Annotated in this window: 102 protein-coding genes, 1 other RNA gene and 1 pseudogene; 40 read left to right on the top strand and 64 right to left on the bottom strand. The window is 72.8% G+C overall.

Annotated elements, in window-relative coordinates; genetic code table 11:
* Positions 1 to 131: 131 nt before the first annotated feature.
* Positions 132 to 776: a class I SAM-dependent methyltransferase gene (locus ACZ50K_RS02605; RefSeq protein ID WP_468896556.1), complete on the bottom strand. Its 645-nt coding sequence runs from the start codon at positions 774 to 776 to the stop codon at positions 132 to 134.
* A gap of 226 nt (positions 777 to 1,002) precedes the next feature.
* On the opposite strand from ACZ50K_RS02605, the gene ACZ50K_RS02600 reads away from it, so the two are divergent.
* Both ACZ50K_RS02600 and ACZ50K_RS02595 read left to right on the top strand, forming a co-directional pair.
* Positions 1,003 to 3,180, top strand: coding sequence for an acyl-CoA dehydrogenase (locus ACZ50K_RS02600; RefSeq protein ID WP_468896553.1), 2,178 nt, complete (start codon positions 1,003 to 1,005; stop codon positions 3,178 to 3,180).
* Between the two features lie 21 nt (positions 3,181 to 3,201).
* Positions 3,202 to 4,392: a lipid-transfer protein gene (locus ACZ50K_RS02595; RefSeq protein ID WP_468896550.1), complete on the top strand. Its 1,191-nt coding sequence runs from the start codon at positions 3,202 to 3,204 to the stop codon at positions 4,390 to 4,392.
* Between the two features lie 88 nt (positions 4,393 to 4,480).
* Here the strand turns inward: ACZ50K_RS02595 and ACZ50K_RS02590 are convergent, their stop codons facing one another.
* Entirely contained in the window at positions 4,481 to 4,843 is a 363-nt protein-coding gene (locus ACZ50K_RS02590; protein WP_468897181.1) for a response regulator, read from the bottom strand.
* A 255-nt stretch (positions 4,844 to 5,098) separates the two neighbouring features.
* Between ACZ50K_RS02590 and ACZ50K_RS02585 the strand changes: the two genes are divergently transcribed.
* From ACZ50K_RS02585 to ACZ50K_RS02570, 4 genes are all read left to right on the top strand, one after another.
* Complete coding sequence (locus ACZ50K_RS02585) at positions 5,099 to 5,953, top strand: MaoC/PaaZ C-terminal domain-containing protein (RefSeq protein WP_468896547.1); 855 nt, start codon at positions 5,099 to 5,101, stop codon at positions 5,951 to 5,953.
* Positions 5,954 to 6,015: 62 nt separating this feature from the next.
* Entirely contained in the window at positions 6,016 to 7,092 is a 1,077-nt protein-coding gene (locus ACZ50K_RS02580; protein WP_468896544.1) for a Zn-dependent alcohol dehydrogenase, read from the top strand.
* 32 nt (positions 7,093 to 7,124) lie between these two features.
* Positions 7,125 to 8,066, top strand: coding sequence for a 3-oxoacyl-ACP reductase (locus ACZ50K_RS02575; RefSeq protein WP_468896541.1), 942 nt, complete (start codon positions 7,125 to 7,127; stop codon positions 8,064 to 8,066).
* A 70-nt stretch (positions 8,067 to 8,136) separates the two neighbouring features.
* On the top strand, positions 8,137 to 8,424 hold the full coding sequence (locus ACZ50K_RS02570; RefSeq protein ID WP_468896539.1) for a hypothetical protein: 288 nt from the start codon (positions 8,137 to 8,139) through the stop codon (positions 8,422 to 8,424).
* 10 nt (positions 8,425 to 8,434) lie between these two features.
* Here the strand turns inward: ACZ50K_RS02570 and ACZ50K_RS02565 are convergent, their stop codons facing one another.
* The gene (locus tag ACZ50K_RS02565) at positions 8,435 to 9,682 is read right to left on the bottom strand and encodes a hypothetical protein (RefSeq protein WP_468896536.1); all 1,248 of its coding nucleotides are present in this window, start codon (positions 9,680 to 9,682) and stop codon (positions 8,435 to 8,437) included.
* A gap of 259 nt (positions 9,683 to 9,941) precedes the next feature.
* On the opposite strand from ACZ50K_RS02565, the gene ACZ50K_RS02560 reads away from it, so the two are divergent.
* The 3 genes from ACZ50K_RS02560 to ACZ50K_RS02550 are packed head-to-tail and all read left to right on the top strand — an operon-like array spanning position 9,942 to position 12,900.
* On the top strand, positions 9,942 to 10,799 hold the full coding sequence (locus ACZ50K_RS02560) for a Nif3-like dinuclear metal center hexameric protein (protein ID WP_468896533.1): 858 nt from the start codon (positions 9,942 to 9,944) through the stop codon (positions 10,797 to 10,799).
* Positions 10,796 to 11,536, top strand: a complete 741-nt coding sequence (locus ACZ50K_RS02555; protein WP_468897179.1) for a zinc ribbon domain-containing protein — start codon at positions 10,796 to 10,798, stop codon at positions 11,534 to 11,536. The genes ACZ50K_RS02560 and ACZ50K_RS02555 overlap by 4 nt, the downstream gene beginning before the upstream one ends.
* Positions 11,536 to 12,900, top strand: coding sequence for a bifunctional RNase H/acid phosphatase (locus ACZ50K_RS02550; protein WP_468896530.1), 1,365 nt, complete (start codon positions 11,536 to 11,538; stop codon positions 12,898 to 12,900). The genes ACZ50K_RS02555 and ACZ50K_RS02550 overlap by 1 nt, the downstream gene beginning before the upstream one ends.
* Before the next feature lie 62 nt (positions 12,901 to 12,962).
* Here ACZ50K_RS02550 and rnpB read toward each other — a convergent pair.
* An RNA gene (rnpB, locus tag ACZ50K_RS02545) (RNase P RNA component class A) lies at positions 12,963 to 13,362 on the bottom strand.
* A gap of 51 nt (positions 13,363 to 13,413) precedes the next feature.
* Between rnpB and ACZ50K_RS02540 the strand changes: the two genes are divergently transcribed.
* Positions 13,414 to 14,154 carry a MerR family transcriptional regulator gene (locus ACZ50K_RS02540; RefSeq protein WP_468896527.1) on the top strand — a complete coding sequence of 247 codons (741 nt, stop codon included), beginning with the start codon at positions 13,414 to 13,416 and terminating at the stop codon, positions 14,152 to 14,154.
* Here the strand turns inward: ACZ50K_RS02540 and ACZ50K_RS02535 are convergent.
* Positions 14,132 to 15,583, bottom strand: a complete 1,452-nt coding sequence (locus tag ACZ50K_RS02535; protein ID WP_468896524.1) for an RNB domain-containing ribonuclease — start codon at positions 15,581 to 15,583, stop codon at positions 14,132 to 14,134. The two genes, ACZ50K_RS02540 and ACZ50K_RS02535, sit on opposite strands and share 23 nt — an antisense overlap.
* Before the next feature lie 137 nt (positions 15,584 to 15,720).
* On the opposite strand from ACZ50K_RS02535, the gene yaaA reads away from it, so the two are divergent.
* Positions 15,721 to 16,521 carry a peroxide stress protein YaaA gene (yaaA, locus tag ACZ50K_RS02530; RefSeq protein WP_468896521.1) on the top strand — a complete coding sequence of 267 codons (801 nt, stop codon included), beginning with the start codon at positions 15,721 to 15,723 and terminating at the stop codon, positions 16,519 to 16,521.
* 76 nt (positions 16,522 to 16,597) lie between these two features.
* Here the strand turns inward: yaaA and ACZ50K_RS02525 are convergent, their stop codons facing one another.
* Both ACZ50K_RS02525 and ACZ50K_RS02520 read right to left on the bottom strand, forming a co-directional pair.
* Positions 16,598 to 17,353: a bifunctional DNA primase/polymerase gene (locus ACZ50K_RS02525; protein ID WP_468896519.1), complete on the bottom strand. Its 756-nt coding sequence runs from the start codon at positions 17,351 to 17,353 to the stop codon at positions 16,598 to 16,600.
* Positions 17,354 to 17,546: 193 nt separating this feature from the next.
* On the bottom strand, positions 17,547 to 18,143 hold the full coding sequence (locus ACZ50K_RS02520) for a TetR/AcrR family transcriptional regulator (protein WP_468896516.1): 597 nt from the start codon (positions 18,141 to 18,143) through the stop codon (positions 17,547 to 17,549).
* Positions 18,144 to 18,306: 163 nt separating this feature from the next.
* Between ACZ50K_RS02520 and ddaH the strand changes: the two genes are divergently transcribed.
* Positions 18,307 to 19,116: a dimethylargininase gene (ddaH, locus tag ACZ50K_RS02515; RefSeq protein ID WP_468896513.1), complete on the top strand. Its 810-nt coding sequence runs from the start codon at positions 18,307 to 18,309 to the stop codon at positions 19,114 to 19,116.
* A 36-nt stretch (positions 19,117 to 19,152) separates the two neighbouring features.
* Here the strand turns inward: ddaH and ACZ50K_RS02510 are convergent, their stop codons facing one another.
* A complete protein-coding gene (locus tag ACZ50K_RS02510; protein ID WP_468896510.1) occupies positions 19,153 to 20,169 on the bottom strand; it encodes a small ribosomal subunit Rsm22 family protein in 1,017 nt (338 codons plus the stop codon).
* Between the two features lie 28 nt (positions 20,170 to 20,197).
* Complete coding sequence (locus ACZ50K_RS02505) at positions 20,198 to 21,568, bottom strand: Bcr/CflA family multidrug efflux MFS transporter (RefSeq protein ID WP_468896507.1); 1,371 nt, start codon at positions 21,566 to 21,568, stop codon at positions 20,198 to 20,200.
* Positions 21,569 to 21,677: 109 nt separating this feature from the next.
* Here ACZ50K_RS02505 and ACZ50K_RS02500 point away from each other — a divergent pair, with 109 nt between their 5' ends.
* Both ACZ50K_RS02500 and ACZ50K_RS02495 read left to right on the top strand, forming a co-directional pair.
* Positions 21,678 to 22,448, top strand: coding sequence for an SDR family oxidoreductase (locus tag ACZ50K_RS02500; protein WP_468896504.1), 771 nt, complete (start codon positions 21,678 to 21,680; stop codon positions 22,446 to 22,448).
* A 92-nt stretch (positions 22,449 to 22,540) separates the two neighbouring features.
* Positions 22,541 to 23,401: a PhzF family phenazine biosynthesis protein gene (locus tag ACZ50K_RS02495; RefSeq protein WP_468896502.1), complete on the top strand. Its 861-nt coding sequence runs from the start codon at positions 22,541 to 22,543 to the stop codon at positions 23,399 to 23,401.
* Positions 23,402 to 23,482: 81 nt separating this feature from the next.
* On the opposite strand, the gene efeU is transcribed toward ACZ50K_RS02495, so the two are convergent.
* The 6 genes from efeU to ACZ50K_RS02465 all read right to left on the bottom strand — a co-directional run bounded on the left by efeU (position 23,483) and on the right by ACZ50K_RS02465 (position 30,148).
* Positions 23,483 to 24,316 (bottom strand): iron uptake transporter permease EfeU, encoded by an 834-nt coding sequence (gene efeU, locus ACZ50K_RS02490; protein WP_468896499.1) that lies wholly within the window; start codon positions 24,314 to 24,316, stop codon positions 23,483 to 23,485.
* A gap of 12 nt (positions 24,317 to 24,328) precedes the next feature.
* Positions 24,329 to 25,630, bottom strand: a complete 1,302-nt coding sequence (gene efeB / locus ACZ50K_RS02485) for an iron uptake transporter deferrochelatase/peroxidase subunit (RefSeq protein ID WP_468896496.1) — start codon at positions 25,628 to 25,630, stop codon at positions 24,329 to 24,331.
* 21 nt (positions 25,631 to 25,651) lie between these two features.
* Entirely contained in the window at positions 25,652 to 26,806 is a 1,155-nt protein-coding gene (gene efeO / locus ACZ50K_RS02480; RefSeq protein ID WP_468896493.1) for an iron uptake system protein EfeO, read from the bottom strand.
* A gap of 225 nt (positions 26,807 to 27,031) precedes the next feature.
* Positions 27,032 to 27,916: a heme ABC transporter ATP-binding protein gene (locus tag ACZ50K_RS02475; RefSeq protein WP_468896490.1), complete on the bottom strand. Its 885-nt coding sequence runs from the start codon at positions 27,914 to 27,916 to the stop codon at positions 27,032 to 27,034.
* Positions 27,913 to 29,061, bottom strand: a complete 1,149-nt coding sequence (locus ACZ50K_RS02470) for a FecCD family ABC transporter permease (RefSeq protein ID WP_468897177.1) — start codon at positions 29,059 to 29,061, stop codon at positions 27,913 to 27,915. The genes ACZ50K_RS02475 and ACZ50K_RS02470 overlap by 4 nt, the downstream gene beginning before the upstream one ends.
* 49 nt (positions 29,062 to 29,110) lie before the next feature.
* Positions 29,111 to 30,148, bottom strand: coding sequence for a heme/hemin ABC transporter substrate-binding protein (locus ACZ50K_RS02465; RefSeq protein ID WP_468896487.1), 1,038 nt, complete (start codon positions 30,146 to 30,148; stop codon positions 29,111 to 29,113).
* A 138-nt stretch (positions 30,149 to 30,286) separates the two neighbouring features.
* Between ACZ50K_RS02465 and ACZ50K_RS02460 the strand changes: the two genes are divergently transcribed.
* The 3 genes from ACZ50K_RS02460 to ACZ50K_RS02450 all read left to right on the top strand — a co-directional run bounded on the left by ACZ50K_RS02460 (position 30,287) and on the right by ACZ50K_RS02450 (position 33,976).
* Positions 30,287 to 31,720, top strand: a complete 1,434-nt coding sequence (locus tag ACZ50K_RS02460; protein ID WP_468896484.1) for an HtaA domain-containing protein — start codon at positions 30,287 to 30,289, stop codon at positions 31,718 to 31,720.
* An 86-nt stretch (positions 31,721 to 31,806) separates the two neighbouring features.
* On the top strand, positions 31,807 to 33,306 hold the full coding sequence (locus tag ACZ50K_RS02455; RefSeq protein ID WP_468896481.1) for an HtaA domain-containing protein: 1,500 nt from the start codon (positions 31,807 to 31,809) through the stop codon (positions 33,304 to 33,306).
* 19 nt (positions 33,307 to 33,325) lie between these two features.
* Positions 33,326 to 33,976 carry a PhzF family phenazine biosynthesis protein gene (locus ACZ50K_RS02450; RefSeq protein WP_468896478.1) on the top strand — a complete coding sequence of 217 codons (651 nt, stop codon included), beginning with the start codon at positions 33,326 to 33,328 and terminating at the stop codon, positions 33,974 to 33,976.
* A gap of 101 nt (positions 33,977 to 34,077) precedes the next feature.
* On the opposite strand, the gene ACZ50K_RS02445 is transcribed toward ACZ50K_RS02450, so the two are convergent.
* Complete coding sequence (locus ACZ50K_RS02445; RefSeq protein WP_468896476.1) at positions 34,078 to 34,725, bottom strand: biliverdin-producing heme oxygenase; 648 nt, start codon at positions 34,723 to 34,725, stop codon at positions 34,078 to 34,080.
* A 253-nt stretch (positions 34,726 to 34,978) separates the two neighbouring features.
* Positions 34,979 to 35,836 carry a type I methionyl aminopeptidase gene (gene map / locus ACZ50K_RS02440; RefSeq protein WP_468896474.1) on the bottom strand — a complete coding sequence of 286 codons (858 nt, stop codon included), beginning with the start codon at positions 35,834 to 35,836 and terminating at the stop codon, positions 34,979 to 34,981.
* A gap of 100 nt (positions 35,837 to 35,936) precedes the next feature.
* On the opposite strand from map, the gene ACZ50K_RS02435 reads away from it, so the two are divergent.
* A complete protein-coding gene (locus ACZ50K_RS02435; RefSeq protein ID WP_468896472.1) occupies positions 35,937 to 36,173 on the top strand; it encodes a hypothetical protein in 237 nt (78 codons plus the stop codon).
* A 40-nt stretch (positions 36,174 to 36,213) separates the two neighbouring features.
* Here the strand turns inward: ACZ50K_RS02435 and ACZ50K_RS02430 are convergent, their stop codons facing one another.
* Positions 36,214 to 36,816, bottom strand: a complete 603-nt coding sequence (locus ACZ50K_RS02430; RefSeq protein WP_468896470.1) for a hypothetical protein — start codon at positions 36,814 to 36,816, stop codon at positions 36,214 to 36,216.
* Between the two features lie 94 nt (positions 36,817 to 36,910).
* On the opposite strand from ACZ50K_RS02430, the gene npdG reads away from it, so the two are divergent.
* Positions 36,911 to 37,615 (top strand): NADPH-dependent F420 reductase, encoded by a 705-nt coding sequence (gene npdG / locus ACZ50K_RS02425; protein WP_468896469.1) that lies wholly within the window; start codon positions 36,911 to 36,913, stop codon positions 37,613 to 37,615.
* A 56-nt stretch (positions 37,616 to 37,671) separates the two neighbouring features.
* Here npdG and ACZ50K_RS02420 read toward each other — a convergent pair whose 3' ends face one another.
* Entirely contained in the window at positions 37,672 to 39,648 is a 1,977-nt protein-coding gene (locus ACZ50K_RS02420; protein WP_468896467.1) for a TerD family protein, read from the bottom strand.
* 213 nt (positions 39,649 to 39,861) lie between these two features.
* Here ACZ50K_RS02420 and ACZ50K_RS02415 point away from each other — a divergent pair, with 213 nt between their 5' ends.
* Positions 39,862 to 40,065 carry a hypothetical protein gene (locus ACZ50K_RS02415; RefSeq protein WP_468896465.1) on the top strand — a complete coding sequence of 68 codons (204 nt, stop codon included), beginning with the start codon at positions 39,862 to 39,864 and terminating at the stop codon, positions 40,063 to 40,065.
* Here the strand turns inward: ACZ50K_RS02415 and ACZ50K_RS02410 are convergent.
* Complete coding sequence (locus ACZ50K_RS02410) at positions 40,055 to 40,852, bottom strand: site-2 protease family protein (RefSeq protein ID WP_468896463.1); 798 nt, start codon at positions 40,850 to 40,852, stop codon at positions 40,055 to 40,057. The genes ACZ50K_RS02415 and ACZ50K_RS02410 overlap by 11 nt on opposite strands.
* Before the next feature lie 80 nt (positions 40,853 to 40,932).
* On the opposite strand from ACZ50K_RS02410, the gene ACZ50K_RS02405 reads away from it, so the two are divergent.
* Positions 40,933 to 44,328, top strand: a complete 3,396-nt coding sequence (locus ACZ50K_RS02405; protein ID WP_468896461.1) for a BTAD domain-containing putative transcriptional regulator — start codon at positions 40,933 to 40,935, stop codon at positions 44,326 to 44,328.
* Positions 44,329 to 44,340: 12 nt separating this feature from the next.
* Here the strand turns inward: ACZ50K_RS02405 and ACZ50K_RS02400 are convergent, their stop codons facing one another.
* The 3 genes from ACZ50K_RS02400 to panB form a co-directional block, all read right to left on the bottom strand.
* Positions 44,341 to 45,198 carry an ABC transporter permease gene (locus ACZ50K_RS02400; protein WP_468896458.1) on the bottom strand — a complete coding sequence of 286 codons (858 nt, stop codon included), beginning with the start codon at positions 45,196 to 45,198 and terminating at the stop codon, positions 44,341 to 44,343.
* The gene (locus tag ACZ50K_RS02395; RefSeq protein WP_468896456.1) at positions 45,195 to 46,238 is read right to left on the bottom strand and encodes an ATP-binding cassette domain-containing protein; all 1,044 of its coding nucleotides are present in this window, start codon (positions 46,236 to 46,238) and stop codon (positions 45,195 to 45,197) included. The genes ACZ50K_RS02400 and ACZ50K_RS02395 overlap by 4 nt, the downstream gene beginning before the upstream one ends.
* Before the next feature lie 86 nt (positions 46,239 to 46,324).
* On the bottom strand, positions 46,325 to 47,191 hold the full coding sequence (panB, locus tag ACZ50K_RS02390; protein WP_468896454.1) for a 3-methyl-2-oxobutanoate hydroxymethyltransferase: 867 nt from the start codon (positions 47,189 to 47,191) through the stop codon (positions 46,325 to 46,327).
* Positions 47,192 to 47,521: 330 nt separating this feature from the next.
* Here panB and ACZ50K_RS02385 point away from each other — a divergent pair, with 330 nt between their 5' ends.
* Positions 47,522 to 48,550, top strand: coding sequence for an endonuclease/exonuclease/phosphatase family protein (locus ACZ50K_RS02385; protein ID WP_468896452.1), 1,029 nt, complete (start codon positions 47,522 to 47,524; stop codon positions 48,548 to 48,550).
* 50 nt (positions 48,551 to 48,600) lie between these two features.
* On the opposite strand, the gene ACZ50K_RS02380 is transcribed toward ACZ50K_RS02385, so the two are convergent.
* From ACZ50K_RS02380 to ACZ50K_RS02365, 4 genes are all read right to left on the bottom strand, one after another.
* Positions 48,601 to 50,355 (bottom strand): NAD+ synthase, encoded by a 1,755-nt coding sequence (locus tag ACZ50K_RS02380; protein ID WP_468896450.1) that lies wholly within the window; start codon positions 50,353 to 50,355, stop codon positions 48,601 to 48,603.
* Between the two features lie 58 nt (positions 50,356 to 50,413).
* A complete protein-coding gene (locus tag ACZ50K_RS02375; protein ID WP_468896448.1) occupies positions 50,414 to 51,640 on the bottom strand; it encodes a DUF4190 domain-containing protein in 1,227 nt (408 codons plus the stop codon).
* A 151-nt stretch (positions 51,641 to 51,791) separates the two neighbouring features.
* The gene (locus ACZ50K_RS02370) at positions 51,792 to 53,462 is read right to left on the bottom strand and encodes a multicopper oxidase family protein (RefSeq protein WP_468896446.1); all 1,671 of its coding nucleotides are present in this window, start codon (positions 53,460 to 53,462) and stop codon (positions 51,792 to 51,794) included.
* 94 nt (positions 53,463 to 53,556) lie between these two features.
* Complete coding sequence (locus ACZ50K_RS02365; RefSeq protein ID WP_468896444.1) at positions 53,557 to 53,829, bottom strand: hypothetical protein; 273 nt, start codon at positions 53,827 to 53,829, stop codon at positions 53,557 to 53,559.
* Between the two features lie 373 nt (positions 53,830 to 54,202).
* On the opposite strand from ACZ50K_RS02365, the gene ACZ50K_RS02360 reads away from it, so the two are divergent.
* Positions 54,203 to 54,889: a DUF998 domain-containing protein gene (locus ACZ50K_RS02360; RefSeq protein ID WP_468896442.1), complete on the top strand. Its 687-nt coding sequence runs from the start codon at positions 54,203 to 54,205 to the stop codon at positions 54,887 to 54,889.
* Positions 54,886 to 55,857: an alpha/beta fold hydrolase gene (locus tag ACZ50K_RS02355; protein WP_468896440.1), complete on the top strand. Its 972-nt coding sequence runs from the start codon at positions 54,886 to 54,888 to the stop codon at positions 55,855 to 55,857. Before ACZ50K_RS02360 ends, ACZ50K_RS02355 begins: the two co-directional genes overlap by 4 nt.
* A 63-nt stretch (positions 55,858 to 55,920) precedes the next feature.
* Here ACZ50K_RS02355 and ACZ50K_RS02350 read toward each other — a convergent pair whose 3' ends face one another.
* From ACZ50K_RS02350 to ACZ50K_RS02340, 3 genes are all read right to left on the bottom strand, one after another.
* Positions 55,921 to 56,619, bottom strand: a complete 699-nt coding sequence (locus ACZ50K_RS02350) for a DUF305 domain-containing protein (protein WP_468896437.1) — start codon at positions 56,617 to 56,619, stop codon at positions 55,921 to 55,923.
* On the bottom strand, positions 56,616 to 57,290 hold the full coding sequence (locus tag ACZ50K_RS02345; RefSeq protein ID WP_468896435.1) for a DUF3105 domain-containing protein: 675 nt from the start codon (positions 57,288 to 57,290) through the stop codon (positions 56,616 to 56,618). The genes ACZ50K_RS02350 and ACZ50K_RS02345 overlap by 4 nt, the downstream gene beginning before the upstream one ends.
* Positions 57,291 to 57,358: 68 nt before the next feature.
* Positions 57,359 to 57,781 carry a hypothetical protein gene (locus ACZ50K_RS02340; RefSeq protein WP_468896432.1) on the bottom strand — a complete coding sequence of 141 codons (423 nt, stop codon included), beginning with the start codon at positions 57,779 to 57,781 and terminating at the stop codon, positions 57,359 to 57,361.
* 160 nt (positions 57,782 to 57,941) lie between these two features.
* Between ACZ50K_RS02340 and ACZ50K_RS02335 the strand changes: the two genes are divergently transcribed.
* Positions 57,942 to 59,303 (top strand): glutamine synthetase family protein, encoded by a 1,362-nt coding sequence (locus tag ACZ50K_RS02335; RefSeq protein WP_468896431.1) that lies wholly within the window; start codon positions 57,942 to 57,944, stop codon positions 59,301 to 59,303.
* A gap of 75 nt (positions 59,304 to 59,378) precedes the next feature.
* Here the strand turns inward: ACZ50K_RS02335 and ACZ50K_RS02330 are convergent, their stop codons facing one another.
* The 7 genes from ACZ50K_RS02330 to ACZ50K_RS02300 form a co-directional block, all read right to left on the bottom strand.
* Complete coding sequence (locus tag ACZ50K_RS02330; protein WP_468896428.1) at positions 59,379 to 60,644, bottom strand: tyrosine-type recombinase/integrase; 1,266 nt, start codon at positions 60,642 to 60,644, stop codon at positions 59,379 to 59,381.
* A gap of 74 nt (positions 60,645 to 60,718) precedes the next feature.
* Entirely contained in the window at positions 60,719 to 60,955 is a 237-nt protein-coding gene (locus tag ACZ50K_RS02325; RefSeq protein ID WP_468896425.1) for a helix-turn-helix transcriptional regulator, read from the bottom strand.
* 146 nt (positions 60,956 to 61,101) lie between these two features.
* Positions 61,102 to 62,505: a DNA primase family protein gene (locus tag ACZ50K_RS02320; RefSeq protein WP_468896422.1), complete on the bottom strand. Its 1,404-nt coding sequence runs from the start codon at positions 62,503 to 62,505 to the stop codon at positions 61,102 to 61,104.
* Complete coding sequence (locus ACZ50K_RS02315) at positions 62,502 to 62,858, bottom strand: hypothetical protein (RefSeq protein ID WP_468896420.1); 357 nt, start codon at positions 62,856 to 62,858, stop codon at positions 62,502 to 62,504. Before ACZ50K_RS02315 ends, ACZ50K_RS02320 begins: the two co-directional genes overlap by 4 nt.
* The gene (locus ACZ50K_RS02310) at positions 62,855 to 63,745 is read right to left on the bottom strand and encodes a bifunctional DNA primase/polymerase (RefSeq protein ID WP_468896418.1); all 891 of its coding nucleotides are present in this window, start codon (positions 63,743 to 63,745) and stop codon (positions 62,855 to 62,857) included. The genes ACZ50K_RS02315 and ACZ50K_RS02310 overlap by 4 nt, the downstream gene beginning before the upstream one ends.
* On the bottom strand, positions 63,742 to 64,326 hold the full coding sequence (locus tag ACZ50K_RS02305) for a DNA cytosine methyltransferase (RefSeq protein ID WP_468897175.1): 585 nt from the start codon (positions 64,324 to 64,326) through the stop codon (positions 63,742 to 63,744). Before ACZ50K_RS02305 ends, ACZ50K_RS02310 begins: the two co-directional genes overlap by 4 nt.
* A gap of 77 nt (positions 64,327 to 64,403) precedes the next feature.
* Complete coding sequence (locus ACZ50K_RS02300) at positions 64,404 to 65,099, bottom strand: DNA cytosine methyltransferase (RefSeq protein ID WP_468896415.1); 696 nt, start codon at positions 65,097 to 65,099, stop codon at positions 64,404 to 64,406.
* Between the two features lie 104 nt (positions 65,100 to 65,203).
* On the opposite strand from ACZ50K_RS02300, the gene ACZ50K_RS02295 reads away from it, so the two are divergent.
* Positions 65,204 to 66,154: an HNH endonuclease gene (locus ACZ50K_RS02295; protein WP_468896412.1), complete on the top strand. Its 951-nt coding sequence runs from the start codon at positions 65,204 to 65,206 to the stop codon at positions 66,152 to 66,154.
* Between the two features lie 166 nt (positions 66,155 to 66,320).
* On the opposite strand, the gene ACZ50K_RS02290 is transcribed toward ACZ50K_RS02295, so the two are convergent.
* The 13 genes from ACZ50K_RS02290 to ACZ50K_RS02230 form a co-directional block, all read right to left on the bottom strand.
* Entirely contained in the window at positions 66,321 to 66,722 is a 402-nt protein-coding gene (locus ACZ50K_RS02290) for a DUF6292 family protein (RefSeq protein WP_468896409.1), read from the bottom strand.
* Positions 66,723 to 66,736: 14 nt separating this feature from the next.
* Positions 66,737 to 66,910 (bottom strand): hypothetical protein, encoded by a 174-nt coding sequence (locus tag ACZ50K_RS02285; RefSeq protein ID WP_468896407.1) that lies wholly within the window; start codon positions 66,908 to 66,910, stop codon positions 66,737 to 66,739.
* A 106-nt stretch (positions 66,911 to 67,016) separates the two neighbouring features.
* A complete protein-coding gene (locus tag ACZ50K_RS02280; RefSeq protein ID WP_468896405.1) occupies positions 67,017 to 67,178 on the bottom strand; it encodes a hypothetical protein in 162 nt (53 codons plus the stop codon).
* Positions 67,179 to 67,195: 17 nt separating this feature from the next.
* Positions 67,196 to 67,657, bottom strand: a complete 462-nt coding sequence (locus tag ACZ50K_RS02275) for a DUF6197 family protein (protein ID WP_468896403.1) — start codon at positions 67,655 to 67,657, stop codon at positions 67,196 to 67,198.
* Complete coding sequence (locus ACZ50K_RS02270) at positions 67,654 to 69,819, bottom strand: hypothetical protein (protein WP_468896400.1); 2,166 nt, start codon at positions 69,817 to 69,819, stop codon at positions 67,654 to 67,656. The genes ACZ50K_RS02275 and ACZ50K_RS02270 overlap by 4 nt, the downstream gene beginning before the upstream one ends.
* A 12-nt stretch (positions 69,820 to 69,831) precedes the next feature.
* Entirely contained in the window at positions 69,832 to 70,224 is a 393-nt protein-coding gene (locus ACZ50K_RS02265) for a hypothetical protein (protein WP_468896398.1), read from the bottom strand.
* Positions 70,225 to 70,235: 11 nt separating this feature from the next.
* Positions 70,236 to 70,706, bottom strand: coding sequence for a hypothetical protein (locus tag ACZ50K_RS02260; protein WP_468896395.1), 471 nt, complete (start codon positions 70,704 to 70,706; stop codon positions 70,236 to 70,238).
* Positions 70,707 to 71,432: 726 nt separating this feature from the next.
* Positions 71,433 to 71,648, bottom strand: coding sequence for a hypothetical protein (locus tag ACZ50K_RS02255; RefSeq protein WP_468896393.1), 216 nt, complete (start codon positions 71,646 to 71,648; stop codon positions 71,433 to 71,435).
* 1 nt (position 71,649) lies between these two features.
* Positions 71,650 to 72,276 (bottom strand): hypothetical protein, encoded by a 627-nt coding sequence (locus ACZ50K_RS02250; protein ID WP_468896390.1) that lies wholly within the window; start codon positions 72,274 to 72,276, stop codon positions 71,650 to 71,652.
* 49 nt (positions 72,277 to 72,325) lie between these two features.
* Entirely contained in the window at positions 72,326 to 72,649 is a 324-nt protein-coding gene (locus ACZ50K_RS02245; protein ID WP_468896387.1) for an RRQRL motif-containing zinc-binding protein, read from the bottom strand.
* Positions 72,646 to 73,662, bottom strand: a complete 1,017-nt coding sequence (locus ACZ50K_RS02240; protein WP_468897173.1) for a hypothetical protein — start codon at positions 73,660 to 73,662, stop codon at positions 72,646 to 72,648. The genes ACZ50K_RS02245 and ACZ50K_RS02240 overlap by 4 nt, the downstream gene beginning before the upstream one ends.
* A 56-nt stretch (positions 73,663 to 73,718) precedes the next feature.
* Positions 73,719 to 73,991 carry a hypothetical protein gene (locus ACZ50K_RS02235; RefSeq protein WP_468896384.1) on the bottom strand — a complete coding sequence of 91 codons (273 nt, stop codon included), beginning with the start codon at positions 73,989 to 73,991 and terminating at the stop codon, positions 73,719 to 73,721.
* Positions 73,988 to 74,257, bottom strand: a complete 270-nt coding sequence (locus tag ACZ50K_RS02230) for a DUF6284 family protein (RefSeq protein WP_468896381.1) — start codon at positions 74,255 to 74,257, stop codon at positions 73,988 to 73,990. Before ACZ50K_RS02230 ends, ACZ50K_RS02235 begins: the two co-directional genes overlap by 4 nt.
* A 735-nt stretch (positions 74,258 to 74,992) precedes the next feature.
* Here ACZ50K_RS02230 and ACZ50K_RS02225 point away from each other — a divergent pair.
* Positions 74,993 to 75,838: a sigma-70 family RNA polymerase sigma factor gene (locus ACZ50K_RS02225; RefSeq protein ID WP_468896378.1), complete on the top strand. Its 846-nt coding sequence runs from the start codon at positions 74,993 to 74,995 to the stop codon at positions 75,836 to 75,838.
* Positions 75,839 to 75,911: 73 nt separating this feature from the next.
* Positions 75,912 to 76,658: a hypothetical protein gene (locus tag ACZ50K_RS02220; protein WP_468896376.1), complete on the top strand. Its 747-nt coding sequence runs from the start codon at positions 75,912 to 75,914 to the stop codon at positions 76,656 to 76,658.
* 295 nt (positions 76,659 to 76,953) lie between these two features.
* On the opposite strand, the gene ACZ50K_RS02215 is transcribed toward ACZ50K_RS02220, so the two are convergent.
* Both ACZ50K_RS02215 and ACZ50K_RS02210 read right to left on the bottom strand, forming a co-directional pair.
* A complete protein-coding gene (locus ACZ50K_RS02215) occupies positions 76,954 to 77,454 on the bottom strand; it encodes a DUF4411 family protein (RefSeq protein WP_468896374.1) in 501 nt (166 codons plus the stop codon).
* Complete coding sequence (locus tag ACZ50K_RS02210; protein WP_468896371.1) at positions 77,454 to 78,620, bottom strand: ImmA/IrrE family metallo-endopeptidase; 1,167 nt, start codon at positions 78,618 to 78,620, stop codon at positions 77,454 to 77,456. The genes ACZ50K_RS02215 and ACZ50K_RS02210 overlap by 1 nt, the downstream gene beginning before the upstream one ends.
* 489 nt (positions 78,621 to 79,109) lie before the next feature.
* Here ACZ50K_RS02210 and ACZ50K_RS02205 point away from each other — a divergent pair, with 489 nt between their 5' ends.
* From ACZ50K_RS02205 to ACZ50K_RS02195, 3 genes and pseudogenes are all read left to right on the top strand, one after another.
* Positions 79,110 to 79,481: a hypothetical protein gene (locus ACZ50K_RS02205; RefSeq protein WP_468896368.1), complete on the top strand. Its 372-nt coding sequence runs from the start codon at positions 79,110 to 79,112 to the stop codon at positions 79,479 to 79,481.
* On the top strand, positions 79,478 to 80,158 hold the full coding sequence (locus ACZ50K_RS02200; RefSeq protein WP_468896365.1) for a hypothetical protein: 681 nt from the start codon (positions 79,478 to 79,480) through the stop codon (positions 80,156 to 80,158). The genes ACZ50K_RS02205 and ACZ50K_RS02200 overlap by 4 nt, the downstream gene beginning before the upstream one ends.
* A 484-nt stretch (positions 80,159 to 80,642) precedes the next feature.
* Positions 80,643 to 80,732 (top strand): annotated as a pseudogene (locus ACZ50K_RS02195) (glutamine synthetase); the annotation flags it as partial.
* A gap of 348 nt (positions 80,733 to 81,080) precedes the next feature.
* Here ACZ50K_RS02195 and ACZ50K_RS02190 read toward each other — a convergent pair.
* Positions 81,081 to 83,237 carry a PIG-L family deacetylase gene (locus ACZ50K_RS02190; protein WP_468896362.1) on the bottom strand — a complete coding sequence of 719 codons (2,157 nt, stop codon included), beginning with the start codon at positions 83,235 to 83,237 and terminating at the stop codon, positions 81,081 to 81,083.
* A 426-nt stretch (positions 83,238 to 83,663) separates the two neighbouring features.
* Here ACZ50K_RS02190 and ACZ50K_RS02185 point away from each other — a divergent pair, with 426 nt between their 5' ends.
* Entirely contained in the window at positions 83,664 to 86,651 is a 2,988-nt protein-coding gene (locus tag ACZ50K_RS02185; RefSeq protein ID WP_468896359.1) for a bifunctional [glutamine synthetase] adenylyltransferase/[glutamine synthetase]-adenylyl-L-tyrosine phosphorylase, read from the top strand.
* Positions 86,652 to 86,721: 70 nt separating this feature from the next.
* Here the strand turns inward: ACZ50K_RS02185 and ACZ50K_RS02180 are convergent, their stop codons facing one another.
* From ACZ50K_RS02180 to ACZ50K_RS02170, 3 genes are all read right to left on the bottom strand, one after another.
* Positions 86,722 to 87,624, bottom strand: a complete 903-nt coding sequence (locus ACZ50K_RS02180) for a phosphatase PAP2 family protein (protein WP_468896356.1) — start codon at positions 87,622 to 87,624, stop codon at positions 86,722 to 86,724.
* Between the two features lie 167 nt (positions 87,625 to 87,791).
* Entirely contained in the window at positions 87,792 to 88,814 is a 1,023-nt protein-coding gene (locus ACZ50K_RS02175; protein WP_468896353.1) for a LacI family DNA-binding transcriptional regulator, read from the bottom strand.
* 26 nt (positions 88,815 to 88,840) lie between these two features.
* Positions 88,841 to 90,469, bottom strand: coding sequence for a glycoside hydrolase family 13 protein (locus ACZ50K_RS02170; RefSeq protein ID WP_468896350.1), 1,629 nt, complete (start codon positions 90,467 to 90,469; stop codon positions 88,841 to 88,843).
* Positions 90,470 to 90,629: 160 nt separating this feature from the next.
* Here ACZ50K_RS02170 and ACZ50K_RS02165 point away from each other — a divergent pair, with 160 nt between their 5' ends.
* From ACZ50K_RS02165 to ACZ50K_RS02145, 5 genes are all read left to right on the top strand, one after another.
* Positions 90,630 to 91,904 carry an extracellular solute-binding protein gene (locus tag ACZ50K_RS02165; protein ID WP_468896347.1) on the top strand — a complete coding sequence of 425 codons (1,275 nt, stop codon included), beginning with the start codon at positions 90,630 to 90,632 and terminating at the stop codon, positions 91,902 to 91,904.
* Positions 91,905 to 91,912: 8 nt separating this feature from the next.
* The gene (locus tag ACZ50K_RS02160) at positions 91,913 to 92,926 is read left to right on the top strand and encodes a carbohydrate ABC transporter permease (RefSeq protein ID WP_468896344.1); all 1,014 of its coding nucleotides are present in this window, start codon (positions 91,913 to 91,915) and stop codon (positions 92,924 to 92,926) included.
* Positions 92,923 to 93,807 (top strand): sugar ABC transporter permease, encoded by an 885-nt coding sequence (locus tag ACZ50K_RS02155; RefSeq protein ID WP_468896341.1) that lies wholly within the window; start codon positions 92,923 to 92,925, stop codon positions 93,805 to 93,807. The genes ACZ50K_RS02160 and ACZ50K_RS02155 overlap by 4 nt, the downstream gene beginning before the upstream one ends.
* Positions 93,808 to 93,869: 62 nt before the next feature.
* Complete coding sequence (locus tag ACZ50K_RS02150; RefSeq protein WP_468896338.1) at positions 93,870 to 95,477, top strand: glycoside hydrolase family 13 protein; 1,608 nt, start codon at positions 93,870 to 93,872, stop codon at positions 95,475 to 95,477.
* Positions 95,465 to 96,493, top strand: a complete 1,029-nt coding sequence (locus ACZ50K_RS02145; RefSeq protein WP_468896335.1) for a LacI family DNA-binding transcriptional regulator — start codon at positions 95,465 to 95,467, stop codon at positions 96,491 to 96,493. Before ACZ50K_RS02150 ends, ACZ50K_RS02145 begins: the two co-directional genes overlap by 13 nt.
* Before the next feature lie 9 nt (positions 96,494 to 96,502).
* On the opposite strand, the gene ACZ50K_RS02140 is transcribed toward ACZ50K_RS02145, so the two are convergent.
* The gene (locus ACZ50K_RS02140; RefSeq protein WP_468896332.1) at positions 96,503 to 96,988 is read right to left on the bottom strand and encodes a hypothetical protein; all 486 of its coding nucleotides are present in this window, start codon (positions 96,986 to 96,988) and stop codon (positions 96,503 to 96,505) included.
* 194 nt (positions 96,989 to 97,182) lie between these two features.
* Between ACZ50K_RS02140 and ACZ50K_RS02135 the strand changes: the two genes are divergently transcribed.
* Positions 97,183 to 98,913, top strand: a complete 1,731-nt coding sequence (locus ACZ50K_RS02135) for a carbohydrate-binding module family 20 domain-containing protein (RefSeq protein ID WP_468896329.1) — start codon at positions 97,183 to 97,185, stop codon at positions 98,911 to 98,913.
* A gap of 193 nt (positions 98,914 to 99,106) precedes the next feature.
* Positions 99,107 to 104,500, top strand: coding sequence for a pullulanase-type alpha-1,6-glucosidase (pulA, locus tag ACZ50K_RS02130; protein WP_468896326.1), 5,394 nt, complete (start codon positions 99,107 to 99,109; stop codon positions 104,498 to 104,500).
* Here the strand turns inward: pulA and ACZ50K_RS02125 are convergent.
* The 5 genes from ACZ50K_RS02125 to ACZ50K_RS02105 all read right to left on the bottom strand — a co-directional run bounded on the left by ACZ50K_RS02125 (position 104,487) and on the right by ACZ50K_RS02105 (position 110,137).
* Entirely contained in the window at positions 104,487 to 105,023 is a 537-nt protein-coding gene (locus tag ACZ50K_RS02125) for a GNAT family N-acetyltransferase (protein WP_468896324.1), read from the bottom strand. The two genes, pulA and ACZ50K_RS02125, sit on opposite strands and share 14 nt — an antisense overlap.
* Positions 105,020 to 105,736 carry a TetR/AcrR family transcriptional regulator gene (locus tag ACZ50K_RS02120; protein WP_468896321.1) on the bottom strand — a complete coding sequence of 239 codons (717 nt, stop codon included), beginning with the start codon at positions 105,734 to 105,736 and terminating at the stop codon, positions 105,020 to 105,022. The genes ACZ50K_RS02125 and ACZ50K_RS02120 overlap by 4 nt, the downstream gene beginning before the upstream one ends.
* Positions 105,737 to 105,790: 54 nt before the next feature.
* On the bottom strand, positions 105,791 to 106,918 hold the full coding sequence (locus ACZ50K_RS02115; protein ID WP_468896318.1) for a PDR/VanB family oxidoreductase: 1,128 nt from the start codon (positions 106,916 to 106,918) through the stop codon (positions 105,791 to 105,793).
* Positions 106,915 to 107,814 (bottom strand): metal-dependent hydrolase, encoded by a 900-nt coding sequence (locus ACZ50K_RS02110; RefSeq protein WP_468896315.1) that lies wholly within the window; start codon positions 107,812 to 107,814, stop codon positions 106,915 to 106,917. Before ACZ50K_RS02110 ends, ACZ50K_RS02115 begins: the two co-directional genes overlap by 4 nt.
* Before the next feature lie 142 nt (positions 107,815 to 107,956).
* The gene (locus tag ACZ50K_RS02105) at positions 107,957 to 110,137 is read right to left on the bottom strand and encodes a hypothetical protein (RefSeq protein ID WP_468896312.1); all 2,181 of its coding nucleotides are present in this window, start codon (positions 110,135 to 110,137) and stop codon (positions 107,957 to 107,959) included.
* Positions 110,138 to 110,298: 161 nt separating this feature from the next.
* On the opposite strand from ACZ50K_RS02105, the gene ACZ50K_RS02100 reads away from it, so the two are divergent.
* Positions 110,299 to 110,694, top strand: a complete 396-nt coding sequence (locus tag ACZ50K_RS02100; RefSeq protein WP_468896309.1) for a VOC family protein — start codon at positions 110,299 to 110,301, stop codon at positions 110,692 to 110,694.
* A 77-nt stretch (positions 110,695 to 110,771) separates the two neighbouring features.
* On the opposite strand, the gene ACZ50K_RS02095 is transcribed toward ACZ50K_RS02100, so the two are convergent.
* Both ACZ50K_RS02095 and ACZ50K_RS02090 read right to left on the bottom strand, forming a co-directional pair.
* A complete protein-coding gene (locus ACZ50K_RS02095) occupies positions 110,772 to 111,566 on the bottom strand; it encodes a tyrosine-protein phosphatase (protein WP_468896307.1) in 795 nt (264 codons plus the stop codon).
* A 41-nt stretch (positions 111,567 to 111,607) separates the two neighbouring features.
* On the bottom strand, positions 111,608 to 112,198 hold the full coding sequence (locus ACZ50K_RS02090) for a rhomboid-like protein (protein WP_468896304.1): 591 nt from the start codon (positions 112,196 to 112,198) through the stop codon (positions 111,608 to 111,610).
* Between the last annotated feature and the right edge of the window lie 19 nt (positions 112,199 to 112,217).

Here is a 112,217-nt window from a genome sequence, read left to right as displayed (position 1 = left end):
GGCCCGGCGTACGGACCGTCGCCCATCCGGCGCCGTACGGCGCGTGTCCGGCCGGGCGGGGCCCGGGCCGGTGCCCCGGCCCGTGCCGCCGCCCCGGCCGGGCCGCCGGTTCGTCCCGCGGGGGCGGCAGGTCAGAGGCCGGGGGCGGTGCGGCGGAGCACGCGGAGGGAGTCGGTGGCCGAGGTCTCCTCGAAGGCGCCGGACTCCAGGGCGCGGCGGTAGATGCGGTAGGGGGCCTGGCCGCCGTCGGCCGGGTCCGGGAACACGTCGTGGATGACCAGGGTGCCGCCCTCGGCGAGGTGCGGGACCCAGCCCTCGTAGTCGCCGGTGGCGTGCTCGTCGGTGTGGCCGCCGTCGATGAAGACCAGGCCGAGCGGTCCGCCCCAGGCGGCGGCCACCTGCGGGGAGCGGCCCACCACGGCGATGACGTGCTCCTCCAGTCCGGCCCGGTGCAGGGTCCGGCGGAAGGTGGGGAGGGTGTCCATCAGCCCGACCTCGGGGTCGACCACCGTCGGGTCGTGGTACTCCCAGCCCGGCTGCTGCTCCTCGCTGCCCCGGTGGTGGTCCACGGTGATCGCGGGCACGCCGGCCGCCCGGGCGGCGTCGGCGAGCAGCAGGGTGGAGCGGCCGCAGTAGGTGCCCACTTCGAGGAGCGGCAGGCCGAGCGCGCCGGCCGCGGCGGCGGCCTCGTGGAGGGCGAGGCCCTCGTGGACGGGCATGAACCCCTTGGCGGCCTCGAAGGCGGCGAGGGTCTCCGGTGCGGGGGCGGCGGCCATGGGTTCCTCCGGCGGGGCGGGGCGGTGTGGGCGGGTGCTGGGCGCCCATGCTGCCCTACCGTCCGGTAGCGCGGCACAGGGGGTCGGGGATGCGCGGACGGCCGGCGGACCGGTGCCGGACCGGGGCAGGGCCGGGGCGGGACCGGTGCCGGACCGGGGGGGGCGAACGGGAACACGTTTCATTCTGACCTTCCGTCAGAATGAAACGTGTTCTAATCTGCCGCGCATGGGCATCGGAATCACGCACGAACACCGTGAACTGGCGGACTCCGTACGCGGCTGGGCGGCCCGCACCGTGCCCCCCGAGGAGGTCCGCAAACTGCTCGACGGCCCACCCCGCACCGGAATGAGACCGCACTGGTGGGACGGGCTCGCCGCACAGGGGCTGCTCGCCCCGCACCTGGACGGCGGCACCCTGCTCGACCTCGCCGTGGTCGTCGAGGAGTCCGCCCGGGCCGGACTCCCCGGCCCCCTGCTGCCCAACGCCCTCGCCTCGGCCCTGCTCCAGCGGGCCGCCGCCACCGGCCGCACCGGGACCGCCGAGGCCGCCGCGCTCGCGGCCGCCCTCGGCGACGGCAGCCGGATCGGCGCCGTGGCCCTGGGCCCCGGGGCGATGACCGCCGTCGCCGTGGAGGGCGGCGGCCACCTCCTGGACGGCACCGCCCCGCCGGTACTCGGAGCGGGCGAGGCCGACCTCGTCGTCCTGGCCGCCGAGGCCGCCCACGGCACCCTCTGGTTCGCGGTCGACACCGCCGCCCTCGACATCCGCACCCACGACAGCGCCGACCCGACCCGCCCCACCGCCGAGGTCCGGGCCCGCGGCGCCGCCGTCCCGCCCGGCCGGCTGATCGCCCTCGACGCGGCCCTGGTCCGCGACCTGGCCTGCGCCCTGTTCGCCGCCGACGCCTGCGGCACCGCCGCCTGGGCCCTGCGCACCGCCTCCGAATACGCCAAGATCCGGGAGCAGTTCGGCCGCCCCATCGGACAGTTCCAGGGCGTCAAGCACCTCTGCGCCGACATGCTGGTCCGCACCGAACAGGCCCGGGCGCTGGCCTGGGACGCCGTCCAGGCCGCCGCCGAGCCGCCCGAGGTCCGCTCCCTGGCCGCCGCGCTCGCCGCCGGCACCGCCCTGGACGCCGCCTACGGCTGCGCCAAGGACTGCATCCAGATCCTCGGCGGCATCGGCTTCACCTGGGAGCACGACGCCCACATCTTCCTGCGCCGGGCCCTGGTCGCCCGCCAGCTGCTGGGCTCCGGCGACGGCCACCGGGTCCGCGCCGTCCGGCTGGCCGCCGCCGGGGCCCGCCGCGAACTGCGCCTGGAGCTCCCCGAGGAGGCCGAGACCCATCGGGCCGCCGCCCGGGCCGCCATCGCGGACGCCCGGGGCCTGGACCCGGCCGCCGCCCGCCGGATCCTCGCCCCCACCGGCTACGCCGCCCCGCACCTGCCGCCCCCGTACGGGCTGGGGGCCGGACCCGCCCAGCAGCTCGTCGTCCAGCAGGAGCTGGCCGCCGCCGGGGTGAAGGTCGCCGAACTGGGCATCGCCACCTGGGTGGTGCCCTCCCTGCTCGCCTACGGCACCCCCGAGCAGCGGGAGGCCCTGCTGCTGCCCACCCTGCGCGGGGACCTCACCTGGTGCCAGCTGTTCTCCGAACCCGGCGCCGGCTCCGACCTCGCCGCCCTGCGGACCCGCGCCGAACGCGCCCCGGACGGCGGCTGGCTGGTCACCGGCCAGAAGGTGTGGACCAGTTCCGCGCACAGCGCCGACTACGGCATCCTCCTGGCCCGCACCGACCCGGCCGCGCCCAAGCACAAGGGCCTCGGCTACTTCGTGGTCGACATGAAGCGCACCGCCGGAATCGACGTCCGGCCGCTCCGGGAGATCACCGGGGAGGCCCTCTTCAACGAGGTCTACTTCGACGGGGCCCGGCTGCCCGCCGACGCCCTGGTCGGCGAGCCCGACGGCGGCTGGAAGGTGGCCCGCAACACCCTCGGCAACGAGCGGGTGCACATGGCCGACCAGATGAGTTTCGACACCGGCCTGTCGGCCCTGATCGCCCGCTCCGCCGACCTGGACGGGGCCCACCGGGCCCGGATCGGCGCACTGGCCGCCGAGGCCCACGCACTGGCCTGCATCGGCCTGCGCACCACCCTCCAGCAGGTGTCCGGACTGGAGCCGGGCGCCGGGGCCTCCGTCCGCAAACTCGTCCAGACCCCGCACCAGCAGCGGACCGCCGAGCTCGCGCTCGAACTGCTGGGACCGGCCGGCGCGGTGGCCGAGGGGGCGGGGGAGCGGGCCGTGCACGGGATGCTCATGTCCCGCTGCCTGACCATCGCCGGGGGCACCACCCAGGTCCAGCTGAACGTCGTCGCCGAGCGGATCCTCGGCCTCCCCAGGGACTAAGGGACTAGGAGTCTTCAGGACATGAAGTCGTACATCGTGGGCGTCGGCATGACGAAGTTCGAGAAGCCCGAATCACGGGACTGGCAGTACTGGGACATGGCGAAGGAGGCCGGCTCGGCGGCCCTGGCCGACGCCGGGATCGACTACGGGCTGGTCGAACAGGTCCCGGTCGGCTACTGCTTCCAGGCCTCCACCGCCGGACAGCGGGCCGCGTACGAACTGGGCCTGACCGGTGTCCCCGTCTACAACGTCAACAACAACTGCGCCACCGGCTCCACCGCGCTGATGATGGCCCGCCAGTTCGTGGAGGGCGGTGTCAGCGACTGCGTCCTCGCCCTGGGCTTCGAGAAGATGAAGAAGGGGGCGCTGGGCGGCGGCGCCGACGGCGGGGACTTCAAGACCTCCCCGGTGGCCCGGCACTACGGGATCATGGCGGCCGGCCACGGCTTCGAGATGTCCCCGCCCACCGCCCAGATCTTCGGCAACGCGGCCCGCGAGCACATGGACCGCTACGGCACCACGGCCGCCCAGCTGGCCGCGGTCGGGGCCAAGAACCACCGGCACTCGGCGAACAACCCCAACGCCCAGTTCCAGGACGAGTACACGGTGGCGGAGATCCTCGCCGCCAAGGAGATCCACCGGCCGCTGACCAGGCTCCAGTGCTCGCCCACCTCGGACGGGGCGGCGGCCGCCCTGGTGGTGTCCGAGCGGTTCGTGGTCGCCCACGGGCTGCACGACAAGGCCGTGGAGATCGCCGCCCAGGCGATGACCACCGACACCCCCGCCTCCTTCTCCTCCGGATCCTGCATCGACGTGGTCGGCAAGCCGATGACGGAGGCCGCCGCCCGCGCCGTCTACGAGCGGTCCGGGCTGGGCATCGAGGACGTGGACGTGATCGAGCTGCACGACTGCTTCTCGGTCAACGAGCTGCTGACCTACGAGGCGCTGGGCATGTGCGAGGAGGGCGCCTCCGGGAAGCTGGTGGAGTCCGGGGCCACCACCTACGGGGGCCGCTGGGTGGTCAACCCCTCCGGCGGGCTGATCTCCAAGGGGCACCCGCTGGGCGCCACCGGGCTGGCCCAGGCGGCGGAACTGGTCTGGCAGCTGCGCGGCACCGCAGGCCCCCGCCAGGTGGACGGCGCCCGGGTGGGCCTGGCCCACAACATCGGCCTGGGCGGCGCGGCCGTGGTCACCCTGCTGCGCCGCCCCTGAACCCCACCGGCCCGAACCCCACCGGCCCGAACCCCACCGGCCCGAACCCCACCGGCCCGAACCCCACCGGCCCGAACCCCTCCGGCGCTCAGGCCCGGGGCGTCAGGGCCGGGTCCACGACCGTCTCGCCCCGGGCGGCGCGGCGGAGCGCCTCGGCGAGTTCGCCGACCGGGCCGTCACGCACCACCAGCCCGGCGGCTCCGGCCGCCATGACCGCGTCCAGCAGGCCCGGGCGGGCCGATCCGGTGGCGACCAGGGCCCGGCAGTCCGGGTCCTCGGCCGCCAGCGCGGTGACGGCCGCCGCCGAGTCGACCAGGGCCACCTGGGGCCGGGCCGCCGGGGAGGCCACCACCTCGATGTCCGGCTGGAGGCCCAGCAGGACCGCCAGCGGCGGGTCCGGCGGGACCAGCAGCACCCTCAGAGACCTCACCGGGCGCTGGTCCCGGGGCATTTCGTCCACCCGGCCAGGGTAGGCGAGCCGGTGCCCGGATCCCGGGAACCGAAGACATCTGACGTGATGTCAGGAGTCTTCCCAACTCCCGGGGGGTGCGTTATACATTCCCTCACCGGAACGGATAGAACGCGTTCTAGAAGAGTGCGGGAGCGCGTGAACGGCTCCGTCTCCGGTCCGCATACGACCTCGGTGCGGCCGACGGTGCGGACGGTCGCACCGAGGTCTTCCAAAGGAACAAGGAGCAGCATCCTCATGCCGATCGATGCCGCAAAGGCCCTCGCCGCCGATCCCCGCCAGGCCACCATCGGCTGGGACCACAAGGACATCCAGCTCTACCACCTCGGCCTCGGCGCCGGCCTGCCCGCCCTCGACCCCGACGAGCTGCGCTACATCCTCGAATCCAAACTGCACGTCCTGCCCAGCTTCGCCACCGTCGCGGGTGCCGGAATGGCGATGCTCGGCGGACTCGGGCAGCCGGGCATCCAGGTCGACCTGGCGGCCGTCCTGCACGGCGGGCACTCCATCGAGCTGCACCGGCCCATCCCGGTCAAGGGCGAGGCCACCTCCAGCTCCAAGGTCGCCGCCGTCTACGACAAGGGCAAGGCGGCCGTGATCGTGCTCCGTTCCGAGGTCGAGGACGCGGACGGCCCGCTGTGGACCTCCGACGCGCAGATCTTCGTACGCGGTGAAGGCGGGTTCGGCGGCGAGCGCGGGCCCTCCGAGCGGATGGAACTGCCCGACCGGGCACCCGACCGGACCGAGGAGCGGCTGATCCGCGAGGACCAGGCGCTGCTCTACCGCCTCTCGGGGGACTGGAACCCGCTGCACGCCGACCCGGAGTTCGCCAAGCTGGCCGGCTTCGACCGGCCCATCCTGCACGGCCTGTGCTCGTACGGGATGACCCTCAAGGCCGTGGTCGACACGGAGCTGGACGGGGACGTGTCCCGGGTCCGCGCCTACCGGACCCGGTTCGCCGGGATCGTGTTCCCCGGCGAGACCCTCCGGATCCGGATGTGGCGGCTGGAGGGCCGCGTCCAGGTCACCGTGACCGCCGCCGACCGGGACGACGCGCCGGTCCTCGCCGACACCGTCGTCGAACACGTGTAGGTCAAGGTCACCCCCGAGTTCCCCGCCCGCAGCCCAGTACACGGACCAGAAGGAGCCGCACCGTGCGCGCAGCACTGCAGAGCGAGATCGGCCAGGACAAGCTGGAAGTCGTCGACGACATGGAGGCCGTGGGCTTCGGCCCCGGCAAGGTCAGGATCCGGATCAAGGCCACCGGACTCTGCCACTCCGACCTCTCCGCGATGAGCGGGGTGCTGCCGCAGCCGGCCCCCTTCGTCCCCGGCCACGAGGGATCCGGGGTGATCACCGACGTCGGCGACGGGGTCACTGGCCACCGGATCGGCGACCGGGTCCTCGTCTGCTGGCTGCCGCCGTGCGGCCGCTGTCCCGCCTGCACCCGGGGCCAGGGCCACCTGTGCCTGGAGAGCTTCGGGAACGTGGCCACCCCCAACTTCCGCCGGGCGGGCGGGGACATCTTCGGCTTCGCCGGCACCGGCACCTTCTCCGAGGAGGTGGTGGTCCCGGCCGGCTGCGCCATCCCGATCCCCGAGGACGTCCCCTTCGACATCGCCGCCCTGATCGGCTGCGGGGTCACCACCGGACTCGGCGCGGCCATCAACACCGCCAAGGTGGAGGCCGGCTCCTCGGTGGCCGTGGTCGGCTGCGGCGGGGTCGGGATCTCCGTGATCCAGGGCGCCAAGGTGCAGGGCGCCGCCCAGATCATCGCGGTGGACCCGGTGGCCTCCCGCCGCGAGGCGGCCCTGCGGTTCGGCGCCACCGAGGCCGTGGCCCCCGAGGCCTTCGACGACGCCAAGAACCGGATCACCTCGGGCGAGGGCTTCGACTACGTCTTCGAGGTGGTCGGCAAGTCCGCCACCACCCAGACCGCGTACGCGATGACCCGGCGCGGCGGCACCGTCTGCGTGGTCGGCGCGGGCGCGCTCGACGACAACTTCCAGATCAACATGTTCTCGCTGTTCTTCGACGAGAAGCGGATCCTGCCCTCCATGTACGGCGGCGGGGACGTGCTGCGCTCCTACGACCGCACGATCGCGCTGTGGCGGGCCGGCCGCGTCGACCTGGCCGGGCTGATCACCCACCGGGTGCAGCTCGCCGAGGTCAACGACGCGCTCGACCAGATGCGCACCGGCACCGCCCTGCGCACCTGCATCGAACTCTGACCGACCGAGCCGCACCGAGAGGAACCGCACGGATGTCACTGCCACTTGAGGGACTCTCCGCCATCGTCACCGGCGCCGGCCGGGGCCTCGGCCGGGCGGAGGCGATCGAGCTCGCCCGGCTCGGCGCGAGCGTGGTCGTCAACGACTTCGGGCAGCCGGGCCGGGACGGCTCCGGGGAGGCCTCGGCCGCGCCGGCCGAGGAGGTCGCCGAGGAGATCCGCGCGGCCGGCGGCCGCGCGGTGGCCCATCTGGGCGACGTGGCCGACTTCGCGCAGGCCCGGGAGCTGGTCGAGCTGGCCGTCGGCAGCTTCGGCAAGCTCGACATCCTGGTCAACAACGCGGGGATCCTGCGGGACCGGATGGTGTTCTCGATGTCCGAGGAGGAGTGGGACTCGGTGATCCGGGTCCACCTCAAGGGCCACTTCAACACCACCCACTTCGCCTCGGCGCACTGGCGGGAGCGGTCCAAGGCGGCGGGCGGCCCGGTCTACGGCCGGATCGTCAACACCTCCTCGGAGGCCTTCCTCGGCGGCTCCGCCGGCCAGCCGAACTACGCGGCCGCCAAGGGCGGCATCGTGGGGCTCACCACCTCGACGGCCCTGGCCCTGGCCAAGTACGGGGTCACCGCCAACGCGATCTGCCCGCGTGCCCGCACCCGGATGACCGAGGACGTCTTCGCCGGCTTCCAGGTCCCCGAGGAGGGCAGGCTGGACCCGCTGGCCCCGGAGCACGTGGCCCCGCTGGTCGGCTATCTGGCCTCGCCGGCCGCCGCCCGGGCGAACGGGCAGCTGTTCGTGGTGCACGGCGGGATCGTGGTCGTCATGGAGCGCCCGCGGGTGGCCGCCAAGTTCGACACCGCGAAGGAGTCCTTCTCCTTCGAGGAGCTGGAGGAACTGCTCGGCGCGCACTACGCCTCCCGCCCGGAGGGCGAGACCTTCGCGGCGGCGGAGGTACTGGGCCTCAAACACGGCTGATCCGGGCCGACCAGGGCCGACCGCGGCCGATCCGGTGGGCCTACGGAGGGCGTCGGGGCACACTCGGGGCATGAACCCGCCCGCCGAGTGCCCCGACGCCCTGTTGCGTGCCACCGTCGTGTCGATCGTCCGCCGGACGGCGGAGGACCTCGGGCCGACCGGTCCGCTGCGGTCGGTGCTCGAACTCATCGACAACGACGAGGCGGAGCTCGCCCTGGACCAGCTGGCGCGGAGCGTGGCGTACCACCGGATCCCGGTGCTGCGGGAGGAGTACGAACGGCTGGTCGCCGAGGCGGCCCGGCTGGACTGCGCGGACTCGCTCGCCGAGACGGGTTTCGAACGGTTCGTCCTGGGGTGAGGGTGCCCCGTCAGGTGCGGGCGGCCAGCGGGGCCTGCTGGAGGGGGACCGGGCGGGCGGCCGCCGGGGCCGGCTCCGGGTCGGGGGCCAGCCGGACCGCGGGCGGCGGGGCCTGGGGGATGTTCAGCGCGGCCACCCCGCAGGGCACCTCCGGGGTGGCGAAGGGGAGCCGCAGACGGCCCTCGCGGGTCCACAGGCCGGCCCCGCCGAGCCAGCCGGCCGGGCCGCCGAGCCGGAAGACACGGCGGTCGGCGGGCCGCCACAGGGCCAGCGCCTCGCCCGTCCCGCCGAAACCCGTCCCGCCGTATCCGGTGCCGCCGGAACCCGTCCCGTCCGGCCCCGTGCCGTCCGGGCCCTCGGCGGCCGGGGTGTGCAGGCGGAGGGCGACGGCGCAGTCCTCCGGCATCAGGGCCTGCCCGGGCTGCACCGCGAACGGCACCGCGGTGGCCCCCTCCGCCCGCAGGCACTCCGGGAACCGGATCGGCCGCGCGCTGCCCAGCACCCCCCAGCCGATCCGCGGTTCGCCGGGCGCGTCCGAGCGGACCAGCAGCAGACCGCTCTCCGGATCGGCCAGCAGCAGCCGGTCCTCGCTGGTCTCGGAGATCTGGAGCAGCGGGGACACCTCTCCGCCGCGCCCCAGGTCCACCGCCACGGCCTTCACGGTCCCGCCGAGCTCGCGGTCCAGGGCGAGCAGCCGGCCGCCCCGGTCCAGCCAGACCCCGCCGGAGCAGCGGCCGGGGATCCTGGCCACCGGTTCCGGCGCCGGACCGCCGCCGGCCACCCGCCACACCACGCTGGAGTCCCCGATCACGGCCAGGGCGTAGGCCCGGGTGCCGTCCGGGGAGGGCGGCAGCAGGCCGACCCGCAGCCCGTCTATGGCCCCCAGGGCGCCGAGCGGCAGCTGGCCGGTCCGCGGGCCGGTGGGGTAGAGGAGGGCGAAGGCGTGCCGGTCGGCCACCCGCCGGTGGATCAGCACCCGGCCGTCGGTCAGCGGCAGGAGCTCGCTGTCCGCCTCCTCGGGCTGGTCCAGCGGGAGCGGCACGGCGTAGGGCTCCGGTCCGTCCAGGGTCCAGCGCTCCGGGTAGCGGGCCTCGCCGTGTCCGGCGAGCCGGGCGGCGTAGGAGCCGTCCGCGGCGATCGTGAACGGGGTCGGCCCGGGGGGTCCGGACGGCCCGGCGGTCACGGGGGTCACCGGGGTCACTGGGGTCTCGGGAGTCACCGGGGCCTCCTCGGCAGTAGCCACAGCACAGGCAGTCATCTGTGCGTCACCTCCGGTGAGGAAGCTAGTTTTCGCCGTTCCCGCCGGACAACACGACCCCTCCCGCTTCACACATAAGGGTGGCCGGTCCGGGATTCGGCTGTGGTCGGGGAGGTGATTGTGCTGTGCGGTATGCGGATGATCGGGGCGAGCGGGGAGGAACCGGGCGGCTCCGGGACGGTGGGCCGGGTCCCCGGGCGGCCCGGTCCGCCCCCGGCCGCCCGGGCGGGGCGGCCGTGGCGGACGGTAGCCTTGCCCCGTGCCCCGTCTCGCTGAAGTCATCGCCGCGCTCGACGCCCTCTGGCCCCCGGCCCGGGCCGAGGGCTGGGACGCCGTGGGCACCGTCTGCGGGGATCCGGAGGCCGAGGTCTCCCGGGTGCTGTTCGCCGTCGACCCGGTCCAGGAGATCGCCGACGAGGCGGTGAAGCTGGGCGCCGACCTGCTCGTCACCCACCACCCCCTCTATCTGCGCGGCACCACCACGGTGGCGGCCGACACCTTCAAGGGCCGGGTCGTGCACACGCTGATCAAGAACGACATCGCGCTGCACGTGGCCCACACCAACGCCGACACCGCCGACCCCGGGGTCTCCGACGCCCTGGCCGGCGCCCTCGACCTGCGGGTCACCGGCCCGCTGGTGCCGGACCCCACCGATCCGGCCGGCCGCCGGGGGCTGGGCCGGATCTGCGAGCTGGACCACCCGGAGACCCTCCGCGAGTTCGCCGCCCGGGCCGCCGCCTGGCTGCCGCCCACCGCGCAGGGCATCCGCGCGGCCGGCGACCCCGACGCCCTGATCCGTACCGTCGCGGTCAGCGGCGGCTCCGGCGACAGCCTCTTCGAGCAGGTCCGGGCCGCCGGTGTGGACGCCTTCCTCACCGCCGACCTGCGCCACCACCCGGTGTCCGAGGCCCGCGAGCAGAGCCCGCTCGCCCTCGTCGACGCCGCCCACTGGGCCACCGAGTGGCCCTGGTGCGAGCAGGCCGCGGCCCAGCTCGACGCCATCTCCGAGCGCAACGGCTGGGGCCTCCGCACCCATGTCTCGCGCACGGTCACCGACCCCTGGACGGCCCACGCGCCGTCCGCCATCACACCCTCTATCCCTGGAGCCCCCAACTGAACGCCGAGCCCGCCGACCAGATCCGACTTCTCGACGTCCAGGCCCTGGACACGCGGCTGTCGCAGCTCGCCCACAAGCGCAAGTCGCTGCCCGTGCACGCCGAGCTCGACTCGCTCACCAAGGACCTGACCTCGCAGCGGGACCTGCTGGTCGCCGCCCAGACCGAGGAGAGCGACACCGCCCGCGAGCAGACCAAGGCGGAGCAGGACGTCGACCAGGTCCGTCAGCGCGCCGCCCGCGACCAGCAGCGTCTGGACGCCGGCACCGGCTCGCCCCGGGATCTGGAGAACCTCCAGCGCGAGGTCGTCTCCCTGGCCAAGCGGCAGGGCGACCTGGAGGACGTGGTCCTGGAGGTCATGGAGCGCCGCGAGTCCGCGCAGGAGCGGGTCGCGGAGCTGACCGACCGGGTCTCCGCCCTCCAGTCCAAGGAGGACGACGCGACCGCCCGCCGGGACGCGGCCACCGCCGAGATCGACGCCGAGGTCGCCGCGGTGACCAAGGACCGCGAGATCGTCGTCGGCTCCGTGCCGGCCGACCTGATCGCCCTCTACGAGAAGATCCGCGCCAAGCAGGGCGGCGTCGGCGCGGCGAAGCTCTACCAGAAGCGCTGCCTGGGCTGCCAGCTGGAGCTGGACCTCTCGGAGATCAACGAGATCAAGGCGGCCGCGCGGGCCGCGGTCGTGCGGCACGAGAGCTGCGGCCGCATCCTCGTCCGTACGGCCGACTCGGGCATCTGATGCGGCTGGTGGTCGAAGCGGACGGCGGCTCCCGGGGCAACCCGGGGCCGGCCGGCTACGGCGCGGTCGTCCTGGACCCGGTCACCGGTGAAACCCTCGCCGAGCGGGCCGAGTTCATCGGTGTCGCGACCAACAACGTGGCCGAGTACAAGGGTCTGATCGCCGGACTCCAGGCGGCCGCCGAACTCTCCGCCGACGCACAGGTGCTGGTCCGGATGGACTCCAAGCTGGTCGTCGAGCAGATGTCCGGCCGCTGGAAGATCAAGCACCCGGACATGAAGCCGCTCGCGGCGGCGGCGGCCCGTGTGCTGCCGGCCTCCCAGGTCCGGTACGAGTGGATCCCGCGCGAGAAGAACAAGCACGCGGACCGGCTGGCCAACGAGGCGATGGACGCGGGCAAGCGCGGCAGGCAGTGGGAGCCCTCCGGCTCCTCCGCCGCCCTGGACCGAGGCGCGGCCCGCTCGTCGGCCGCCGCCCCGCCGCCGGCCGGTCCGCCCGGCGACCAGGCCGCGGGCGCGGCGGCGGCCCGGGCCGCGCTGGCCGGCGCCCCCTCCCGCACCCGCACGAGCACCGGTACCAGCACGGGCGCGGGCACCGGCCTCCGGCCGGACGGCCCGGTGGCCCAGGCCGACCTGGACCGGGAGGCCGCCCGGGCGGCCGGCGCACAGGTCCCGGCACCGGCCCGGCCGGCCGCCGGCACGGCCGTCCCGGCCCAGGGCTGGGGGGTGTCGCCCGACCTCGGGGCACCCGCCACCTTCGTCCTGCTCCGGCACGGGGAGACCGCGCTCACCCCGGAGAAGCGGTTCTCCGGCAGCGGCGGCACCGACCCCGAGCTCTCCCCGGCCGGCCGCCGCCAGGCCGAGGCCGTCGCCGCCGCCCTGGCCGCCCGGGGCACCGTCACGGCCGTGGTCAGCTCCCCGCTGCGCCGCTGCCGGGAGACCGCGCAGGCGGTCGCCGACCGCCTCGGACTGCCCGTCACCATCGAGGACGGGCTGCGCGAGACCGACTTCGGCGCCTGGGAGGGCCTCACCTTCGCCGAGGTCAAGGAACGCTTCCCGGAGGACCTCCAGGCCTGGCTGGGCTCCGCCAAGGCCGCCCCGACCGGCGGCGGCGAGAGCTTCACCCAGGTCACCCGCCGGGTCTCGGCCGCCCGGGACCGGCTGCTCACCGAACACGCGGGCCGCACCGTGCTCCTGGTCACCCATGTCACCCCGGTGAAGACCCTGGTCCGGCTGGCCCTCGGCGCCCCGCCGGAGTCGATGTTCAAGATGGAGCTCTCCGCCGCCTCGGTCTCGGCGGTGGCCTACTACGCGGACGGCAACGCCTCGGTACGGCTGCTCAACGACACCTCCCACCTGCGCTGACCCGCCGGTGACAGACCGAGGGCCCCGCACACGCCGTGTGCGGGGCCCTCGGTACGAGTGGCAGAACAACCCGAGCTGTACGCCGGGTTCTGTCGCCCGGAGACCTCGCGGTCACCGGGGAGACGGCCATCCATCTAGGACCGGCGTTGCCGCCGGCCTCGTGCGGTCTACCCGCGGACTCGGGCGGGCAGCCCTCGATCGTCCGCGCAGGACCCTCCGGGGAGGATCCCTCTTGACCTTGCTCCGGGTGGGGTTTACCTAGCCGCCTGGGTCACCCCAGGCGCTGGTGGTCTCTTACACCACCGTTTCACCCTTACCTGCGGCCGAAGCCGCCGGCGGTCTGTTTTCTGTGGCACTGTCCCGCGGGTCACCCCGGGTGGGCGTTACCCACCACCTTGCCCTGTGGAGCCCGGACGTTCCTCGGCAGGGCCGGAACCCTGACGCGGCCGTCCGCTCGCGTTGTTCTGCGAACGACCATGCTACCCGCCGCGGCGGGAGGGTTTTACTGGGCGCATGAGGATCGGAGAGATCGCCGCACTCGTCGGCACCACCACCCGGGCGATCCGGCACTACCACCAGGTCGGGCTGCTCCCGGAACCGGAGCGCCGGCCCAACGGCTACCGGACGTACGGGGTGCGGGACGCGGTCCTGCTGGCCCGGGTGCGCCGGCTGACCGAGCTGGGCCTGCCCCTGGACGAGGTCCGGGACGTGCTCGCCGAGGACGCCGGCCGTGACCTGGCCGAGGTCCTGGCCGAGCTGGACGCGGACCTGGCCCGGCAGCAGGCCGAGATCGGTGAGCGCCGACGGCGGCTGGCGGCCCTGCTGGCCGCCGCGCCCGGCACCGCCGAACCGGTCTCCCCGGCACTGGCCGCCCTGCTGGCCCGGGCACCGGACACCGGTTCCGCCAGCGCCCGCAAGGACCGCGAGCACCTGGAGCTGCTCGACGCGGCGGGCGGCGCCGAGGCGCTCTACGGGGTGCTCGGCACCCTGGCCGCCGACCCGTCGGTGCTCGCCCTGTACGAGCGGCTCGACGCCCTGCACGACGCCCCGGCCGACGACCCCCGCATCCCGGCCCTCGCCGCCGAGCTGGTGGCCGCCGTACCGGAGGAGGCGTTCGGGCTGCTGCCGGCCGGCGGTCCCGCGGACCCGCTGGCCGACAGCCTGCGGGAGGCACTGCTGGCCGACTACCCGCCGGCCCAGGCCGAGGTGGTCCGCCGGGTGATGGCGGCCTTCACCGGACGGGCAGGGCGCTGAACAGCACCCCCGGGCCGCCGGGGTCCGCCCGGAGCAGCCGGACCGGGATCCGTTCGCCGAGCGGCAGCGGGCCGTCCGCGGACTCGACCCGGCCGATCACGGCCGGATCCGCCAACTGGACCGTGCCCACCCGCGGGTCCCGCTCCCGGACGTCGGTCACGGTGCCCTCGAAGGTGTCCCCGACCCGGTCCCGGAGCAGCGCCGCCTCCACCAGGTCCAGGGCGGCCCGCTCCACCGTGCCGGCCAGCCTGCTGCCCTCGGCCATCTCCCGGGGCAGCGCCGGCAGGGCCGCCACCACCCAGTCCGGGGGCGCGGCCCCGGCGACCGCCGCCAGGCACAGCTCGCCCGTGTACCGGTCGACCAGCCGCCGCAGCGGGGCCGTGCAGTGCGCGTACGGGGCGGCCACCGCGGCGTGCACGGCCGGATCGGGCAGCTGCCCGCCGGTGAACACGGTGTAGCCGGCCCCGCGCAGCAGGGTGGTGCACTCCTGGAGGAACGCGGCGTGCGCGGGCACGGACGGGTCCAGGGAGCGGATCAGCCGCGCGTACGGCACATGGTGCGGCCAGTCGATGTGCAGGGCCGCGGCGGTCCGGCGCAGCCGGCCCACGGCGCCGTCCGGGGCGGTGGGAAGGGTGCGCAGGATGCCGGTGCCGGACGCCAGCATCAGATCGGCGGCGGCCATCCCGGTCATCAGGGAGATCTGCGCGTTCCAGCCCTCGGCGGGGAGCGGGGCCCGGTAGACCGGCACGTAGCGGCCGTCCCGGAGGACGATCTCCTGCTCGGGCACGTCCAGGGAGATCCCGCCGCGTTCGGTCTCCAGGGCCTCCCGGAGCCGCCCGACCTCCCGGAGCAGGGCGAGGGGCTCCTCGGCGGTGCCCCCGTCGACGGCCCGCTGCACCCCGGCGTAGTCGAGCTTCGCCCGGCTGCGGACCAGGGCCCGGCGCAGCCCGGTGGCCGTCACCCGGCCCTCCCGGTCCAGGTCCAGCCGCCACAGCAGGGCCGGGCGGGGCTCGCCGGGCAGCAGGCTGGCCGCCCCCTCCGAGAGCACGGCCGGGTGCAGCGGCACCTTCCCGTCCGGGAAGTAGAGGGTGCTGACCCGGCGGTGGGCCTCGGCGTCCAGGGCACCGCCCGGGGTGACGAAGGCCGCGACATCGGCGATGGCGTAGTGCACCCGGTAGCCGCCGCCCGGGCGGCGGGCCAGGTGCAGGGCCTGGTCGAGGTCGGTGGAGGCGGGCGGGTCCACGGTGCACAGCGGCAGGTCGGTGGCGTCCTCGCCGGGGAGCCGGGGAGCGGCGGCGGCCCGCTCGGCCTCCGCCCGCGCGGCGGGCGGGAACTCCCCGGCCACGCCCAGTTCGGTCCGCAGGCCGCGCAGCGCGGCCCGCAGCTCGTCCCCGTCTGCTCCGGTCAGATGCACAAGGCGGCGTGGCATGCACCGAGCCTAGAACCCATCGGGAGGGTTCGCCCGGGTTCGGGAGGGTCGCGGATTGCGGTCGGGCGGGGTGGCGAGGTTTACCCTCGTGCGGGGGCCGCACCCCCCGCGCCGTGTCCGTACGAAGGAGAACCACCGTGCTCGTGCTGCTGCCGCCCTCCGAGGGAAAGGCCGCCGGCGGCTCCGGCGCACCGCTGAAGCCCGAGGACCTGTCGCTGCCGGGGCTGGCCGGTGCGCGCGCCGCCGTCCTGGAGGAGCTGGTCGAGCTGTGCGCGGGCGACGAGGGCAAGGCCCGCGAGGTGCTCGGCCTCAGCGAGGGGCTGCGCGGCGAGGTCGCCAAGAACGCGGCCCTGCGCTCGGCGGCCGCCCGCCCGGCCGGGGAGATCTACACCGGGGTGCTGTACGACGCGTTGGGGCTGGCCGATCTGGACCCGGCGGCCCGGGCCCGCGCCGAGGAGTCCCTGCTGGTGTTCTCCGGGCTGTGGGGGGCGGTGCGGGTGACCGACCGGATCCCGTCCTACCGCTGCTCGATGGGGGTGAAGCTGCCGGGGCTGGGCGCGCTCGGCGCGTACTGGCGGACGGCCATGGCCGAGGTGATGCCGGCGGCGGCCGGTGACGGGCCGGTCCTGGACCTTCGCTCGTCCGCCTACGCCTCGGCCTGGAAGCCGAAGGGGGAGCTGGCCGGCCGCACCGCCACGGTCCGGGTGCTGCACTCCCAGATGGTGGACGGGGTGGAGAAGCGCTCGGTGGTCAGCCACTTCAACAAGGCCACCAAGGGCCGGCTGGTCCGGGACCTGTTGCGGTCCGGGGCGGCGCCGGCCGGTCCCGCCGAACTGGTCGGTGTGCTGCGGGACCTGGGCCACACGGTGGAGTGCGAGCCGCCGGCGAAGCCGGGCCGGGCCTGGGCGCTGGACGTGGTGGTCACCCAGATCCACTGACCGGACCGGACCGGACCGGACTGGACCTGGACGGCGACAGGGCCGGGCCGGGCGGGAGCCGCCCGGCCCGGAGGGTTCAGCGGCTGAGCGGCCAGGCCACCGCGCTGGCGGGGTCGTGGTCGGCGGCGCCCGCGTACAGGGCGCAGGCGTCGGTCAGGGTCTCCAGCAGGGTCAGCGGGTCGGGCAGCGGGTGCTCCATGCCGCGCAGCCAGGAGACGGACAGCTCACCGGGGAGGGCGGCCGGCGGCACCAGTACGTAGCTGCCGCGGCAGTGCCAGCGCAGGCCCGGGTGCTCGTCCATGGTCTCGGGGTGGCAGTCCAGTTCGCAGGGCCACCACTCGTCCTCGTCCTCGGGGGTGCCGCGGGTGGCGGTGAAGAACAGCATCCGGGCCTGGGCCTCCGGCCCGCCGGCCCCGGACTCGGCGACCGGCCCCACCTCGATGCCGGCGGCGAGCAGCCGGGCGAGGGCGTTCCGGCCGGCTTCCAGCGGGACGTCCAGCACGTCGTGGACCATGCCGGTCGCGGTGATGAAGTTGGCCTGGGGCTGGTTGCGGGCCCAGCGCTCGACCTGGGCGCGGTCGGTGGTCGACTGGGTCTGCCAGGCGAAGGACAGCGGATGTCGGGCCGGGGTGGGACAGCCGATGCGTTCGCAGGAACATCGGTAACCGGCGGGATGGGCGGCGGGGGCGATCGGCAGCCCCGCGGCGGCCACGGCCTGGAGGAGCGCCTCGCGCTCCCGGCCGGGGTCTTCCGGGGTCGGCTTCCGTCGGCGCAGCCACTGGGAGATCCTGCTCTGCTCACCGCGTTCGAAGCGGCCGGACTCAGACCCCATGTATCCCCTCACCTCACCGTTGGCCCCGGCAGACCCTGACATCGTCCCACCATCCTGCGCCCCGGGTGACCGGACTCATCAACCGGGGTCAGCGCCCCGGATGGGTGCGGGCCGCCGCAGATCCGAGGAAACTCCGGCAAAACAGCAGTTGTCGGCCGGATGGATGGGGGTCGGAGGCACCCGGTGACATTGCTCACCGCAGTCCGGCGAGCACCCGGTCGACCAGGGCGTCGGTGAACGCGTAGGTGAGCGGGCCGGTGCCGAGCAGCCAGCGGTACGTCAGAGGGCCGAGGAGCATCTCCACCGCCAGCCGTAGATCGGTGTCCTCGGCGATCCCGCCGGCATCCCGTGCCACCCGCAGCCGCTGCTCGTACAGCGCGAGCTGGGGTTCCAGCAGCTGCTCGGTGAAGCGGGCCCCCAGCTCCGGGTCGGTGGCCCCGGCGGCGGTGAGGGCCCGGGCCGGGGCGGCGTACCGCTCGTCGGTGAACTCGTCCACGGTGGCCCGCAGGACGGTCTTCAGGTCGGCGGCCAGGTCCCCGGTGTCGGGGAAGCCGGCCCATGCGCCGTCCTCGGCCGCGTCCCCGGCGAGGGCCAGCGAGGCGTCCAGCAGCACGGCCGCCTTGGAGGGCCACCAGCGGTAGATGGTCTGCTTGCCCACCCCCGCCCGGGCCGCGATGGCCTCGATGGTCAGCTTGTTGTAGCCGACCTCGCCCACCAGGGCCAGGGCGGCGTCCAGGATGGCCCGGCGGGAACGGTCGCTGCGGCGCGCGGAATCAGGGGTCTTGGCCATACGGCCACCGTACCGGTCCGAGACGTCTCGTCTCCAGAGTGGAGGGCCGGGGGGCGGATGGTCGGGTAAATCACCCGAACGGATCACTGCGCCGGATCCCCCCGAGGAGAGACGATTCTCTCCACCGACGCACGCTTCTTCGCTTCTTCCAGAGGAGCCCTCTTTGCGCAGAGACGCCACACCCCGGCGTTACCTGATGTGCCCACCCGCGCACTTCGAGGTCACGTACTCCATCAACCCGTGGATGGACCCCACGAAACCGGTGGACCTGCCCCTCGCACTCACCCAGTGGGAGGACCTCCGGGACCGGTACCGCTCCTTCGGCCACACGGTCGAGATCCTCGAACCCCGCCCGGGCCTCCCCGACATGGTCTTCGCCGCCAACGGCGCGACCGTGGTCGACGGCAAGGTCCTCGGCGCCCGGTTCGCCCACCCCGAACGCACCGCGGAGGCCGTGGCCCACCTGGACTGGTTCCGGGCCGCCGGCTACACCGAGGTCCGCGAACCCGAGCACGTCAACGAGGGGGAGGGGGACTTCGCGGTCACCGCGAGCTGGGTGCTGGCCGGCCGGGGCTTCCGCTCCAGCCCGCTCGCCCGCGACGAGGCCCAGGAGTTCTTCGGCCGCCCGGTCATCGGACTCGACCTGGTCGACCCGCGCTACTACCACCTGGACACGGCCCTCAGCGTGCTCGACGGCGACGAGGTCATGTACTTCCCCGACGCCTTCTCGCCGGGCAGCCGGTCCGTGCTGCGCCGGCTCTTCCCGGACGCGTTGATCGCCACCGCCCAGGACGCGGCGGCCTTCGGCCTCAACGCGGTCTCCGACGGACGGCACGTCCTGCTCCCGCAGGCCGCCGCCGGACTCTTCGACCCGCTGCGGGACCGCGGGTTCGAACCCGTCCCCATGGACCTCGGGGAACTCCTCAAGGGCGGCGGCAGCGTGAAGTGCTGCACCCAGGAGCTCCGTCCCTGACCGCCGGCGCGACCGCCCGGCCGCCGGTCCCGCGGGCTACTCCGCGGCCGGCGGCCAGGCGTCGCCCCACTCGGCGTCCCGGGCCGCCCGGTACTCCTCGCCCTGCCGCTTGCTCACCGTGGCCCGGCGCAGCCCCTCGGACTCCGGGCCGCACAGCTCCAGCAGCACCAGGCCCTTGCGGATCTGCGGCCGCCGGGTGATCCGGGAGGCGGCCGGCGCCACCGGGAACCGGACCGCCGCCACGTACCCGAACTTCTCGTCCTCGTACGCCAGCGAGCCGCCCTTCACCTGCCGGTGCAGGGAGGACCGGCTGACCCGGGCCGAGAAGTGGCACCAGTCCTCGCCCGGCACGATCGGGCAGGTCCCGTCGTGCGGGCAGGGCGCGGCCACCGTGAACCCGGCCGCGATCAGCGCGTCCCGGGCCTCCCGGATCCGCAGATAGCCCTCCGGGGTGCCCGGCTCCACCACGACCACGGCCCGGCCGGCCCGCGCCGCCTCGGCGACCACGGCCCGGCGGGCCTCCGCGGTCAGCTCGCCCAGCACATAGCTGACGGTCACCAGGTCGGCCTCCGGCAGGCTGAGCGCCGACCCGATGACGGCCTTGCGCCACTCGGCGCCGCGCAGCACCGCCGACCCCGAACCGGCGGTCAGCTCCCGGCCCAGGGCCAGGGTCGGTTCGGCCCAGTCCAGCACCAGGGTCTCCCGGGGCCCGGCCCAGGCGGAGTCCACCGCCCAGGTCGCCGCCCCGGTCCCGCCGCCCACGTCCACGTGCGAGCCCGGGGTCCAGCCGGGGGCCGCCTCCCGCAGTCCGGCCAGCGCGGCCCGGACCGCCTCGAAGGTGGCCGGCATCCGGTACGCCGCGTACGCCGCCACGTCCGAGCGGTCCCGGAGCACCGGGGCGTCGGTCGGGGTGCGCCCCCGGTAGTTGGAGATCAGCCGCTCGACCGCGGCCGCCGCCTGCTTCGGCGGCAGCCCGTCGAGCAGCCCGGCCAGAGCGGCCCGCAGGCTCTCGGCGGTGGTGGGTTCGGACGGGGCAGGGGCGAAGGCGTTCACCCGCGAAGTTTACGGCGCCCCCGGCGGGCTACTCGCCCGCCGCCGGGACCGCGGCCTGGGCACCGGACTGGGCCTCGGACTGGGCCTCGGGCTGCTTCCCGGACGGGACCCCGGCCGGTGCCGCCGAGCGGGCGGCCCGCCAGGGCCGGCACATCCCGGCGAAGCAGGCCATGGCGAGCAGCGCGCACACCACCTGCACCACGGCCATCGGCACCGCCGTGTCCTCGCCGGCGATCCCCACCAGCGGCGAGGCCACCGCGCCCACCAGGAAGGAGGAGGTGCCCAGCAGCGCGGAGGCGGAGCCGGCCGCGTGCGGGGTCCGCATCAGGGCCTGCGCGTTGGTGTTGGGCAGCACCACGCCCATCGCGGACATCAGCACGAACAGTCCGGCCGCGATCGGGACCAGCCCGACCTCGCCGAACGCCCCGGCGGACATCAGCAGCAGGGAGACCGAGGACACCAGCACCACGGCCAGTCCGGCGGCCAGCACCTTGTCCAGGCTGACCCGGCCCACCAGCAGCTTGCCGTTGACCTGCCCGGCGGCGATCAGGCCCACCGAGTTCAGGCCGAACAGCAGCGAGAAGGTCTGCGGGGAGGCCCCGTAGATCTCCTGGATCACGAACGGGGAGGCGGAGATGTAGGCGAAGAGGGTGGCGAAGGCGAAACCGCCGGCCAGCATGTAGCCGGCGAAGACCCGGTCGGCGAGCAGCCCCCGCATGGTGTGCAGGGCGGCTCCGACCCCGCCGGTGTGCCGGCGCTCGGGCGGCAGCGTCTCGTCCAGTCCCCGCCACATCACCACGGTCAGGACCGCGCCGATCACCGTCAGCACGACGAACACGCCCCGCCAGTCGGAGAAGCGGAGGATCTGGCCGCCGATCAGCGGGGCGACGATCGGGGCGACACCGGAGATCAGCATCAGGGTGGAGAAGAACCGGGCCATCTCGACCCCGTCGTACAGGTCCCGGACCACGGCCCGGGCGATGACTATCGCGGCCGCCCCGGCCAGGCCCTGGATCAGCCGGAAGGCGATGAGCAGCTCGGCGGACGGGGCCAGCGCGCAGACCGCGGTGGCCAGCACGTAGACGATCATGCCGATGGTCAGCGGCCGCTTGCGGCCCCACTTGTCGCTCATCGGGCCGATCACCAGCTGGCCGAGGGCCATGCCGGCCAGGCAGGCGGTCAGGGTCAGCTGGATGGTCGCGGCCGGGCTGGACAGCGAGGCGGTGACCTCCGGCAGGGCCGGCAGGTACATGTCCATCGACAGCGGCGGCATGGCGGACAGCCCGCCGAGGATGAAGGTCACCAGCAGCCCGGTGCGGCGGGCCGCCCGGGTGGCGGGAGGGACGGGTGTGGAGACGGCTGGGGAGGAGGGGGCCCCGGTGTGGCCTCGCTCGGGCATACAAAGCTCCAGTCTGCTTGTCGTCTGGTCACACCCCCGGACCGACCCATGTTCTCAGCTATCGGAACGTCCCGGGCCCCACCTGCGCTGTGACGTACTCTCCGGCCTCATGAACGCAACCGGGAACAAGATCGCTGTAGTGACCGGTGCCGGCTCCGGCATCGGCCGTTCCGTCGCCCTGGCCCTCTCGGCGGCCGGCTGGTCGCTGACCCTGGCCGGCCGCCGGGCCGAACCCCTCGAAGCCACCGCCGCGGCCGCCGCGGAGGCCCGCCCGGACGCCGAGCTCCTCCCCGTACCGACCGACGTCAGCGACCCGGACGAGGTCACCGCCCTCTTCGCCGCCACCCGGGAGCGCTACGGGCGCCTGGACCTCCTCTTCAACAACGCCGGCACCTTCGGCCCGGCCGGGGTCCCGCTGGAGGACATCGGCCACCAGGAGTGGAAGCAGGTGGTCGACGTCAACCTGACCGGGTCGTTCCTCTGCGCCCAGGGGGCGTTCCGCCTGATGAAGGAACAGGACCCGCAGGGCGGCCGCATCATCAACAACGGCTCCATCTCCGCGCACGTCCCGCGCCCCCGCTCGATCGCCTACACCGCCACCAAGCACGCCATGACCGGGCTCACCAAGTCGCTGTCCCTGGAGGGCCGGCCGTACCGGATCGCCTGCGGCCAGATCGACATCGGCAACGCGGCCACCGAGATGACCGAGCGCATGCAGACCGGGATCCTCCAGGCCAACGGGCAGCTGGCGGTGGAGCCGGTGATGGACGCGGCGGACGTGGCCCGCACCGTCCTGCACATGGCCGGGCTCCCCCTCGAAGCCAACGTGCAGTTCGCCACCGTGATGGCCACCGCCATGCCGTACATCGGCCGGGGCTGACGGAACCGGATACGGAACCGGATACGGGGCCGGTGGCCGAACCGGTCCGGCGCGGCGGGAATGCCGCGCGGCACGGGCGGGTTGGGCCGGTCATGAGCGAAGAAGTGCTGAGGTACACCGCGTTCTCCCAGGACCCCGACGGAGGCAACCCGGCCGGAGTGGTGCTGGACGCCTCGGGCCTGGACGAGGCCGCCATGCTGGGGATCGCCGCCGGACTCGGCTACAGCGAGACCGCCTTCCTGACCGCGCCCCCGGAGGGGCTGGGCGCGGAGGCCGGCCGGGGGTTCACGGTCCGGTACTTCAGCCCGAAGGTCGAGGTCCCCTTCTGCGGGCACGCCACGGTGGCCGCCGCGATCGCCCTGGCCGAGCGGATCGGCCCCGGGGAGCTGCTGTTCGCCACCGCCGCCGGCACCGTACCGGTGTCGGTGGTCGCGGCCGGGGACGGGCTGCGGGCCACCCTCACCAGCGTGGAGCCGGACGTCACCGGGGTGGACCCGGCGGACCTCGCCGAGGCGCTCGCCGCACTGGACTGGCCGGCCGCCGACCTGGACCCGGCGCTGCCGCCCAGGATCGCCTACGCGGGCGCCCGGCACCTGGTGCTGGCCGCCGGCTCCCGGGCCCGGCTCGCGGACCTGGCGTACGACTTCCCCCGGCTGGAGGCGCTGATGCGGCGCCTGGACCTGGTCACCCTGCAACTGGTCCACCGGGCCTCGGACCGGGTGTTCCACGTCCGCGACCCGTTCCCGGTGGGCGGGGTGGTGGAGGACCCGGCGACCGGGGCCGCGGCCGCCGCCTTCGGGGCGTACGCGCGAGAGCTCGGGCTGGTCCCCGAGGATGCCGTCCTCACCCTCCACCAGGGCGAGGACATGGGCCGTCCCGGGGTGCTGACGGTGGAACTCCGCCCCGGCGACCGGCGCGTACGGGTGGCCGGCGCGGGCACCCGCATCGGCTGAGCCCCGGCCGGGCCGGCCCGGCCGCCCCCGTGCTGGGCTTCGCCGAGCGGGAGCTGCTGTGGTGAGCCGCCCCGGCCACCGTCAGTTGCTGTTGTTGCTGCCGCCGGCGCGGCGCCATCCGCCGGACGGGAGCAGGAACAGGGCCAGCACCGGGACCAGATAGAGGGCCCACACCGTCAGCTGGAGCACCGTCGGGTCGGGCTGGAAGTTGACGGTGCCCTTCAGCAGGGTGCCGTACCAGCTGTCCGGCGGGACCGCGGAGCTGATGTCGAAGGCCTTGTCGGTGAGCCCGCCCAGGAAGTCCGCCTCCTGGAGGTCGTGCACCCCGTACGCGAGCACCCCCGCGGCCACCACCACCAGCATGCCGCCGGTCCAGGTGAAGAACTTCGCCAGGTTGATGCGCAGGGCGCCCCGGTAGAACAGCCAGCCCAGCAGCACGGCGGTGGCGATGCCCAGCAGGACCCCGGTGAGCGGGCCCGCGCCGTCACCGGCGGCCCGGACCGAACCCCAGACGAACAGCGAGGTCTCGATGCCCTCCCGGCCGACGGCCAGGAACGCCGTGGTGACCAGCGCCCCGGTGCCGACCGCGAGCGCCGCGTCCAGCTTGCCGTGCAGCTCGGCCTTCAGATGGCGGGCGGTGCGCTTCATCCAGAACACCATCCAGGTGACCAGCCCCACCGAGACGATCGACAGGGTGCCGCCGATGGCCTCCTTCGCCTCGAACGTCAGCTCCTGGGTGCCGAATTCGAGGGCGGCGCCGAAGCCCAGGCTGAGGGCGACGGCCAGGCCGACGCCCAGCCAGATGGGCGGCAGCCGGTCCCGGTGACCGGTCTTGACGAGGTAGGCGACCAGGATGCAGACGACCAGGCTGGCTTCCAGCCCTTCGCGCAGACCGATCAGATAGTTGCCGAACATGCCGGTGACTCCCTAGGAGAACAGCGCCCGGCCCCACCAGTCGTCGCTGTCGCGGACGCCCGGCGGGACGGCGAAGACGGCCGAACCCACGTGCTGGATGTATTCGTTGAGGACGTCGGACCGGGCCAGGTTGCGCTGGACCGGGATGAAGCCCTTGCGCAGGTCGCGCTGGTAGGCGAGGAAGAACAGGCCCGCGTCGAGCCGGCCCAGTCCGTCGGTGCCGTCGGTGAAGGAGTAGCCGCGGCGCAGCATCATCGCGCCGCCGTTGGTGTCGGGGTGGGCGAGACGGACGTGCGCCTGCGGCTTCATGGCCTTGAGGAAGGGCTCGTCGCGTTCCCTGGACTTGCCCACCGGGGCGCCCTCGGCCTTGTCGCGGCCGAAGATGTCCTCCTGCTCCTGGAGCGGGGTGCGGTCCCAGGTCTCGATGTTCATCCGGATCCGGCGGGCCACCAGGTAGGAGCCCCCGGCCAGCCAGGAGCCGGCGCTGCCGCCGTCGCCCTCGGCCACCCACACGTGCTTGTCCAGGGCGGCGGTGTCGGTGCCGGAGACGTTCCGGGTGCCGTCCTTGAAGCCCATCATGTTGCGGGGGGTCTGGGCGTCCGGGGTGGTGGAGGAGGTCTTGCCGAAGCCCAGCTGGGACCAGCGCATCGCGGTCTTCCCGAAGCCGATCCGGGCCAGCTGGCGGATGGCGTGCACGGCGACCTGGGGGTCGTCGGCGCAGGCCTGCACACAGAGGTCGCCGCCGGAGCGGGCCCGGTCCAGGTTGTCGCCGGGGAACGCCTCCAGGTCCAGAAGGCCTTCGGGGCGCCGGTCCTCCAGGCCGAAGCGGCCCTTGGCGAAGAGACCGGGTCCGAAACCCACCGTCAGGGTGAGCCGGGACGGCTTCAGGCCGAGGGCCTCGCCGGTGTCGTCCGGCGGCGCCTCCGGCAGCCCGCCGACGGCACCCTCGCCGACCGGCAGACCGGCGGTCAGCCGCTCGGCCGCCCGGGTCCAGTCCTTCAGGAGCCGCACCAGCTCGGCCCGGTCCGTGGTGCGCACGTCGAAGGCGGCGAAGTGCAGCCGGTCCTGCACGGGCGTCGAGACGCCCGCCTGGTGCGCGCCGTGGAAGGGCACGGCGGCGCCGGTCACGGCCGCGTGGACCGGGTCCCGGTCCTCGCGCAGCAGGGCGGCGGTGCCGCCGGCCGCGGCGGCACCGAGCGCCAGCCCGGCACCGCCCCAGCCCAGCACGGCACGGCGGGACGGCCGCGCCCCGGCCCGGCCGGTCTCGCCGGCTTCCCCGGGCTCGCCGGGCTGCGGGGTCTCTTCTGCGGACATGTCCGTGGTCTCCATGGCCCGTTACCTGACGACGGCGGCGGCCAGCTTGGACAGCGGCTCGCCGAGCGCGCTGACCGCGTCCGACAGCTGCTTGCGCTGCGGCTGCCCGACCTTGTCGTAGGAGGTGAACTCGTAGCCGTTCTTGTCGGCCCGGTAGGTGTCGAGGAGGGTGTTCATCGCCGCGAACTGCTTGTCCAGTTCGGCGGCCAGCGCCGGGTCGTTCTTGGCGGCGATGGGCTTGAGCAGGGTGTAGGCCTTCTCCGCGCCCTCGATGTTGGCCTTGAAGTCGACGAGGTCGGTGTGGCTGTAGCGCTCCTCCTCGCCGGTGACCTTGCCGCTGGCGACCTCGTCGAGGAGCTCCTTGGCGCCGTTGGCCATCGAGGTGGGGGTGATCTCGGCCTGGCCGACCCGCTTGCGCCAGTCGTTGAGGTCGGTCATCAGACGGTCGGCGAGCTGCTTCTCGGTGTCGCCGATCTTCCCGTCCTGCCACAGTGCCTTCTCCAGGCGGTGCCAGCCGGTCCAGTCCTTCGCCGGGTCCTGGCCGGCCTCCAGACCGTCCTCGCGGACGTCGACCTTGGGGTCGATGTCGCCGAAGGACTCGGCGACCGGCTCGGTGCGCTCCCAGCCGATCCGCGAGGGCGCGTACGCCTTCTTGGCGGCGGCCACGTCGCCGGCCTTGACGGCGTCCGCGAAGGCCTGGGCCAGCGGGACGGTCGCCTCGGCCTGCTCCAGCACGTACGTCCGGTAGGCGGCGACCGCGGCGTCCATCTCGGGGCTGCGCTGGGCGCCGGTGCCCTGGCCGGTGGCCTTGACCTGCTGGCGGATGCCGTTGCCCTTCGTGCCGGGCTTGCAGGCGATCTCGTACGAGCCGGCCTTGATCTCGGCGGTGATGTGCGCCTTGGTGCCGGGGCCGATGTTCTCCCGCTCGGTCACGATCCGGTCGTCCGGGAACAGCACGTAGACCTCGGTGACCTTTGAGCCCTTGTTCTCGACCTCCAGGGAGATCTTCCCGGCCGGGAACTCCTTGGTGGAGACCTCGCAGGCGTCGTCGGAGGCGGTGACGCGGATGGCGTCGGCGCCCTGCGGGTCGGCCTTCTCGGCGCAGCCGGTGACGGCGGTGAGCGCGGCCGCGGCGGCGGCCGCGGTGAGGACGGTGTGGCGGGCTGCGGGGCGCATGGAGGGCTCCTGGCGAATCGGCGGGGGGCCGCTCCGAGACGGGAGCGGGGCCGGTGAGGCGCGCCTAACTTAGTACACCCTTACCCAGGGTGTACCCCGCCGTACGGTGATTCGGGCAACACCTTCCGGCTTGCGAAACGGAACGGTCACGAAGCCCTCAGGAGGGGCCCAAGCGCAGGTCAAGCGGCAGTCAAATGCCGCTTCCGGGCGGGGTGGAGGCGCCCGTCAGCGGACCGGCACCACCAGCGGGGCGCCGGTCCGCGGGTGCGGGAGGACCTCCACCGGCTGCCGGTAGACCCGGCTCAGCAGGGCGTCCTCGAACACCTCGGAGGGCGGTCCGGCGGCGGCGATCCGGCCGCCGTGCAGCACCGCGGCCCGGTCGGCGTAGGCGGCCGCCAGGCCCAGGTCGTGCAGGACCACCACCACGGCGTCCCCGGCCGCGGCCCGCTCCCGGCAGATCCGCAGCACCAGTTCCTGGTGGCGCAGGTCCAGCGCGGCGGTCGGCTCGTCGAGCAGCAGCAGCGGGGCCCGCTGGGCCAGCACCCGGGCCAGCGCCACCCGGGCCCGCTCCCCGCCGGAGAGCGCGGAGAACGGCCGCCCGGCGAAGGCCTCCACCTCGGTGGCGGCCATCGCGGCGGCCACCGCCGTGTCGTCCTCCTCCTCGCGGGGGGTGCCCGCCCAGGGCGCGCGGCCCATCCGGACCACGTCCTCCACCGGGAACGGGAAGGACAGCGCGGCGGACTGGGGGAGCACCGAGCGGCGCAGGGCCAGTTCGGGGGCCGACCAGTCGCCGACCGGGCGGCCGTCGATCCTGATCACCCCGCCGGCGGCGGGCAGGTCGGCGGACAGCGCGGCCAGCAGGGTGGACTTCCCGGCGCCGTTGGGCCCGACCAGGGCGAGGACCTCGCCGGCCCGCGCGGTCAGGTCGATCCCGGCGAGCACCTCCCGCTGCCCCAGCCGGACGTGCACCGCGGCCGCCTCGGCGACGGCGGTGCCGGGCGCGACCGGCTCGGGCGGGGTGCGCCGGGCGCGCCGGAAGGCGAGTCCGCCCGCCACCGAGGCGGTCACCTCGTTGGCGAGTCCGGCGGCCAGTGCGGTCAGCCGGCTCATGCCCAGCCTCCTTGCTTGCGACGGGTCCGGCGCAGCAGCCAGAAGAAGAACGGGCTGCCGAGCAGGGCGGTCAGCACGCCGAGCGGCAGCTCGGCTGGCTGGGCGAGGGTACGGGCGGCCAGGTCCCCGGCCACCAGGACCACGGCTCCGGCGAGGGCGCTGCCCGGCACCAGGAAGCGGTGGCCCGGGCCGTTGGCCATCCGCAGCAGGTGCGGGACCAGCAGGCCGACGAAGGTGATGATGCCGGCCACCGCGACGGCCGCCGCGGTCAGCAGGGCGACCAGCAGGATCAGCCCCATCCGCAGCCGTTCCACGTCCACCCCGAGGTGCCGGGCCGGGCGTTCGCCCAGCGCCAGCAGGTCCAGCCGGCGGGCGTAGAACGGGGCGATCAGCAGTCCGGCGAGGGCGCAGGGGAGGACGGCCAGCACCTTGGGCCAGGTGGCCTGGGCGAGCGAGCCGAGCTGCCAGAAGGTGATCTGGTTGACCTGGCCGCTGTCCGCGAAGAACACGAACAGGCCGATCAGGGCTCCGGCGAAGGCGTTGACAGCGATGCCGGTGAGGATCAGGGTGACCACCTCGGTGCGGCCGCCGCTGCGGGAGAGCAGGTAGACGGCGGCCACGGTGACCAGGCCGGAGACGAACGCGCAGGCGGTGATGGTCCAGTTGCCGAAGAAGGAGAGTCCGAGCCCGATGGCGGCGACCGCTCCGACGGCGGCTCCGGCCGAGATGCCGATCACCCCGGGTTCGGCCAGCGGGTTGCCGAACACTCCCTGCATCAGGGCGCCGGCACAGCCGAGGCTGGCCCCGACGAGCAGGGCGAGCACCACGCGGGGGAGCCGTACGTTCCACAGGACGCTCTCGCCGACCCGGTCGAGCGGGGCGCCGCCGAGGCCGAGGCGGTGCGCCACCGAGCCGAGCACGTCGGCGGTGGGGATGGGGAAGGCGCCGGTTCCGGCGGACACCACGGCGAGCACCAGCAGGGCGGCGGACAGCAGTCCGAGGAACAGCGGGGCCCGGCCCCGGCCGGGGCGCTTCCCGGCCTTCGCGAGCGGCCCGGTGCCGGGCCCGGGCGCCTGCTCCGGGGTCCGTGCCGGGGCCCGTTCCGGCTCCGGGACGGTCGGGGACGCGGGGGTGTCGGTGGGCACGGTGCGGTCCTCGGTGTCGTGCGGGGGATCGTAGGAGAGGGTCACCGGTTCACGCCTTGCCGGGGTGGTAGAGCTGGGCGATCAGGGCGTGCAGCACCTCGTCGGTCCGCGGGCCGTAGTTGAGGAGGATCCCGTCGTCCACGGTGACCACCCGGCGGTCCAGTCCGGCCGGGGTCTGGGCCACGCCCGGGATCTTCACCAGGCCGTCGACCCCGCCGACGGATTCCAGCCCCTTAGCCATCACCAGGATGGCGTCGGGCGCGGCGGCGGCGAGGGCCTCGCTGGTGATCGGGGTGAAGTCCTTGGTGAGTCCGGACTCCTTGCCGGCGTCCAGTGCCCCGGCGGCCTCCAGCAGGGAGGCGGCGCCGGATTCCGCGCCGCCCAGCATGTAGACCGAGGCGGTGCCCCGGAGGTAGAGGAAGGCGACCCGGGGCTTCTTGCCGCCGGCGGCGGCCGGGACCTCCTCGGCGGCGGCGGCGAGCCGGTCGGCGGTGCGCCGCTTGAGCTCCTCGCCGGCCCCCGGGACGCCGAGCGCGGCGGCGACGGTGCCGATCCGCTTCGGCACGTCGGCCAGGGACTTGGCGGGGGCGACGACCAGGACCGGGATCCCGGCGTCGCGGATCTGCTGGACGGCCTCGGCGGGGCCGGTGGTGGTCTCGGCGAGGACCAGGGTCGGGCGGAGGGACAGCACGCTCTCGGCCGAGACGTCGTGTGCTCGTGTCACCACGGGGAGCTGCGCGGCCTGTTCGAAGGTGGTGGTGATGTCCCGGGCGATGACCCGGCGGCCGAGTCCGAGGGTGTGCACGATCTCGCTGAGGCTGCCGGTCAGCGGAACGATCCGGTCCGCCGAGGTGATGGTGACCCGGTGTCCGTCGGCGGAGGGGACCGTCACGGGGAGGGCCGGGACCGGTACGGACGCGAGCGGTTCGACCCGGTCCGGTGCGGCGGCGGGTGAGGCCGAGGGGCCGGGTCCGGCCGCGTTCCCCGCGCAGCCGGTCACCGCGAGGGCGAGCGCGGCCACTCCGAGCGCGAGGCGCCCGAGGCGCCCGAGGCGGCTGGGGCGGGTGGGGGCTGCGGGCGTAGGCACGAAGGCACCGTCCTGTCGTCCGGCTGAAGTCCGGCTGGATTCCGGATGAGGTTCTGGGGGCCGGGGGGTTGCCAAACCCGGCCCGAGGTAGCTTAGGTTAGCCTAACCTCGCTTGCTAGACCCTGGAGGGGACTTTCCATGCCCGTGAGATCTGTCCGTGGCACCGCCGCGTCCTGGCCCAAGGCCATGTCGCTGGCGCTGTTCGCGGCACTGCTGGGCGTCCTGCTCCCGGCCGGCGCCGCGCACGCGGCGGACCGCACCGTACAGGGCGGCCGACTCGACTGGGGCATCAAGTCCTCGTTCCAGAGTTATGTCACGGGGCCGATCGGGAAAGGCGCTTTCCGGCTGAAGGACGGGGCCGCCACGGTCGGCGGCAGCCTGTTCCGCTTCCACTCGGCCACCGGCACCCACGACCCGGCCACCGGCGCCCTCGACGCGGCGTTCGGCGGCGGGGTGCAGTTCCAGGGCCACCAGAAGCCGGACGGGTCCTACGAACTGGACCTCACCGTCAGCCGTCCCGCCGTCCGGGTCTCCGGCGGCAAGGGCACCCTGTTCGTGGACGTCACCGGCAGGGCCAAGGACACCGGGCAGGTCACCACCCGCACCCGGGTCCCCTTCGCCGAACTCACCGTGCCCGCGGGGGCCCTGAAGGGCGACGGGAACACCGTCGCCCTGGCGAACGTCCCGGCCACCCTCACCGCCGACGGCGCCGCCTCCTTCGCCGGCTACTACCCGGCCGGCACCAAGCTCGACCCGGTCTCGCTGTCCGCCGACGTCCGGGCCGGCGGGGCGGCCACCCCCGCGCCCTCGGCCACCCCCGCGCCGGGCTCCACCCCGGCGGCCGGTGTCCCGCAGGGCGCGTTCACCGACGCCGCCGTCGACTGGGGCGTCCGCCGCACCTTCCGCGAGTACGTCACCGGCTCGATCGGCCAGGGCAAGTGGGCGCTCGCCGAGGGCGCCCAGGACGGTGGAGCGCTGTTCCGCTTCCCCCAGGGCAAGGGCCGCTACGACGGCGCGAAGGGCACCCTGGACGCGGCCTTCGCCGGCAGCGTCCACTTCACCGGGGCCCATCTGGACCTCCGGCTCGGCAAGGTGACCGTCCGGGTGGCGAACGGCAAGGGCATGCTGACCGCCGACGTCACCACCGCCGGGAAGACCGAACCGGCCGTCCCGCTCGTGGAGTTCGACGCCAAGGCACTGAAGACCCAGGGACCGCTGACCGTGCTGACCGAGGCTCCGGCCACCCTCACCGAGGGCGGGTCCAAGGCCTTCAACGGCATGTACAAGGCCGGCACCGAGATGGACCCCGTCTCCCTCGCCGTCGCCCACGACGCCACGGCCAAGCTGCCGGCCCTGCCCGACCTCGGCTCCGCCACCGGTACCGCCCCGGCCGGCGGCGCCCCCACCGGATCCGCCGCCCCCGCGGCCGGGGCCGACCGGGCCGACGCGGCCGGGGAGTCCTCCGACACCGGGCTCTACGTCTCCCTCGGTGCCGCCGTGCTGGTGCTCGTCGGCGGCGCCGCCTTCCTGATCCTCCGCAGGCGCGGGTCCGCCACCACCCCCGAGGCGTGACCCGCACCGCACTCCGTACGACGGCGCACCGCGCGCCGAACCCCCCCTCCGTTCAGCTTCCTTCCGCCAACAGGAGAACCTCAGCCATGTCCTCGTCCCTCCGCCGCCCGATCGCCGTCGCGGCCGCCACCCTGACCGCCGCCGCCCTCGGCGCGACCGCCCTGATCCTCCCGGCGTCCGCCGCCGGGAAGCCCACCCAGATGAAGATCGTGGGCGGCACCCTGGACTGGGGCGTGAAGAAGAGCTACCGCGACTACGTCACCGGCATGGCCGCGGGCAAGATCACCGTCGCGGACGGGGCCCAGAAGAACGCCGACGGCACCTTCCGCTTCGGTTCGGCCACCGGCCAGTACGACATGGGCACCCATGTGGTGAAGGCCGCCTTCAAGGGCAGCGTCACCTTCTTCTCGCCCGCCCCGCCGACCGGCCACGGCTTCGAGGTCAAGCTCTCCGACCTCCGCATCGACACCGGCACCAAGAAGGTCACCGCCGACGTCACCAAGGGCGGCAGGACCTCCCAGGACGTGCCGCTGGCCGGGGTGGCCTTCGCGGGCCAGTCCATGGAGAACCTGGCCACCACCCTCACCAAGGAGGCGGCGGACGCGCTCGGTTCGGCCGGCTACGCGAACAAGGCGGGCGACCCGCTCACCGCCAAGCTGACCTTCGAGACGCCCAAGCCGCAGCCCACCGGCTCGCCGACCGCCAAGCCCACCGCGACGGCCAAGCCGACCGCGACCGCGAAGCCGACGGCCACCGCCAAGCCCACCGCGACCGCGAAGCCGACGAAGACCGCGACCCCGGTCCCGACCAAGACGGCCACCCCCACCAAGACCGCCACCCCGACCAAGACGGCCACCCCGTCCCAGCCGGCCGTCGTGGGCCCGCAGAAGATCCTCGGCGGCAAGACCACCTGGGGCATGAAGGAGTCGTTCCGCCGCTACGTGCAGGGCGCGGGCGGCACCGTCACCCCCTCCGCCGGCGCGGTCAAGAACGGTGAGGTCTTCGACTTCACCGGCGGCAAGGGCTCCCTCGACGCCACGTCCAAGAAGCTGAACGCCTCCTTCAACGGCAGCCTCCGCTTCCTGTACGCCGGCCACGGCATCGACATGAGCTTCAGCAACCCGCGGATCAACGCCTCCGGGAAGACCGGCACCCTGGTGCTGGACGTGAAGAACGCCTCCGGCACCAAGTCCGGCGTGGCCTTCGCCACCCTGGACCTTTCGAAGACCGACTACCGCACCAAGAACGGCGTGCTGACCGTGAACGCGGTCCCGGCCGCCTTCACCGCCGAGGGCGCCGCGGTGTTCGCCAACGGCACCACCGGCTCCATGTACCAGAAGGGCCAGGCGGTGGACCCGCTGAGCTTCTCGGTGAAGGTGGACCGGGACGCCACCCTGCCGGCCGGCACCTCGGGCGGCAGCGGCAGCGGCACCGGGGGCAACGGCGCCTCCCCGACGGGCGGCAACCTGGCCGCCACCGGCGCCGAGCTCCCGGCGGGCACCCTGCTGGGCGCCTCCGGACTGGTGGTGGCGGCCGGCGCGGGCGCGGTGTTCCTCGCGCGCAGGCGTCGCGTCAACGCCGGCTGACCCGTGCTTCAATGCCCGCGTGAACGATCTCGACGTACTCAGGGTCTTCTGCGCGGGCGACGGGCGGTACGGCAACCCGCTGGGTGTCGTCCGGGACGGCGGCGCCTGCCCCGGTGATGCCGAGCGGCAGGCCCTGGCCGCCGAACTCGGCTACAGCGAAACGGTGTTCGTCGACGACCCCGAACGCGGGGTCGTCGACATCCGCACGCCCGGCACCCGGATGTCCTTCGCCGGGCACCCGCTGGTCGGGGTCGCCTGGCTGCTGGACGTGGAGGAGCTCAACCCGCCGGTCGGCCCGGTCTGGGCGCGCGACGACGGCGAGTTCACCTGGATCACCGTCCGCGCCGAATGGGTCACATCCAAGTCCACCCGGCAGTACGCCGATCCGGCCGAGGTCGAGGCCCTGCCGGCCCCGCCCCCGGGCGAGGGCTGGCTGTATGCCTGGGCCTGGGAGGACGAGGCGGCCGGACGGATCCGGGCGCGCGGCTTCCCGCGCCGGCCGGACGGGATCATCACCGAGGACGAGGCCACCGGTTCGGCGGCGGTGCTGCTGACGGCCGAGCTCAACCGGGCGCTGAACATCACCCAGGGCGCCGGATCCCAGATCCTGACGGCCCCCGGCCCGGACGGCACGGTGGAACTGGGCGGCCGGGTGCGGTTCGCCCGCTGACGGCGGAGCCGGGCCGGGCCGGGCACGCGGAGAGAGGGGCGGACCCGTGCGGGTCCGCCCCTCTCTCCGTACCTTCGTCAGCCGGTCAGCCGGTCAGCCGGTCAGGCCGACAGCGGGAACTGCTCGCCCAGTTCGCGGAAGACCGCGCCGTTGAAGTCGAAGGCGCGCTTGCACTCGTCGATGATGCGCTGCTTCTCCAGGTCGTCGGCGGAGATGGAGTCCAGCAGCTCCCGGTAGGTGCGCTTGAAGGCGGCCGGGTTGGAGATCGCCTCGAAGACGTAGAACCGGACCCCGTCGCCCTTGCGCTCGAAGCCCCAGGTGCGTTCGGCCTTGTCGCGGATGATCTGGCCGCCGGAGAGGTCGCCGAGGTACCGGGTGTAGTGGTGCGCCACGTAGCCGCCGGGCCATTCGGCCGCGCAGGCGGCGACCCGGTCCGCGTAGGCCCGGGTGGCGGGCAGGGCGACCAGGGTCTCGCGCCACTGGGGGCCGCGCAGATGGGCCAGGTCGCGCTCGATCTCGGCGACCCGCATCAGCTCGGGCTGTATGAACGGACCGGCGACCGGGTCGTCCCGCAGGGCCTCGGCGCCGTCCTCCAGGGCCCGGTAGACGAACCACAGCTGCTCGGTGTAGCTCGTGTAGGCGTCCACTCCGAGCCGTCCGCCCAGCAGGTCGCTCATGAAGGTCGAGGTTTCGGCCTCGGTGTGCTGCTCGTGCGAAGCGACGCGGATGACGGTAGAGAAGGCGTCCAAGAGAGGACCTCCAGAAGAAGGCGGGCCGGGTGCGGCAGCGGACTGCCGCCACCCCCGATCCTGCTACTTAGGCTTACCTAAGTCAATGTGATCCCGACGGTCTGTCGGTATCAATGTTCCCGACAGTGCGTCGGCAAAACCTTCCGGCCCCCCGGAAACGCCCCCGGAAACGTCCCCGGAAACGTCCCCGGAAACGCCGGTCGCCCCGGCCTCCAGGAGGAGGCCGGGGCGACGGCTGCCGAACGGGACGGGGTCAGGGAAGGGTGAGCACGTCCGCCCCGGAGTCCGTCACCACCAGGGTGTGCTCGAACTGGGCGGTCCGCTTGCGGTCCTTGGTGACCACCGTCCAGCCGTCCGCCCACATGTCGTACTCGTGGGTGCCCAGGGTCAGCATCGGCTCGATGGTGAAGGTCATCCCCGGCTCGATCACCGTGGTCGCGTGCGGGCTGTCGTAGTGCGGGATGATCAGCCCGGAGTGGAACGAGGAGTTGATCCCGTGCCCGGTGAAGTCCCGGACCACCCCGTACCCGAACCGCTTCGCGTACGACTCGATGACCCGGCCGATGATGTTGATCTGCCGGCCCGGCTTGACCGCCTTGATGGCCCGCTCCAGCGCCTCCCGGGTGCGCTCCACCAGCAGCCGCGACTCCTCGTCCACGTCACCGCACAGATAGGTGGCGTTGTTGTCGCCGTGCACCCCGCCGATGTACGCGGTCACGTCCAGGTTCACGATGTCGCCGTCCCGCAGCACCGTGGAGTCCGGGATGCCGTGGCAGATGACCTCGTTCACCGAGGAGCACAGCGACTTGGGGAAGCCCCGGTACCCCAGCGTCGACGGATAGGCCCCGTGGTCGCACATGTACTCGTGCGCCACCCGGTCCAGCTCGTCGGTGGTGACCCCGGGCGCGATCAGCTTCGCGGCCTCCTCCATCGCCCGGGCGGCGATCCGGCCCGCCGTGCGCATGGCCTCGACGGTCTCCGGGGTCTGCACCTCCGGGCCCTTGTAGGGAGTGGGCGCGGGCTTCCCCACGTACTCGGGACGGCGGATGTTGCCGGGAACGGAACGGGTGGGGGAGAGCTCCCCTGGAACGAGCAGCGACTGGCCAGACATGCAAGCGAGTGTATCCAGCGGGGATCGGGCAGCATGGCTGCGGAAGGCGGCGACGCCCGGCGGACGCCGGCGGGTGCCGGGACGCGAGAGGAGACCGCGGATGGCCCTGTTCAAGAAGCGCCAGGTCGGAAAACCCGGCGAGTGGTACTACTGCCTGGTCCACAACAAGGTCGAGGAAGGGCCCGAGTGCCCCGCCAAGGACCGGTTCGGGCCCTACGCCACCCCCGAGGAGGCCTCCCACGCCATGCAGACGGCGCAGGAACGCAACCTCGAATGGCAGAACGACCCCAAGTGGAACGACAAGTCCCGCGAGACCGGAGAAGAGGACCCGGGCTAGGCCCGGGGTCCGGCGGAGGGCGCCGTGACCGGGCGGGGCCCTACCAGCGGGCGGGCGGCGGCGCGGTCAGCTGATCGGCCAGCCGCGCCAGCCGGTCCCGGAACCGGCGCGGCCCCCGCTGCACCGGCAGGCTGTTCTCCCCGGCCGCCGCGCTCACCAGGTGCTGCAGGGTGTCCAGGTCCGGGCCCGCACCCGGCGCCACCACCAGCGCCTCGTGCGACAGGGCGGCCAGCTCCGGGTCCCCGCCGTCCAGGGACAGCACCGTCGCACCCGCCCGGCGCGCCCCGTGCACCCGCTCCAGCAGCCCGGCCGCCGGCCGCTCCGGCGCCACCACCAGCAGGGTCTCCCCGCGCCCGGCCGCCTCCAGCCGCCCCAGGCCCACCGACAGGTGCGGGGGCTGACCGGCCGGCACCCGGTGCCGCACCAGCGTCGGGGCCAGCTGCGGCAGTCCCGACCAGGCCGCCTCGTCCACCAGGTGCGCCGCCAGATGCCAGGGCTCGTACTCCCGGGTGCCCACCAGCAGCAGCCCGCCGCCGGACGGCACCACCGAACGCCGCAGCGAGCCGGCGAACCGCCTGGCGGCCCGCGGCCACTCGGTACCGGCGAGCACCTCGCGCAGCAGCGCCACCCTCACGGCATCCATATGCGGCATCCTGCCGCACGTCCGGCGCAATCGGACGAGGTTGCCCCCGGCTCACCCGTTCGGCTCTGGATCACCCGGCAGTACCCTCGGCCACATGACCTCTACCGACAGCAACAGCAAGCCGAAGGCCGCGGACCCCTGGGAGCTCCCGGACGTGTCCGGGCTGGTCGTCGGCGTCCTCGGCGGCACCGGGGACCAGGGCCGCGGCCTGGCCTACCGGCTGGCCCGGGCCGGCCAGAAGGTGATCATCGGTTCGCGGGCGGCCGACCGCGCCGTCGCCGCCGCCGGCGAACTCGGCCTCGGAGTCGAAGGCGCCGACAACGCCGAATGTGCCCGCCGCAGCGACATCGTCATCGTGGCCGTGCCCTGGGACGGCCACGCCAAGACCCTCGAAGCCCTCCGCGAGGACCTCGAAGGCAAGCTGGTCATCGACTGCGTCAACCCCCTCGGCTTCGACAAGCAGGGCGCCTACGCCCTCACCCCCGAGGAGGGCAGCGCCGCCCAGCAGGCCGCCGCCCTGCTCCCCGGATCCCGGGTCACCGCGGCCTTCCACCACCTGTCGGCCGTCCTCCTCCAGGACGCCACCGTGGACGAGATCGACACGGACGTGATGGTCCTCGGCGACTCCCGCGCCGACACCGACCTGGTCCAGGCCCTCTGCGCCCGCATCCCCGGCATGCGCGGGGTCTTCTCCGGCCGCCTCCGCAACGCCCACCAGGTCGAATCACTGGTGGCCAACCTGATCTCGGTCAACCGCCGCTACAAGGCCCACGCCGGCCTCCGCATCACCGACGTCTGACCCGCCCCGCCCCCACCCCGGCCGGCACCCGCCCGCCGGGGCCGGGGGCACCCCGGTCAGCCCCGGCGGGCCGTACGCCGCTCGCCGGACCCCACATGGGCCACCACCCCGTGGTAGAAGCGTTCCACGGCATCGTCGACGCTCCTGATGAAGCCGGACTCCGAGGCCCCGCGGGCGCCGCCCATCCCCTTCAGCAGCGAGAGACGGAACCCCGCGATCGGCGCACCGTCCCTGGGCAGCAGGTCGCCGGGCTCCGGCCGCAGCCGCTCCAGGGTGCCGCGCGGGCCGCCTTGGCCGTCGACGAGGGTCTCCACGTGCAGGTCCGCCGGTGCCTCGGCGAGCATGCGGACCATCCGCTTGGCGGTCGCCAGCGGATACGAACCGCCCGGGGCCTCGATGTCGAGGGAACTGCGGATCCGGCCCGTCCGGAGATCCGCCGTCACCGCGATGACGGTGCTGGTGCCGTCGATGCGCAGTTCCGCGCCGAGACGGCCGTCCGAGCAGAGCCGGTCCGCCGCCTCGCGCCGCCGGGTCCGCGGGTCGACACCCCGCCTGGACCGCTGGACGGGAAGGGCCTTCTGCCCGAGCTCGCCGCCCAGCCGCAGACAGACCTGACGGATCAGCCGCTCCCAGTTCTCGACCACCTCGACCGCACGCTCGTCACCGGGTCCGAGGGTCTCGTCCTCGATGCCCTTGCGTACCGGAGCCCAGGCGGCCCCCATGTTCTGGAAGCCGTGGCAGCCCGAGTTCTCCTGCTGGAGGTAGTCCAGCAGCTCCCGCAGCAGCCAGGCGTGCGCGGCGTTGCCGACACCCTCGTGCCGGATCAGCATCTGCGCCTGGTGGGCGACCTCCGCCCAGGAGAGGTGCCAGAGGGCCACCTTGTGCTTCCGCCGGCCGTCCGTCTTCACCTCGACCACCGGGCTCCCCTCCAGCGCCACGTCGTTGGAGAGGGTGATCACGGCCTCGTAGCCGCGCCGGGCGGCGATGTCCACGTACTGCTGGACCTGCTCGGCCTTCAGCGGGCTTCCGTTGGTCTTCGTCTCGACGAGCGCGGTCCACAGCTTTCCCGCGCGCTCCACACGGATGACCCCGTCGGGCCGCCTGGGGCTTTCCCCGTGCGGCAGCGACACCTCGGTGAACGTCTGCATCCGGCCCGCCGGGGCACCGAACCCGGCGGTCAGCCGGCGTCCGAACTCGGGCACCTGCGACATCACCGACAGCAGCACGGAGGTGGCGCGGGTCTCGCGCTCCCGGTCGGTCTTGAGGGACGGCGCCGGGAACAGCCGGGCCGCCCGCCAGGACTCGTTCTCGGCCAGCGACTTCGGGGCGGCCCGGGGGAGCGTGATCTTCTTCCTGGTGGTCCGGGTACCGCGTGCGCGGCTCTGCGCGGGGACCGCGGGGACCGCGGTGGCCCCGCCGAGGGCGGGCTCCCGCTCGGTATCCGGTTCCGCGTCCGGCCGCGCCTCCGGCACCGGTGCCTCGGCGGCGTCATCGTCGATGACGATCCCGAAATCGGTGGCCAGCCCGGCAAGGCCGCTCTCGTAGCCCTGCCCGACGGCCCGGAACTTCCAGGCGCCCTCGCGCCGGTACAGCTCCCCGAAGACGAAGGCGGTCTCCGCTCCGGCGTCCTGGATGGAGAAGCCCAGCAGCTCCTCGCCCGACCGGTCGGACACCGTCATCCGCAGATCGTCCAGATCCCCGAAACAGGCGCCGCCGTACTGGCTCGCGGCCGCCACGATCCGCTCGACCTCCGAGGGGACGGCCGACAGGTCCACGCTGATCCGGTCCGCGTCACCGTTCCCGGTGGGAGCCTTGCCGAGCAACTGCACACTGCCGTCGGCGGCGCTCGGGTTGTTGTAGAAGCAGAAGTCGCCCTCGCCGCGCACCTTGCCGCTGCCGTCCAGCAGCAGCACCGAGACATCCGCGTCCCCGGCCCCGGAGCTGCTCGTCCAGTTCAGGCTGAGGACGACCGCACCGGTGTCCTCGCTCAGCGCGTCCAGACCGACGTTGGCGCCCTTCGACATTTCCAGCATGATCCCCCCACCTCGCCCCGGTGTACGGCACGATGCGGCATGTACGCCATGTGCCTGCGGCGTACCGTAGCGTCACCTTCGGCCGGGGGTCCGGGGAACGGGAAATCCGCCGTACCGCCCGCCGGGGCCGGGGGCTTACGGGATCCCTGCCGGGGATGGGGGACACTGGTGGGGCCGGAAACCGTCCCTGTCGTGTCCGAGGAGTCCCGTCCGATGCCCCGCCTTGCCGTCTTCGCCCTTGTCGTCTGCGCGCTGTCCGTCGCCGCGGCCGTGGTCGCCTTCGTGGAGGGCAGCTTCCTCGGGATCATCTGGGTGCTGCTGGCCGGGCTGACCTCCAACATGGCCTGGTTCTACCTCCGCAAGGCCAAGGCGGAGAAGGCCGCCCGGGCCGGCGGCGCCGCCCGCGTCAACCCGTGACCGAGCAGATCTCCGGAGCGTCCTGCCAGAAGCGGTAGAGGTCCCGGCCGCAGTCGGACTCCAGGTCCGGGATGCCCAGGCCCTCCAGCAGGCCGTAGACCACATCGAAGAAGAACCGGTTCACCTCGGGGATCCACAGCAGCGCGAACACGGCGATCAGCCCGAACGGCGCCAGCGGCTCCACCTGCCGGCGCACCGAGTACGGCAGCCAGGGCTCGATCACCCCGTAGCCGTCCAGCCCGGGCACCGGCAGGAAGTTCAGGATCGCCGCCGTCACCTGGAGCAGCGCCAGGAACGCCAGCGCGTACCGGAACGCGGCCGGCACCCCGTCCAGCGCGTCCAGCCAGAACGGCGCCGTGCACACCACCGCGAAGGCCACGTTGGTCAGCGGGCCCGCCGCCGAGATCAGGCTGTGCTGCCAGCGCTTGCGGATCCGGCCGCGCTCGATGTAGACCGCCCCGCCCGGCAGGCCCAGCCCGCCCAGGATCACGAACAGCACCGGCAGCACGATGCTCAGCAGCGCGTGCGTGTACGCGAGCGGGTTCAGCGTCAGATAGCCCTTGGAGCCCACCGTCAGGTCCCCGCTGTGCAGGGCCGTCCGGGCGTGCGCGTACTCGTGCAGGCACAGCGACACGATCCACGCCGAGGTCACGAACAGGAACACGGCCAGACCGGCACTGGCCGCGTAGTCCGTCCACACGGCCCACCCGGTCACCGCCATCACCGCGACGATCCCGAGGAACACCGGACTGATCTGCCGCTCGCTGCTGCGCGCCGTGGTAGCCATGCGCCGCAACATACCCGGCCGCCGCCCCCCGGCCACCGGGCGGGCGACCGGTGGCACGCCGGGACAGGGACAATGGGGCGGTGCGTTACGCGATTCTCGGCAGTGCCCAGGCGGTCCGGGACGACGGCAGCCCCGTCGTGCTCGGCGGCAGACGGCTGCGCGCCCTGCTGACCGCGCTCGCGGTCCGGCCCGGGCGCGCCGTCCCGGCCGAGGTGCTGGTGGCCGAACTGTGGGGCGAGGACGGGGACCGGCCCGCCGACGCCCCCGCCGCGCTCCAGGCCCTCGTCGGACGGCTCAGACGCGCCCTCGGGCACGCCGCCGTCGCCTCCGCCGGCCGCGGCTACCGGCTGGTCGCCGACCGCGAGGACATCGACCTCTACCGCTTCGAGGACCTGGCCCGCTCCGCCGCCGCCGAGCTCGCCGCCGACCGGCCCGGCCCGGCCGCCGAACTCTCCGCGCAGGCCCTCGGCCTGTGGCGGGGCCCCGCGCTGGCCGACCTGCCCGACCCGGGACCGGAGGCGGCCCGCTGGGACGCCGTACGGCTGGAAGCCCGCCGGGGCGGATTCGCCGCCGCCCTCGCCCTGGGCCGGGCCGCCCAGATCCTGCCCGAGCTCACCGCCCTGTGCGCGGAACGCCCCCTGGACGAACCGCTCCAGGCCCTCCGGATCAGGGCGCTGCGCCGGACCGGCCGCCCCGCCGAGGCGCTCTCCGCCTACGAGGAGGTCCGCCGGGACCTCGCCGCCCGGCTCGGCACCGACCCCGGCCCCGATCTGCGCGCCCTGCACGGCGAACTCCTCCACCCCGAGCCCGGCCCCGCCCCGGCGGTCCCGGCAGCCCCGCCGACGGCGGCGCCGGCGGCCCCGGCCGCCGCCGGGAACCTGCGGGCCCGGCTCACCACCTTCGTCGGCCGGGAGGAGGACATCCGCACCATCGGCCGGGACCTGGCCCGGGCCCGCCTGGTCACCCTGCTCGGCCCCGGCGGGGCCGGGAAGACCCGGCTCTCCCAGGAGGCCGCCGAGGCCCACGGCACCGGCGGCCCGGACGGCTGGCCCGACGGGGTCTGGTTCGTCGAGCTCGCCCCCGTGGACGACCCCGAGGACCTCCCCGAGGCCGTCCTGTCCGCGCTCGGCGCCCGCGAGACCAAACTCCGCGGCGGCGGCGCCGAGGAACTCCGGGTCCTCACCGACCGCAGCGCCGACGAGCCCCTCGACCGGCTCGCCGAGTTCTGCGCCCGCCGCAGGCTGCTGCTGGTCCTGGACAACTGCGAGCACGTCATCGACGCGGCCGCCCGGCTGGCCGAGGAACTCCTCGCCCGGTGCCCGGGGGTGCGGATCCTGGCGACCAGCCGGGAACCCCTCGGAGTCCCCGGCGAACTGCTGCGCCCGGTCGAACCGCTGCCCGACCCGGTCGCCCTGCTGCTGCTCCAGGACCGGGGCGCGGCCGCCCGCCCCGGGTTCAGCGTGGCCGAGGACCCGGCCGCGGCCGCCGAGATCTGCGGCCGGCTGGACGGGCTGCCGCTGGCCATCGAACTGGCCGCGGCCCGGCTGCGGCTGCTGAGCCCGCGGCAGATCGCCGACCGGCTGGACAACCGCTTCAAGCTGCTGACCAACGGCAGCCGCACGGTGCTGCCCCGCCAGCAGACCCTGCGGGCGGTGGTGGACTGGTCCTGGGACCTGCTGGACGACACCGAACGCACGGTGCTGCGCCGGCTGTCGGTGTTCGCGGGCGGCTGCGACCTGCCGGCCGCCGAGGCCGTCTGCGCCGACCCGGCCGACCCGGCCGACCCCTCCGGCCTCGCCGACCCCTCCGGCCCGGCCGCGCTGCCCGCCGAGGAGGTCGCCGACCGGGTCGGCGCCCTCGTCGACAAGTCCCTGGTCGTCGCCGCCCCGGCCGCCGACGGCACCATGCGCTACCGGCTGCTGGAGACCGTCGCCGAATACGCCGCCGAACGCCTCGCCGAGGCCGGCGGCGACCGGGCCGCCACCGAGCGGCGGCACCTGGTCCACTACCGCGAACTCGCCCGCACCACCGACCCGCTGCTCCGCGGCCACCGGCAGCGGGCCGCCGCCGCGACCCTGGCCACCGAGTACGAGAACCTCCGCACCGCGCTCCGCCGGGCCGTCGCCGGCCACCAGGAGCAGGAGGTGCTCTGTCTGGTGCACAGCCTGGTCACGTACTGGCACATGCACGACCTGAGCGCCGAGTCCCGGCACTGGTCCGGGGCCGCCGCCGCCCTCGGCCCGGACCCCTTCCTGCCGCCGGTGGTCCCCGCCGAGCCGGTCCACGAACGGATCGTGGACTCGCCCCCGCCCTACCGGGGCGAGCTCCTCACCGAGGGCTGGCGGGGCGTCCAACTGGTCCGGCTCGCCGCCCGCGACCAGAACAGCGACGGCTGGCACTCCGAAGAGATGCGGACCCGGATCGAGGGGGTGCTCGCCGCCTACCGGCCGGGACAGCCGCAGACCTGCCATTCTCCCGCCGGGCTCTGGATCTTCGCCGTGATGATCGCCGGGGACCCGGAACGGCTCCAGCGGGTCATGGACGCCACCGTGGACACCTGCCGCCGCCTGGACATGCGCTGGGAGCTGGCCTCCGCCCTCCAGCTGCGCGCCAACGTGCTCGCCAACCGGTCCGCCTGGGCCGGGGACGCGGCCCGCGACGCCGAGGAGAGCCTCGCCCTGTTCCGGGAGGCCGGCGACGACTGGGGCTGCGCCGAGGCGCTGTCCGCCCGCGCCGAGGCCCGGGAGAAGAGCGGGGCCTACGCGGCGGCCGCCGAGGACTACCGCCGGGCCGTCCGGCACGCCGAGCGGCTCGGCGCCAGCGCCCAGGTCACCGTTCTGCGGGTGCGGCTGGCGGGGGCCCTCGCCGAGCAGGGCGAGACGGAGGCGGCGGAGGGCGAGGAGATCCTGCTGGCCGCCCTGGCCAACCCCCGGCAGTACGGCAACGAGGCCATGCCGGCCGCCCGGATGTTCCTGGCCACCCGCTACGGCAGGACCGGGCGGACGGCCGAGGCCCGCGCCCAGCTCCGGGTGCTGCGCGAGGAGTTCTCCTTCGGCGCCTTCGCGATCTTCGATCTGTTCGTGCTGGGGGTGACGGCCTGGCTGGACGTCCGGGAGGGCGACCACGAGCACGCCCGGACCACCATCCGGGAGGCCATGGCCGTGGGCGAGGACCCGATCGCCAAGATGGTGGCCCCGCAGATCGCCGCGGTGCACCTGCTGACGGCCGCCGCCGCGCTGGCCGGGCTCGGCGGGTCCGGCGGGCCCGCCGGCACGGCCCCGGCCGCCGACGCGGCCCGGGTGCTCGCCGCGGCCCGGGCCCATCTGCCGCCCGAGTACGTGCCGGTGACCATCGAACGCGAGCTGGACGCCCACGCCGAGGCGCTGGCCCGCAAGGCCCTGGGCGACTCCGCCTACGAGGCGGCGTACGCCGAGGGCGGCGGACTCACCCTGGAGGAAGCCGCCGCCCTGGTCTGACCCGACCGCCGGTCAGGTCTTGTTGCGGAACTTGCGGACCGCCAGCGGGGCGGTGACCGCGGTGATGGCGAACGCCCAGATCAGGGTGACGATGACCGGGTGGGCGATGGCCCCCTCGTCGTTGATCAGGGCGCGGGCCGCGTCGGCCAGGTTGGACAGCGGGTTCACATCGGTGAAGCTCTGCAGCCAGCCCGGCATCGAGGTGGTCGGCGCGAAGATCGAGCTGCCGAACTGGAGCGGCATCAGCACCAGCATCGCCATGCCCTGGACCGCCTGGGCGGTCTTCATGGTGAGGCCCAGCAGGATGAAGATCCACATCAGCGAGGCGCCGAACACCATGGACAGCAGCACGGCCCCCAGCAGCTGGAGCACCCCGCCCGGCAGGGACATCCCCAGGATGAAGCCCATGATCAGCAGGATGGTCATGGCGACGACCATCCGGCCGACCTCGACCACGATCTTCGCGATCAGCACTGAGGAACGGGCGATCGGCATGGACCGGAACCGGTCCATCACACCCTTGCGGAAGTCGTCGTTGACCCCGGTGCCCACCGCCATGGCGATGTTCATGCCCATCATGGCCATCAGGCCGGGCACCAGGTAGTTGACGTAGACGTCCTGGTTGCCCTGACCGGAGATCGCGCCGCCGAACACGAACACGAACAGCAGCGTGAAGATGATCGGCATGAACAGGACGTCGAACATCGACTCGGGGTCCTGCTTGATCTGCAGGGTGTTGCGGCGCACCAGGGCGCCGATGTGCCGGGCGTGCGCCCGCAGGCCGAGCCGGCCCTCGGAGGGCACCGGGGCGGCGGGCGCCGGCGGCGCGGCGGGCGTGGTACCGGTGGGCGTCGTGGTGACGGCGCTCATGCCGCGACCTCCTCGTTCTGCTGGGCCGGTACCGGCGCGGAGCCGTCGGCGGTGTCTTCGGAGCCGGCCTTGTGGCCGGTGATGGCGAGGAACACCTCGTCCAGGCTGGGCAGATAGGTGCCGAGGTCGGAGATCCCGAACCCGCGGGCGGCCAGCAGGCCGACCACCGCGGTCAGCTGCTCGTCGCTCAGGATCGGCACCAGCAGCACGCCCTCGTCGGGCACCGCCTGCGAGCCGGCCACCCCGTCCAGCCCGGCCTCGGCCAGCGCCCGGGCCATGGCCGGCAGGTCCGCCGGGTCCGCCGGGCGGATCCGCAGGGTGCGGCCGCCGACCCGCGCCTTCAGTTCGTCCACCCGGCCGTTGGCGATGACCTTGCCCTTGTCGATGACGGTCAGCTCGTTCGCCAGCTGCTCCGCCTCCTCCATGTACTGGGTGGTGAGCAGCACCGTGGCCCCCTCGGCGACCATCCGCTGCACCTCGTCCCAGACCTCGTTGCGGGTGCGCGGGTCGAGTCCGGTGGTGGGCTCGTCCAGATACAGCACCGCCGGCTTGCCGATCATCGAGGCGGCGAGGTCCAGCCGCCGCCGCATGCCGCCGGAGTAGTTCATCGCGGGCTTCTTGGCCGCCTCGGTGAGCGAGAACCGCTCCAGCAGCTCGTCGGACCGGGAGCGGGCCTCCTTGCGGGGGAGGTCCAGCAGCCGCCCGATCATGTACAGGTTCTCCCAGCCGGACAGCTTCTCGTCGACCGAGGCGTACTGGCCGGTGAGACCGATGGTGCGGCGCAGCTGCCGCGGCTGGCGGACCACGTCGAAGCCCGCCACGGTGGCGTGCCCGGAGTCCGGGACGATCAGGGTGGACAGGATGCGGACCAGGGTGGTCTTCCCGGCGCCGTTGGGTCCGAGGACCCCGAGGACGGTGCCCTCGCGGACGTCCAGGTCCACGCCGTCCAGTGCTTTGGTCTCGCCGTAGTGCTTGACCAGTCCCCGGACCTCCACGGCGTTCGTCGCGCCGCTCTGGGGGTTCTTGTCGATTCGCGTCATGCCCCCTATGAGAGCAGCCGCCACCGACAACGCACCGACAGCCTCCCGACAGGAGACTGTCGGGAAGCCGTCGTCGCAGGTCAGAGCTAGTGGACGCTGTGCTCTTCGAGCGGGAAGGAACCGCCCGCCACATCCTCGGCGAAGGCCCGGGCCGCGTCCGTCATGGTGGCGCGGAGGTCCGCGTACTGCTTCACGAACCGGGGCATCTTGCCGCCCGTGAGGCCCATCATGTCGGTCCACACCAGCACCTGGGCGTCGCAGTCGGCGCCCGCCCCGATGCCCACCGTCGGAATGTGCAGGGACCGGGTCACCTCGGCGGCCAGCTCGGCCGGCACCAGCTCCAGCACCACCGCGAAGGCGCCGGCGTCCTGGGCCGCCTTGGCGTCCCGCAGCAGCCGGTGCGCGGCCTCGTCCCCGCGCCCCTGCACCCGGTAGCCCATGGCGTTCACGGACTGCGGGGTCAGGCCCAGGTGCGACATCACCGGGATGCCGGCCTGCACGATCAGCTCGGTCTGGGCCAGCGACCGCTCGCCGCCCTCCAGCTTGACCGCCCCGACCCCGGCCTCCTTGACCAGCCGGGTGGCGCTGCGCAGGGCCTGCACCGGGCCCTCCTGGTACGAGCCGAACGGCAGGTCGCCGACCACCAGCGCACGGCGGGTGCCGCGGACCACGGCCGCCGACAGCATGCTCATCTGCTCCATGGTCACCGGGACGGTGGTGTCGTACCCCAGGTGGCAGTTGCCCATCGAGTCCCCGACGAGGATCACCGGGATGCCGGCCTCGTCGAAGACCGACGCGGTCATCGCGTCGTAGGCGGTCAGCATGGCCCACTTCTCGCCGCGCTCCTTGGCGAGGGTGATGTCGCGGACCGTGAGCCGGCGGTTGCTCTTGCCGCCGTAGAGGGAGGGGCCCGCTGCTGGTTCCCGGGCAGGCGAAACGGGGGCGTGCGTCATTGCGACTGCTCCTTGTGTCATCTCGAGGCGCCCTGACGGCGTCCCCGGACTCACTCACCATGGTTGCACCGTCCCGGCCCGCGGCGGAAGGGCCCATCGGCCGTGGCGGTCGCCACCCCGCCAGGACTCCGGCGACACCCGTGCGGCGACCGGCCCGGAGGCCGCCACGCCGGGCAGAATGTGCGCGTTTCGTGACAACCGGAACCCGTGTGCGGGGGCCCTTCGTCCTCCCGGTCGTACGAAGCGGAACGGACGGCACGGAGAGCTCGGGATATCGCCTAGGGTCAAGGGGCGGGGACCGAGCGCGAGCAAGGCAGCGAGGGCAGTGGCATGGCACAGGCGTACATGACGGACACCGGGAACGGCGGCTCGGAGCCCGAGCCCTCCGGGACCCGGGTCCGGCGCCGGCTGGCCGAACTGCGCCGGGACCCGGGCATCTGGCGGCGCGGGCTGGTGCTCGCCGCGCTGGCCCTGGTGCTCTCGCTGATCATGATCCTGCACGCCGAGCTGCCGAACGACGTCGGCAACCTCGGCAGCCTCACCGAGACCTTCCTGCCCTGGCTGGGCCTGGCCGTCCCGCTGCTGCTGGCCGGCGCGGTGTACCGGAAGTCGGCCACCGCCCTGATCGCGATACTGATCACCGCCGGGGTCTGGCTCAACCTGTTCGGCGGGCTGGTCACCGACAAGTCGGGGGGCGGCGGCAACCTGACCGTGGCCACCCACAACGTGGACGCCGACAACGCCGACCCGCACGGCACCGCCGCCTCCGTGGCCCGCTCCGGGGCCGAGGTGCTGGCCCTGACCGAGCTCAAGGCCAGCGCCGTGCCCGTCTACCGCAAGGCCCTGGAGCGGGCCTACCCCTACCACGCGGTCGAGGGCACCGTCGGGGTGTGGAGCAAGTACCCGCTGACCGGAACCCTGCCGGTGGACATCAAGATGGGCTGGACCCGCGCGATGCGGACCACCGTGAAGACCGAGCAGGGCGAGGTGGCCGTGTTCGTCGCCCACCTGCCCTCGGTCCGGGTCAAGCTGAACGCCGGCTTCACCGCCAACCAGCGCGACAACAGCGCCGAGGCCCTCGGGCAGGCGCTGGCCGCCGAACCGCTGCACCGGGTCATCCTGCTCGGCGACCTCAACGGCACCATGAACGACCGCGCCCTGTCCCCGGTGACCTCCCAGATGCGTTCCACCCAGGGCGCGGCCGGCGACGGCTTCGGCTTCAGCTGGCCGGCCGAGTTCCCGATGGCCCGGATCGACCAGATCATGGTCCGCGGGATCAGGCCGGAGGCCTCCTGGTCGCTGCCCCGCACGGGCAGCGACCACCTGCCGATCGCGGCCCGGGTCACCGTCCGGCCGTAGTCCCGTCCGGGGCCGTAGGCCGCGGTCGGGGCCGGTAGCCCGGGCCGGGGCTACGGGGACTCGCGCCAGCCGTTGGTGACCGGCAGCCGGCGGTCCTTGCCGAACCCCTTGGCGGAGATCTTGGTGCCCGGCGGGTACTGGCGCCGCTTGTACTCGGCGGTGTCCACCATCCGCAGGGTCCGTGCCACCAGCTCCGGATCGAACCCGGCCGCCACGATCTCCGCCAGCCCCTGGTCCCGGTCCACGTACCGCTCCAGGATCGCGTCCAGCACCGGATAGTCGGGCAGCGAGTCGGTGTCCACCTGCCCGGGGCGCAGTTCGGCGCTGGGCGGCTTGCCGATGGAGTTCTCCGGGATCGGCGGGACCTCGCCGCGCTCCTCGGCCGCCCGGTTGCGGCGGCGGGCCAGCCGGAACACGTCCGACTTGTAGACGTCCTTGATGGGCCCGTAGGCGCCGACCGAGTCCCCGTAGAGGGTGGAGTAGCCGACGGCCAGCTCCGACTTGTTGCCCGGGGCCAGCACCAGGTGCCCCTCCTGGTTGGAGACGGCCATCAGCAGGGTGCCGCGCAGCCGGGACTGGAGGTTCTCCTCGGCCAGCCCGGTGAGCCCCAGTGCCCCCATGTAGGCGTCGAACATCGGCTCGATGGAGACGGTGCGGAGGCTCAGGCCGGTCCGCCGGGCCAGTTCCGCCGCGTCGCCCCGGGAGTGGTCGGAGGAGTACCGGGAGGGCATCGAGATGCCGTACACGTTCTCCGGGCCGAGCGCGTCGCAGGCGACCGCGGCCACCAGCGCCGAGTCGATGCCCCCCGACAGCCCGATCAGCACCGAGCGGAACCCGTTCTTGCGGACGTACGCGCGCAGGCCCGTCACCAACGCCTCGTACACCTCCGCCTCGTCGTCCAGCCGGTCGGCCTGCCCGCCGGGCACCACCGGCGGATACGGGGCCAGGGGCTCGGCGGACAGCACCACCCGGTCGATCCGCAGCCCGTCGTCCACCACCCCCTCGGGGGCGTCCGGGGAGGCGGCCGGGAGGTCCAGGTCCACCAGGACGCAGCCCTCGGAGAACTGCGGGGCGCGGGCGATGACCTCGCCGTGCCGGTCGACCACGATCGAGTCCCCGTCGAAGACCAGCTCGTCCTGGCCGCCCGTCATGGCCAGGTAGGCGAGGGTGCAGCCGGCCTCCTGGGCGCGCTTGCGGACCAGCTCCAGCCGCAGGTCGTCCTTGTTCCGCTCGTACGGGGAGGCGTTGACCGAGATCAGCAGTCCGGCCCCGGCGGACCGGGTGGCCGGCACCCGGCCGCCGTCCTGCCAGAGGTCCTCGCAGATGGCCAGGGCCACGTCCACCCCGTGCACCCGGATCACCGGCTGGGTGTCTCCCGGCACGAAGTAGCGGAACTCGTCGAACACCCCGTAGTTGGGGAGGTGGTGCTTGGCGAACCGGAGCACGGCCCGGCCCCGGTGCAGGACGGCGGCCGCGTTCTCGGGGGAGCCGGCCGGACGGCCGAGCCGGGGCTCCGCCCGCCCCGACCGGTCCAGATAGCCGACGATCACCGGCAGCTCCCCGAGGCCCTCGGCGGCCAGCCGGGCCGCGACGGCGTCCAGGGCGGCCCGGGAGGCCTCCACGAAGGACCCGCGCAGCGCGAGGTCCTCCACGGGATAGCCGGTGAGGGCCATTTCGGGGAAGGCGACCAGATGGGCGCCCTGCTCGGCGGAGTGCCGGGTCCAGTGCACGATCGAGTCGGCGTTGGCCGGGATCCGGCCGACGTGCGCGTCGATCTGATTCAGCGCGAGGCGAAGTTGAGGCACGCCCCCAGTCTAATCGTCTTTCTGACGCGATGTCTTGGGATCGGGGCGCCCGGACGGTTCAGCGCAGGTCGCCGGACCAGATCGCGCCCTCGTAGTCGGTGCCGGGGGCGATCTCGAACCGGAGGCCCTTGTTGCCCTCGGGCAGGCCGTAGCCGAAGACGCCGGTGGCCGACTGGCCGGGCAGCAGCGAACCGTCGAACGGCTTGTGGACCGAGGAGTCGTACACCCGGGCGGCCTCCATGCCCTTGTCGTCGCGGGCGGAGGGCAGGGCCAGCCGGATCTCGATCCGTTCGGCGGAGTCGTTGGTGATGGTGACGGTCACCTTGGCGGCGAACTTCGGCCGGTTGGGCATGTACGTGTCCGGGTCCGGGGTGTACCCCTTCGCCTCCCGCACGGTGACCTTGACCCCGTCCTCGTAGACGAAGGTCTGGCCGAAGGCGAGCGGCCGGGTCAGGCCGGGCACATCGGTCGGGCTGGGCACCGCGGTCGGGGTCGGGGCCGGCACCGGGGTGGCGGTGCCGGTGTCCGGGTCGGAGGTGTCACCGTCCTCGGTCACCTCCACATAGGAGAAGGAGCCGTGGTCCCTCTCCTCCAGGTCGTCCATGATCATCACGGTCAGCGCGATGCCGGCCACCATCGAACCGAAGGAGAGGACGCCGAGGACGGTGCCCGCCACGGCCGCGCCCTTGCGGGGCGCGCCCTCCCGGGCCTTGACGATTCCGGCGATGCCGAGGCCGATGGCGACCGGGGCCATGCTGATGCCGAAGAAGAAGAGGAAGGGGATGAACCCGAGGACGAAGGCGCAGATGCCGAGCGCCAGCGCGCCGACGGCCAGCCCGTTGGTCGGCACGGGCGGCGCGAACGCGCCCCCGGCGTACGGGGCGCCGCCGGGACCGCCGGGGCCGCCGGGGCCCACGGGGTACGGCTGGGTCGGGTGTCCGGCCGGACCCCAGTTCCCGCCGGGGGCACCGGAGGCGCCGGGGCCGCCCTGGGCGCCGGTTCCCGGGTACGGGCCCCCCGGTGCCGCGCCGAGCGGTGCGCCGGGCGGCGCGGTGGCGGAGGGCGCCGCGAAGGGGTTGGCGGCGGGGGCGGGGGCGGCCGGGGTGGCGGCGGCCGGGGCGGTGGTCCCGGGCTTGTCGGTGGTCCCGGGCTTGTCGGGGGAGCCGGACTTGTCCAGGGAGAGCGGCGCCGGTGCCCGGTCCGCGGCCGCCGGGGCGGCTTCGGCCTCCGCCGGCGGGCCGGCGGGCGGGGTGGTGTCGTCGGACGGGTTCGGGGGCGTGCTCATGCCTGGGGAGTCCTCGGGTGGCGGTGCTGCGGTCATATGTTCGCCCAGCCTGTCATGTACCCCTACCGGTCGGAAACCTCTTTCACGACCGGTCCGCAGGTCAGCACGCCCCTCCGGGCCGCACCCGGGGTCCGGGTGCGGCCCGTGGGCCTCAGGCCCGCCGGTAGCCGAGGACCGTCATCATCCCGGCCTCCGCGTGGTACACGTTGTGGCAGTGCACCATCCACAGCCCGGGGTTGTCCGCGTCGAAGTCCGCGGTCAGCGTCCCGTTCGGCAGGATCACCGCGGTGTCCTTGCGGGCCCCGCCCGGCCGCCCGCCGAGGGCGAAGGTGTGCCCGTGCAGGTGCAGCGGGTGCCACATGGTGGTCGAGTTGGAGAACACCAGCCGCACCCGTTCACCCGCCCGCACCTCGTACCGGGGCTCCGGCGCGTACGCCTTCCCGTCGAAGGCCCAGTCGTACCGGGCCATCCCCCCGGTCAGCCGGATCCGTACGGTCCGGTCCGGGGCGCGCGGGGCCAGCGCCGCCCCGGGCGCCGCCGCCAGCCGGTCCGCGGTCAGCGGCGGACCCGCGAGTTCGGCGGGCCGGGTGGCGGCCGTGGGCGCGGCGCCCGGGCCGGTCCGCAGCAGGGCCAGCGCCGAGGCCCCCTTCCCCTCGGCCAGCGCGGTCAGCGGGAACACCCCGTCCCCGGCCGTCACCAGCACGTCGTACCGCTCGCCCATCCCCAGCAGCAGCGAGCCGGTCTCCTGGTGCTCCACCGGATAGCCGTCGGTGTGGGTCACCGTCATCCGGTGGCCGCCGAGGGCGATCCGGAAGGCGGTGTCACCGCCCGCGTTGACGATCCGCAGGCGGATCCGGTCGCCCGGCCGGGCCCGGAACTCGGAAGGGTCCGCCGCGGTCCGCCCGTTGACCAGGTAGTGCGGGTACGCGACATCGCCCGCGTCGGGGCCGAGCACATCGCTGTCGAAGCCCATGGCCACCCGGGAGGGCCCGGTGCGGGCGGTGGGGGAGGCGCCTGGCGCCGGGACGGTCCCGGTCCCGCCGCCCGAACCGTGGCCCCCGTGGCCGGAGCCGTGGCCGCCGGAGCCCGGGCCCATGCCCTTCCGGAGTTCGGCCAGGACCCCGTCCGGGGTGGAACCGTCCACCCCGTCGACCCAGTCGTCGAGGACGACCACCCACTCCCTGTCGTAGGACAGCGGCTCCCGCGGGTCCTCGACGATCAGCGGGGCGTAGAGGCCGCGGTCCTGCTGCACCCCCGAGTGCGGGTGGAACCAGTACGTGCCGGGGTGCGGGACGGCGAACCGGTAGGTGAACTCCGCGCCCGGCCCGATGTCCCGCTGGGTGAGCCCGGGGACCCCGTCCATGTCGTTGCGGAGGGCGAGCCCGTGCCAGTGCAGGGAGGTGGCCTGCGGCAGGTGGTTGGCCAGGGTGACGGCCAGGGTCCCGCCCGCGGTGACCCGGATCTCGCGGCCGGGCAGCCGGTCCCCGTAGGCCCAGCTGCGGACGGTAAGGCCGGCCCCCAGGTCCAGCGGGACGGCGGCGGCGGTGAGGGAGACCTCGTGGACCGGCCCGCGGGCCGCTCGGGCGGCCTCGGCGGCCCGCACCTCGGGCCCGGCGGGATCGACGAAACCGGCGGCGGCCGGACCTCCGGCGGTCGCACCGCCGTGGCCCGCGTGGCCGGACCCGGCGGCGGACCCGGATCCGCCGGAACACCCGGCGAGCAGGCCGGAGCCGGCGAGGGCCAGACCCGCGCCGAGCAGGGTCCGGCGCGGAACGGAGGGGGTCGAGGGGGAGGGGACGGCGGATGAGCGCGTGCTGCGCATACGGCACCTCGTGAAGGGTGGCGAACGGGTGGGCGCGTCCGCTGCCGGTACGCCCCCGGCCGGAACCGGGGCACGACGGCAGCCGGGCCCGCGCCTATACCCGCAGGACCGCCAGCCGGGCGAGGAGTTCACGGCCGGCCGGCGGGTCCGGCCCGCCTCCGGTCCGTACGGCCGTACCGCCGGGGCCGTGCCCGGCGGCCCCGCCCGGTACGGCGGCGCCCCGGACGGTGAGCAGCAGGCCGAGGCCGGCCAGCAGCACGGCCAGGCACACCGCCATCGGGTCCATGCCGGTCCCGCCGCCGTCCCGCTCCCCGGTGGCGGCCGGGTCCGCGTCGGCCGCGTCGGCCGCGTCGGCCGCGTGGTCCAAGGGATGCGCGTGAGTCGCGTGAGTCGCGTGAGTCGCGTGAGTCGCGGGAGGCGCGTGATGGACGGGAGCCGCGGGAGCCGCGGGAGCCGCGGGCGCCGCGTGGTGTGCGGCGGGCCCGGGCGCGCTCCGGGCAACGGAATGGCCCCCGGAGGCGTCTACCGGGGCAGTGGACGCGTGCGCGTCGGCCGGATGGCCCAGCGTGTGCATGGTCACGATCCCCAGCAGCAGCACCGCGAGCAGCAGCGGCCGGTACCACCGGGCGGCTCTCGGGGCGGGGTGCCGGACCGTGCGCGTCATAGCCCGAACCCTACCCCGGGTGGGTATCCGGCCGCCGTGCCGGGCCCGGCCGGCCCCGCTTAGGATCACTCACACCATGTCCCTGCACGGCACGCGGCCGATCGCCGCACTCCTCGGCCTGAGCGCCGCCGCCTACACCGCCTGGGTGCTCGAAGTCGTCCTCTCGACCGGGCTGAACCCCATCGAGACGTACGTCAGCGAACTCGCCGCCCAGGACCAGCCGCTCGGCGGCCTCTTCCGGGCCACCGACTTCACGGCCGGGCTGCTGGCCTTCGCCGGCGGACTGCTCGCCCTGCTGCGGCTGGCCCGGATCCCGGAGGCGCGCCGCCTCTGGTCGGTGATCGGCTGGCACGGGGTGGCCCTCTTCGGTGCCGCCACCGCCGCCGATGCCTGGCTGCCGCTCAGCTGCAAGCCCACCGTGGACCCCGTATGCGCCTCCCGGGAGACCGCCGGCCTGGTCCCGGCCACCCACCAGGCACACGCCATCAGCAGCAGCCTGGCCATGTGCGGGGCGCTCGTCGCCCTGGTCTCCCTCACCCTCGCCGCCCGCCGCTACGGCTGGTTCGCCCCGCTGGCCCGCTACGGGCCGGCCCTGGTCGGGCTGGCGCTCGCCGCCACCGCCTGGACCCTGGTGGCCATCGCCCTGTTCACCGCCGGGCACGGCACCTGGGCGCTGGGCGCCGGCCAGCGCCTCCAGGTGCTGCTGGTGGCCGTCTGGCTGGGCGTGCTCGGGTACTCGGTGCACCGCGAACGCCGGACATGAGCCCCGGGCGGTCGCAGCGGTCCGAGCCGTTCGAGGAGTTCCAGCGGTTCGAGGATGTCCCGCGGTTCGAGGGTTTCGTGCGGGCGGCTCCGGACGGAGTGCCGCTGCACGTACGGGTCGAGGGGCGCGGCCCGGTCTGCGTCCTCTCCGCGGGCCTGGCGCTCGGCTGGTTCGACTGGGACCCGGTGGTGGAACTGCTGGCCGGGCGGCGGACCGTGGTCCGCTTCGACCGGCCCGGCCACGGGCTCAGCGCTCCCGCCGCCGCACCGCCCACCGTCGCCGGGGAGGCGGCCCGGATCGCGGGCCTGCTGGACGCGCTCGGCCTGGCCGGCCCGGTGACCGTGGCCGGCCACTCGCTGGCCGGCTTCCACGCGGAGGCCTTCGCCCGGCTCCACCCGGCCCGTACCGCCGCCCTCGTCCTGCTGGACTCCAGCACCGAGCCGGGGGACGGCCGCCCGGGCACGGAAGCGGGGCCGGGGGCGGGGTCGGGCGGGCCGGGGTTCTCGAAAGCCGCCACTGCCCTGCGCACCGCCGCCGCGCGGGCGGTGGGACGGGGCGCCGCCGCGGCCGGGCTGCCGGCCGCGCTCGGGCCGCTGCTGAGGCGTGCCGCCGTACGGGCGTCGCGGACCGGCGGCCCGGACACCGCGCCGCCCGATCTCGTACGCCGCTGCTACCGGACCGGCCGGGTCTGGCGGGGAGCCCTGCTGGAGAACGCCCGCTACGGGGCGATGGCCGCCGAACTCCGGGCCCTGCGGGCCGCCCGGCCGCTGACCGCCCCGGTCACCGTGCTGGCCGCGCACGACGGCTCCGCCGGCCGGTCCGGGTACCGCTGGCTGGACCGGCAGGCGGCACTGGCCGAACTGCTGGGGGCCCGCTTCGAGGTGGCCGCGCCGGCGGGCCACCTGCTGATGGCGGACCGCCCGCAGGACGTGGCCCGGGCGGTCCTGCGGGCACCCGAGGGCGGCTGACCCGCCGGGGCGGCCGTACGGGAGTCCCGGTACGACCCGCCCCGCGCCCGACCGACGGCCTGGTCAGGCGGCCGGGGCGGCTCCGCGCCGCTTCAGCAGGTCGGCCATCAGCAGCATCTCCGACTGCTGGGCGTCCACCATCCCCTGCGCGAGCTTGCGCTCCACCGGGTTCTCGCACAGCCGGGCACAGCCCTCGGCCATCGCGACCCCGCCCTTGTGGTGCTCGGTCATCAGCTGGAGGTAGAACACCTCCGCGGCCTTGCCGTCGAGGGTGCCCAGCCGGGTCAGGTCGGCCTTGGTGGCCATGCCCGGCATCAGCGCGCCGGGCTTGGTCGGCACCCCGCCCATGTCGTGCCCGCCCTGCTCGCCGTGGCCGTCCTGCCCGCCGTGCCCGTTGCCCCCGGCCATCCAGGCCATCGGCTCCTCCGCGGGCGCCACCTTCGGCAGCCCCCACAGGTCCAGCCAGCCGAGCATCATCCCCCGCTGGTTGGCCTGGGTGTTGGCGATGTCGTAGGCGAGGCTGCGGACGGCCGGGTCCTCGGTGCGGTCCCGCACGATGAAGGACATCTCCACCGCCTGCTGGTGGTGGACCGACATGTCACGGGCGAAACCCGCGTCCGCCGCCGACACCGGCCCCCGCCCCTCGCCGGAGCCGGAGCCCCCGGAACCGGATGATCCGTTCGCCGCGGCCATGGTCGCGACGGCGGCCAGCAGCAGCGCGACGAAGACGCCGCCGAGCGCCGCCCAGTACGTGCGGGTCACTGTGCGGCCAGCCCCTGCGTGCAGGCCGCACCCGGCTCGGGGGTCTGCGGGCCCTGGACGTACTTGGCGAAGAACTGGTTCACCCGCGCGTCCGAGGCGCTGTCCACCGTCACCTGCTTGCCCCAGGCGCTCAGCATGATGGCCCCGCTCTGCCCCTTCACCGGGCTCATCAGCGTGTAGGGGGTCTTGGAGACCTTGTCGGCGAGCTTGTCGACCTCGGCCTTGGGCGCCTTGTCGCTGTACGTCACCCAGACCGCGCCGTGCTCCAGCGAGTGCACCGCGTTCACCTCGGGCACCGGGGTGGTGTAGACGTCGCCGTCGCAGTTCATCCAGCGCGGGTTGTGGTCACCGCCCACCGGCGGGGTCATCTCGTACTTGACCTGGGTCTCGACGTGGTTGCGGCCGAGCTTCTTCGCGTCCCAGGTCTTCTCGCCGGTCACCGGGGCCTTGACGGCCTCCTCCTGACGGCGGTCCTTCTCGTTCTGGTCGTTGATCACATACGCGCCGAAGCCGGCCAGCGCCACGATCACCGTCACCGAGGCGGTGATCGCGAGGATCTTGTTGCGCCGGTCGCGGGCCTGCTCCGCCCGGCGCATCTCTGCTATGCGGGCCTGCCGGGAGTTGTCGGATCCGCCCTGGTTCTTGCCGTTGCGGCCGGTCTTGGTAGCCATCTCGGATTGCCTGTCCTTCTGCTGAATAAGCACGGGGGGTGGGGGTGGTGCGCACTGCTCCGGACCGGTCAGGTCCGGAGCACCTGAAGGACGTGCAGGTCAGGGGCCCGGGCCAGGGGCTCGGGCGGTCGCGGCCGGGCCGCCGACGCGGCGGCCCGGACCTCGGGCGGGACGGTCCCGGGCGCGGCCACCGCGGGCGGCGGCACCGGCAGCACGCCGGGGGCCACGTGCGGGAACGGCGAGCAGTCCGGGAGGTCGTACGGGCAGACGTACGAGGCGTGCGCCGGGCCCCCTGCCGCACCATGGCCCCGTACGGCCGGGCCCGCTGCCGGGCCCGCGGCCGCGGCCGCCGCCGGATGGCCGAGCGGCGCGGCCTCGCCCGTACCCGTCCGGGCGCAGAGGAACAGCGAGGCCACCAGCGTGCCCAGGGCGCACAGCAGAGCCGCTCGGCGCAGTTCGCGCCCGCGCTGCGTGTGCTGCCGGCCCCCCATGGCCGCAGATGGTAGTGCTCATGACGACCAACAGGTCAGTGCGGGGTGCCCACCGGCTCGGGGGGTGCGTAATCTGGCGGAAACCACGGCCCGTGATACTGGGTCCGCCAGGCCCCGGCGCAATTGGTGCACAGGTTGTCTGAACTGCGAGGATGAAGGCATGGACAAGCAGCAGGAATTCGTCCTCCGGACGCTTGAGGAGCGCGACATCCGCTTCGTGCGCCTGTGGTTCACCGACGTGCTCGGCTTCCTGAAGTCGGTCGCGGTCGCCCCCGCCGAGCTCGAACAGGCCTTTGACGAGGGCATCGGCTTCGACGGCTCGGCCATCGAGGGCTTCGCCCGCGTGTACGAGTCCGACATGATCGCCAAGCCGGACCCGGGCACCTTCCAGATACTGCCGTGGCGCGCCGAGGCCCCCGGGACCGCCCGGATGTTCTGCGACATCCTGATGCCGGACGGCTCGCCGTCCTTCGCCGACCCCCGCTTCGTCCTCAAGCGGATCCTGGCCAAGACCTCCGACCTGGGCTTCACCTTCTACACCCACCCGGAGATCGAGTTCTTCCTGCTGAAGGACAAGCCGCTGGACGGCACCCGCCCGGTGCCCGCGGACAACTCCGGCTATTTCGACCACACCCCGCAGAATGTGGGCATGGACTTCCGCCGGCAGGCGATCACCATGCTCGAATCGATGGGCATCTCGGTCGAGTTCAGCCACCACGAGGGCGCCCCCGGCCAGCAGGAGATCGACCTCCGCTACGCCGACGCGCTCTCCACCGCCGACAACATCATGACCTTCCGGCTGGTCATGAAGCAGGTCGCCCTGGAACAGGGCGTCCAGGCCACCTTCATGCCCAAGCCGTTCTCCGAGTACCCCGGCTCCGGCATGCACACCCACCTCTCCCTCTTCGAGGGCGACCGCAACGCCTTCTACGAGTCGGGTGCCGAGTACCAGCTCTCCAAGGTCGGCCGCTCCTTCATCGCCGGCCTCCTCCGGCACGCCGCGGAGACGGCGGCGGTCACCAACCAGTGGGTCAACTCCTACAAGCGCATCTGGGGCGGCTCCTCCCGCAGCGCCGGCGCCGGCGGCGAGGCCCCCTCGTACATCTGCTGGGGCCACAACAACCGCTCCGCCCTGATCCGCGTCCCGATGTACAAGCCCGGCAAGACGGGCTCGGCCCGCGTGGAGGTCCGCTCGATCGACTCGGGCGCCAACCCCTACCTCACCTACGCGGTCCTCCTCGCGGCCGGCCTCAAGGGCATCGAGGAGGGCTACGAACTCCCGGCCGGCGCCGACGACGACGTCTGGGCCCTCTCCGACGCCGAACGCCGCGCCATGGGCATCGAACCCCTCCCGCAGAACCTGGGCGAGGCCATCGCCCTGATGGAACGCAGCGAACTGGTCGCCGAAACCCTCGGCGAACACGTCTTCGACTTCTTCCTCCGCAACAAGAAGCAGGAGTGGGAGGAATACCGCAGCGAGGTCACGGCTTTCGAACTCCGCAAGAACCTCCCGGTCCTGTAGCCGCAGGTCAGCGGCACTTTGGGGCAAGCACGGCACTCCGGGCCGGTGGTCACCGACCACCGGCCCGGACCCGTCTCACCCCTCCTGGGCCGTCTGTGGGCCGTCTGCCGCCGGATCAGCGGCCCCGTAGACATCGTCCACGGCCTTCAGCGTCCGCTCGTGGCTGCTCGGCATCAGGTGGGTGTAGACCCGGAGCGTGAAGCCGGGGTCGCCGTGCCCGAGGTAGGTGCTCAGCGCCTTGATGTTCTCCCCGGAGTCCAGCAGGACGGACGCGTAGAAGTGCCGAAGCGCGTGCATCCCATGCTCCCGCGCGGCCTGGTGACGCTCGCCCGGCCGCGGCTCCGGAATGACGCCGGCCTGTACGAGGGCGAACTTCCACACCCGCGTGTTGAAGTCGGTCCGCCGCACCGCACCACCGCCCGGGAGGGAGAACAGCAGCCGCTTGGTGACGAGAGGCCCGCCCGGCTTCAACCAGGGAAGCGTCACGTCGACCGGAGGAAACTCCTCGCGGTGCTCCCGCAGCACTTGAGCGATGCGGCGGGGGAGCGGCACGTCCCGTTCCTTCTCCCGCTTGGGCGGCCCGAAGACGAGGTGGCCGTTCGCCACCTTCACTTGATTGGCTACCCGGAGCCAATCACCACGGAAGTCCTCGGGGTCGTCCGGCAGACCGAAGATCTCGCCCTGACGAAGCCCCAGTCCTCCGCCGGCATCCGCCATCGCCCTGTACCGCTTTGGCAGGGCCGCCCGTACCGCGAAGAGCCGCTTGGACGTCCACGGCCGGACCCGCGGAGCGGCTGGAGCGGGCGCCCGGACTGTACGGGCCTTGCACGGATTCTTGGCCAGCAGCTCGTCATCTACGGCGGCGGCGAGCACGGCGGACACGCTCGCGAAGATGACGCGCCGGTACGACGAGACCGGCAGGGTCCGCTCCAACTCGCTGAGCCAATCGCGGATGTGCTCCGGGCGGAACGAGTCGAGCGGCCGCGTTCCGAGATGCGGGAATGCGTGCTTGCGGATCTGCACCTCCACAGACGACCGCGTGGTGACGTCCGTGGTCAGAGACGAGAGCCATTTCTCTCCGTACTCCCGGAACGTGATGCGGCCGGCGGCGGGGTCGATGTACTGCCCGCGGGACATATCCGCCTCGATATGTGCGAGCCACTTCTCAGCCAGCCGCTTCTGCTTGTCGAGGAAGCTCTTCGACTTCTCCGTGCCGTCCGGCCCGATGAACCGGGCGCGATAGCGCATCCCGGTTCCGTACCGGTCGCTCTTCACCCGGCGGGACTTGCCGTCCGGACCCTTCTCGGTCTTGTACCAGCGGTCTTGGATGTGGCCTGCCACGTGATGGCCCTTCTTGGGAAAGTGGAGAGGGCGGGCCCGGGTGGTGGGCCCGCCCTCGGCGGTGGTGTGGTGGTTCAGGCGGCTTGGCTGATGTCGCTGCGTTTCTGCTCGGCGATCCATTCGTAGACGTCGGCGGGGTCGTAGCGGGTGTGTTTGCCCACGCGGAATCCGGGCGGTCCGATCCGCTTCTTGCGCCACTGATACAGGGTCTCCACTGGCACGCCGAGGAGTTCGGAGATGTCCTCGGGGGTGAGGTAGCGGTCGGGGAGTCCGCCGCGCAGGATGGCGCGGGGGTCACTGTGGGCAGGCACGTGCTCCTCCAGCGGATCGTCAGGGAGTGAAGGACCCCCGCTTACTCGCTGGGGGCATAGTGCGTTGAGAGCACATTGCGTTGAGTCGCTACTCAGCGCCTCTCAGAGTCGGTCTGAGTGCCTTGAGACGCGCTGAGTCGCGACTTTCACAGATGTGGGCCGGACTGGTTGAGCGTGATGCCGTTGTAGGTGAGGACCTGTCGGCCGATGTGGTCGCGGGGGCGGGTGCGGTTGAGTTGGGGGATGACGGAGAGGAGGTTGCGGCCGAAGACCTGCTTGGTCCCGGCGCGTACGCCGTTGTCTTCGGCCCACTCCTTCCAGATGGCCCAGAGGTCGTCCACGGGGACGCTGCATGTGGGTCCGGTGAAGCAGCGTTCGCGGACGAAGGCGCTGGTGGGGGAGGCGGTGTCGCGCATGGTGGTGACCGCGTCGCGGCTGGAGGCGGGTTCGGTGATCCGGTTGGTGCGCTGGAGCCGGGCAAGCCCGTCCAGGGCCCAGTTGAGGATGCCGGGCATCTCGGCGGTGAGCCGGTCGGTGAGGGTGGGGTCCTCTTTGCCGAGCCAGGACACTCGCATGCTGAGCAGGATGAACCGGTTGGCGATGACGCCGGAGGAGTCCCCGAAGTGCGGGAGCTCGTTGGAGAGGATCACCAGGCGGGAGGGCAGGCGGCCGGTCCACTGCTGCCGGTACTTCCGGTCCACGTCGATGGTGTCGTCGCCGGAGATGGTCAGCAGCCGTTCCACTACCTGGCTGTTGTCGTTCCCGGACAGGCGGGCGTCGGAGATGATCGCCAGTGACTTGCCCACGAGGGGGGCGAGCCCGAAGTTCGTGCCGAGTCCGGCCAGGGTCGGCCCGGCCATGTTGTCCTTGCCGACCAGCGCTTTCAGGACCCGGGCGATGGTGCCTTTCCCGGAGCGGGAGGGCCCCACCATCAGGAGGATCTTCTGGAGGTCGGTCCGGCCGGAGAGGACGTAGCCGAACCATTCCTGGAGTGCGGCGACGGCTGCGGGGTCGTCGGGCCAGATCTGGGCGAGGAAGTTCTCCCAGGTGGGTGCGCTGGCGGTGGGGTCGTAGGCGAAGGGGACGGACACGAGGTTGAAGAACCGCGGGGTGTGGGGCAGCAGGGCCCGGTCCCGGATCCGCAGGAGTCCGTTCTCGCACGCCACGATCGGGTCGTCGGCCGGCTCGCTGGAGTCGGTGTCGGTGTCGTGAAGCCAGGCGGGGGCGTCGGCGTCGGTGGGCAGCAGGGTGATCGAACCGAGTGCGTCGAGGAGGTTGCCGATCTTCTGCTTGGTGGGTGCCCAGTCGCGTTCCTCGCTCTCTCCTTCCTTGGTCGGCGCCCGGTAGATGGCGTGCTCCAGCCGCTCGTACATGGCCTTGCGGATCTGGGCTTCGTCCAGCTCCCGCCAGCACGTGCCGGTCCAGCGCATCCACGATGCCCGCCAGCGCCGGTAGAGCAGCTGCCCGGCGTCGTTCTGCCAGTCGGGCAGGACTCGGCGGGCGACTGCCATGGGGTGGGTCGGGGCCGGCAGTTCCTCGGGGGTGGTCATGCGACGGCCCTCCCTTCCCGGTCGGGGTTCACTGCGGGGCAGGCGGCACGGTGCCGGTCGTGGTCGGCGATCAGGGCGAGGGCGCGGTGCTGGCCGGCGGCGAAGAGGTCGCGTCCGCAGGCGCACCAGGACCGGGCGGAGGGGGTGGCTCCCCGGCCGGGGGCGCTGATGTTGAGCAGGGCGAGAAACCGCGGTCCGTCGGCGTGCGGGTCAGGGAGAACCGATGAAGGGACGCCTTCGGCGCCGACCCTCAGCGCGCTACTGCCGTCCCGGGCCGAGGTCGGTTCGGCGGGGCCGGTCCCGGAAGGAGCGGGGGTGGGGCCTTCCAAGGGGGGATGGGGTCGGGTGCTCATGCCGCATCCCGGGTGCGGATCGTGCGGGCGGAGCTGTTCAGGGCGCTGCGGATGGTGGAGCGGCACTCGGCAGCGGTGAGTCCGCGCTCCTCCCCTGCCGCTTGGAAGGCCTCCTCCACTTCCTCGCGGGTCAGGTCGCCCCAGACCACGAAGCGCCCCACCTTGAACGCGGATCGGTTGAGGGTGTTGTTCGCCTGCTGGGCCGGGGCCTGGCGCACCGTGTCGCACTCGGCGGCCAGCGCCGCGCGGGCCGCACGGCTGCCGCTGACCGCCGGGGCCGCCAGCGGGCCGGTCCGGACCGGGGCGGGCGGCTGGAGCAGGGCGAGCAGCCACACGGGCAGGGCCAGGACCGGGGCCGGGTCGGTGACTTCGTAGCGGCCCGCCGGGGTGGTGCTGCCGGGGGCGACGATGTACCCGCCGCCCGCCCGGGTGTCGATCCGGGGCCCCAGCTTGCCTGCCGTGTTCCCCAGCCGGATCCCGGGCGGGGCGGTGAAGTACAGGTGGGCCCCGCCGGAGGGGGTCCGGGTGCGGTAGGTGGCCGGGACGGGCTGCCCGGCGCGCTCGCAGAGCGCCGCAAAGGTCTCCGCGCCGCCAGGCGCGTCCCCATCGTCCGTGTCCTTGGGCACGTCCAGGTCGACCACGACCAGACCGGCGGGGCCGGTGGCCAACCCGATGTTGTACGGCTTGTGGCTCCAGCAGCGCGCGATCACGGCCGGGTCGGTGGTGGCCCGCTGCTCCCACTTCAGGTGCCCGTCGGTGCAGGGGGCCGTGCCGGAGCACCGGTCCTGGCGGTGGAGGGCGGGCTTCTTGGTGTTGGGGTGGAGGGGGAAGACGGGCCAGCCGCGGACGGCGGCGGCCAGTGCTGCGGTCAGCAGGGTGGGGTTCACGCGGCGGCCTCCGTCTGGTGGGTGAGGAACTGGGTGGCGATCCACTGGCTGTACGCGGGGGGTACGGCTTGGCGGGCTTCGGTCTTGCTCATCCAGGTGCAGCCCATGGCGTCGGCGTAGGCGCGCTCGCCCTTGTGCTGGAAGGGCAGCAGCCCCTTGTGGTGCCAGCAGGGCGGGAGGAGGTCCCCGCCGCCGTGCCAGGAGGTCTCGAAGACCCGGTGCCGGCGGATGTTGAGGCCGAACTGCGTCCCGCACAGCAGGTAGTCGGCGCGCAGGGTGCCATCCCAGGCGGCCTCGGGGACGTTCTCGATGACCCACGGCCGACCGGAAGCCTGCATCAGCTCCTTGCCGGGGGTGATCAGGTCGGGATGCTCCTCGCGGCTGCCGCGCCAGGCGGTGACCCGGGCCTTGTTCTGGCACGGCCAGGAGGCGTGGATGAGGTCGTACTCGCCGACCTCGCCGGAGTCGATGATCCGCCCCAGGTAGGCCAGGGCGTCGGCCTGGTGGAAGGCGAAGGGGTAGTTCGGCATCGGGTGGAGGTCGACGCCCGTGACCTGGAACCCGGCCTGGTGGTAGCCCATCGCGAGGCCGCCGGCACCACAGCACAGGTCCAAGACCCGCAGCCCGTTCCACCGACGCAAAGGCACTGCCGCGGCCCTCACGCGGCCACCCCCGCAACGACGCCACGCACGTGGGCGAGCGACTGCGCCCCGATCCACTGGGTGTAGGCCGGGGGGATGCACTCACGGATCCCGTCCCGGTTCATCCACGGCACGCCCATCACGGTGCGGGCGAGGCCGACGCCGGAGAAGTTCCCGACGAACTGCCCGTAGTGGTCGGGCGGGACGGGGCGGCCCATCTTGGCCTGCGGGACCGTGTGGGGCGGGTGCGGGGGCTGGGGGAGGGTGAAGCCGCCGCCGGTCTCGAAGTACCGGTGCCGGTAGGTCCGGAGCCCGAACATCGCCCCGCACAGCACCACCGGCTGGTGCATCTTGTGGGCGGCTCCTCGGACGTTCTCCATGATCCAGGGGCGGCCGGTGGCGTTGAGGGCGTCACGGGTGGGGGCGATGAGGTCGGGGTGGGTGTTCCCCTGGAGGCGCTGGCAGACCGAGTCGTGCTGGCAGGGCGGGGAGGCGTGGACGAAGTCGAAGCCGCCACCGAAGGCGAGGAGGAAGGTGACGGCCTCGGCCTGGTGGAAGCCGAGGGGATAGCGGGGCTGGGCGTCCTTGTCGACGCCGGTGACATCGAATCCCGCGCGGTGGTAGCCCATGCCGGCGCCACCCTGGCAGCAGAACGCGTCCAGTAAGCGCGGCCTGCGGCCGGGGCCTCGCGTGTTGTCGGTGGGGTAGGTCATGCTGGATTCCTCCAGTTCGATGGGATTGGGCTGGGCGGGGGTGGCCGCGGTCTTTGCGAGAGAGGCGGCTGCCCCCGCGTTCGTGCGGGCGTGAGGGGGGCGTTGTGACGACGGCGTGGCTGGTGCTGGCGGTAGGCGAGGAGCGGCAGCACGGGGGGAACGACGGGTACGACGACGACCCCTCGCAGCACTACAGCTGGGACGACACCGTCCCCAACCACGCAAACCTGAAGGTGGGCGACGTGATCGCCCTGTGGGACAAGAAGCAGCTGCTGGGCCTCGGCGTGATCTCGGCGATCGAGACCGGGACCGCGGTGAAGACCCTCTACTTCTGCCCTGTCTGCAAGAAGGCCGACTTCAAGCGCCGCAAGCGGCTGAATCCCACCTGCCTGTGCAACAAGTGCGGCGCTCAGTTCGAGGAGCCGGGCAGCAAGACCAGGGAAGTCACCACGTACCGGTCACGGCACGGCGAAGAGTGGATGGACGGCCGCGGCCTGCTCAGCGGTGCCGAGCTGCGGGCCATGTGCGATTCACCGCGCTCCCAGCTGAGCATGCGCCCGGCCAGGTGGGAGAAGCTGCGGGATGCACTCCTGGCCATCGAGGGAGTCGCATTCGAAGACCTCGAATTGGGTGGGGAGCCCGGCGGAGAGGGCGTGCGCAGGCCTATTGCCGGCGGGCACAGGATGGCGAGCGTCCGGACCCGGCAGGGGCAGCCCGCGTTCCGCAAGCAGCTGCTGAAGGACCACGGCCAGGTGTGTGCGTTCACCGGCCCGGCCCCCGCAGCAGCCCTCCAAGCCGCCCACCTCTACAGCTACGCCGAGGAGAGCGAGCACCACGACTGGGGCGGCCTGCTGCTGCGCAACGACATCCACAGCCTGTTCGACCGCGGTCAGATCGCCGTCGACCCGGCCACCGGCAGCATCGACGTCGACGAGGAGCTTCTGAGCTACCCCGCCTACGCGGAACTCCACGGCAGGATCCCGGCAGCACGACTGCGGCCAGAGCATGAGGTGTGGCTCGCCGCCCACTGGCGGACCCACCGCAAGGGCCGGTAGCCGGCACCGGTCCGCGCTGTCGCACAAGCGGGGTGGGTTGGGTCATGCTGGTGACCTCTTCTGGCGCTCTGCGGAGTCGTATTCGGGAGGGATAGAGGGCGGCCCCGGATCATTGGCGTGAGAGCGGGGCCGCCCTCATTTCGTGCTTGGTGTGCTGGAGCGGTAGCTAGCGTGCGTAGGCGCGCAGGAGCGCTTCGAAGCCGTCGTCCAGGTCTTCGAAGGTCCGGTAGTAGCCAGCCGACGCGGTAGTCGGCCAGTGGTCGGCGGCCTCGGCTGCTTCGGCGGCGAGGTCTGCGGGGGTGGGCAGGACCGTGGTGCCGAGGGCGGCGGAGTAGCGGTAGCCGTCGTCGGCGCCGGAGGGGCCCCAGACGAGGTGCCAACCCTGCTGCTCGTTCCAGATCAGGGCCGTGCCGTGTCCGAGGTATGGGGAGGTTTGGAAGGCGATGGTGAGAATTCCGGTACGCGGGTCGTCAGGTTCGGCGGACCACTCGGGGACCGCGATCCCGGCGTCGATGAGGGCGTCGGCGACGGCGGACAGGTAGGGGGTGTGGGCGTCGTGGAAGTCCACGGTTCTCCTTCAGTTCAGTGGCGGGTGTGGTCGGTGGCGAGGCTGATCAGGCGTGCGGCTTCGGCGGGGGTGACGTCGCGGTAGCGGATGCTGACGCCGCACCCCGAGTAGAGGCAGCGGATCGTGCGCTTGCCGGCAATGAGGGCTGCGGCGTCGGAGAGGCGCTCAGACCAGAAGTGGCGGTACACGGGCGGGCCTTTCAGGAGTTGGTTAGTAGTCCCGGGGGCCTTGCGGCGAGGGCGACTCCGACTCAGCCGAGCCGGGGCCGCCTTCGTGCGCGTGTGGGCTGGTTGGTCAGCTGCTGATCTGTCGGCGAACCTCGGCGACAAGGCGGAGGATTTCCTGCGCCATCTCGGTGATCGCTTGCAGCTGCTCTTCGACGTCGGCCGGGTCCGGGCCAGTGAAGGAGAACGAGCGGTCGTTGTCCCGTCTCGGGTCGGTGAAGTGGAACGACACAGGCGCCTCCAGGCGGGTCAGACGTTCATGTGGTGTGCGCGGTGGATAGCGGCTTCCCACACGGCGCGGACCTGCGCTCCGGTGTGGGAGTCGTTCCATGCGGGGATGGACTCCCACTGCTTGCCGTGCTGGCGGCGGGCTTCGTCCAGGAGAAGGTTCCCGGCGTCGCGGTAGGCGGCGTCGCGGCCACCGGATACGCCCCTGAGGGCGCCGATCGAGCAGCGGGCGCCTTCGGGGTGGATGAGGCGGTGTTTGGCCCATCCGTGGGTGTCGAGGAAGGCGAGGGCGTCGGTGAGGGTCTTCTCGACCGGCCCGGCCCGGTGCCCGGCCGGGGCCACAGCGGCAGAGGTGGGGACCGCCACCCCAACCTTGGGAGCCTTGGAGGTGGACGGTTCCGGGGCGGGGTCGAGGAGGCGGAATGCCTTGGCGTAGAGGGCGGAGTCGATGGGCGTGAAGTGGGTCTGGGTGGGCGTGTTCATGCGGCCTGCCACAGTCCGTTCTCGTTGGTGATCTCGTCCCGCCGCTTCAGCTCGGACAGCCGCGGCTTGATGTGCTTCGCGGTCGTGCCGAGCTTTCGGGCGATGGTCTCGGCGGTCATGGGGAGGGACTCCTCCCGCAGAAGTGCGAGGATTCGAGGCTTGATCTGCTCCTGTTCGTCGGAGGGCCCCGCCCCGGCGGGGCCGGCCTGCGCCCGCGGCTGAGCCGGTGCGGACGGTTGCTGCTGGGCCTTGGTGAGGAGGTCGGTGAGGCTGCCGATCAGGTTCTTGCCGCGCTGGTCGACCACCGGTGTCTGTGCGATCAGCTCCCGGTGCTGCCAGGCCTGGCAGTCCTCCACCGCGACCACAGGCGTGCCGGCGGCGAGGGAGGTGGGCGGGACGTCCAGGTAGAGAGAGCGGAACTGGACGGCTTGCGAGCCGGGGGTGAGGAGGTAGCCGAGGCCGAAGGTGCCGTCCTCGGGGCTGGCGACGGCTTCGGTGTCCAGGCCGCTCATGTCCCGGTCGGCGACCTTGGCGTACTGGCCGGGCCACTGCGGGGGGATCATCGACAGGTCGATGCCCTCCGCCCCTTCCACCGCGTTCGCGCCGACCAGCGAGCCCTGACCGCGAGCACAGCGCAGGAAGACCGCGCCGCCGCCGATGAGGAGCTGGGAGCGGATGATGGTGGAGTTGCCGAGGTCTTCGGCCAGCGGTGTCTGGGTGGCCAGGACCACGCCGATGCCCCGCTTGAGGGACCGGCGGGTCATCTGCTCCACGATCGCTTTGGCCTCCGCGTGATACGGGGAGGACACCGCGAGCAGCATGTGGGCTTCGTCGATGACGGTCAGGATCAGCGGGTCGGTGAACGGGAAGGCCGGGGAGCGGTAGCGGGCTTCCCGGTCGAGCATCAGCGCGTAGGCCAGCCGGAGCGCGCCCATTGCTTCGTCCAGGCCGTCCCCGCAGTAGGCGGCCAGGCTGGCCCCGGCGATCGTGCCGGCCTGCGGAGAGGCCAGGACCACCGCGATCCGGGACTTGTGTGCGGACAGCAGCAGCTGTTCCAGCACTCCGGACTTGCCCGAGCGGGAGCCTCCCACCAGGTAGAGGTGGCGGGCTCCGGAACCCGGTTGGGCGAGGGGGACCAGCGCGGCGCACGCGTCGATGTAGGTGCCGAGACGGACGTAGCCGCGGGAGTCCATGGCCAGCTCGTCCACCACGGTGGAGAGCATGGTGCCGTGCATCAGCGCGTGCTCCTTCATCACGCGCACCCCCATCTGTGAGGGCTTGTCACCGGGGGCCAGGGCGATCTGGATGGTCTCCAGGTCCAGGTTCCCGGCGAGGTCTTGGAGGTTGACGGTGCCGATGGCCTTCCGGTCCCGGGTGGCGATGCCTTCCCAGTCCAGGGGCCCGTTGTAGCGGGTCAGGGACAGGGTGGTGCCGGGCATCGCCCCGTCCGGGACGGCGACGTGGGCGGCCCACAGCTCTTCCGGTGTCGTGGGCGCCCCGCCGACCTGGATCTGCGGGGCTGCGGCCGGTTTGGCGAGGTGCACGGTGATGGGCAGGGCGTTCGGCGCGTAGTGCTTGGGATCGCCCATCTCCACGTGGGAGACCGGGATCTGGTAGACGGAGGCGATGTCCGCGGCCTTGACCCGGACCTGCTGGCCTTGGGGCAGGGTGATGATCCCGGTAAACGACAGGTGATGGTCGCCGATGTCCAGGGCGAGCTGGGCGAGCTGGGCGCCGGCCTGGATGAGCTTGCGGCCCTCGGTGTGGGTGGGGCCGGAGATGAACTCCTGCCACCACGCGGTGATCACCTGTGCCTGCGAACTGGGCGCCACCGGACCCGGCGCAGTGAGCTCCGCCGCCGGGAGGTGGCCGGAGGTGTTGCGCTGGTGGGCCAGTGCTGCCGCACCGGCCGGGACGGCGAGTCCGAGGGCGAACAGCGGGTCCATGCCGGAGGCGAGGAGCTGGTGGGCGGTGATGCCGCATCCGGTGGCGGTGATCCCGCAGGCGATCAGGGACCGCAGGACGGGGGTGGTGGTGTGGATGGCCCAGGCGCCCGCCCCGGCCGCCGCGGCGGCCAGGGCGGACCAGGGGCCGACGATGAACGCTCCCACGGTGAGGGCGGCGGGGGCATACTGGATGAAGTTGGCGCGGGTCGGCCCCATGGCCCGGCTCCCTTACCGCTGGATGTAGAAGTCGGCTTCGGCCATCTCCACCGGGGAGGTACCCACCGCATCGGCGATGCCCCCGTGATCGCTCTGGACGGTGGCCAGGGCGTCGTCGGCGGCCGCGGCAGCGCTGTCGGCGGCGGAGCTGTACTCGCCGGCCGCGTCCTTGGCACCGGACATGACCTGGGCGGCTTCGGCGAACTCGGCGGTGGTGGCGGAGTCGACGGCCAGGGCCTTCATCGTCTCGGAGGCATCCAGCATCTGCTCCGCGGTCTCGTCCACGTTGGCGGCCAGCTCGGTGACGGTCTCGGCGTGTACGCGGACCTGGTGGGTGAGGTGGGCGAGCTTGGCGCACAGGGCGGCGTAGGTGACGGCGTCCTTGATGGACTCGGTGACAGACATCAGGAACTCTCCTATCGGGCGTTGTAGAAGTCGCGTTCGGCCGGCCGGGTCAGGGGGGAGTCGGCGACGGCCCGGAAGATCTGGCCGTGCCGGACTTCGGCGTTCGCGGACGCGGTCCGGCACGCCTCCTCGCCGCCCTGGATCTGGTCGTGGAGCTTCTTCGCGGCGAAGAATTGCAGGCCGACCTGTTCCTTGAGGGCCTCGCACTTGCCGATCAGGCCCGCCCCGACAGCCTTCGCGGTGATCTCGGCGATCAGCTCGTCCAGGTCCGAGCCGAGCTGGGTGGACTCGTCGATGAGTTCCTGGCACTTCTCGGTGCTGGACTGGCACAGGGTGGCGGCGCCTTCGGCGAGGTCGATGACCTGGGTCAATGTCATGACCTCGCCGCCGCTGTAGGTGCGGGACTTCCCCGTAGCGGTGGTGACGTGGACGCCGTTGGCGTCGACCGTCGCGGCGTGCGGGGTGGGCGGGTTGGGCTGCATCGCGGGGTCCTTCCTGATCTGCTCGGGAAGCTTGACGACCGGGGGCGGCGGAACCGTCCCGGCCGGCGGGATGGTCGTCCCCGGACCGGGTGCCGGTGCGGGGAATTCGGGGTCGGCCGGCGGCGGGGCGCCCGGCCGGGGCGGAGGCGGGAACGGGCCCGCGGCCGGGGTCGGCGGCGGAGTCGGCGGAGCGAAGACCGGCTCCGGCTGAGGAGCGGACGGCGGAGAGGTGGGCTTGGGCGGTGCCGTGGGCTTCGGCGGCACCGTGGCCCCCGCCGCAGGCCCGGCAGGAGGTGTTGCGGAAGCCGGGCCGGAAGGCTTGGCGCCCGGCTTCTTCAGGTAGGCGGAGCGCCATCCGTCACGCAGACCGCCCGCCCAATGAGCGCCCGCGAGGAGCCCGTAATGGGCTTTCGCCGCCGCATTGTAGGAGCCGTTCCTGAAGGCGTCCGGAGCCTTTTTCGGCTCCCAAGTGGATTTCGTTTTCGGCGGGGGTTTCTTGATTCCCGCCTGCTCGTACTTGCCGTGGGTGTTGTCGACACCGAAGAGATAGGTGATGGCGAGGAGCAGGAGGAGTTCCACGAACCTCCGTTCGTGACACTGTGTAGTCGTGGGTGGTTACCGGTTACCGGTTACAGCCCCTGTGAGTGCCGGTTCGGAGGCCCTGGGGGCTGTAACCGGGGTTCTGGAGCCTGTAACCGGTAACCTGTAACCGACGCGGACGGTCGCTCAGCGTGATGTGCCGATGTCGTTGACGGTGTCGTTCGCGGTGTTGAAGACCGTTTCGAGCGTGCCCCGGATCTCCTCGCTGAACGGCGTGTAGGGGAGGAAGATCCCGGCGACGATCAGCATGATGCAGATCGCCTGCTGCTTTCCCTTGGTCTTCTTGAACGTGAAGAACAGGGCCCAGCAGAACAGGGCTAGGGCGAAGAATTGCAGAGTCATTTCATGCACCCTTCTCGAAGGCGAATCCCTTGTTGTTCGCGGGCGTGACCGCAGCAGAGGTAGAGCCGGAACCGGAAGGCGCGGACAGCTTCTTGTAGGCGATCAGGCCGCCGCCGCCGACCAGCGCCACCCACAGCCACGGGCTGGACGTCAGAGCACCAGCCGCCCCCGTGGACGCCTCCGGCACCCGGCCGGCCGCCGGATTGCCGAGCGTGGGGGCCGCGCATGCGGGGATCCGGGAGACCTCGTACGAGGACGCCTTCGCCACGGCGGCCGCGCGGCCCTTCATGCACTCCAGGTAGACGGCCATCTCCCGCTCGTACAGGGTCTTCGCCGCGGCTTCCGCGGTCTGGGCCCGCTGCTTGTCGGCTTCTACCTGGACCAGGGTGTTCGCGGCCTGCTGCTCGGCCCGGGCGCGGTCCTGGGCGGCCTGCTCGTTCTGCATGCTGGTGACGGCCACGACCGTGCCGCACACCGCGAGGACGGCGACGGTCCCGCCCGCGGCGAGGATGGCGGTGTTGTGGCGGATCCCGCCGAGCTTGGTCGAGAACTTCGACGACGTGCTGGGCTTGGCCGGGTCCGGGGAGTTCATGCGGCTGAACTCCTCGTCCCAGTCGATTCCGGACATGGCGGTCCCCTCCTTCCGGGGATCAGGGGCGGGATCAAGCGGCGAGCTGTTAGGGGACGTCGTGGCAGGCGTTGCACATGCCGCGCGAGGTCGGGATCACGTACGGGAGGTGCTGCTGGCAGACCGGGCAGCGGCGCCGGGCGGCATCGGCCAGGGCCAGGGCCGCCCACCGGCCGGCGGTCATCGGCCGCACGGGCTTCGCCAGGTCGACCCGGTAGAGGTAGGCAACCAGCGGACCCCGCCGCCGGCGGGGACGCTCCACCTGGGCGACGACGTCCTGACCGCCGGGGCGCAGGCCGGCGGTGCGGAGCTGGCGGCGGGTGGCCAGCCCGTCCGGGGCGAGGCGCCAGCGGTAGACGGGCAGGGTGCTCATCGGGGGCTCTCTTCCTGAGCCATGAGGACGGCCCAGGCACCCCGGACGCGGCCTTCACCTCCAGTGAATCCGGCCTCCCGGAAGCCGGTGGCGGTCTGTCGGTAGGACAGCGGCGGATCGGTGGAGTAGCGCAGGAACCGCAGGACGACCACGATCTGTTCGTCCGTGAGCGGCTCGCCGACGAGCGGCGTGGGCACTCCGGCGATAGCCGCGATCTGGTCGAGCGTCACGGGCGTCACGGCAGGTGTGACGGGGGGCGTGACGCCCTCCCCGCCGGGCCCTGTAGGCAGGCCGTTGACCTGCGTGTCTTCCCCGTCACACCCACCCGTGACGGCCCCCTCCCCGGCACCCGGTTCCGGCGCCGGAGGGAGGGCGGGAGTCACGGGGGCCGTGACGGCGTCACGCCCTGCCGTGACGGGCACGGTGGGGGGTGTGACGGTGATCGCGAACATGTCGCCCAGGGCGACGTCCGCACCGGTGGTGATCCGCTCCCGCTGGACGTCCAGGAGGCGGGCCCCGAGGGTGACGTCCGCGGTGCCGACCTTGCGGGCCAGCCGCCACGACTTCCGGTCCGAACGCTTGCGGACCGCCTTGTCCGGGTGGTTGGCGGCCCGGGCACGGTGGTAGGCCAGGGCCTGGACTACCGCCGCTGCCCGCGCTTCGGCCTCGGCGTCCCGTCCGTCGACGTGGACGACGATCCGGCGGGCCAGGAAGGCCATGCCCTCGGCGGCGACCGACATGCCCAGCGGGGTGATCGCGTAGATGACCGTGCGGGGCCCGTCCGGCGCGGCGACGGCGGACATGACCGACGCGGTGGCAGGCAGGGCCCACAAGCCGGCACGGACCACGGCCGGGGAGGACTGGCCCAGCATGGTCAGCCCCAGCAGGACCAGGGCCAGGACCGCTGTTGCGCCTTCGCCCGCGGCGACCGCGCCGAGCGCGGTCCCGGAGTTGTAGGCGCCCTTGATGTTGGAGTAGGTGCCATACCCTCCGGCCACGCCGGTGGCGAGCATCGGGACGAAGGCGAGGCCGAGGACGACCCTCTGGGCACCGGTCAGCGGGCGGCCGTTCACCGCTCACCCCCGTCCTTCGCAGACTTGAACGGGGTGTAGGTGACGGGTTCCTCGGCGGTCCGGATCCGGATCGCGTCCGCCGCCCAGCGGGGGTTCCGGCTGACGGCGCGGTTCGATTCGAGGACGATCCGCACGCTGACCGTACGGCGTTCCAGCAGCTTGAAGTAGAGCTGCTCGTCGGTGTCGGCGATCGAGGGCAGCGGCAGGTTCAGGGCTTCCACGATCGCGTTCAGCAGATCGACGTGGTCCGCTTCGAGACGGGCGTTCATGCCGCATCCCCCGACAGCATGCTGCCGGCCGCTCGGTTGGCGAGGTCCCGACGGGCCGCCAGGACCCGGCGGCGGGCCCGGCGGATCCGCTGGACGTCCAGGTCTGACGGCGCCCGGTCCAGAACGGCGATCCGGGCGTCGAGGAGGTCGACGTCCGCCAGGATCAGCGGCAGCTCGATCTCGATCGCGTCCAGCTCCGCAGCCGACGGCGCCAAGCCATCAGACCACGGGGTAACAACGTCGTGAAGTGCAGCGATGGACTTCATGGGTCTTGCTCCTTCTAGGGGAGGAACGGGACCGAACAGCAGCCCCCGGCGTTGGCGCGTCGGGGGCTGCGCTTCGTTGAGGTGGAGCACACGTGCTCGGCTCCCCGCGACCCCGCCCGTACGACGCCATAGAGCGCCAGACGGACGGAGGAGGCAGCCGGCCGCCCTCCGAGAGGGCGGCGGCTCGATGACGCTGTACGCACGCGGCGACCCCTGACACGTGCGCCGCCTACTTGGCCGGGGAGAGGCGGCGTAATCCCCATCACGCAGCTGGTGCCTAGGGTCGTCGCGCCCGTCTGCCCTTGCGGGTACGGAATGGTCTCGCTCGCCCGGCCGGTGTAACCACCTCAGCTGCGTGTTCGGAGGGTTCCGGCCCCTCCATGCCGTTCTGACCTGCCCTGCTCGCCCTGAGCCCGTCCTAGCGGGCCCACCGACTCAATCGCTGTCACCTCCCGAATCACCTCCGGGGTCGTCACCAGCGAGACGTGGCAGATCTTCAGTTCTCAAACAACAACTCGCTGTGCCCGACGGAGCGCGGTAGGTCAGAGGCCTCCCGAGAACACGGGACCCACGTCGGAGCGAATAGATGCAGCTCAGAGTAGTGCTAGCCTCCCACGCAAACAATCGCCTAGGGGGGCTATCCCTCGCTCTGTGGAACAAGTTAGGGACTCTCGCCGTGGCCGTCAAGCCCCCCTCGCGCTATGGTTGCTAGACCCCCTAAGCGTGGAGGCTGGAGTGCACGAGGAGATGCGGCAAGTTGCGCAGGTGAAGGAGCCTGTGGAGCGAGCCAAGGCAGCGAGCGATCTGATCGGCGATTACCAAGGACGCCTGGTCGAGCTCTCGCGTGTCCGACGCGAGGCGATCGAAGAAGCGGCCGCATCCGGCATGACTCAGTCGGAGATTGCTACGCGACTGGGCGTCAGCCGCGGCCGGATCGGGCAGCTGGCCGCGCAGGGCCCGCCTCCAGAAAGGGCGTTCTTCGGGACCGATCTCATGACCATTTCACTCGGCGGCAAGTACGAGGCTGGAAAGTCCGAGGATGAGAACCGGAGTGAGGTTGTTGTCCGGGAAGATCTTCAGAACTTCGACCGGCTGCGGAAGCTGCTGTCGACGCTCAAGCTCGACGCGAACTACGAGGTGATTCCGCCGAGCGGCATGGTCAATCTGAACCGTGACAACCACGTGGTGGTGTGTGGTCCTCGCCTCTCCCCGATCATCGCCCAGGTGCTGGAAGGGGATGACTACCTGCGCTTCGAGAAGGACCGGGCTTGGCACCTCGTGGACCTGAAGACCGAAGAACGGTTCAGGTCACCGCTGGACGAGGAAGGCAGCGCTGGCGACTTCGGCTACCTGGCGCGCCTTCCCCGACTCGATGGCCGAGGCACCTTCCTCTATGCCGCTGGCATCCACGCGATTGGTGCCAACGGGGTCGTCCACTTCTTGGAGAACAACCTCCCTGAGCTTTACAAGGAGGTCCGAACCCGGCGCTTCTCGACCCTGATCTCCTGCCGATACGACCCCAAGACCCTTGAGGTCCTGGATAGTAAGAGGGTCACCCCGCTCTACCGACACGAGGGATGACATGCACGTCAGCGTTGCGACACAGCCCGGGGGACAGGCTCCCAACGAGGACTGGGTGGCGGGGGCACCCACGGTGGCCGTCGTCCTGGACGGCCTAAGCACCGCAGGGTTGGATACGGGTTGCGTGCACGGTGTGCCTTGGTACGTCGCCAACCTGGGCGGACAGGTGATGGCCGCTCTCGGAGACCCGGCCAGGTCCCTGCCTGACGCGCTGGCCGTGGCCCTGGAGCGAGTTGCCAGTCTTCACGGAGGCTGTGACCTAAAGAATCCGGGCACCCCGTCCGCCACCGTTGCGATCCTCCGCGAAGGTCCCGAAGGTTTTGATCACCTTGTGCTGGCCGACTCCCCAATCGTGATCGAGCGGACTAACGGATTCACGACGCTGACCGACCTACGGGTAGACGAGGTGTGCCAGGACCTCCGGGCCGAGACGGAGCGATACGAGACCGGCACGGACGCACACCGTGCGAGTGTCGCGAAGCTCGTGGCCGCCCAGCGCGAGATCCGCAATACGCCAGCAGGCTACTGGGTTGCGGCGGCGGCGCCCGACGCGGCCGCTCACGCTCTCACCGGCTCTTTGCGGCATGGAGAGGTGATGTCTGCAGCCGTCATGTCGGACGGAGTGTCGCGTCTCGTGACGGAGTACCAAGCAGTCTCGTGGGGAGAGGTCTTTGCGCAGCTTCACCGGGAGGGGCCGGCCGCATTGATCGCGTCCGTTCGGGCGGTCGAAGCGACCGATCCGCATGGCCGCCGATGGCCGCGTTACAAGGTAGGCGACGACGCGGCGGTGGCCTTCTGCCGCCAAGACCTCGCCGGGTGATCACACCTTCTGGCCAGCCTCTGATCAGGAGGCTCCCGATTGCTGGCGCTTGAGTTCCGTCCACTGAGGTCAGGAGCTGGATGGGTCTGCCGCACGATCGGCATGAAGGCGTACGCGGACACAGGAGTCATCGGGTTCCCCTCACGAGCCACAGGCGCGAAGGGAAAGGCGGTGCTGGAGAGCTTGACGAAAAGCTTCGCGTCGCATCTTGAGGCGATGGGTGAAGCCTCTTCGTGAGGCATTGTCGCCCGTGCGTCGTTGATGTCCCGGTCCGCTTGCCGACTGCAGCTTCTGATCACGCCGCTGTGCCGAGACTGAGGTCCAAGCGCGCCTGCGCGCTTCGCAGCATGCCAAAGGTGTTGGAATAAACAACACCCAGCGCATTACACGCGTCCGGTATCAGCACTCGTTTCCGGGATTCAGGACGCGGTTGCTCCAAAGTCACGAGGGTATGACCATGCGCCCGCGCGTAAGCCACCAAGAAGAAGTCCGCGGTGTTGGTGAGAAACTCCTGCGCTGCGGCCGCCGTAAACGGCCTCGACTGCGTCCACACGGTCAACGGGCCAAAATATTGCGTTGCATCATTATCTACAGGGCGAAAGAAATCCGGGTGCGCTTCAGCCCATGCGGCGAGCTCGTCAGCCTTCTCCATAAGCTCGTCCCGAACCGGCTCAATGCTGCACGCGAGAGCGTTTTTATGTGCATGATCGAGCCACGCCCAAAAACCTGGCGCAATATCAAACGCATAGTAGCGATTTTTTGCCTCGATCAGGACATTGGCGTCAACCAGGTACATCAAGCGGCTCCGATTTCCGCGACCAAGTTCTGGAACGTTTGATGCTTCTTCGTTCCCAACAGCTGATAGGCCTCCCTGTAGGGAGTCTTACCTTCGACCGTATCGGCGATGACTGCGCGAGCGAATTGGCGACTGATACGAAGAGGCTGAGTATTGTAGTAATTTCCGCCGCCCCCTTCGGCTCTCTTCGCCGTCAAGATTGCCATGATCCTGGATTGCTCTGCGGAGTACCTCTCTCGATAGTCATCCCAGGGCAAAAAACCCGCGTCGTGCAGACGCTTCAAAACGACCAAGGTAGAGACCCGATAGAGGCGCGCCAACCGGTCTAGTTCAGTACGGTTCAGCACACCACGATAGTCGGATTGGATCGCCACGAGCGGCACTAGAACCTCGGCGGCCACCTGATTGCACCAGAGCTCTTCATCGTGATCACTATGTCGCGCCATTGCCGCATCGGAAAGAGCGCTTTTGCCGAGCCAGACATGAGCGAACTCGTGGACCATGGTAAACAATTGAGCCGCTTTGGTGTCCGAGCCATTAACGAAAATCAGTGGCGCCACAGGGTCCACCAGCGCAAAACCGCGAAATTCCTCCACTTTCAATTTTCGGTGCGTATCAGAACCGACAATGCCGCTGACCATCACAAGGACTCCAGCGGCTTCGATTCTGTCGATTAGCTTCCTCTGGGCATCCTCACTTGAATTGAATGCCCGCCTTTCGGGAAGCCCGAAATGGAGAATCTGACGGATCTTGGCCGCGACATCCTGGGGGGCGCTAGCGGTGGTCGCTTCCCCTACGAATGGAACCGCGGGAAATCCATGAGCCATGGCGTATTCGCTATACCACTCTTGTCGTGACTGGCAAGAGTAGATCATGTCCAGGAGATCGACAGAGGGGCGCCCTATCTGAAGATTCCCCATGGTGCGCATATCCGGGATAGGAATTGGCTCTTCCGGGGGTTCGGAGAGAAATAGCAGGCCGAATGGCGTATGCGTGGCGTTGGCGAAACTCTCCAGTTGCTTCAACGTAGGACGTACTTCGTCGCTAAGCCATTCGTGGAATCGCGGCGCGCGAGTCTCAATGGTGTCGACCGACCAGCCCGCACGATCAACTGCCCACTGCAACAACGCCGGCTCAACTCGGACACGTACGACCACGCGGCTCACCTCCCCTACGACCATAGGTCAGGGCTGCCCCACGTGAGCAGACACCCACAGGCAGTGGTGGAGAGGTTACTGATGTTGGACTGTGCTTCCTAGAGGGCGTACCCAACGCGCACGATCCGGGGTCCCCGTTGGCTCCTACAAAGGAGAAACGGCCCAGCTGAGAGGCACGCTGAACTGCCAGCCTGAACGCTCGTGTCAGTCTCGTCCTTCCTTGCCCTACGCCAGCAGCTCCGAAGGTGCACGCAGGTTCAAACGACCTATCTGATCTCCTGCAGCAACTATCAGTGGGCGACGCGTACCGCGTCGTGGGCAGTTGGCAGGCGTGATGAGCAACAGCCGCCTGCTCCCATCCCACGGCCCCTGCGCCTGCTCCTGCGCCTACGTCACCTCCCCGTCTCCTCATGCCGTGTTGATCTAACTCACGGACGGACAGGTCCCGGCGGACGTACCGTCACAACACAGCCCTACCCGAAACAGCCAGGAGAGAGCGTGATCGAATACGTCGCCCGGTCCGGTCCCCCGGAAGCTATGAACTGCCCGGCTTTCATCTGCGACGCATGCCGCCAGCAGGTCGTCGGTGCAGGTATTGTCACCTGGGCCACTACCATCGCCAGCCGCAGTCAGCCGCACAGCCAGTCCCCGCTGTATGTCGCCCACAAAGGCGAATGCGGACGCAAGGTCGAGGCCATGCTTCACGCTGGGTACCCCGCCAGCGATGGGTGGATGGACCTGTGGGACGACATCGGTGTTTTCCTCAAGCAGCTCAAGCACAACGCCACCAACGCATTCGCCGACGATGCCGAGGGCGAGTACCACCAGCACGGCCTCGAAGGTGCCCGAACTAATAAGGGGAAGCGGTGACAGGCAAGCAACTCACACCCCAGAACGCGACGATCACCACCGCGTCGATCCAGGTGCAGGCCCTGACCATCGGCAAGAAGCAGGTCACCTTGGCCGTGTTCCGCCAGCTCCAGGAAACGCGGCTAATCAGCGATCGCGGCACCCTCATCGGCGAGCCCTGGGGCATTGTCAACTACCACCCGGACAAGTGCGCAGACGCCCCGGCGCACCTGCACGTCGTCTGGCAACACGAGGACGAGCTCCGTCGCTCAGCCGTGCAGATGCCCGGCGTCGGCCGGCACGCGCACCCAGCAGCTGACTTCTACGTGCAGGCCCGCATCGTCTACGGGACCGCCCACCGGATTTACGGCCAGCCGGAAGTCGGCGACACCTTGCACCTGGGCGAGGTGATCCCCAACGGATGGCGCACGTTCGCCAAGGGGCGGTTCCAGCACGACGGCATGAACTTCGAAGGTGCTGTGCCCGATCGTCTCCGGAAGGAGTGGAATAGCTACAGTGGCGACATTTCTGACGAGAACCGGCGCATCTTCGAGACGGTGTTGACCACGCTTGGGATCTCCCCAGCCGAACCCGTCGACCAGATCACGGCCAAGCTCCTTGCGATGCTCCCGACTGAGCAATACAGAGCCACCGTCTTGGAGCTCACCCAGCTGCCACAGTTGTTCATCGCGGTCTAGAGGCACGACCGGGCAGGGCCTGACTGGCCTTCCTAGTCCACCGCTCCTCAGAGGAGCCCCTGCGACCGCATCACGATGTGTGTGGTCACACTCCTGTTGGGGTGAAGTGACCTTGACGCGCACGCGAGGATCTGACGGCAAGTGGTGAACGGTGCGCAGAGAGAAGCCGGGGAGAAAAGCATGCCAGTAACGACTTCAGAAACCCCTCCAGGCCGACGCTCTGACCTGCACACATACCTAGCACGCTAGATCGAGCAGCGGCCCGGACGTTCTGCGGGACGAAGAGGTCGTGGGTTTGGTAGGTGCCCGTGCTGCGGAGCTACGTGCCAACGAGTAGGTCCTGGACTGCCAGCCCTCGCTTCTGGGCCGTCGCTGGGCCGTCGGGCGGTGGCCGGTGGCCACCGCGGACGACCAATGACAGCCGCTCGGAGGCTGCTCGGAGCGGGGCCAGAGCGGAGCTGGGTTGGTGGGCCGCGGCGGGCATGACTTCCTCCGCAACAAGAAGCAGGAGTGGGAGGAATACCGCTCGGAGGTCACCGCCTTCGAACTCCGCAAGAACCTCCCGGTCCTGTAACCCCCGGCGCACCCCACCGCACCGCACCCCGGGCCGACGGTCTCCGACCGCCGGCCCGGGGTTTCTCCGTGTTTCCGGGGGCCGGACAGGCCGGAGCGGTGAGTGACCACTTGGATGAGGGGGCCTTCGACCGTTGTCGCTTCTTCCCGAACTGCGGGACTGGGGCGTCGTGTCGTGGCCGGCGCTCCTGGCCGGGGTCCCACCGGCGGAGCGGCGGATCGCCGGGGGACTCGGGGAGCGGGTCTGCAGTCTGGTTCCTGGAGCACCGGCTCCGGCTTCCGGTCAGGTGGTCACCGTCGGCGCCGGACGTGCCGTCTTCCCCGGGCGTTGCCCGGACGGCGGCAGACCCTAGAGGTCGGGGGTGGGGAGCCAGGTGGTGTGGGGGGTGGTTTTGGGGGGTGTGGTGGTGGTGTGGAGGCGAGCGTCCAGGCCCAGGGCGGCTGTGGTGGTGGGGCCCGTGGATTCGTGGAGGGCGGCGGGGGCGCCCGCGTAGAGGAGGGGGGACTGGGTCCAGGTCGGGGTGCCGGTCAGGGCGGTGGTGGCGGCGGTGCCCTGGTCGGCGCGGCCGGTCAGGAGGCCGCCGGCCGCGCTCACGGCTCCGTAGCCGGAGAGGCCGCCGGAGTCGGTGAGCGGGGAGACCGCCGGGCGGGCCGCCGGGTGGGGGGTGGCCGGGCTGGTGAGGGTGATCCGGGTGGTGCCGGTGCGGGAGGCCGGGGCCGGGCCGGGGGCCGGGGTGATCAGGGCCGAGCGGACGGTGCCCGCGTCGGGGCGGCGGAAGTAGAGGCGGATGCCGCGGCCTTCGGGGGACGCGGAGAGGGGGACCGTGGTCGGCGGGAGGCCGGTGGCGAGGGGGCCCTGGAGGGGGGCGTCCGGGGTGGGTCGGGTCCAGGCCAGGACGGTGCGGCCGGTGGTCGCGAAGACGTGGGTGCGGCCTGCGGAGTCGGTGGCGGTCACCGGGTCGCTCTGGAGGTCGCTGCCGCCCAGGCGCCGCCAGGGGCCGAAGCGGCCGGAGGGGAGCCGGGTGGTGGCGCGCAGGCTGCGCCGGGAGTCGCGGAGGTACACGGTGATCCGGCCGCCGCGGTCCACGGAGAGGGCCGGGCCGCTGATCGCCGAGGTGCCGTCGGAGTCCCGGGTCTCGGGGGTGCCGGCGGACCGCCAGGGGCCGAACGGGCCGTCGGGCGCGGTCTGGATGGCGTACACCACCTCGCGGCGGTAGTCCTGGGCCCGGGTCCCGAGGGTGGTGCGGGTGCCGAAGACGGCGACCCGGCCGTCCGGCAGCCGGGTGGCGGCGGCCCCCGGGTCGATGCCGGTGCCGGGGAGCAGGGTGGGTCCGGTCCAGGTGGCGCGGGCGCCGGTGCCGCTGCGGGTCCAGTACGCCATCCGCCCGTCGAGGGCGGCGAAGGCCCACAGCCGGCCGGGGGTGCCCTCGGTCAGCCAGCCGGTGGTGTCGGCCCGGGTGTAGCGCAGGCTCTGCGCGTAGCCGTGGTGGGTGGAGAGGTTGCCGACCTTGCGGTCGCCGCAGCCGGCGGGGCTGCCGCAGTCGTTCTTGTGGTCGGCCCAGCCGTACGCCCGGAGGTAGTCGACCTTGGTGCGTACGGTGACGGGGTCGAGGCCGCGGGGGAGTGCGCTGTTGTGGTAGCCGAGGTAGTTCTGCACGGTGAAGTGCGGCCGCCCCGCCGACCCGGCGTAGCGCTCGGTGGCGGCCTGGACGAACCGGGCCCCGTACATGTGGTCCTGGTGGTCGTCCGGGGTGCCGCGCCTGGGGTGCTTGCCGGGGGTGGGGTCCTGCATGCGTATGGTCGTCGGCCGGTAGCGGTCCAGGACCCCGGCGATGGTGGCGATGACCTGTTCGCGGGTGTACGAGAACGGCTGTCGGACCGGGCTGCCGGCCGCGAGCTGGGAGGGCAGGGCGGTTATCCGGCCGTCCCACAGGCCGTGCAGGCTGTTGGGGCGGGAGGCGGAGATGTGGCCGGCCTCGCGGAGCTGGAGCCAGACCAGGTTGACCTCGGGCTTGGCGACGAGGACGTCCACCTCGGCCTGTCCGCCGCCGGCGGTGGGTATCGCGGTGCGGTGCCAGGCGCTGGCGCGGTCGCCGGTGGCCATCAGGGCGTAGGCGGCGCGGATGCCGTTCTGGCGGGCCTCGGAGTAGCCGCCCTTGTCGGCGCGCGGCTTGGGCGGCTTGGGCGGCTTGGTCGCCTTGGCGGGGGCGTTGATCCCGTCGGACTCGCCGGAGGTGAGGAAGGCGGTGGTCAGCTTGCCGCCGGCGAGGAGGGAGCGGCTCAGGTCGGGGTTCATGAAGAACAGGTCGTCGTCGGGGTGGGCGACGAGCTGGAGGACGGTGCCGGTGTCCGGCTGCCCGGCGCGGACCGTGCTCCCGCGTTCGCTCGGCTCGTGGCCGGTCCCGCCGATGCCCTGGCCGTAGGCGACGGCGAGGACGCCGGTGGTGCCGGCGGTGAGGAGGCTGAGAAGAGCCGCGAGGCGGATGCGCCGCAGGGCAGGAGGCATCGGTCACTCCTGGGTGGTCGGTCCGGTGCGGAGGTCCGCTGAGCAGTTGAGCAGTCAGGTAGAGGTCAATACGGGGAACTTGGTTCACCGTGCCTGCCGATGACTCCACTGATTCCGGTTACGACCGGTTCCGATTGTGCCCTGTGCGTTTGTGAAAGGAGAAATCGCCCAGGATGCGGACGTTGTGACCTGGTTGATGCGTCACGATCCATGCGGATACAGGTGATTTGCGTGGTGTGGGGAGCTGTTGAGGGAGGGAGGCCCCCGCTGTGACCTTCGACACGCACGGGGCCCCCGTGACGAGAGGGATCACCGGTCGGCCCGCCGCCCCCGCCGCCCGTGGTGCCGCCTCGGCCCCCGCCGGCGCCGCTGCCGATAGGCTCGTCCGGGATCATCGGCGGTGCGACAGACGCGGGAGGCGGCGGGATGACGGTCCCCGGACGCAGGAGCAGCACCTTCATCAGGCTGCTGCGCAGCGGATTCACCGACCCCTCGGCCGCCGCGCGGCTGCTGGACGCGGACGCGCTGGCCTCCGTCCGCGCCGACCCGGTGCTCCTCGACGCCTTCGGCGGGACCGCCGACCCGGACCTCGCGCTCCTCGGACTGGTCCGGCTCGCCGAGGCGCAGACCGACGAGGACCGGCCCGCCCTCCTCGCCACCCTGGTCAGCGCCAAACCGCTGCGCGACCGGCTCCTCGGGGTCCTCGGCGCCTCCGAGGCCCTCGGCGACCACCTGGCACGGCACCCCAGGGACTGGCAGGCCCTGGTCACCTACGAGGCCGCCGATCTGCATCCCGGACTCGCCGAGTTCGAGGAGGGCCTCGCAGGGGCCGACGACCCGGTCTCCCTCCGGATCGCCTACCGCCGCTGCCTGCTCTCCATCGCCGCCCGCGACGTCTGCGGCACCACCGATGTCGCCCAGACCGCCGCCGAGCTCGCCGACCTGGCCACCGCCACCCTCCGCGCCGCCCTGCGGATCGCCGGTGCCGCCGCCCCCGAGGACGCCGCCCTCTGCCGGCTCGCCGTCATCGCCATGGGCAAGTGCGGGGGCCACGAACTCAACTACGTCTCCGACGTGGACGTGATCTTCGTCGGGGACGCGGCACCCGGCGCCGACGAGGGCAAGGCCCTCCAGGCCGCCACCCGCCTCGCCTCCCATCTGATGCGGATCTGCTCCGAGACCACCGTCGAGGGCACCATCTGGCCGGTGGACGCCAACCTCCGCCCCGAGGGCCGGAACGGTCCGCTGGTCCGCACCCTCGCCTCCCACCTCGCCTACTACCAGCGCTGGGCCAAGACCTGGGAGTTCCAGGCCCTCCTCAAGGCCCGCGCGGTGGCCGGCGACCCCGAGCTCGGCGCCGCCTACGTCGCGGCCATAACCCCCATGGTCTGGCAGGCCGCCGAACGCGAGAACTTCGTCGCCGACGTCCAGAAGATGCGCCGCCGGGTCGTCGACAACATCCCCGCCGCCCAGGTCGACCGCGAACTCAAACTCGGCCCCGGCGGACTCCGCGACGTCGAGTTCGCCGTCCAGCTGCTCCAGCTCGTGCACGGCCGCGGCGACGCCTCCCTGCACTCCGGCACCACCCTCGCCGCCCTCCAGGCCCTCGCCGCCGGCGGCTACGTCGGCCGCTCCGACGCCGCCCAGCTCGGCGACGCCTACCGCTTCCTGCGCGCCATGGAGCACCGCATCCAGCTCTACCGGCTGCGCCGCACCCATCTGGTCCCCGAGGACGAGGCCGACCTGCGCCGCCTCGGCCGCTCCATGGGACTGCGCACCGAACCCGTCGCCGAACTCAACAAGGCCTGGCGCCGGCACGCCTCCGTGGTCCGCCGGCTCCACGAGAAGCTGTTCTACCGGCCGCTGCTCGACGCCGTCGCCCAGCTCACCCCCGGCGAGGCCCGGCTCTCCCCGGCCGCCGCCGGCCAGCGCCTGGAAGCCCTCGGCTACGCCGACCCGGCCGCCGCCCTGCGCCATCTGGAGGCCCTCGCCTCCGGGGTCACCCGGGCCGCCGCCATCCAGCGCACCCTGCTGCCGGTCCTGCTCGGCTGGTTCGCCGACTCCGCCGACCCGGACGCCGGCCTGCTGAACTTCCGCAAGGTCTCCGACGCCCTCGGCAAGACCCCCTGGTACCTGCGGCTGCTGCGCGACGAGGGGGCCGCCGCCGAGAACCTGGCCCGGGTCCTCTCGGCCGGCCGGCTCGCCCCCGACCTGCTGATGCGCGCCCCCGAGGCGGTCGCCCTGCTCGGCGACCCCGAGGGACTGGCACCCCGCTCCCACGAGGCCCTCGTCCAGGAGGTCCTGGCCGCCGTCGGCCGTGCCGAACACGCCGAGGCCGGGGTGGCCGCCGCCCGCGGGGTCCGCCGCCGCGAACTGTTCCGCACCACCGCCGCCGACATCATCGGCTCGTACGGAACCGAGGACCGGCCCGCCGTCGAGGACCCCGGAGCCCTCGTCGACCGGGTCGGCGACGCCGTCTCCGACCTGACCGCCGCCACCATCGCCGGAGCCCTCCGCGCCGCCGTCCGCGACCACTGGGGCGAGACCCTGCCCACCCGCTTCGCCGTCATCGGCGTCGGCCGGTTCGGCGGCCACGAACTCGGGTACGGCTCCGACGCCGACGTCCTCTTCGTCCACGAGCCCCGCCCCGGAGTCGACGAGCAGGAGGCCGCCAGGGCCGCCCAGACGGTCATCGCCGAGATGCGCCGGCTGCTCCAGCTCCCCACCGCCGACCCGCCGCTCCTCATCGACGCCGACCTCCGCCCCGAGGGCCGCTCCGGACCCCTGGTCCGCACCCTCGCCTCCTACGCCGCGTACTACCGGCGCTGGTCCCTGGGCTGGGAGAGCCAGGCCCTGCTCCGGGCCGAACCGGTGGCCGGGGACGCCGACCTCGGCGACCGCTTCATCGAACTCATCGACCCGCTCCGCTACCCGCTGGAAGGGCTCGGCGACGACGCCGTACGGGAGATCCGCCGCCTCAAGGCCCGGATGGAGACCGAGCGCATGCCCCGCGGCGCCGACCCCACCCTGCACACCAAACTCGGCCGCGGCGGCCTCAGCGACGTCGAATGGACGGTCCAGCTGATGCAGCTCCGGCACGCCTGGGCCGAACCGGGCCTGCGCACCACCCGCACCCGGCAGGCCCTGGCCGCCGCCCACGCGGCCGGACTGATCCCCACCGAGGAGGCCCAGATCCTCGACGAGGCCTGGGTGCTGGCCACCCGGGTCCGCAACGCGGTCATGCTGGTCCGCGGCCGGGCCGGCGACACCTTCCCCTCGGAAGCCCGAGAACTCGGCGCGGTCGGCCGCTACCTCGGCTACGGGGAGGGCCGGATCGGGGAGATGCTCGACGACTACCGGCGCACCACCCGCCGGGCCCGCGCCGTGGTCGACGAACTGTTCTACGGGGCCTGAACCCCGGCGGCCCGGAGGACGCCCGGCGGGCCCGGACGGCACCCGCCGCCCGGGCCGCTCCCTGCCCGGGTCAGGCGCGCGAGGAGCCGAACCGGGCCAGCAGGAACGCCATCGCCGGATGCCGGTCGGTGTGCACCGGATGCCGCGGCAGCCGGTGCGGCAGCGAGCCGTACCAGAGCCGGGAGACGGTGTAGCCGAAGGCCAGGCAGATCATGCCGCCGACCGCGTCCAGCCAGAAGTGGTTGGCGGTGGCGACGATCACGACCAGGGTGGCGGTCGGATACAGCAGGCCCAGGATCCGCGCCCAGGGCGCCGAGGCCACCGCGAAGATCGTCAGCCCGCACCACAGGGACCAGCCGATGTGCATGGAGGGCATGGCCGCGTACTGGTTCGACATCTGCTTGAGGTTCCCGGAGGCCATCGACCCCCAGGTGTGGTGCACCAGCACCGTGTCGATGAAGTCCTGCCCGTTCATCAGCCGGGGCGGCGCGAGCGGATACAGGTAGTACCCCACCAGGGCCACCCCGGTGGTCGCGAACAGCACCATCCGGGTCGCCGCGTACCGGCCCGGGTGCCGGCGGTAGATCCACACCAGCACACCGATGGTCACCACGAAGTGCAGCGTGGCGTAGTAGTAGTTCATGCCCACGATCAGCCAGGTCACCGAGTTCACGGCATGGTTGACCGACTGCTCCACGGCGATCCCGAGGGAGCCCTCCAGCTTCCACAGCCAGTCGGCGTTCGCCAGCGCGGCCGACTTCTGCTCGGGCACCGCGTTGCGGATCAGCGAGTACGTCCAGTAGCTGATCGCGATCAGCAGGATCTCGAACCAGATCCTCGGACGGCGCGGGCTCCGCAACCGCTCCAGCAGCCCGCGGGGGGCCTCGGGGTGCTCTGCGGACCCGCTGTCGGGCAGGCTGGGCGACGGGAGGTCCGTCCTGGTTTCCAGTGTCTTCACGCTCGCTTCACCCATGAGGACAGAGTCTGCCAGATGGCTCCCCGCCTCCGATCATCCCTCGGGACGGTCTTGACCGCACCGGGATACGCCCTGAGGACCACCTCGACCCGATGGCCGGAGACCATCGCTCCCCAGGCGCCCCAAGGGTTCTCCGCCGTCCCGGCAGACCCCGCCCGGCCCTCTCAGCCCCGCCGGGGACCGGAGGCCGTGGAGCCCCGGACCACCAGTTCCGGCAGGAAGACGAACTCGCTGTGCGGAGCCGGGGTCCCGCCGATCTCCTCCAGCAGGGTCCGGACCGCCGCCTGCCCCATGGCCAGAACCGGCTGCCGGATCGTGGTCAGCGGCGGATCGGTGAAAGCTATCAGCGGGGAGTCGTCGAAACCGACCACCGAGACGTCCTGCGGGACCCGCAGCCCCTGCTGCCGGGCGGCCCGGATCGCACCCAGCGCCATCATGTCGCTGGCGCACACCACCGCCGTGCAGCCCCGCGAGATCAGCGCCCCCGCCGCGGCCTGCCCGCCCTCCAGGCTGTACAGCGAGTGCTGGATCAGCTCCTCGGTCTCCGCCTCCGACAGCCCCAGCCGGTCCCGCAGCGCCGCCTTGAAGCCCTCGATCTTCCGCAGCACCGGGACGAAACGCTTGGGGCCCACCGCCAGACCGATCCGGGTGTGGCCCAGCGCCGTGAGATGGGTCACCGCCAGCTGCATGGCCGCCCGGTCGTCGGGGGAGACGAAGGGGGCCCGCACCTTGTCGGAGAAACCGTTGATCAGGACGTACGGCACGCCCTGCCCGCGCAGCTGGTCGTAGCGGGTCATGTCGGCGGTGGTGTCGGCGTGCAGTCCGGAGACGAAGATGATCCCGGACACCCCCCGGTCCACCAGCATCTCGGTCAGCTCGTCCTCGGTGGAGCCGCCCGGGGTCTGGGTGGCCAGCACCGGGGTGTACCCCTGCCGGGTCAGCGCCTGCCCGATGACCTGGGCCAGCGCCGGGAAGATCGGGTTGTCGAGTTCGGGGGTTATCAGTCCGACCAGCCCGGCGCTGCGCTGCCGGAGCCGGACCGGGCGCTCGTACCCGAGGACGTCGAGGGCGGCCAGCACGGATTCACGGGTGCCCGCGGCCACGCCGGGCTTGCCGTTGAGCACCCGACTGACTGTGGCTTCGCTGACCCCCGCCTGAGCTGCGATGTCGGCAAGCCGCGCGGTCATAGGACCGGACCTTACAAGGCGGGCGCTCAGGTTGCCCACCACGTGCACGAATCAGGTGGCAGCAGCACCGTCGGCCCGCTGGGCTCCACCGGCGCGCTGGACAGCACCGGACGGCCCGGAACCGGTACTTCCACCGCGCCGGGCAGGGTGTTGGCGGTGCAGGCGAACCCGGGCCGGGTGAACAGCAGCACCCCCTCGGGGGCGGACTCCCAGCACAGCGGGCCGGCCTCCGGGGAGCCGAGGCCGGGCAGTGCGCGGCGCAGTTCCAGGGCGGCCCGGTACAGCTCCAGGGTGGAGTGCGGGTCACCGGTCTGCGCGGCCACCGTCAGCCCTGCCCAGTCGGCGGGCTGCGGCAGCCAGCTGCCGCCGGGTCCGAAACCGTACGGAGCCTCCCCGCCGGACCAGGGGAGCGGCACCCGGCAGCCGTCCCGGAGGCCGTCCTGGCCGGCGGTCCGCAGGAAGGCCGGGTCCCGGCGGGCCTCCGCGGGCAGCTCGGCCACCTCGGGCAGCCCCAGCTCCTCGCCCTGGTAGACGTACGCAGACCCTGGCAGCGCCAGCATCAGCAGCGCGGCCGCCCGGGCCCGCGCGAGGCTGCCGTAGCGGGTGCGGTGCCGGACCACGTCGTGGTTGGACAGCACCCAGGTGGTGGGCGCGCCCACGGCGTCGGTGGCGGCCGTCGACTCGTCGATCACGGCACGGAGCGCCGCCGCCTCCCAAGGGCACCGCAGATAGGCGAAGTTGAAGGCCTGGTGCAGCTCGTCGGGGCGGACGTAGCGCGCCAGCCGCTCCGAGGTGGGGGCCCAGGCCTCGGCCACCCCGATCCGGCCGTCCCCGTAGGAGTCGAGCAGGGCGCGCCAGGAGCGGTGGATCTCGTGCACCCCGTCCTGGTCGAAGAAGGGGAGCGGCTGGGAGCCGATCAGGCTGGCCTGCCGGCCGGCGCCGACATCGGGCAGGCCGGCCGCCTTGACCATGCCGTGGGCCACGTCGATCCGGAAGCCGTCCACGCCCAGGTCCAGCCAGAAGCGGAACACGGAGGCGAACTCCTCGGCCACCTCCGGATGGCTCCAGTCGAGGTCTGGCTGCTCGGGGGCGAACAGGTGCAGGTACCAGTCCCCGTCGGCGACCCGGGTCCAGGCCGGTCCGCCGAACACCGACTCCCAGTCGTTGGGGGGCTCGGCGCCCTCCGGGCCGCGGCCGGGGCGGAAGAGGTAGCGGTCCCGGCGGGCCCGGTCGGCGAGGGCCTGCCGGAACCAGGGGTGCCGGTCGGAGGTGTGGTTGGGGACCAGGTCCACGATCACCCGCAGGCCCAGCGCGTGGGCGGCCCGGACCAGGTCGTCGGCGTCCGCGAGATCGCCGAAGAGGGGGTCGACGGCCCGGTAGTCCGCGACGTCGTAGCCGCCGTCGGCCTGCGGGGACACGTAGAACGGGGTGAGCCAGACGGCGTCCACGCCGAGCCGGGCCAGGTGCGGCAGCCGCTCGCGGACCCCGCGGAGGTCGCCGATGCCGTCGCCGTCGCTGTCCGCGAAGGAGCGGACGTACACCTGGTAGATCACCGCGTCGCGCCACCAGAGGTCCGGTTCCGGGCGTCCGCTCCGGCCCGCCGGGGCGGTGCCCGGGAGGGCTTCGGGGCGCGGATCGGTGAGCTCGTGGGTCATGACGGGTCAACGCGGGCACCCCCCTTCGGACACGCGGATGTAACAATCGCCCGCCCTTGCAGAAATTTGCCGCAAGGTCTTTCGGTCTTCTTTCAGCCTTGTTACGTTCCTGGCAACTCGGGACCGCGAGGGCGCGGCCGGGATCATCGAAGGAGTTCATATGCGGCGTGGCATAGCGGCCACCGCGCTGGTCGCGGCCCTGGCGCTCGCGGCGACGGCTTGCGGCGGTGACGACAAGGACGCGGGCGGCGACACCAAGGCGGGCGGGGAGCTTTCGGGCACCGTCACCTGGTGGGACACCTCGGGCGACGCCGAGAAGGCGACCTTCCAGAAGATCGCCGAGGCGTTCACCGCCAAGCACCCGAAGGTCACCGTCAAGTACGTGAACGTGCCGTACGGCGACGCCCAGAACAAGGTCAAGAACGCCTTCGGCAGCGGCTCCGACGCGCCCGACGTGATCCGCGCCGACGTCGGCTGGGTCGCCGACTTCGCCTCCCTCGGCTACCTCGACGAGGTGCCCGCCGAGACCGCGAAGAAGGTCGACGCCGAGTTCCTGGCCCAGGCCGCCGCCAGCGGCAAGTACGAGGGCAAGACCTACGCGGTCCCCCAGGTCATCGACAGCCTCGGCCTCTTCTACAACAAGAAGATGCTCGCCGACGCCGGGGTGCAGCCCCCGAAGAACCTGACCGAGCTGAAGTCCGCGGCCGCCACCATCAAGGCCAAGACCGGCAAGGCCGGCCTCTACCTCCGCGGCGACGACTCCTACTGGGCGCTCCCCTACCTCTACGGCGAGGGCGGCGACATGGTCGACGCCAAGACCAAGACCGTCACGGTGGACAACGCGGCCGGGATCAAGGCCTTCGCCGCCGCCCGCGACCTGGTGGCCTCCGGCGCGGCGATCACCAACGCCACCGACGGCTACACCAACATGCAGAACGCCTTCAAGACCGGCCAGGTCGCCATGATGGTGAACGGCCCGTGGGCGGTCGCCGACACCTACGCCGGCGAGCAGTTCAAGGACAAGGCCAACCTGGGCGTCACCGCCGTCCCGGCCGGCTCGGCCGGCCAGGGCGCCCCGCAGGGCGGCCACGACCTCGCCGTCTACGCGGGCTCCAAGAACCGCGCCGCCGCGCACGCCTTCGTCGACTACCTGACCTCGCAGGAGGTCCAGGTGCAGACGACCAAGGAACTCAGCCTGCTGCCCACCCGCACCGGGGCGTACGAGCAGCCGGACGTGAAGTCCAACGAGATGGTCGGCTTCTTCAAGCCGGCCGTGGACAAGGCCGTCGAGCGCGCCTGGATCCCGGAGAACGGCAGCCTCTTCGAGCCGCTGAAGGTGGAGTGGACCAAGGCCGTCACCGGCGCGGCCAGCCCGGAGGACGCCGCCAAGTCCGCCGGCGCCTCCTTCCGCAAGATCCTCAAGGGCTGGAACTAGTAACCGACATGGCTGCTGCTGACACCAGCCGCACCGTGGCGACGGCCGCGGGGGAGGGGACCGGGAAGACCGGCGACCTCGCCCGCGGCCGGGGCCCCGGGCGGTTCCGGCGTGCGCTGGGCACGCACTGGTACGCCTGGACGATGGTCGCCCCCGTGGTGCTCGTCCTCGGACTGATCGTCGGGTGGCCGCTGGTCCGCGGGGTCTACCTGTCGCTGACCGACGCCAACGAGCGCAACGTGGGCCGCACCATCGGGGCCAACCGCATCGAGGCCACGTACGAGTTCGTCGGGCTCGACAACTACACCGCCGTGCTCTCCGACCCGGTGTTCCAGCAGCGGCTGGTGTGGACGGTGGTGTGGACGGTGGCCTGCGTGTCCGTCACCTTCACGCTGGGCCTGGCCCTGGCGAACATGCTCAACCGGTCCTTCCGCGGCCGCGGGATCTACCGGATGGCGCTGATCCTGCCCTGGGCCGTTCCCGGCTTCGTCTCCGTGTTCGCCTGGCGGTTCCTGTTCAACCGGGACAACGGCATCCTCAACAAGGTGCTGGAGGGCGGCGGGATCGCCGCGGTGCCCTGGCTGGAGGACCCGACCTGGGCCAAGCTCTCGGTGATCGCCGTCAACGTCTGGCTGGGCGTGCCCTTCATGATGGTCGCCCTGCTCGGCGGGTTGCAGTCCATCCCCGGGGAGCTCTACGAGGCCGCCGAGATGGACGGGGCCACCGCCTGGCAGCGGTTCCGGCACATCACCCTGCCGGGGCTGCGGGCGGTGAGCATGACGGTGGTGCTGCTCTCCACCATCTGGACCTTCAACATGTTCCCGGTGATCTTCCTCCTCACCCGGGGCGGACCGGCGGACGCCACCGAGATCCTGGTGACCCAGGCCTTCCGCGAGGCCTTCATCGAGAGCCCCCGCGACTTCGCCGGCTCGGCCACCTGGGGCGTGCTGATCCTGCTGCTCCTGATGATCTTCGCGCTGGTCTACCGGCGTTCGCTGCGCAAGCAGGGAGAGGTGTGGTGACCGTGACCACCTCCGTACGCAAGCCCGTGCCGCCCGTGCGCAAGACCGTGCGCAAGCGGGGCGAGCGCGGGCCGCTCGCCTCGGCCGGGCTGCACGCCACCCTGGTACTCGCCTCCGTGGTCGCCGTGTTCCCGGTGCTGTGGGTCCTGCTGACCTCCCTCAAGCCCGCCGACCAGGCCCTGACCACGGACTTCGTCAAGGACACCACCCTCGACAACTACCGGGCCCTGGTCGAGGACACCCACTTCTTCGACTGGTTCGGGAACTCCGTGCTGGTCGCCGGGATCACCACCGTCCTCGGGGTGTTCATCGCGGCCACCACCGGCTACGCGGTGAGCCGCTTCCGCTTCCCGGGCATGCGCCCGCTGATGTGGACCCTGCTGATCACCCAGATGTTCCCGGTGGCCGTGCTGATCGTCCCGCTCTACAACCTGATGGGGCAGCTGGGCCTGCTCAACCAGCCGGTCGGCCTGATCATCACCTACCTCACCATCGCCGTGCCGTTCTGCGCCTGGATGATGAAGGGGTTCTTCGACACCATCCCGGTGGAGATCGACGAGTCCGGCCGGGTCGACGGCCTCAACCCCTTCGGCACCTTCTGGCGGCTGATCCTCCCGCTCGCCAAGCCGGGCCTGGCCGTCACCGGCTTCTACTCCTTCATCACCGCCTGGGGCGAGGTCGCCTACGCCTCCGCCTTCATGGTCGGCGAGGAGAACCTCACCCTGGCCGGCGGACTCCAGACCTTCGTCACCCAGTACACCTCCAACTGGGGTGCGATGACCGCCGCTTCGGTGCTCATCGCCATCCCGGCGGCGCTGTTCTTCCTCTTCGCCCAGCGCCACCTCGTGGCCGGTATGACGGCCGGCGCCACGAAGGGCTGACCCGCCGGGGCGGGACCGCCCAGGGCTGACCACCCGACCTTCCGATTCTCTCCAAGGACGCCATGACCCAGCACCTCACCGGAACCGCCACCGAGAGCGGCCTCTCCACCACGACCGGCACCCGGCCGGGCTGGTGGAGAGAAGCGGTGATCTACCAGGTCTATCCGCGCAGCTTCGCCGACAGCAACGGGGACGGGATGGGCGACCTCGAAGGCATCCGCCGCCGCCTGCCCTACCTCAGGGACCTGGGCGTGGACGCCGTCTGGCTGAGCCCGTTCTACGCCTCCCCGCAGGCCGACGCCGGCTACGACGTCGCCGACTACCGTGCCATCGACCCGATGTTCGGAACCCTGCACGACGCCGACGCGGTGATCCGCGAGGCCCACTCCCTGGGCCTGCGCATCATCGTCGACCTGGTCCCCAACCACTGCTCCGACCAGCACGAATGGTTCAAGCAGGCGCTGCGGGAGGGGCCCGGGACCCCGCTGCGGGAACGGTTCCACTTCCGGCCCGGCCGGGGCGCGGAGGGGGAACTCCCGCCCAACGACTGGGAGTCCATCTTCGGCGGGCCGGCCTGGACCCGGACCGCCGACGGCGAGTGGTACCTGCACCTCTTCGCGCCCGAGCAGCCCGACTTCAACTGGGAGCACCCGGCCGTCCAGGACGAGTTCCGCTCGGTCCTGCGGTTCTGGCTGGACCTGGGCGTGGACGGCTTCCGGATCGATGTGGCGCACGGTCTGGTGAAGGCCCCCGGCCTGCCCGACCTCGGTCACGCCGAGCAGCTGCGGCTGCTGGGCAACCAGGTGCTGCCGTTCTTCGACCAGGACGGGGTCCACGCGATCTACCGGTCCTGGCGGAAGGTGCTCGACGAGTACGCGGGCGACCGCATCGGGGTCGCCGAGGCGTGGACCCCGAGCGCCGACCGGACGGCGCTCTACCTGCGCCCCGACGAGCTGCACCAGGCCTTCAACTTCCACTACCTGGGCACCGGTTGGGACGCGGCGGCGCTGCGGGCCACCATCGACGAGTCGCTGGACGCGATGCGGCCGGTGGGCGCGCCGACCACCTGGGTGCTGTCCAACCACGACGTGGTCCGGCACCGCACCCGGTTCGGCGGTCTGGACCGGGCCCGGGCGGCCGCGCTGCTGATGCTGGCGCTGCCAGGGTCGGCGTACGTCTACCAGGGCGAGGAGCTGGGGCTGCCGGAGGTCACCGAGCTGCCGGACGAGGTCCGCCAGGACCCGTCCTTCTTCAAGGAGAACGGCCAGGAGGGGCTCCGGGACGGCTGCCGGGTGCCGATCCCGTGGTCCGGCACCGAGGCCCCGTACGGCTTCGGGTCCGGGGGTAGCTGGCTGCCGCAGCCCGCGGAGTGGGCGGGGCTGAGCGTGCAGGCGCAGACCGGCGACCCGGACTCCACCCTGGAGCTGTACCGGTCCGCGCTGCGGCTGCGCCGGGAGCTCCCGGACCTGGGCGCGGGGGAGTCGGTGGAGTGGCTGGCGGCCCCGGAGGGGGTGCTGGCCTTCGGGCGCGGCCGGTTCGTGTGCACCGCCAACACCACCGGCGGGCCGGTGGCGCTGCCGGCCGCCCCGGGTGCCGTACTGCTGTCCAGCGGGCCGGTCCCGGTGGAGGGCGTGCTGCCCGCCGACACCACGGTGTGGTGGCAGGTTTGACCTCACCGCTGCGGTTGACGGACATCGCCGCCCAGGCCCAGGTCAGCGAGGCCACCGTCAGCCGGGTGCTCAACGGCCGGGCGGGGGTGGCGGACGGCACCCGGCACAAGGTGCTGGCCGCCCTGGACCTGCTGGGCTACGAGCGGCCGGTGCGGTTGCGGCGCCGCAGCAACGGTCTGGTCGGCCTGCTCATCCCGGAGCTGACGAACCCGATCTTCCCGGCCTTCGCCCAGGTCATCGAGCAGGCGCTGGCCGGGCACGGGTACACCCCGGTGCTGTGCACCCAGACCCCGGGCGGGGCCACCGAGGACGAGCTGGTGGAGCAGCTGGAGGAGCGGGGCGTCACCGGGATCGTGTTCCTGTCCGGGCTGCACGCGGACTCGGCCGCCGATCCGGCGCGGTACCAGCGGCTGGCCGCGCGCGGGCTGCCGTTCGTGCTGATCAACGGCTTCAACGAGCGGATCAGCGCGCCGTTCGTGTCCCCGGACGACCGGGCCGCCGCCGGCATGGCGGTCCGGCACCTGGCGGACCTCGGGCACCGGCGGATCGGTCTGGCGATCGGGCCCACCCGGTACGTGCCCTCCGCCCGCAAGGAGGAGGGGTTCCGGTCGGCGCTGGCCGAGCTGGGTCTGGGCCGGCCGGAGGACGGGCTGATCCGGCGCACCCTGTTCACCGTCGAGGGCGGGCACGCGGCCGGCGGAGCCCTGCTGGACGAGGGCTGCACGGGGATCGTGTGCGGCAGCGATCCGATGGCGCTGGGGGTGATCCGGGCGGCGCGGGAGCGCGGGCTGCGGGTGCCCGAGGAGGTCTCGGTGGTCGGGTTCGACGACTCCCCGCTGATCGCGTTCACCGATCCGCCGCTGACCACCGTGCGGCAGCCGGTGCGGGCCATGGCGACGGCCGCGGTGGGGGCGCTGCTCGAAGCGGTGGGCGGCACCCCGGTCCAGCGGACCGAGTACGTCTTCCAGCCCGAGCTGGTGGTGCGCGGGTCCACCGGGCAGGCCCCCGGGGCCTGACCCGTCGGCTTAGAAGAGGCCGGTGCCGGGTCCCGTGAGGTACAGCCCGGCGCATCCGGCCACGGCCAGGGCGGCGAGGGCGATGAGGGAGCGGCGGCCGGTGTGCGGGCCGCGGCCGGTCCGTGCGGCGCGTACGGTCCGTGCGCCGCGCCGCCCCCGTCGTGCGGTGCGGGCGGTCCGGGCGCCGCGGGCGGGCGGAGCCGGGTCCGCGGCGGTCTCGGCGAGGAGCCGCCGGCAGGCCGCGGCCAGTTCCTCCGGGCCGGCGGCCAGGCTGGTGACGGTCTCGGCGCGGGCCGGCGCGGTGGTGCCCCCGTCCAGGATGCGGCCGGCCCGGACCAGGACCTCGTCCCGGCCGCCGCGCGGCGCCAGGCTGATCCAGCGGCGGACGTGTTCGCCGCGGATGACGACCCCTCCGGAGCGGTCCCGGTAGACGGTGTGCTCCCGCCACAGTCTCTCCGCCAACTCCTTTGCTGTTTCGCGCAGTTGTGTATGCATCCCGGCCCCCCGTGGACTGTGCTCGGACAAAGCGCAGATGGTACCGGGCGCCACCGACAGGCCCGGCGGTGCCCCCGGTCGAACGGACTCGCGAAACAATTCTGCAATGCCTTGCGCAAGCTCTTGCAACACGGCGGGGGGCGCCCTAGCGTCGCCACCACCCCCCGCGCCCCCCTCTCCGCCAGGAGGCCCCGATGCCCCCCACCCCCCACCGCCGCCGGTTCGCCGCGGCGACGACCGCGGCCGCCACCGCCGCACTGACCGCCTCGCTGCTGACGGCCGCCGCGCCCCCGGCGGCGGCCGCCCCGCCCGGTGACCGGGACGTCAGCGCCGTCCTCTTCGAGTGGCGCTTCGACTCGGTGGCCACCGCCTGCACCACCACCCTGGGACCGGCCGGATACGGCTACGTCCAGGTGTCCCCGCCGCAGGAACACGTCCAGGGCGGACAGTGGTGGACCTCCTACCAGCCCGTCAGCTACAAGATCGCCGGCCGGCTGGGCGACCGCGCCGCCTTCAAGCGGATGATCGACACCTGTCACGCCGCCGGGGTGAAGGTGGTCGCCGACGCGGTGATCAACCACATGGCCGGGCAGGACGGCAGCGGCACCGGCACCGGCGGCTCCGCCTACTCCAAGTACAACTACCCGGGCCTGTACTCGGGCGCCGACATGGACGACTGCCGCTCCACCATCGGGAACAACTACCAGGACCGCGCCAACGTCCAGAACTGCGAGCTCGTCCAGCTCGCCGACCTCGACACCGGCGAGGAGTACGTCCGCACCCGGATCGCCGGCTACCTCGACGACCTGCTCTCCCTCGGGGTCGACGGCCTCCGGATCGACGCCGCCAAGCACATGCCGGCCGCCGATCTGACCGCCATCAAGGCGCGGATGGCCAACCCGGGCGCCCACTGGAAGCAGGAGGCCATATTCGGCGCGGGCGAGGCCGTCTCCCCCTCCGAGTACCTCGGCACCGGCGACGTCCAGGAGTTCCGCTACGCCCGCGACCTCAAGCGGGTCTTCCAGAACGAGAACCTCGCCTATCTGAAGAACTTCGGCGAGTCCTGGGGCTACATGTCCTCCGCCAGGTCCGGGGTGTTCGTCGACAACCACGACACCGAGCGCAACGGCGAGACCCTCAACTACAAGGCGGGCTCCGCCTACACCCTCGCCAGCGTGTTCATGCTGGCCTGGCCCTACGGCTCCCCGGACGTCCACTCCGGCTACGAGTTCACCGACCACGACGCCGGCCCGCCGAACGGCGGCACCGTCAACTCCTGCTACAGCGACGGCTGGAAGTGCCAGCACGCCTGGCGGGAGATCTCCTCGATGGTCGGCTTCCGCAACGCCGCCCGGGGCCAGTCCGTCGTCCACTGGTGGGACAACGGGGCCGACGCCATCGCCTTCGGCCGCGGCGACCGGGCGTACGTGGCGATCAACCACGAGGGCGGCCCGCTGACCCGCACCTTCCAGACGGGGCTGCCCGCGGGCGGCTACTGCGACGTCCAGAGCGGCCGCCCGGTCACCGTGGACGGCTCGGGCCGGTTCACCGCCACGGTCGCCGCCGGCACCGCGCTGGCCCTGCACGCGAACGCCCGTACCTGCTCCGGCGGCGGGGGCGGCACCCCGGTCACGGCCGGCGCCTCCTTCGCGGTCGACGCCACCACCGTGCCCGGCCAGAACATCCACGTGGTCGGCGACCAGCCCGCCCTGGGCAACTGGAACCCGGCCGTCGCCCCCAAGCTCGACCCGGCCGGCTACCCGGTCTGGAAGCTGGACCTCACCCTGCCGGCCGGCACCTCCTTCGCCTACAAGTACGTCCGCAGGGACGCCGCCGGGAACGTCACCTGGGAGAGCGGTGCCAACCGCACCGCCACCGTCCCGGCGAGCGGCAAGGTCACGCTGACGGACACCTGGCGCAACTGACCGCGGCCCGCCCGCCGTCCCGGCCGCCCTCCCTTCCCGATCCGCCCGCGTCCCGCCCCCCCCCGAACAGGGCCTCCGCCCCCGGCACCATCCGACCCGCCACCGCCGGGGGCGGCGGCCCACACCCACGCCCCACACCCACCCCCCGGATCCCCCGTCCCGTACCTCCGACGCCCGACCGAGGAGCCCCGCCTTGATACGCCCAGCAGCAGGCGCCGTCGCGGCCGCCCTGGCCGTGACCCTCCTGCCGGCCCTGCCCGCCGCGGCGGCCGCCCGGCCGCCCGCCCCGCCCTCGGACGCGAAGCTCGCCGCCGAACCGGCCCGGCACGACCTCACCCGCGAGCAGTTCTACTTCCTGCTCCCCGACCGGTTCGCCAACGGGGACCCGCGCAACGACCGCGGCGGGCTCACCGGCGGCCGCCTGGAGACCGGCCTGGACCCGACCGACAAGGGCTTCTACCAGGGCGGGGACCTCAAGGGCCTCACCGACCGGCTCGACTACGTCAAGGGGCTCGGCACCACCGCGATCTGGCTGGCGCCGATCTTCAAGAACCAGCCGGTGCAGGGCACCGGCACGGACGTCTCGGCCGGCTACCACGGCTACTGGATCACCGACTTCACCCAGGTCGACCCGCACTTCGGCACCAACGCCGACCTGGAGCGCCTGATCGACAAGGCGCACGCCAAGGGCATGAAGGTCTTCTTCGACGTCATCACCAACCACACCGCCGACGTGATCGGCTACCAGGAGGGCTCCTCCTCCTACCTCTCCAAGGGCGCCTTCCCCTACCTCACCGCCGACGGGGTCCCCTTCGACGACTCCGACCACGCCGACGGCCGCCGGAAGTTCCCCGCTGTCGACCGCGACTCCTTCCCCCGCACCCCCGTGGTCCCGCCCGCCAAGAAGAACCTCAAGGTCCCCTCCTGGCTCAACGACCCCACGATGTACCACAACCGGGGCGACTCCACCTTCGCCGGCGAGTCCTCCGAGCAGGGCGACTTCTTCGGCCTCGACGACCTGTGGACCGAGCGCCCCGAGGTCGTCTCCGGCATGGAGAAGATCTACCAGCGGTGGGTGCGGGACTTCGACATCGACGGCTTCCGCATCGACACCGTCAAGCACGTCAACAGCGAGTTCTGGGCCCAGTGGGCCACCGCCCTCGACGCCTACGCCGCCCGCCAGGGCCGCCCCGACTTCTTCATGTTCGGCGAGGTGTACTCCGCCGACACCGCCGTCACCGCCCCCTACGTCACCCGCGGCCGGCTCGACTCCACCCTCGACTTCCCCCTCCAGGACGCCATCCGCGGATACGCCTCCCAGGGCGCCCCCGCCTCCCGGCTGGCCGGGGTCCTCGCCGACGACCACCGGTACACCACCGACAAGGCCAACGCCTACGAGCAGGTCACCTTCCTCGGCAACCACGACATGGGACGCTTCGGCACCTTCCTGAAGCAGGACCGCCCCGGCGCCGCCGAGACCGAACTCCTGGCCCGCTACCGGCTCGCCAACGAGCTGATGTTCCTGGGCCGCGGCAACCCCGTCGTCTACTACGGCGACGAGCAGGGCTTCACCGGCGCCGGCGGCGACAAGGACTCCCGCCAGACCCTGTTCGCCTCGAAGACCGCCGACTACCTGGACGACGACCAGCTCGGCACCGACCGCACCCACGCCGCCGACGCCTACGACCCCCGGCACCCCCTCTACCGGCAGATCGCCGCCCTGTCCCGGCTCACCAAGGACCACCCGGCCCTGCGCGACGGGGTGCAGATCGAGCGGCTCGCCGAGGGCTCCGTCTACGCGTACACCCGCGCCGACTCCCGCACCGGCCGGGGCGCCCGCACCGAGTACGCCGTCGCCGTCAACAACGCCGACGCGCCGGTCACCGTGGAGATGCCCGTCGACAGCGCGCCCCGCACCGCCTTCCGCACCCTCCACGGAGGCGCGGCCCAAGGGGCTCGGAACCCCCGGGTCACCGCCGCCGGAAAGCTCCGGATCACCGTCCCCGCCCTCGGCTCGGTGGTGCTGCGCGCCGCCGACCCGCTGCCCGCCCCCGCCACCCGGCCCGCGCTCACCCTGAAGGCCCCCGCGGCCGGAGCCACCGGCACCGTGGAGCTGACCGCCGAGGTCACCGGCGGCGGCCCGCTCAACCGGGTGGTGTTCGCCGCCCAGACCGGCAACGGCCCCTGGCAGGTCCTCGGCTCCGCCGACCACGCCCCGTACAAGGTCACCCAGTACCTCACCGCACCGGCCGGCACCCCCGTCCGCTACAAGGCCGTCGCCGTCGACACCGCGGGCCGCACCGCGAGCGCCCTCGCCGGGACCCTGACTGGCGCCCCGCCCGTCCCGGAGGTCCCGACCGCCACCCAGCGCGACTACGCCGTCGTGCACTACAACCGGCCCGACGGGAACTACGCGGACTGGCGGCTGTACGCCTGGGGCGACATCGCGGAGGGGGAGGAGACGCCCTGGCCCGAGGGGCACGCCTTCACCGGCCGGGACGCCTACGGAGCCTTCGCGTACGTCCGCCTCAAGCCCGGCGCGAGTACCGTGAACTACCTGGTCATCGACAAGGACGGCACCAAGGACGTGCCCGTCGACCGCAGCATCGACCTGACCCGCACCGGCGAGATCTGGCTGGACCAGGGCAAGGAGGCCCCCCGGCCCGAACGCCCCGCCTACCCGCCGCAGGACACCGCCAAGGCCGTCCTGCACCTGAACCGCCCCGACGGGGACTACGCCGGCTGGGGCCTGCACGTCTGGACCGGCGCCGCCGAACCCACCGACTGGTCCAAGCCGCTGCCGCCCGCCCGCACCGACGCCTACGGCGCCGTCTACGAGGTCCCGCTCGCCCCCGGCGCCACCTCCCTCTCCTACATCCTCCACAAGGGCGACGAGAAGGACCTCCCCTCCGACCAGTCCCTCGACCTCAAGGCCGCCGGACACGAGGTGTGGCTGCTGGCCGGCCGCGAGAAGCACCTCCTCCCGCAGCCCGCCGGATCCGCCGCCGCCCTGGACCTCACCAAGGCGCACGCCGTCTGGATCGACCGGGACACCCTCGCCTGGAACGCCCCGCCCGCCGCCGCCTCCGTCCAGCTCCTCGCCTCCCGCGAGGGCGGCGTCAAGGCCGAGAACGGCACCCTCACCGGCACCGCCGGCGCCCGCCTGCTGCGCCTGAACGGCACCACCCTCACCGCCGACCAGAAGCAGAAGTTCCCGCACCTGGCCTCGTACACCGCCTTCACCGTCGACCCCCGGGACCGCGCACTGGTCCCCGACGCCCTGCGCGGACAGCTCGTCGCGAGCGCCCGCGCCGCCAACGGGGCCGTCCTCGCCGCCACCGGAGTCCAGCTCGCCGGAGTCCTCGACGACCTGTACGCCAACCGCACCGCCCTCGGCCCGGTCTTCGACCGCACCGGGGTCCGGCTGTCCGTCTGGGCGCCCACCGCCCGCCAGGTCGCCCTCGAACTCGACGGGAAGACCGTCCCGATGCGCCGCGACGACACCACCGGAGTCTGGACGGTCAAGGGCCCCCGCAGCTGGGCCGGCGAACGCTACCGCTACGCCGTCACCGTCTGGGCCCCCAGCACCCTCCGCACGGTCACCAACCTGGTCACCGACCCCTACTCCACCGCCCTCACCACCGACTCCACACACAGCCTCGCCGTGGACCTCACCGACCCGGCCCTCCGGCCGCCCGGCTGGCGGGAGCTGCGCAAACCCGCCCCCATCCCCTTCACCTCCGCGCAGATTCAGGAACTCCACATCCGCGACTTCTCCGTCGCCGACCCCACCAACAGCCACCCCGGCCGCTATCTGGCCTTCACCGACGCCGACTCGGCGGGCATGCGCCACCTGCGCGCACTGGCCGCCGCCGGCACCTCCTACGTCCACCTGCTGCCCGCCTTCGACATCGGCACCATCCCCGAGGACCCCGCCGACCGCACCGAACCCGACTGCGACCTGGCCGCGTACGCCCCCGACTCCGAGGAACAGCAGGCCTGCGTGGCGGCCGCCGCCGCCAAGGACGCGTACAACTGGGGCTACGACCCGCTCCACTACACGGTCCCGGAGGGCTCCTACGCCACCGACCCCGAAGGCACCGCCCGCACCGTGGAGTTCCGCCGCATGGTGCAGGCCCTGAACGGGGCCGGCCTGCGCACCGTCATGGACGTGGTCTACAACCACACCGTGGCCTCCGGCCAGGCCGCCGGCTCCGTCCTCGACCGGATCGTCCCCGGCTACTACCAGCGGCTGCTCGCCGACGGCAGCGTGGCCACCTCCACCTGCTGCGCCAACACCGCACCCGAGAACGCCATGATGGGCCGCCTGGTCGTCGACTCGATCGTCACCTGGGCCAAGGAGTACAAGGTCGACGGCTTCCGCTTCGACCTGATGGGACACCACCCCAAGGCCAACATCCTGGCCGTCCGCCGGGCCCTGGACGCCCTCACCCCCGCCAAGGACGGGGTGGACGGCAAACGGATCGTCCTCTACGGCGAGGGCTGGAACTTCGGCGAGATCGCCGACGACGCCCGGTTCGTCCAGGCCACCCAGAAGAACATGGCCGGCACCGGCATCGCCACCTTCTCCGACCGGGCCCGCGACGCGGCCCGCGGCGGCGGCCCCTTCGACGAGGACCCCCGCGTCCAGGGCTTCGCCACCGGCCTGTTCACCGACCCCAACACCTCCCCGGCCAACGGCACCCGGGAGGAACAGCGCGCCCGGCTGCTGCACGCCCAGGACCTGATCAAGGTCGGACTGTCCGGGAACCTCGCCGGATACCGCTTCACCGACACCTCCGGCCGCACCGTCACCGGAGCCGAGGTGGACTACAACGGCTCCCCGGCCGGCTACGCGGCCGCCCCCGGCGACGCCCTCGCCTACGTCGACGCCCACGACAACGAGACCCTCGCCGACGCCCTGGCCTTCAAACTCCCGCCGGCCACCACCCCCGCCGACCGGGCCCGGATGCAGACCCTCGCCCTGGCCGTCTCCACCCTCTCCCAGGGCCCGGCCCTCTCCCAGGCCGGCACCGACCTGCTCCGCTCCAAGTCCCTGGACCGCAACTCCTACGACAGCGGCGACTGGTTCAACGCCATCCACTGGAACTGCACCACGACGGGCGGCACCGGGACCGCCTTCGGCCGGGGCCTGCCGCCGGCCGCCGACAACCGCGCCAAGTGGCCCTACGCCAAACCCCTGCTCACCGGACCCGCCCCGGCCTGCACCGACACCGAACGCACCGCCGCCGGCTACCGCGACCTGCTCCGCATCCGCACCACCGAACCCGACTTCGCCCTGACCACCGCCGAAGCGGTCCAGCGCCGGCTCGCGTTCCCGCTGTCCGGCACCGCCGAGACCCCCGGAGTGATCACCATGACCCTCGGCGACCTGGTCGTCGTCCTCAACGCCACCCCCACCGAACAGACCCAGCGCCCGGCCGTCACCGGCCCCGTCGGGAACTACCGCCTGCACCCCGTCCAGGCCGCCGGAACCGACCCCGTCGTCCAACGCTCCGGCTACGACCGAGCCACCGGCACCTTCACCGTGCCCGCCCGCACGGTGGCGGTCTTCACACGACGGTGAGCCGGTCCAGCCGCTTCTCCAGCAGGATCACCCCGTAGACCCGACCGTCCTTCCCCTGCTTGCCGGGGAACTCGCCGACCACCCGGTAGCCCGCGCCCTGGTAGTACGCGAGCAGCCGGGGGTTGGTGGACACGCAGTCCAGCCGCGCCCGCTCCCGCCCGGTCCTGGCGATCCGCCGCTCGGCATGTTCGAGCATGCGGCGCCCGGTCCCGGCGGGGGCGGTCTCGCGTTCCACCATCAGCCGGTGCACATAGCCGGCCACCGGCGGCTGCACCCCCCAGGCCTCCTCGTCGGACCACCACAGCTCGTACGCCCCGGCGACCCGCCCGTCCTCGTCGGCGGCGATCCACACCTCGCCGTCCCGCATCCGGGCCCGGAAGTGCGCCTGGTCCTTGTCGCCGGCCTTCCACTGGTCGATCCCGCTCGCCCGCATCCACCGGGCCGCCGAGTCGTACAGCGACACCAGCGTCCCGGCGTCCTTCTCCTCGGCCCGCCGGAACACGATCCCCTCGTCAATGATCACGCGGGCATTATCGCCGGGCCCCCGGCCCCGACGAGTCCGCCGAGCCGTGCCACCAGCTCCCCGAACGGCCCGTCGGCCGGCTCGTCGGCCAGCATCCGCACCAGGATCCCGGCCATCTCCGCGTCGTACGCGGCCGAGACCGCCGCCAGCGCCGCGAAATCGTGGACCAGCTGCAACTCCAGCTCCGCCCGCGGGATCCGCCGCCCCTCCAGCCAGATCAGCGCGGTCGACTCGGCCAGCGACACCCAGGACCGCACCACCAGCTCCAGCCGGGCCGGCGGCTCCCGGACGTCCAGATGCGTCAGGATCTGCTCGTAGGCCGCCTGCCGCACCTCGTCGATCATGGCGTTGGCCCGGCTGCTCCCGGCCGCCGGCCCGCCCCGCATCAACGCCGAGAACCCCGGCCCGTGATCGTCGACGAAGGCGAAGAACCGCCCCATCACCCGCAGCAGCCGCGCCCCCAGCGACCCCTCCCGGGGCTCCGCGAACAGCCCGGCCAACTCGTCGGCGGCCCGCCGCAGCGCGGCCTCGTACAGGCTCTGCTTCCCGGGGAAGTAGTGGTACACCAGCGGCCGCGATATCCCCGCGGCCACGGCGATCTCATCGATGGACACCTCGTCGGGCGACCGCCGGCTGAACAGCTCCAGGGCGACCCCGATCAACTGCTGCCGCCGCTCCTCGACACCCATCCTGCGCCGCACCCCGGTTGTCATGTCCGACACCCTAATCCCTTGCCGGGGCACCGGAAGCGGGCCGCCCGTCGTCGGCTACAGGTCCAGGACCAGGTGGTCGGCCGCCGCGCGGGAGACGCAGAGGAGCATGGTGTCCTCGCGTTCCGACTCCGTCAGGAGCTCGTCGCGGTGGTCGACCGGGCCGGCCAGGACCCGGTGCTGGCAGGTGCCGCAGAAGCCCTGCCGGCAGGAGTACGGGGTGTCGGGCAGGGCGCGGCGGACCGCCGTCAGGGTGGTCTCCCCGGCGGCCACCTCGATGGTGCGGCCGGAGCGGTGGAGTTCCACCGTGAAGGGGCGGGCGTCGGCGTCGGTGGAGGTGGCCGGGGTGAAGCGTTCCAGCACCACCTCGACCTCGTCCGGGACCGCCGCCCGGACGGCCCGCATCAGGGGTTCGGGTCCGCAGCAGTACACCAGGGAGTCCGGGGCGGTGCCGGCGAGCACGCCCAGGTCGGGGAGGCCGGTCTCGTCCTCCGGGAGGACGCTCACCCGGTCGCCGTGGGCGGCCAGTTCGGCCAGGAACGGCATCGAGGCCCGTGACCGGCCCCCGTAGAGCAGGGTCCAGTCGGCGCCGGCCGCCTCGGCGGCGCGGAGCATCGGCAGGACCGGGGTGATGCCGATGCCGCCGGCGACGAACACGTAGCGGGCGGCGGGCCGGAGCGGGAAGCGGTTGCGGGGCGGGCGGACGGCCAGTTCGCCGCCCGCCGCCAGCACGGTGTGGGCTTCCCGGGAGCCGCCCCGGCCGTCCTCGACCAGCCGGATCGCGAGGGTGTAGGTGCCGGTCGCCGCCGGGTCCCCGCAGAGGCTGTACTGCCGGATCAGCCCCGACGGCAGTCGGATGTCCACGTGTGCGCCGGGGGCCCAGGGCTCCAGCTCCGGGGACTGGACGGTCAGCAGCAGCACCCCGTCCGCCGGAGTGGTCAGGGAGGTGATCCGGGTGGGGATCCAGCGGCGCGGGGAGTAGCCGGAGACCGGGGTCTCCAGGGCGGGCAGCGGCCACAGGGGGCTGCGCCGGATGCGTCCGCGCAGGGCGCGTCTGGCCAGCCAGGCCGCGCCCGCCGCCGCGGTCAGCGCCAGCGCGCGGCCGGCGGGTCCGCTGGTGGCGCGGTCCAGGCGGCCCAGGCGGTTCAGACCGTCCAGGGGGGTCAGGGGGCTCAGGGGGCTCATCGGGGGGCACCGCCGTTCGCGCCGGGGGAGCTGGCCAGATAGGCCACGGCCTGGGCGGTGGACCCCTCCTGCGAGGGGTGGTAGGTGCGGGAGAGGTAGGTGGGGATGGAGCGGAGCATGGCGGGGGTGGAGGGCAGGGTGCCCTGTCGGCCGGCCCGGACGAACTGCCCCAGCGAGGCCCGGCCGTCGGTGAGGGTGGGGTCGTTCTCCATGAAGAAGCGGGCGCCGCGCTGCCACAGGAAGACCAGGGCGGCGAAGGCGGTGGCCCAGGTGCGGGCCCGCCGCCGGTAGCCGCCGTCGAGGTGGGTGAAGAGGTCGAAGGCCACGGACCGGTGCTCCACCTCCTCGGCCCCGTGCCAGCGGAGCAGGTCGAGCATCATGGGATCGGCGCCGCGCCGGTCGAGTTCCTCGGCGTTGAGCACCCAGTCGCCCAGGAAGGCCGTGTAGTGCTCGATGGCCGCGATCATCGCGACCCGTTCCATCAGCCACCAGCGGCGGGCCCGGCCCGGCGGCAGCGTCCGGTCGCCGAGCAGCTTCTCGAACAGCCAGTCCACCTGGGCGGTGTAGGGGGTCGGGTCCAGGCCGAGCCGCTTGAGGTGCGGCAGCACGTCGTCGTGCGCGGCCGCGTGCATGGCCTCCTGCCCGATGAAGCCGATCACGTCCTCCCGGAGCCGCTCGTCCCGGATGAGCGGCAGCACCTGCTTGTAGACGTGGACGAACCACCGCTCGCCCGCCGGCAGGAGGAGGTGCAGCACATTGATGGTGTGGGTGGCGAACGGATCGTTCGGCAGCCAGTGCAGCGGGGAGTCCTCCCAGGTGAAGGAGACGTTCCGGGCCTGTAGGGCTATGTGCTCCGACGCTACGGGGGCGGGGGACGCGAGCGGCGTATTAGACATGGCGTCAATGTACTGATGGGTAGGCGGGCTGCAACAGACCCGTGCGCCGCCGAGTTCCGCGCACGGCCCCGCAGCGGCCCGCCGTAGCTCACCGGGACCGCAGCGGCCCGCCGTGGCCCAACGGGACCGCAGCGGCCCGCCGTCAGCGCAGCACGCCCGCCCGGCTGCCGTCCGTCAGCCGACCCGACAGCTCCACCAGGGCCCCGGGCGGGGCCTGCACCGCCAGATGACTGCCCGCGGCCCGGCCGGTCACCCCGCCCGACACCTCCAGCGACCTGAACTGGGCGCTCCCGGCGGCCAGTACGTACCACTGCCCGGCCCGGGACTTCCACAGCACCCCGGCCAGCACCCGGGGCTCCCGCTCCCCGCAGGCCGGGGAGCCCTCCGCCTGCGCCGCCGCGGTGGCCGAGGCCGCGCCCGGGGCCAGGAACTGCGCCTGCACCCGGTCCTCGGCGCCCCGCCAGGTCTCGGCGCGGGTGCACAGCCAGCCGGCCGTGCCGTTGCCCTCGGGCAGCCGCTGCTTGGCGTACGCCCAGGAGTTGACCGAGCGGACCCCGTGCGAACGGGCCGAGGGCAGCAGGCAGGCGAGCCTGGACCACTCGGTGAGGGCCGCCGGACCGGCCTCCGGCCCGCCGGGGGTGCCGGAGGTGAGCCGGGCCGGGGTGAGCTCGCCGAGGTCGGTGAGGAGCACCGGGGCGGCGGCCGCACCGCCCGCCCCCGGGGCGGCCCCGCCCACGGTCAGGGACAGGGCGTTCCAGGAGGTGCAGGCGCCCGCGGGGGCGGGCGAGGGCACCGGCGGGGTGCTGCCGTCCCGGCCCAGCCGGAGCGGGGTCGCGGCCCCGGCAGGCCGCAGCAGGTCGCGGACCGCGGCCGCGCTCACCCAGGGGGCCGTCAGATAGCGGACGTTGCCGTCCACCCGGCTCAGCACCAGGGCGGCGGCGGTCCGCGCGTCGGCCCCGTCGGTGCGGGCGAAGTCCAGGGCCGCGCCCGCGGTTCCGGTGCGCGGTTCGGCGTACCGGACCACCCGCAGCCCGTCGTGCAGCACCACGACCACGGCCTGGTCGACCTCGCCCGCGTACAGCAGCCGGGGCGGTCCCATCGGCGGCCCGGACGGGGTGCCGGGGGTGGCCGAGACCACCACGGTGGCCCCCGGCCGGGCCCAGACGGCCAGGGCCCGGCGGAGCAGTGCCCGGTCCCCGGTGCGGGAGCCGCGGGCCGGCCAGGCGGCGAAGTCGGTACGCGCCGAGGTGCGCCAGGCGGTGGCCGGGGCCCGGGTCAACAGGGCGGGATCCAGGGCCTGTTCGGCGGCGGCGTTCCGGGCGTACGGGGGAGCGGCGGCCCCGTCGGCCCCCCAGCCGCCGCCGGGCAGGGCCAGCAGCGCCCCGCACACCAGCAGGGCCGCCCCGGCGGCGAGCGCTGCCCGCCCGTAGCGGCGGCGGCGCAGCAGGTCGGTGGGCCGGGCCTGGAGCACACAGGGGTCGAACTCGGGCGAGGCGAGCAGGGCCGCGACCGCGGCCCCGCCGCCGGGGGGCCCGTCCGCACCGGCTCCCTCGCCGGGACCGGCGCCGTGCGGCGCGTGAGATCCGTGAGATCCGTGAGATCCGTGAGATCCATAAGGCGTGTGAGACCCGTGCGGCGCGTGAGAGCTCTCCGGTCCGTCGGCGGGACCGGTCGCCGGACCGGTCGCCGGGCCCGCCTCCGTGACGGCCGCGGCCGGATCGGCCACCCCCGCCCCGGCCAGCACCCGCAGCAGCTCCGGCCCCTCCAGCCCGTCCAGGGCCCGCAGCGCACAGGCCGCCCGGGCCGGGCCGGTCAGGGTGGTCAGCCACTGGTCCAGGGCCAGTTCCTCGGCCCCGCCGGACCGCGGGAACAGCCGCAGTCCCCACACCTGCGGGAGCAGCGGCGGCAGTTGGGCCCGCCGGGGCAGTGCCCGGAAGGTCAGCGGCAGTCCCGCCTCCAGCGCCGCCCGCAGCACCTGCGCCCGGACGTACGCGTACCCGGGATCGCCCGCCGCCCCGCCCTCCGCGCCCCGCTGGGCCGGCACCCGGCCGGCCCGTCCGGTGCCCCGGCCGCGCGGCAGGGCCCGCTGGGTGAGGGCGTGCGCGCCGAGCACCCGGCGGTTGCGGCCGAGGGAGGGCGGCAGCACCAGATAGGCGATCCGGACCAGCCGCGGGTAGTGCTCGACGAGCGCGGCCTCGGCCCGGTCCACATCGATGTCGATGTCGATGTCGACGTCGACGTCGGGGGCGGGGGCGGCGCCGGTGTCCGGGACGGGGCCGGGAACGGCCTCGGGGGTGCGGGTGGCGGTGTCCGGAGCAGTCACGTTCAGCAGAACGAGCGAATCCGCTGTTGGTCACCGGGCCGATATCCCCTGGACGGCCCGCCGCGGGCTGCCTACGATCCCGGGTGGCGGCATCGCGTGTCGGTCACCGACCGGGTGAGGCATGGAGGTGACCGCGAGATGCCTTCTGGAGGCACTCACCCATGGCAGTCGAGCTCAACCACACCATCGTCCACTCCCGTGACAGCCGGGAGTCCGCCACGTTCCTGGCACACGTCCTCGGTCTCGAAGTCGGAACCGCTTGGGGCCCGTTCATCCCGGTGGACACGGCCAACGGCGTCCAGCTGGACTTCGCGTCCATCCCCGCCGAGTCGATCGTCCCGCAGCACTACGCGTTCCTGCTGTCCGAGGCCGAGTTCGACGCGGCCTTCGCCCGGCTGAGGGCGCTCGGCACCGCGTACTACGCGGACCCGCAGATGCGGCAGCCGGACGAGATCAACCACCACCACGGCGGCCGCGGGCTCTACTTCCGCGATCCGTCCGGACACGGGATGGAGATCATCACCACCCCGTACACCTTCGAGGAGACGGCCGGCTAGCCGGGTGGAACGGCGGGGGCCGGGCCGATGCCCGGCCCCCGCGGGCCCTCGGCCCCTCAGACCGTCTGTTCCTCGGCTCAGGCCGTCAGCCGGGCGCGGAGCGCCTCGATCGTCCCGTCGGGCACGCCCAGGCCCTCCCGGACGTACTTCTCCATCGAGCCGTAGCGGGCCGCGACCTCGTCCAGCGCGGACCGGAGGTATTCGGGGACCACCCCGATCAGCGCCAGCGCGATCTCCGGGTCGCCGCCGGCCGCCGTGAACCCCTCGATCATCGGGGCGAAGGCCTGCCGGACCGCCGGGTTCACCGACAGGTACTCCTCCATCAGGGTGTGCTCGTCCGCGCCGAGCAGGGCCAGCACCACCGTCGCCCCCCAGCCGGTCCGGTCCTTGCCGGCCGTGCAGTGGAAGAGCAGCGGCCCGGCCTCCGGGTCGGCCAGCTCGGTGAGTAGGGTGCGGTAGGCGGCCTGGCCGGAGGAGGAGCTGACGAAGGAGCGGTAGATGTCCCCGAACAGGGCCTGCACCTTGCCGCCGCCGAGGTGCTCCTCCGCCACCACCGGGTCGGACAGGACGTCCTTGAGCTGCGCCGCGACCGGCATCCGGCCCGAGCTCACCTGGTCCGCGAGCACGTCCTCGACCAGCAGCCGGGCGCCGTCCGGGATCCGGTCCGGGTGGTCCGCGCGTTCGGCGCCGGTACGGAAGTCGATGACCGTACGCAGGCCCAGCGCGGCCACCACCGGGTCGGCGGCCGGGTCGAGCCGGTCCAGTTGGCCCGAGCGGAACACCAGGCCGGGGCGGACGGTGCGGCCGCCGGCGAGCGGGGTGCCGCCGAGGTCCCGGAGATTGGCGACGGTGGTGGACGGGGTGGCGGTCATCGGGGCGACTCCAGCGGTATGGCGGTCCGAGCTCTGACTGTTTATGTGATTTTGCGTGGGTTTGCCGGGGAAAGGCAATCGAGGCCCAGCGACAGCCCGACCCCCAGCGCCAGCGCCACCAGGTGCCCGGCGTCCGTGAACGTCCGCCCGCGCCGCAGCACCGGCCGCAGGGCCAGCGCCAGCAGCCCGGCACGCCCCGCCGTCCGGACCGGCCCGGCCGGAAGGGCCGAGGTCAGGGCGCCGAGCACCGCGTTGAACCCGTAGCTGGTGCCCACGTCCAGGGCCCGCCGGGTGGCGGCGGTCGGGGAGCCGGCGCGCAGGCCCCCGTAGACCAGCAGCGTGGCCCCCGCGTGCCCCAGCAGGAACACCCCGGCGGCCCACCAGGCTCCCCGGGCGTACTCGGCGTATCCGAGCACGGCGACCAGCAGGAGCAGGTACGGCAGCGGCATCGGCTCCTCGACCAGCAGGGCGCTGGCCGGCAGCGTCTCCCAGCGCCCGGCCGCGAGGTTGTCGACATTGGTCGAGCAGCTCCGCAGCAGCCGCTCGCGCTCGGCCGGGTCCAGGCGCTCCAGGGCGTGGGCGCCGAGCTGGACCCCGACCGCGTACACCGGTGCGATCAGCGGGAAGGTCATCCGATCATGATCTGGCATG

This window comes from Streptomyces sp. NPDC033845, from assembly GCF_055576225.1.
This window is presented reverse-complemented; position numbering and strand designations above follow the sequence as displayed.

Coding starts and splice junctions, on each gene's coding strand:
- ACZ50K_RS02605 (WP_468896556.1), bottom strand. CDS start 776: ATGGCCGCCGCCCCCGCACCGGAGACCCTCGCCGCCTTCGAGGCCGCC.
- ACZ50K_RS02400 (WP_468896458.1), bottom strand. CDS start 45,198: ATGAGCGCCGTCACCACGACGCCCACCGGTACCACGCCCGCCGCGCCG.
- ACZ50K_RS02340 (WP_468896432.1), bottom strand. CDS start 57,781: ATGGGGGGCCGGCAGCACACGCAGCGCGGGCGCGAACTGCGCCGAGCG.
- ACZ50K_RS02415 (WP_468896465.1), top strand. CDS start 39,862: ATGCCCCGCCTTGCCGTCTTCGCCCTTGTCGTCTGCGCGCTGTCCGTC.
- ACZ50K_RS02235 (WP_468896384.1), bottom strand. CDS start 73,991: ATGAACGCCCGTCTCGAAGCGGACCACGTCGATCTGCTGAACGCGATC.
- efeB (WP_468896496.1), bottom strand. CDS start 25,630: ATGTCCGCAGAAGAGACCCCGCAGCCCGGCGAGCCCGGGGAAGCCGGC.
- map (WP_468896474.1), bottom strand. CDS start 35,836: ATGTCTGGCCAGTCGCTGCTCGTTCCAGGGGAGCTCTCCCCCACCCGT.
- ACZ50K_RS02110 (WP_468896315.1), bottom strand. CDS start 107,814: ATGTCTAATACGCCGCTCGCGTCCCCCGCCCCCGTAGCGTCGGAGCAC.
- ACZ50K_RS02565 (WP_468896536.1), bottom strand. CDS start 9,682: ATGACTGCCTGTGCTGTGGCTACTGCCGAGGAGGCCCCGGTGACTCCC.
- ACZ50K_RS02300 (WP_468896415.1), bottom strand. CDS start 65,099: ATGACCTACCCCACCGACAACACGCGAGGCCCCGGCCGCAGGCCGCGC.
- ACZ50K_RS02540 (WP_468896527.1), top strand. CDS start 13,414: ATGAGGATCGGAGAGATCGCCGCACTCGTCGGCACCACCACCCGGGCG.
- ACZ50K_RS02420 (WP_468896467.1), bottom strand. CDS start 39,648: ATGCTGGAAATGTCGAAGGGCGCCAACGTCGGTCTGGACGCGCTGAGC.
- ACZ50K_RS02090 (WP_468896304.1), bottom strand. CDS start 112,198: ATGACCTTCCCGCTGATCGCACCGGTGTACGCGGTCGGGGTCCAGCTC.
- ACZ50K_RS02160 (WP_468896344.1), top strand. CDS start 91,913: ATGGCTGCTGCTGACACCAGCCGCACCGTGGCGACGGCCGCGGGGGAG.
- ACZ50K_RS02335 (WP_468896431.1), top strand. CDS start 57,942: ATGGACAAGCAGCAGGAATTCGTCCTCCGGACGCTTGAGGAGCGCGAC.
- ACZ50K_RS02585 (WP_468896547.1), top strand. CDS start 5,099: ATGCCGATCGATGCCGCAAAGGCCCTCGCCGCCGATCCCCGCCAGGCC.
- ACZ50K_RS02245 (WP_468896387.1), bottom strand. CDS start 72,649: ATGAGCACCCTGCCCGTCTACCGCTGGCGCCTCGCCCCGGACGGGCTG.
- ACZ50K_RS02495 (WP_468896502.1), top strand. CDS start 22,541: ATGAGCGAAGAAGTGCTGAGGTACACCGCGTTCTCCCAGGACCCCGAC.
- ACZ50K_RS02180 (WP_468896356.1), bottom strand. CDS start 87,624: ATGGGTGAAGCGAGCGTGAAGACACTGGAAACCAGGACGGACCTCCCG.
- efeO (WP_468896493.1), bottom strand. CDS start 26,806: ATGCGCCCCGCAGCCCGCCACACCGTCCTCACCGCGGCCGCCGCCGCG.
- ACZ50K_RS02590 (WP_468897181.1), bottom strand. CDS start 4,843: ATGCCCCGGGACCAGCGCCCGGTGAGGTCTCTGAGGGTGCTGCTGGTC.
- ACZ50K_RS02600 (WP_468896553.1), top strand. CDS start 1,003: ATGGGCATCGGAATCACGCACGAACACCGTGAACTGGCGGACTCCGTA.
- ACZ50K_RS02140 (WP_468896332.1), bottom strand. CDS start 96,988: ATGCATACACAACTGCGCGAAACAGCAAAGGAGTTGGCGGAGAGACTG.
- ACZ50K_RS02435 (WP_468896472.1), top strand. CDS start 35,937: ATGGCCCTGTTCAAGAAGCGCCAGGTCGGAAAACCCGGCGAGTGGTAC.
- ACZ50K_RS02165 (WP_468896347.1), top strand. CDS start 90,630: ATGCGGCGTGGCATAGCGGCCACCGCGCTGGTCGCGGCCCTGGCGCTC.
- ACZ50K_RS02360 (WP_468896442.1), top strand. CDS start 54,203: ATGTCCCTGCACGGCACGCGGCCGATCGCCGCACTCCTCGGCCTGAGC.
- ACZ50K_RS02575 (WP_468896541.1), top strand. CDS start 7,125: ATGTCACTGCCACTTGAGGGACTCTCCGCCATCGTCACCGGCGCCGGC.
- ACZ50K_RS02250 (WP_468896390.1), bottom strand. CDS start 72,276: ATGTCCGGAATCGACTGGGACGAGGAGTTCAGCCGCATGAACTCCCCG.
- ACZ50K_RS02460 (WP_468896484.1), top strand. CDS start 30,287: ATGCCCGTGAGATCTGTCCGTGGCACCGCCGCGTCCTGGCCCAAGGCC.
- ACZ50K_RS02170 (WP_468896350.1), bottom strand. CDS start 90,469: ATGACCCACGAGCTCACCGATCCGCGCCCCGAAGCCCTCCCGGGCACC.
- ACZ50K_RS02475 (WP_468896490.1), bottom strand. CDS start 27,916: ATGAGCCGGCTGACCGCACTGGCCGCCGGACTCGCCAACGAGGTGACC.
- ACZ50K_RS02275 (WP_468896403.1), bottom strand. CDS start 67,657: ATGAACACGCCCACCCAGACCCACTTCACGCCCATCGACTCCGCCCTC.
- ACZ50K_RS02255 (WP_468896393.1), bottom strand. CDS start 71,648: ATGACTCTGCAATTCTTCGCCCTAGCCCTGTTCTGCTGGGCCCTGTTC.
- ACZ50K_RS02505 (WP_468896507.1), bottom strand. CDS start 21,568: ATGCCCGAGCGAGGCCACACCGGGGCCCCCTCCTCCCCAGCCGTCTCC.
- ACZ50K_RS02270 (WP_468896400.1), bottom strand. CDS start 69,819: ATGGGGCCGACCCGCGCCAACTTCATCCAGTATGCCCCCGCCGCCCTC.
- ACZ50K_RS02345 (WP_468896435.1), bottom strand. CDS start 57,290: ATGGCTACCAAGACCGGCCGCAACGGCAAGAACCAGGGCGGATCCGAC.
- ACZ50K_RS02535 (WP_468896524.1), bottom strand. CDS start 15,583: ATGCCACGCCGCCTTGTGCATCTGACCGGAGCAGACGGGGACGAGCTG.
- ACZ50K_RS02305 (WP_468897175.1), bottom strand. CDS start 64,326: ATGGGCTACCACCAGGCCGGGTTCCAGGTCACGGGCGTCGACCTCCAC.
- ACZ50K_RS02375 (WP_468896448.1), bottom strand. CDS start 51,640: ATGAGCACGCCCCCGAACCCGTCCGACGACACCACCCCGCCCGCCGGC.
- efeU (WP_468896499.1), bottom strand. CDS start 24,316: ATGTTCGGCAACTATCTGATCGGTCTGCGCGAAGGGCTGGAAGCCAGC.
- ACZ50K_RS02410 (WP_468896463.1), bottom strand. CDS start 40,852: ATGGCTACCACGGCGCGCAGCAGCGAGCGGCAGATCAGTCCGGTGTTC.
- ACZ50K_RS02315 (WP_468896420.1), bottom strand. CDS start 62,858: ATGAGCACCCGACCCCATCCCCCCTTGGAAGGCCCCACCCCCGCTCCT.
- ACZ50K_RS02100 (WP_468896309.1), top strand. CDS start 110,299: ATGGCAGTCGAGCTCAACCACACCATCGTCCACTCCCGTGACAGCCGG.
- ACZ50K_RS02185 (WP_468896359.1), top strand. CDS start 83,664: ATGACGGTCCCCGGACGCAGGAGCAGCACCTTCATCAGGCTGCTGCGC.
- ACZ50K_RS02265 (WP_468896398.1), bottom strand. CDS start 70,224: ATGTCTGTCACCGAGTCCATCAAGGACGCCGTCACCTACGCCGCCCTG.
- ACZ50K_RS02120 (WP_468896321.1), bottom strand. CDS start 105,736: ATGACAACCGGGGTGCGGCGCAGGATGGGTGTCGAGGAGCGGCGGCAG.
- ACZ50K_RS02320 (WP_468896422.1), bottom strand. CDS start 62,505: ATGACCACCCCCGAGGAACTGCCGGCCCCGACCCACCCCATGGCAGTC.
- ACZ50K_RS02135 (WP_468896329.1), top strand. CDS start 97,183: ATGCCCCCCACCCCCCACCGCCGCCGGTTCGCCGCGGCGACGACCGCG.
- ACZ50K_RS02385 (WP_468896452.1), top strand. CDS start 47,522: ATGGCACAGGCGTACATGACGGACACCGGGAACGGCGGCTCGGAGCCC.
- ACZ50K_RS02175 (WP_468896353.1), bottom strand. CDS start 88,814: ATGACCGCGCGGCTTGCCGACATCGCAGCTCAGGCGGGGGTCAGCGAA.
- ACZ50K_RS02150 (WP_468896338.1), top strand. CDS start 93,870: ATGACCCAGCACCTCACCGGAACCGCCACCGAGAGCGGCCTCTCCACC.
- ACZ50K_RS02355 (WP_468896440.1), top strand. CDS start 54,886: ATGAGCCCCGGGCGGTCGCAGCGGTCCGAGCCGTTCGAGGAGTTCCAG.
- ACZ50K_RS02430 (WP_468896470.1), bottom strand. CDS start 36,816: ATGGATGCCGTGAGGGTGGCGCTGCTGCGCGAGGTGCTCGCCGGTACC.
- ACZ50K_RS02260 (WP_468896395.1), bottom strand. CDS start 70,706: ATGCAGCCCAACCCGCCCACCCCGCACGCCGCGACGGTCGACGCCAAC.
- ACZ50K_RS02500 (WP_468896504.1), top strand. CDS start 21,678: ATGAACGCAACCGGGAACAAGATCGCTGTAGTGACCGGTGCCGGCTCC.
- ACZ50K_RS02595 (WP_468896550.1), top strand. CDS start 3,202: ATGAAGTCGTACATCGTGGGCGTCGGCATGACGAAGTTCGAGAAGCCC.
- ACZ50K_RS02550 (WP_468896530.1), top strand. CDS start 11,536: ATGCGGCTGGTGGTCGAAGCGGACGGCGGCTCCCGGGGCAACCCGGGG.
- ACZ50K_RS02240 (WP_468897173.1), bottom strand. CDS start 73,662: ATGCTCGCCACCGGCGTGGCCGGAGGGTATGGCACCTACTCCAACATC.
- ACZ50K_RS02370 (WP_468896446.1), bottom strand. CDS start 53,462: ATGCGCAGCACGCGCTCATCCGCCGTCCCCTCCCCCTCGACCCCCTCC.
- ACZ50K_RS02215 (WP_468896374.1), bottom strand. CDS start 77,454: ATGTACCTGGTTGACGCCAATGTCCTGATCGAGGCAAAAAATCGCTAC.
- ACZ50K_RS02455 (WP_468896481.1), top strand. CDS start 31,807: ATGTCCTCGTCCCTCCGCCGCCCGATCGCCGTCGCGGCCGCCACCCTG.
- ACZ50K_RS02395 (WP_468896456.1), bottom strand. CDS start 46,238: ATGACGCGAATCGACAAGAACCCCCAGAGCGGCGCGACGAACGCCGTG.
- ACZ50K_RS02095 (WP_468896307.1), bottom strand. CDS start 111,566: ATGACCGCCACCCCGTCCACCACCGTCGCCAATCTCCGGGACCTCGGC.
- ACZ50K_RS02190 (WP_468896362.1), bottom strand. CDS start 83,237: ATGCCTCCTGCCCTGCGGCGCATCCGCCTCGCGGCTCTTCTCAGCCTC.
- panB (WP_468896454.1), bottom strand. CDS start 47,191: ATGACGCACGCCCCCGTTTCGCCTGCCCGGGAACCAGCAGCGGGCCCC.
- ACZ50K_RS02520 (WP_468896516.1), bottom strand. CDS start 18,143: ATGGCCAAGACCCCTGATTCCGCGCGCCGCAGCGACCGTTCCCGCCGG.
- npdG (WP_468896469.1), top strand. CDS start 36,911: ATGACCTCTACCGACAGCAACAGCAAGCCGAAGGCCGCGGACCCCTGG.
- ACZ50K_RS02230 (WP_468896381.1), bottom strand. CDS start 74,257: ATGAAGTCCATCGCTGCACTTCACGACGTTGTTACCCCGTGGTCTGAT.
- ACZ50K_RS02115 (WP_468896318.1), bottom strand. CDS start 106,918: ATGAGCCCCCTGAGCCCCCTGACCCCCCTGGACGGTCTGAACCGCCTG.
- ACZ50K_RS02525 (WP_468896519.1), bottom strand. CDS start 17,353: ATGGGGTCTGAGTCCGGCCGCTTCGAACGCGGTGAGCAGAGCAGGATC.
- ACZ50K_RS02570 (WP_468896539.1), top strand. CDS start 8,137: ATGAACCCGCCCGCCGAGTGCCCCGACGCCCTGTTGCGTGCCACCGTC.